Genomic DNA, 109,915 nt, shown 5'->3' with positions numbered 1-109,915 from the left:
TTCACCTGCGCTCGAACGGTGAAAGACTTGAGAAGTTCATCTACAGCCTCCGGGTCGGAGAATTGCGAAAATTCCGATGACCCAAGGGTTCTTTCCGCACCCGCTTGAAACGCCTCAACCTGCCTGTCCAGGTCGACTGTCGCAATCGCGGAAGGCAAGCCAAATGCTGTTTCAAACACCTGGCGTAGCGGTGGGTTCCCCAAAACCGTCAGCCAAGCCGTCGCATCGCTTCCGCCGGCTGCAACAATGTCCGGCACTTCACGTGAGGCCGCAAGGGCAAGCCGCATATCGCTGTCGACTTCACCAACTGCAACTTCAAAGGATTGACGATCAAACCGCGCCAAGACCCGGTCCGCGAACGTAGGGCTTTGCGTATTTGGCGGCAATGTGCCCCCAAACCCGAAAGCTTCTGAAAAAACACGGTATCGCTTGTCTGCCAGTCGGTTAGCCAGCGCTTCGGGTTCGTCGATGCCATCTGAAAGAACTTTTTCGATGAACGCGCGGTTGGGCAGGTCATCCTGCAGACCATAGGCGCCCAAAGCCACCCGGAGGAGACGGTAGTCTGAAACCAGATCTTCAGGTGATCGGACCTTTCCGATGTTCTCCGCAAAGTACGCGCGATCACGTTCCTGAACCGGAGCCTGTGCAAATTGCGACTGTTGGCGTTCAAGGTTCGACTCGAGGAACCGCCAACCGGCATACCCACCAAATGGAAGAACCGGCTGGAAAATCATGTCTTGCTGGCAGCAAGAAGGCGGTCTTCGCGCGCGAGCAATCCCCGTAACGATTTGAGCGTCTGGTAAACCTGTCCTTCAACAAGGTGTTGCGTTGCGCGCGACAGAAGGGCGCGGCTGTCAGTATCGGTGAAGACCTGGCTCAATTGCTCCATACCTCGGAGCAATTGTGCCTTCGCCTCATCCACATCCGCGTCTCCGGACAACACCAACTGGGCGATATAGCATACCCTACGAACAGGTGTGTTCGCCTCTTCGGGATGGATCGCATCGCGCAACCGCAAGATGTTTGCGCCGGGTGTGACGATCGATAGGCGCGTGCGCCGATCCCCGTTTTCGATTACGGCACCATTGACCAGGACCCGTTCCTTCGGGCCGAGTTTTAGGACAAGTCCACTCATGTGGTCACCTCCTGACCACTGAGACCGCGCATCACGGCTGTGTTGATCTCCACAAGCGCTTCGAGCGCGCCCGCATCTTGAAGGGCTTTGCGCGACTGAAGAAGAGAAAACTCAGCAAGATAAAAGAGCTGTGCGCGCAAACCTTGCGGCAGGGCATTCTCGTCATCGGCAAGATCCGAGGCCAAAATGGTCCACAGACGCCGATTGTCATGGAGGGCCGCCGCGCGCTCGGTCATCGGTGCATCCGTGCGCATGGCATTGTTCAGTTTCGTCGTTACGGTTTGAAAAGCCGCATATTCGGTGCCGCGTTCCGTACGCACTGGCGCGGCCGAGGCGGCGTAGGCGGATTGGGCGAGCGAGGTGGAAATCACAGGACAGGCTCCTTAAGGCGTGTCGGTGCGGCACGGGGTCTTCGGGTCTTGAGCCGCAGATGGAAGTCGTATGGAAAGGGTTACCGGGGCGCGTCGAAAGGCGCCCCGGTCAAAGTGTGATTACCGGAACAACGACAGGATGTTCTGCGGAGCCTGGTTGGCGATCGACAACGACTGGGTCGCCAACTGCTGCTGGACCTGCAGGGCTTGCAACCGCGCCGATGCTGCTTCCATGTCGGCGTCGACAAGGGTGCCGATCCCGGATTTCAGCGAGTCGACAAGGCTGCCAATGAAGTCCGACTGCGTTTCGATCCGGCCTTGCGCCGAACCAAATTGCGCTGCCGCGTCGATCGAGTTCTGGATCAACGTTTCGACATTGTCGAGCGCTGCGTCAGCCCCATCGTTGGTCGTCACATCGATTGCATCCAGACCAAAGAGACCACCAGATGCCTCACCGCCATCTGCGGCGGCTGTCGCGAACGCAAGGGTCGCAGCCGAGTCGTTATCGACTTTGAGGCTTACCTCGCCGGTCGTGTCATCGATGGCAACCTGGGTCGAGACGCCTTCAATGCCGGCAGAGTCGATCGCAGTCTTTAGGCCACGGGCTACGTCCTCCATGGTCTCACCGGAACCGGCTGTATAGAAATACGCCGTTCCACCGATGGAGGCCTGATAAGAATTTCCCTCACGCGGAGCGGCTCCGGTCGAGAAGAAGACCTCTTCCGCGCGTTGATCGATCGTACCGGTTTCGGTTGCCGTGCCCACAACGGCGCCACCGTTGATGGCGCTGATGAAGGAGTTGCCGCCACCGCCAGCCGTGCTGTCGGCCATGGAGATATCAAGGCTTTCAAACGCACGGGTCGACGTGACCACAATCTCGTCTGTCCCGTTGGAAGCAAAGCTCACATCGTCAAGGTCAAGAGCCTGCAACCGGCCCAGGAGATCGTCGCGCGCAATCGTGTTGGACGTATCGTCAGCAGTCGAAGTGAAGGTAACCGTCTGATTGCCAACCGTGATGGAGGTCGATTCGGTATCATCCCAACCCGTGGCACCCGCGAATGAGATCGTCGCGCTTGCGCCGGTATTGGTCAGGTTCGACCCAGCAAACGCCACACCGCCACCGCTGTCACCCACGATTTGAGAAGACAGGTCGTTACCAGTGCCGACACCGTTGGTACCGGAACCCGTCCCGAGATCCTGGCGGTTCACGGTGATGTTCGTTGCGCTGACATTGCCCGAACCGGACCGGTCAAGCGACGCAAGGATGTTCACATCCTCTGTGCCTTTGACAAGGTTTAGGCCATTGAACTGTGCGGCCCCGACAACGGCGCCAATCTGCTCGCGCAGCGCAGCGATGTCTGTCTGGATCTTATCGCGATCCACGTTCTCTTCTTGCGCGGCAACGATCTTGCCTTTGATGTCGGTCAACAGGTCGGTGACTGTTTCAGACGCGTTCCGCGCAACGGCAACCGTGGATTCCCCGAGGCTCAGGCTCTCCTGAATGCCCTTGAAGCCCTTCACATCGGATTCCATCACCTTCGAAATCGCCCAGACAGCGGAATTGTCTTTGGCGGAGGCAACCGATTTACCCGTCGAAATCTCGGACGTGGTCTGTTGCAGGTTCGAGTTGACTGATTTCAGGGTTTGCAGCGCGACCATAGCGCTTGTGTTCGTCAGAATGCTGGACATGGTGTCCCTTTCCTATTTGTTCCTCGGCGTGGTTTTCCACGTCGGATTACAGGCGACGCCTCAGTTCCGGGCGCCCAATGAGCCGTCATTCTGACGAGTGCGGGCCGGGGTGTTTCGGCCTACGCCACCGCTTGAGGTGCGGGAAAGATGTGCATCGGAATAGATGAACAGGGGCCTAACATGCACGCCTTCAATACCTTGGATTTGAAGCAAAACATGTGCTTATCGGCGCGCCAACAGCCGCGACGCCCCCGGCGTCGTCATGTGGCTTTGGCCTTGCGCGTCATAGGTACTCAAGCCACTCGGAGCCCGCGTAGCTATCTGTCCCCGCGCAGTCGCCATGCCGCTCTGGGCCGCTTGCAACAACGTCGCATTTCGCTGCGCAACAGCTTGAACCCGTGCCAAGTCAACAGGAGCGGTTCGATCCGTTTGCAACCGTTGCAACGCACGTTCCAGCGGAGCCACAATGCGCCCGAGCGCGGCAAGATCCCCACTCAAGAGTGCCGCTTTCTGAGCCTTCAGGAGCTCATCCACAACGTCGATCGCTCTCTTTCGCTGCCCGATCATTGCTCCGCCTCCGCCTGGCGCAAGAGCGATTGAAAGATGGATTCGGCCAATCCGATGCCACCTTGCGCGGCCAATGCGTTGGCATGTTCGCCGCGCAGCAAGGAGGTCATCTGCTCCTCCCCGATGCCGCCACCGAAACTCTCACGGCTCTCGCCAAAGCCCGCGTGTTTCAACATTTCCGCCAAGAAGGCAGCCTCCAGGTCTTGTGCGACCTCGCGCAAGGCCTCGTGATTAGCAGGGGTGCGCACCGAACCGATGGATCCGGTTGCGCCTGTAATGATGTCCGTCGGCATGGGTTTCTCTCGCATTCGAGGGATTTTTCCGGAACTTGGCAGACGGGCGTAAAGAAATCGTAAGAGTTCACACGCTAGCCATGGGCCAACCGAAATCAGACGGACGCCCAGAATGGATGATCTGTTTCAGGGCCTTCTTTCGATGGGCCGTGGCCATATGAAAACGCAGCGCACGCCGGAGGAGGGGCTGGATCCACTCCTGCCGCCATTCGGTCGTGTGTTCGAAGAAGGCGCACGCATCGCCGGCACGGACGCCGCGATCACTGTGCCGTCCTTCGATACCGCGCCCGCCGTTCCTGCCGGTCCAAATACGACATCGGACCTCGCGTCGCTTGGCGTTGACCATATTGGTCCAACCGCAACACCTTTGCGCAACGCTGAATCCCTGTTGGGTCAAATGACAGGCGAAGCTGTACAGGCCCTTTCAACCCCGAAAACTGGCCCAGTTCTGCAGCAGGGCCTCCCTGGCAATGCAAGTTCCGTCGCCGCCTTGCAGGCCGCAGCATTGTCCAGCCGCCTGTCAACGGGGCCGGATCCGGCCGCCGCGCGCGACATCTCAGGCCAAACGCTTTCCGATCTCGCGGCGACGAACAATGGGGTGGTCGAAAAATCCGCCACAATCGGCCACATTACCGGCCCGCTCGGTCAGAATTCTCCGTCAACAGCTGGATCCGCTTCGACCGTCGCCGACAACGCGCTGCAGAAAGTCCGCAACCCTGCACAACTGGCTGGCCGGATGGTTGCGTCCCCTCCGTTATCAGGGGTGGCGATGCCTGCGCCCGGAATGCAAAACGAAGCGCCTCGGACCGACCCCTCTGTGCCGAATTCCGCACCCATCGCACAGGCCGCGATGTCGACGGATCGCGCAAGTCTAACGGCTTCACCGCATGAAACCTTGGCCGGCCAAACGCACCCAAAGGCGAACCCGGCGCTGCAAAACCCATTATCTCATCCCATCACCGGGTCACTCCTTGCAACCGGGTCGGCACAGTCGGAAACGGAATCCTCTCCGGCCAACACCGCCAATGCCGCGCGTCCGACAGCTGAACCGTCGAACGCCCCCGCGCCGAACACAGCAATCGCGGCACCTGCTTCTGCGTCCAAAGCCCCGGACGCTTCTTACCACGTCCCGTCGGACGCGCCCGACACCAACGGCGCGCCGCTCACCGACAGGCCCATCGGACGACCTGACCGCGCCGAACGCTTCGTCGTCGAACAGCCGATACAATACGCGTCCCGTCCAACCGCAACGCCCGCCCTCGTTTTCGCCGCGCAAACCACGGCCGGAACAACGACTGCAACACCGTCCACCGGAACCGATTTTGATGCCGGGATCGAACCGCTCGTCACGCTGCAGACCGCGGCACACGCCCCGTCCGCAACACTCTCGGGTCCTGTGCCGACGGCCTTCCAGGCGCCGCCGAACGCGCCGGCGCTTGTGGCGCAGCAGATTGCTGCCGCGCTGCAGGACCGCGCCGATCCCGGGCAACCGCTTGAACTCGCCCTTGATCCACCTGAACTGGGGCGTGTGCGCCTGCACATGGCCGAGCTTGCCGGCGTCTTGACGCTAACGATCCACGCGGAACGACCCGAAACCGCCGAACTGATGCGCCGTCACCTTGACCTGCTTGCTCAGGAATTTTCCGACGCCGGGGTCGATGCGCCTTCTGTGCGCATCTCACAAGACGGTGCAGAGGGTCAATCCGGTGAACAAAACCAGTCCGAACGTTCGGAAACCGACCCGAACGCGCCGACGGACGCCCCGTCCCCCGCCCCCCACACACGTCCTGCCAATGGCTCCGGGACGCTCGATCTTCGACTATAGGAACACGCCATGGATATTCTCTCTGCTCTTCCCTCCAATGCCGCGGCGGCGGCCAATGCCACCTCCGACACGGAGGACACCGCCTCTGCGATCACGTCGGATTTCGACATGTTCTTGCAATTGCTCACCACGCAAATGCGCAATCAGGACCCTTTGAACCCGGCCGATTCCACCGAATACACCGCGCAACTCGCGACCTTTTCCGGCGTCGAGCAGCAGGTGCAGACAAACGACCTCCTCCGCGAATTGCAGGGGGCATTCACCGCCATGAACATGGGGCAATTGTCCGGCTGGATCGGTATGGAAGCGCGGGCCGAGATGCCGGTTAATTTTTCCGGACAACCCACGACCGTTCAGATCTCGCCCTCACCTCTGGCCGACCGGGCGGAGCTGATTGTGCGCGACCAGAACGGCAATGTGGTCGCCAACACGCCCGCTGTTCTGGGCGACGAACCGTTCGAATGGACCGGGCTCGATAATTCCGGCCAACCCTTGCCGCCCGGCACCTATACCCTGTCGGCCCAGAGCTGGCGTGATCAGGAGGTCCTCGAAGAAACCAACGCCTACATCTTCAATGAAATCATTGAGGCGCAGACACTCAATGGCGAGGTTTGGGTCACGATGCAGAACGGCGTCAGCATTCCGTCCGAAGCGGTGCAGGGCCTGCGCCGGTCCGGTTGATCACAGCGTCGCCCAAAGCAGCGCGACAACAAGCCCGAGCGCCAGGCCACCACCGCCCAGAAGCACGCGTTCGGGCCAACGGTTCTCTCGCTTGGGCCGTTCTGTATGCGATTGCGCGATCAGCGCGGCTTCGGCCAATTGCGGAAGCCGTGGCCCGAACCGGGACAACACAACCGCCGTGCGCCAAAGGTCGCGCGCCACCGCTTGCGGGCCAAGATTGCGGGTGATGTACTCCTCGACCACCGGACGCGCGGCGGCCCAGATGTTCAGATCCGGATCAAGCGACCGCCCCACACCCTCCACAACGACCATGGTGCGCTGCAACAGGATCAACTCGGTTCGCGTTTCCATGCCAAACCGTTCGGTCACTTCGAACAGAAATGCCAAAAGCCGGCCCATGGAAATCTTGCTGGCTTCCATGTCGAAAATCGGCTCGCCCACAGATCGCAACGCCTGCGCGAATTCGTCGATGTCGCGGTCGGGGGGCACGTAGCCGGCCTCGAAATGCACTTCTGCCACCCGCCGATAATCTTTGCGAATGAACCCCATCAGGATCTCCGCATAGACCCGGCGCGTGTATTCATCGAGCCGCCCCATGATCCCGAAATCCAGCGCAATCAGGTCCCCATTGGGCGCCACCTTCAGGTTGCCCTGATGCATGTCCGCGTGGAAATACCCGTCGCGCAGGGCGTGGCGCAGGAACATCTGCAAAGCATCCCGCGCGATCCGCACCTTGTCATGCCCCGCGGCATCAATCGCGCTCAAATCGCTCAACGGCAGGCCCTCGGCCCAACCCAGAACCATCATCCGGCGCGACGACCGCCCCCATTCGACCTGCGGCACCACAAAGCCGTCGTCATCCTTGGTGTTGGCGTAAAACTCACCGGCGGCGGAGGCTTCGATGCGCAGGTCCAACTCCTGCAACACGACGCCTTCGAAATGGTCGATCACGTCGCGGGGCCGCAACCGCCGCGACGACGGCGACAACGTCTCGATCAGCGTCGCCATAAGGTGAAACGCATCCACGTCCTTGCGGAACGCGCGCTCGATGCCCGGCCTCAGGATCTTGACCGCCACGTCGCGCCCCGTATCGAGGAGCGTCGCGCGATGCACCTGCGCGATGGAGGCGGCAGCGACCGGTTCCGAAAAGGCGCTGAACACCTCTTCAAGCGGGCACCCAAGTTCCTCGGCCACAACCCGGCGAGCCTCTTCCATGGCGAAGGGCGGCAACTTGTCCTGCAAGACCTGCAATTCCAGCGCCATATCCGGCCCGACCACATCCGGGCGCGTCGACAGGATCTGACCGAATTTGATGTAAGCGGGCCCCAGCGCCTGAAGCGCACGCGGCACCGGCGGCATTGTCGGATCGCCGCGCAGACCAAGCCATTTCAACGGCCAGCCGAGCACCCGCGCCGCGACGCGGATGGCACGCGGGGCCTCCATCGCCTCAAGCACAGCGCCCATCGCGCCGGTGCGCTCAAACGTGGCGCCCGTGCGCGCCAACCGCCAGATGTTGTGAGGTCCACGCACCTAGAGCTTCCACCCCGAATGCAGCGCCGCAATGCCCATCGACAGGTTGCGGTACTTCACCTGCTCAAACCCGGCCGCGCCTATCATGGCAGCAAAGCTTTTCTGATCCGGGAATTGCCGGATCGACTCGACCAGATATTGATAACTGTCCCGATCTCCCGCGATCACCTGCCCCATGCGCGGGATCACGTTGAACGAATACAAATCGTACAGCTTCTGCATGCCATCATTGGGAAGCTGCGAAAATTCCAACACCATCAACCGCCCGCCGGGCTTCAACACCCGGAACGCCTCTGACAGGGCTTCGTTGATGCGCACCACGTTTCGGATGCCAAAGCTGATTGTATATACGTCGAAACTGTTGTCCGCGAACGGCAACGCCATCGCATCGCCGCACACCCAATCCAGCTTGTCGGCCATTGCCTCGGCTTCGGCGCGCTTTTCGCCTTCGTCGAGCATGCTTTGCGTCATGTCGAAAACCGTCGCGTGGGCCCCCGGCGCGCGCTTGAGGAAGCGGAACGAAATATCGCCCGTACCCCCCGCCACATCCAAAAGCCGTTGCCCGTCGCGCGGCGCCAGCCAATCCATCATCGCATCCTTCCAGACGCGGTGGATGCCGACACTCATCACGTCGTTCATCACGTCGTATTTCGAGGCCACATTGGTAAACACCCCATGGACCATCCCGGCCTTCTGATCCTCGGCCACGTCCTGGAAGCCAAAATGGGTGGTTTTGCTGTCGTCCGTCATGGCGTCGCCTCGCTGCTGTCGCTTCGGGAGGTAATCCTTTGGTTGCTGTTAGACAAATTCTGATTTGACGCAGGGCGGGATGAAGGATGGGCAAAAGGGTGATCCCCGTCGTCGAAGTCGGGGCGACAAGGCGTCTCTGGCTTGCCCGCAGCGCGACCCCAAAGACCACCACGTCCATTCCAACCGCCTCGCTTCTGATGCCGGCGCTTATGCCAAAGGGCTCAAGACGGTTGAAGGCGCGGCTGAGTTGCGCCACATGCTGGCCAAACGGCAGGAGCAAAACCGCGATGCCCGAGTTACCGGAAGTTGAAACCGTCAGGCGCGGGTTGGTGCCCGCGCTTGAGGGTGCGCGCATCACCAAGGCGGCGGTGAATCGGCCCGACCTGCGCTGGCCTTTCCCCGACCGCATGGCCGAACGGCTGACCGGGGCGACGGTCACCACCTTGCGACGCCGGTCGAAATACATCCTCGCTGACCTCGATACTTCGGAAACCCTGCTGATCCATCTCGGCATGTCGGGCCGGATGACCATCTCGGGCGATCCACTTGGACAGTTTCACCACAAGCACCCCATGCCCGCGAAACACGACCACGTCGTCCTCGACACTGACAATGGCGCCCGCATCACCTTCAACGACGCCCGGCGGTTCGGCGCGATGGACCTTATGGACACGGCGCAACAGGATCAGCATCGGCTGATCCGTGACCTTGGCCCCGAACCGTTCGGCAATGACTTCAACGAAGCGCATCTGATTGCGGCCTTCGCGGGCAAACGCAGCCCGGTGAAATCCGTCCTTCTGGATCAACGCGTCGTGGCGGGGCTTGGTAATATTTACGTCTGCGAAGCTCTGTTTCGGGCAGGGATCTCTCCGCTGCGTCACGCGGGTCGGATTTCCGCGCCCCGAGTCGCTTCCCTCGTGCCTATCATACGCGACGTATTGGCCGAAGCCATCGACGCCGGCGGCTCCTCTTTGCGGGACCATCGGCAAGCAAACGGCGAACTGGGATATTTTCAACACACCTTTTTCGTCTACGGACGCGAAGGTGACTCCTGCCAAACCCCCGGATGCACTCGGAAAATCCTTCGAAAGGTCCAATCCGGACGCTCCAGCTTCTACTGTGCGGCCTGCCAAAGATAGGTTGAACCCGGCGAAAGCAGTGCTAAGCCTCATGGTTCGTTTCAACAGCGCCCGAGCACCGACCCATGGCCTATGAGACCCTGATCGTCGACGTCGAAGATCATATCTGCCTCATCAAATTGAACCGCCCCGATGCCCTGAACGCGCTGAACACGCAGCTTCTGGGCGAATTGGGCAAGGCGCTTGCCAGCGCGGATGCCAACGACAAGGTGCGCTGCATCGTCATCACCGGGTCCGAAAAGGCATTCGCCGCCGGGGCTGACGTCACCGAGATGGCCGAGAAGTCCTACACCGAGGTCGTGTACGAGAACCTGTTTGCCGAGGCCGCCGAAAGCATCGAGCGCATCCGCAAGCCGATCATCGCCGCTGTGGCCGGCTATGCGCTCGGCGGTGGCTGCGAACTGGCCATGGCCTGCGATTTCATCATCGCCGCCGAGAATGCCAAATTCGGCCAACCCGAAATCAACCTTGGCGTCATCGCGGGCATGGGCGGCACGCAGCGCCTGACGCGGCTGGTGGGCAAGTCCAAATCCATGGACATGCACCTGACCGGGCGCTTCATGGCCGCCGAGGAAGCCGAACGGTCCGGGCTGGTCAGCCGCGTGGTCGCGCCCAAGAAGCTGATGGAAGAAGCCATGGGCGCCGCCACGAAGATCACCGAGAAATCCATGATCGCCGCGATGTCCGCCAAGGAGGCCGTTAACCGGGCCGAAGAAGTTGGCCTGTCCGAAGGTCTGTTGTTCGAGCGGCGCCTGTTCCATTCGCTTTTCGCGACCGAGGACCAGTCCGAAGGCATGAGCGCCTTCGTCGACAAGCGCGAGCCGCAGTTCCGCGACAAGTAGATTCGGCGCATCTAGGGGTTGGCAGAGCGCGCGCTTTGCCTTAAACGCCGCGCCAGACATGCGTGAGAGGCCCGCTTCAGGCCAGAGTCGCCCGGTAGTGAACCCGGGGTCGGGACCCTCCCGCGCGTATACCGTTGCAACTGTTCCGATGAAGGATCACACATCATGGCAAATTCGCCCCAGGCAAAGAAACGCGCCCGTCAGAACGAGCGCCGCTTCGCCGTCAACAAAGCCCGCCGTTCGCGCATCCGTACCCACCTCCGCCGTGTCGAGGAAGCCATCGCCGGTGGCGATCAGGCCGTCGCCGCAGAGGCGCTGAAAACGGCGCAGCCCGAATTGATGCGCGGCGTCACCAAGGGTGTGTTGCACAAGAACACCGCCGCGCGCAAAATGTCGCGTCTGGCCTCTCGCGTGAAGGCGATGGGCGCTTAATCGCCAGCGAATGGCCCTTGTTTTGAAGGCGCTCCGCCACAGGGGCGCCTTTTTTCATTTGAAAAATCGCAGCGCAGACAACGGTCTAATCCGGCCCAAAGGATTCGGTGTTCGAAAGGTTCGGAGTCAAGCACGAAGAGATGTTGCGAGGCGCGCGCGACTCCCGATACGTTCTCCAAGCGAGTCAGATGCCTTGGGGGGCGGATGAGGGGCACCACGCCCCGGATCGAAACAAAAGCGGATAGGATGACGGACAGCATCTTCACCGCTCCGGCCGGACAGGGTTGGCGTTTCGAATTGGGCGTAAAGGGACGATGTCGAAAACCCGCAACGGGTTGTCTGATGTGGCCCCGGCTTGTGCCGCAATCATTCACCCTCGTGCAAGAAAGCGCGAACACCACAGCATTCGTTGGGTTTCCAACGGAACGGATGCTGTGTGCGTTTTTTAGCGGCGCACATGGCGGCGACATGTGGATAAACATCGGGTGCGGTCAGACACCCGGCATCAAAAGAAGGACGGATCGAGGGAATGACGAACGAAACATGGGGCATGGTACGTCAAGAGTTGCTGCAGGTGGTTGGCAAGAACAACTTTTCTGCTTGGATCGAGCCGATTACCTTTGATCGCATCGAAGAACGCACGGCGCATTTTCATGTACCGACCAGCTTCATCGGATCGTGGGTGTCCAACAACTTCGGAGCTTTGATTCTCCGCCACCTGGGAGCGCATGGCGTTGGCGCGGATCGCGTGGATTTCGCCGTCAATGCACAGGCCAAAGCCGCACCCGCACCGCAACCAGCCGCGCCCGCACCGCAACCCGAGCCCGCCATCGCAGAAGCCGCCCCGGCCGAGGTCTATGCACCCGCCCGGACCCATGCGCCAACCCCTGATTCCGTGGCCCCGACGCCGCAGCCCGCAGCCCTCGCACCTGCCCCTGCGCCTGTTGCTCATGTTGCGGCCAAAGCCAACGTCGATCTGCCCGGCACAAAGCTGAACCCGAACCTGACCTTCTCCAATTTCGTCGTCGGCAAGCCGAACGAGCTGGCCCATGCCGCCGCGCGCCGTGTAGCCGAGACGCTGGACGTGACCTTCAACCCGCTGTTCCTTTATGGCGGCGTCGGCCTTGGTAAAACGCATCTGATGCACGCGATCGCCTGGGATCTGCAGGCGCGTTTCCCGAATGCGCAGGTTCTCTACCTGTCGGCGGAGCAGTTCATGCACCTCTTTGTGCGCGCCCTGCGGGAGCACAACACGTTCGACTTCAAGGAAACCTTCCGCAACGTGGACATCTTGATGGTCGATGACGTGCAATTCATCGCCGGCAAACGCTCGACCCAGCAGGAATTCTTTCACACGTTCAATGCCCTCGTGGAAATGGGCAAGCAAATCGTCATCTCCGGCGACCGCGCTCCCGTGGATATGGAAGAGCTCGACGGCCGCATCGCCTCGCGCCTGCAAAGTGGCCTCGTCGTCGATATTCACCCGACAGATTACGAGCTGCGCCTGAGCGTGCTGCAGCACAAGGCCAGCATTCTGGCTCAGAAATACCCGCATGTCCGGTTCGCCGATGGCGTGCTTGAATTCCTTGCGCGCAAGATCGCGTCCAACATCCGCGAACTCGAAGGCGCGCTGAACCGGCTCTATGCCACCGGCGACCTCGTCGGTCGCGAAGTTTCCGAGGATTTCGCCCGCGACAACCTCGCCGATATTCTCCGCGCCTCCGACCGCAAGGTCACGATGGACGAGATCCTGAAAAAGACCTGCGATTACTACAAGATCCGCCAGGTCGACATCATCAGCCAGAACCGCCAACGCGCCATCGCGCGGCCCCGGCAGATGGCGATGTATCTGTGCAAGAAGCTGACCACGCGCTCTCTGCCCGAGATCGGCAAGAAATTCGGCGGACGCGATCACACCACGATCCTCTACGGCGTGCGCAAGATCGAAGAGCTGATGCAGATCGACAGCCAGATCGCCGAAGATGCGGAACTTCTGCGCCGCATGTTGGAAGCCTGAGGCGTTCCGGGGGTTGACCATACGGCGACCCCCGACCAAACCTTCGTAAAACAACTTGCTTAAGGATGGGGTCCGGGTCAGTCTCGCGGCCCCGCCATCTGTCGGAGCCAGGGACATGAAGCTTTCCATCGAACGCGCCACCCTTCTGCGCGCCGTCTCTCAGGCGCAATCGGTTGTGGAGCGGCGGAACACCATTCCGATCCTCGCCAACGTCCTGATCGAAGCCGAAGGCGATACCGTGTCTTTCCGGGCCACCGATCTCGACATCGAAGTCGTCGACAAGGCCCCCGCTCAGGTCGAGCGCGCCGGGGCCACGACTGTCTCGGCCGTGACTTTCCACGAAATTGTCCGCAAACTGCCCGATGGTGCGTTGGTCAACCTGACCGAAGACAGTGCTGCGGGCCGTTTGACCATCGAAGCGGGCCGGTCCTCGTTCCAGCTGGCGACTTTGCCGCGCGAGGATTTTCCGGTCATGGCTTCAACCGAATATGCGGCGAATTTTTCGTCGACCGCACCGGTGTTGCGCCGCCTCTTCGACAAGTCCAAATTCGCGATCTCGACCGAAGAGACGCGTTATTACCTCAACGGGGTCTATTTCCACATCGCCGATGGCGACAACGGCAAGGCCCTGCGCGCCGTGGCCACCGATGGCCACCGCCTGGCGCGGATTGACACCGACCTGCCCGATGGTGCAGCAGAGATGCCCGGCGTGATCGTACCCCGCAAAACGGTGGGCGAGCTGCGCAAATTGCTCGACGATGATGACACGCAGATCGCCGTGTCGGTATCGGAGACCAAGATCCGCTTTGCCACGCCCGACATCACCCTGACGTCCAAGGTCATCGACGGCACCTTCCCCGACTACACGCGCGTGATCCCGATGGGCAACACGCGCCGGATGGAGGTCGACGCGGGCGATTTCGCCAAGGCTGTGGATCGTGTGGCGACGGTGTCATCGGAACGCTCACGGGCCGTGAAAATGGCGCTCGACGAGGACCGGCTCGTCTTGTCGGTGAATGCCCCCGATGCGGGCAATGCCGAAGAAGAGCTGGCCGTGGCTTATGGCGACGAAAAGCTCGAAATTGGCTTCAACGCCAAATACTTGCTGGAAATCGCCAGCCAGGTGGATCGTGAAAACGCCGTCTTCATGTTCTCGTCTCCCGCCGAGCCCACCTTGATGCGCGAAGGCAATGATGAAAGCGCGATCTATGTCGTCATGCCGATGCGCGTGTGACAGCGGACGGATGCCTCCGGCGGAGGTTTTTCTGGCAAGATGAAAGGGGCGCGCGATGAGCAAGGTGTTCGTTTCGTCCCTGACCCTGTCGCATTTTCGCTCGCACAGACGCGCGCGCCTTGACCTTGATGGACGGCCCGTGGCGCTGTTTGGGGCCAATGGGGCCGGCAAGACCAACCTGATGGAAGCGGTGTCGTTGCTCAGCCCCGGGCGCGGGCTCCGGCGCGCGGCGGCAGACGACATCATCCGGCGGCCCGAGGCAATCGGCTGGAAGGTGACCGCCGGGATCGAAGGGCCGGGGGTCGGGCACGAGATCGCGCTCACCGCCGAACCCGATCAGGCCCGCGTCACGCAAATCGACGGCAAGACCGCGCCGCAGCTGGCGCTGGCCAGGCTTCTGCGGATTGTCTGGCTGGTTCCGTCGCAGGATCGGCTCTGGATGGAAGGGGCGGAGGGGCGCAGGCGGTTTCTCGACCGGATCACGCTCAGCTTCCTGCCCGATCATGCAGAGGCCGTGCTGACCTATGAAAAGGCGATGCGCGAGCGCAATCGCCTGCTGAAGGACGACGCGCGCGACCCCGCCTGGTACCGCGCGCTGGAGGCGCAGATGGCCGAGGCCGGGCTGCGGATTGTTGAAGGGCGCGAGACGGCGTTGCAGCGCATTGCAAGCGCTCAGGACGGCGCGGCCACCGCCTTTCCCGCCGCCGATCTCGCCTTGGAGGTCGACACCCCCTGCCACACCGCCGCCGATTTCGAAGCCGCCTTCGCCGAGAGCCGCCCGCGCGATATCGCCGCCGGACGCACGTTGGTGGGCCCGCACCGTGCCGACATGGCCGCGATCTACCGCGACAAGGGCGTCGCCGCAAAGCAATGCTCCACCGGGGAACAGAAGGCGCTGCTGATCTCGCTGATCCTTGCCAATGCGCGCGCGCTCAAGGCCGAAACCGGCACAGCGCCCCTGGTGCTTCTGGACGAGGTCGCGGCGCATCTCGATGCCGACCGCCGCGCCGCCCTGTTCGATGAAATCTCTGCATTGGAGGCTCAGGCCTGGATGACCGGTACGGGGCCGGAATTGTTCACTGATCTGGGCAACCGGGCGCAGCATTTCGAGGTCACGGATCAGCACGGCGAAAGCCATGTGGGCGGCGCGTGAGCGTCCCCCAAATCTTGTGGCAAGCACGTGACAATAGCCCCGGAAATGCGTATATATTGCGCAACAATACGGGACAAGAAACACATGGCAGAGCAAACCCCAAAGCCGGAAGACTATGGCGCCGATTCTATCAAGGTTCTCAAAGGGTTGGAGGCGGTTCGCAAGCGCCCTGGTATGTATATCGGCGACACGGATGACGGTTCGGGCCTGCACCACATGGTCTACGAGGTCGTCGACAACGGCATCGACGAGGCGCTTGCGGGTCACGCGGATGCCGTGACCGTGACAATTCACGCCGACAGCTCCGTCTCCGTGAGCGACAATGGCCGTGGCATTCCCGTGGGCATCCACGAGGAAGAAGGCGTGTCTGCCGCCGAGGTCATCATGACCCAGCTGCACGCGGGCGGCAAATTCGACAGCAATTCCTACAAGGTCTCCGGCGGTCTGCACGGCGTGGGCGTCTCCGTCGTCAACGCGCTCAGTGATTGGTTGGAGTTGCGCGTTTGGCGCGATGGCAAGGAACACATTGCGCGCTTCGAGGGCGGCTTCACCACCAAGTCACTGGAAATCGTGGGCGATGCGGGCGGCAAGACCGGCACCGAAGTGCGCTTCATGGCCTCGACCGAGACGTTCTCGAACCTCGAATATTCCTTCAAAACGCTGGAAAATCGCCTGCGGGAACTGGCGTTCCTGAACTCCGGCGTCCGCATCATCCTGCGGGATGAACGCCCGGCCGAAGCGCTGGAAACCGACCTCATCTATGAAGGCGGCGTGAAGGAATTCGTCAAATATCTCGATCGCTCCAAAACCCCGATGGTCGAAGAGCCGATCTATGTCGAAGGCGAAAAGGATGGCATCGGCGTTGAAGTCGCGATGTGGTGGAACGACAGCTACAATGAAATGGTGCTGCCCTTCACCAACAACATCCCGCAGCGCGATGGCGGCACGCATCTTGCCGGGTTCCGGGGCGCATTGACCCGCTCGATCAACCTTTATGCGAATTCCTCGGGCATCGCGAAGCGCGAGAAGGTCACCTTTACCGGCGACGATGCGCGCGAGGGGCTGACCTGCGTTCTGTCTGTGAAGGTTCCCGACCCGAAGTTCAGCTCGCAGACCAAGGACAAGCTCGTCTCCTCCGAAGTGCGCCCCGCCGTCGAAGGGTTGATGAACGAAAAGCTCTCCGAGTGGTTCGAAGAGCACCCCAACGAGGCCCGCATGATCGTCACCAAGATCATCGAAGCCGCCGTCGCCCGCGAAGCCGCCCGCAAGGCACGCGAACTCACCCGGCGCAAGACGGCGATGGATGTCGCCTCGCTGCCCGGCAAACTCGCCGATTGTCAGGAAAAAGACCCCGCCAAATCCGAATTGTTCCTCGTCGAGGGGGACAGCGCCGGAGGCTCTGCCAAGCAAGGGCGCTCACGCCACAATCAGGCGATCCTGCCCCTCAAGGGTAAGATCCTGAACGTCGAGCGCGCACGGTTTGACCGGATGCTCGGGTCTCAGGAGATCGGCACACTCATCACCGCGCTGGGCACCGGCATTGGCCGGGATGAATTCAACATCGAAAAACTGCGCTACCACAAGATCGTCATCATGACCGATGCCGACGTCGACGGCGCCCATATCCGCACGCTTCTGCTGACGTTCTTCTTCCGCCAGATGCCCGAACTGATCGAAGGCGGCTATCTCTATATTGCGCAACCACCGCTCTACAAAGTCAGCCGTGGCAAATCCGAGGTCTACCTCAAGGATCAGGCTGCGTTCGAAGATTACCTCGTCGCCCAAGGCATCGAAGGCGCCTCGCTCCGCCTGCACGGCGGGGAAGAGATCGCCGGGCAGGATTTGGCCCGCGTCGTTGAAGGTGCGCGCCACTTCAAGCGCATCCTCGATGCCTTCCCGACCCATTACCCCCGCCGCATCGTCGAACAGGCCGCCATCGCAGGCGCCTTCGACCCCGGCAAAGCAGACAGCGATCTGCAAGGTGTGGCCGATGATGTCGCCAAGCGCCTCGACCTCGTGGCCGTCGAATACGAACGCGGCTGGAGCGGGCGTATCACGCAAGACCACGGCATCCGCCTGTCGCGCGTTCTGCGCGGCGTCGAAGAAATTCGCACCCTCGACGGCGCGGTCCTGCGCTCGGGCGAGGCGCGCAAATTGTCCGAGGTCTCGAAGGACACCCGCACCGTCTACCGCGAGCCGTCCACACTCGCGCGCAAGGATCGCGAACAGCTTATCCATGGCCCGACCGAGCTTCTGCAAGCCATCCTCGACGAAGGGGCCAAGGGGCAGCAGATGCAGCGCTACAAGGGTCTGGGCGAAATGAACCCTGACCAGCTTTGGGAAACCACGCTGGACCCCGAAGCGCGCACGCTCTTGCAAGTGAAGGTGGGCGACCTCGCCGAGGCCGACGATATCTTCACCAAGCTTATGGGCGACGTCGTGGAACCGCGCCGCGACTTCATTCAGGCAAATGCGCTGAGCGTGGAAAACCTTGATTTTTGAACGAAACACAGGCCGCAATCCCCAAAACCCTTCAAAACCTGACCCTCGCTTTTGGACTGGTTATCGTTTTGGTGGCATTGCTTGGCCTGGGCCGCTCCCTCGCTCCTTCGGCTGATCAACGCGCCGAAGTCTTTGCAGCGCGCTTCGATCTGACGGCCCTTTTGCCGGGGGAACCCGTCACATTTGTGCGCGGTGAGACTGTCATCAGGCTCCTGCGTTTGACCCCGGAGCAGGAGGTCATGGCCCGTGACACCGACGTCATGGATCTGCGTGATACATTGGCCCGCAACGCTATGTTGCCCCACGACGCGGCGGCCAGCTTCGAGAACCGAACAATCGATGCGGAAGGTCCTATCGTCGTGATGAATGCACGTTGCGACCGTGGGCAGGGCTTCATTCCACACTACACGATCAACGCACTCGAAACGTGGTTTTGTACCCGCGGCACGGAACGATACGATGTCATCGGCCGGCGTCTCGACACCGGCGGGCTCGGGCAAGAGTCGTTCGAGATTCCGCCCCATATGGTGACCGCAGATGGCCTTTTGATTTTGCTCACAGATGCCGAAATGGCCCGGCTGCGCAGCCTCGAACCATCGCTCCATAGGTCAACCAACTGACTTCGCGCGAAATCCCGCTATCCTTTCCCCTGCATCAAGGGAGAACTCGCATGTCCGACGGCTTCGCCGAAATGATCCAACGCGCCAACGCGTTCTTCACCGACCTGCGCGCCGACAACACCAAGGACTTCTACGAGGCGCACAAAGCCACCTACACGTCCGAGATAAAGAAGCCCGCCGTACTGCTGGCCGAGCTTTTCGCCGAAGACCTCGCCAAACACACCGGCCGCGCCCACAAGCCCAAGGTCTTCCGCATCCACCGCGACGTGCGCTTCTCCAGGGACAAGACACCCTACAACACTCACCTGCACATGATGTGGTCGCAACCCGGCGACGCTCCAGCGCCTGCATGGTTCTTCGGCAGCGCGCCCGATTATTTGATCCTCGGCATTGGCGTCATGCATCTGCAAAAGGACAGCCTCACCGCCTACCGCAACATGATCGACCGCCATGGCGATGACCTGACCGATGCGATGGACACATCCGGTGCCACGCTGTCCGACTGGGGCCCCGATCCGCTCAAACGGGTGCCGAAACCCTTCGACGCGGACCACCCCCATGCCGATCTGCTCAAACGCAAGGCCTTCACGCTCAGCCGCGATGTGCCCGACGGCTGGCAAGACGCCGGGCTGCTCAGGTCGCTCAACGCGCTGATCCCGCCGCTCCTGCCTGCATGGTCGATCCTCAACGAAACCTTCCCAGGCTGATCCGAAACCTGCCATCGATTCGAATCATCCGCCACGGGTAAGGCTGCCCTTACCTTAAGCGTCGCTTTATCCGAATCTTTCCCCTTGCCTGCGCAACCGGCTTCTGCGGGGAAACCTTACCTGCGCCGCTGACACCCGATAACATCGCGATTTCACCGCCTGACAGGATGCTATCGCCAGGGTTTCGTCCCTTGCGTCACGCACAACCCGACTCATAAATATTTCATATATTTCAGATAGATAATCCAATGACATCCGATAACACACCGCGGTTATGTCCTTTCGGCTCGCTGAAATTGTCTGACACAGCGGTCCGGGGCCAATTTCTGGTCATCGGCTCAACGGGGCACACCCCCACCGGGCCAGACACCAACCTGAATTGAACCACACACCTAAACCAAAACTTCATTTAAGGACTTCGACCCATGAAATTCGCTCTCATCAAAACCGCTGCCGTCGCAACCGCCCTGATCGTTACCGCCGGTGCCGCCTCCGCCTGCAACTTCGCTGCCGCCAACCAGCTTGGCTGGGATCACTCCGCCGGCGTTCAGCAGTTCGGCAACTGCAACTTCACGCAGATCGACCAGGGCGGCTGGTCCAACACCGCAGCCGGCGTGTCCAACGGTGATTTCAATACCGTGATCATCGGCCAGGACGGCGCGTTGAACACCGGCGTCGTCGGCCAGAACGGCAATTTCAACGGCGGCGCAGTGCAGCAGTCCGGCGCCCTCAACTACGGTGAAGTCGTCCAGAACGGCAGCTTCCAGACCGGCGCCGTGATCCAGACCGGCGTGGGCAACACCGGTGTCCTGAACCAGACCGGCACGGGCAACACCGCGCTGATCATCCAGGGCAACTAAGCCCCGCACACCACCGGGGGCGGGCCCCCTCCTCCCCTTCCGCCCCGCCCCCGGACCTTTTCCAAGACCAACACATTTTCCCGAAAGGACAGGCCGATGACCACGTTTTTGAACTCCCGCACGGCACTCCGGACCTCCCTTGGCCTCGCCGCGATCACCTCGGTTGCCCTGGGCTGCACCGCGATCTCGGCAGAACCCGACGATCTGGGCCACGCCGCCCATGCACAGACCGCCGCACCGGTCGCCTGCGTGATCACCGCCGAGGCCTCGGGCAACATGCTCACCCTCGTGCCGATCGTTCAGGTCACCGAAGCCGTCTCGGGCACCTACACCCTGCGCGTGGAAGGCCCCGGCACGCGCCTCAACCAGGGCGGCCCGTTTTCGGCCCGTGCCGGTGAAACACTCACCCTGGGCCGCATGATGACCTCCGGCTCCGCGTCCAGCCTTGATGCGAACCTGACCCTTACCATCGACGGGCGCGATTACCGCTGCCCCGCCGACCTTTAACCGCAACCCATTTACCCAATCGTCTCTTTTCAGATCAGACATTTTTTCAAAGGAAACACTGCCATGTTTACGAAAACCATTATCGCCGCCGCCCTCGTCGCCGCCACTGCCGCCACGACCGTTCCCGCTAGCGCCCAAGGCCAGATCAGCTTCGGCTTCTCCGCCCAGAACCAGCAGGAACGCGATCTTCTGACCCTCGGCGTCGTGGCCTACCAGATCGCCAATGGCGGTGACGCAGCCGAGGTGCTCGGCAATGTTGCAAACGGCGGGTCGGTCGGCCTGATCCATCAGGACGGCAATGGCCACAGCGGCTCGCTGGCCCAGAACGGTGGCGGCAACGCCGGCGCCCTGATCCAGCTCGGCAACGGCGCCAACGGGCACCTGAACCAGACCGGCAACCAAGGCGACCTCGTCATCCAGATCGGTCTGGACTGATCCAAGCCCCCCCCATTCGGCCCCACGGGATATTCCCCGCGGGCCGGATCCCCGGACGCCCGATCACCCTACCCCGTTTCCCCTTGTGGATCGGGCGTCCGGATCGAAACCTTCGCGCCACTCCTTTCCACTCCCACGCGCAAACCCCTGTCCCTCAGACGTGTCCTACCTCCCCCGGCCTTCGCGGTCGGGGGCTTTTTCTTGCGCCGGTCCCGCGCACCCCCCATGCAGGGCGCATGACCCCCGCCGCCCGCAGCCTGACCCCGTTCCTTCTGCTGCTCTTCACCAGCACACTCGGCAATTCCGCAATCGTGCCCTTCATGCCGTTCTTCATGGTCGACGGCCTCGGTCAACCGCCCTGGATGCTCAGCGTTTACGCCAGCCTCGCCGTCGCCCTGACCGTCTTTCTCAACCGCCTCTTCGCCCGCCGCATCGACAACGGGGCCCGCGTCTTTCCGATCCTCGGCATCGCTTTGGCGGGCTTTGTACTGGCCAGCGGTTCCATGGCGCTGTCGCCGAGCTTGCCGGTCATGCTGAGCGTCGGTGTTCTGGGCTTTGGCCTCAGTGCGACGTCGATCTCCGCGATGTTCGCCACCGGTGGGCATATGGCAGAACGCGTGGGCATCGCGCGCCCGACCTTCAACGCCTGGATGCGTGCCACAACCTCGACCGCGTGGATGATCGGCCCCGCCGTCAGCTTTTCCCTGTCCGGCGCTTACGGCCCACAGATCGTCTTTCAATTCGCCTGCGCGTTGGCCGTGCTTTGGGGGCTCGTCTGGCGCATCGGTCTGCCGCGCGACATCACCGCGCCTGCGCCGCCCAAACCACCGGCCGACCTGACCTCGGCCCCCGGCGCGCTCTGGCTTGCCGCTGCTTTCATCTTCTGCCTGTCCATCGCCCATGGCCTGACCTTCTCGGCCCTGCCCTTGTTCTTCGTACAAGAGGTCGGCTTACCGGATTTCGCCCCCGGCGCGGCCTTCAGCGTCAAGACCTTCGTCGAGGTGTTCGCGATCTTCGGCTCGTCTTTCCTGATCGCGCGCTACGGCCTGCGGGCGCCGCTGATGGCCTGCACTGTGCTCGCCGTTGGTGCGATCCTCGTGCTGGCCTCCGTCGAAACCCTGTCGCAGATGGCATTCGGGTCGGCGCTTGAAGGGCTCTATTACGGCCTCTTCGCCAGCCTCGGCATCAGCTACATCCAAAGCTTCGCCCAAGATCGCCCCGCGCAGGCGACCGCGATCTACTGGAACACTCTGATGCTCAGCGGCCTACTCGCCGCGCCCGCCGTGGGCCTCATCGCGCAGCTCGCCGATTTCCGAACCGTGATCCTGCTGGCCTCCGGCGTCGCGGCGCTCGCCATCCCGATCCTTGTGCTCGGAATGCGACGCGCCTGACGGGAGGGTGGGAGGGGCGATGGCGCACGCCGAGCGTCTCCCAAGCCCTCACCCTAAATGCCGCTCGCCCCGCGCCTTCGCCAAATCAATCTGGCGCTGCCGTTCCCGAAATCGCGCCCGGTCCGCGTCGCTATGCTCGTGCAAACACAGATGGCACGAAACGCCCTCCTCAAACGCATCCCGCGTCCGATGCTCCGGCTTCAACGCCCGCCGACACGCCCGGCACAGGAAATGCGCGGTCTCCGCCAACCCGTGCCCCACGGCCACGCGCTCGTCGAATACGAAACAGCCCCCCTGCCACAGGCTCTCCGCTTCCGGCACCTCTTCGAGGTATTTCAGGATGCCGCCCTTGAGGTGGAACACATCCTCCACCCCCTGCGCCTTCAGAAACGCCGTGGATTTCTCGCACCGAATGCCGCCCGTGCAGAACATCGCAATCCGCTTGTTGCCAAACCTCGCGCTATTCTGCTCCCACCATTTGGGGAAATCGCGGAAACTCGTGGTCTCCGGGTCCACCGCCCCCTCGAACGTCCCGATCGCCACCTCGTAACCGTTGCGCGTGTCGATCACCGCAACATCCGGCGCAGTGATGAGCGCGTTCCAATCGGTGGGGTCCACATGCGTGCCGACCGTATCGGGGTCCAACCCCGGCGCGCCCATCGTCACGATCTCTTTCTTCAGCCGCACCTTCAGCTTGTTGAACGGCGGCGCCTCCGCGGTGCTCTCTTTCCACTCCAACCCGGCAAATCCCGGCAACACCCGGATATGGGCCAACACCGCATCAATGCCGGTACGCGACCCCGCAATCGTGCCGTTGATCCCCTCCGGCGCGATCAGAAGCGAACCCTTGACCCCCGCCTTGCACGCAACCTCTGCCAACGGCCCCTTCACGGCGGCGGGGTCTGGCACGCGGGCAAAGTGATATAACGCAGCGACGGTAAACATGCGCGTCAGATACGCCCTTGTCTCTGCCCTCTCAAGACATAGGGTTGTTAACACATTCGGAGCCTGCCCATGTCCAAAGCCCTCATCGTCATCGACGTCCAAAACGATTTCTGCCCCGGCGGTGCGCTGGCCGTGCCCGAAGGCGACGCAATCATCCCCGGCATCAACACGCTGATGGCCGATTTCGACGCGGTGATCCTGACGCAGGATTGGCACCCGGCGGGCCATTCCTCCTTCGCGTCGTCGCATCCCGGCAAGCAGGACATGGACCTGATCGACATGCCCTACGGCCCTCAGGTGCTCTGGCCCGATCACTGCATCCAGGGCACAAGCGGCGCGGAGTTCCACCCCGGCCTCGATGCGAACCGCGCCGACCTGATCATCCGCAAAGGGTACAACCCCGCCATCGACAGCTATTCCGCCTTCTTCGAAAACGACCAAACCACCCCCACCGGCCTTGAAGGCTACCTGCGCACGCGCGGCATCACCGACCTGACCATGCTCGGCCTCGCCACCGATTTCTGCGTCAACTATTCCGCCGTCGACGCCACGAAGCTGGGCTTCGCCGTCACCGTCCGCACCGATCTCAGCCGCGCCATCGACTTCGGCGGCTCGCTTGAGGCCGCGCGCGACGACATGCGCGCGGCGGGTGTCGCCCTGCTTTAGGGACACCTTGCGATTTCTTTTCCCCGTTCTGGCCTGCGTGCACCTGTATACACCGTCCCCATATCAAAACCTGTTTAGGGACAGTTATTATGCAAAAACCACTCGCGGAATTCATCGGGACGTTCACTCTTGTCCTGTTTGGCTGCGGTGCCGCCGTTCTGGCCGGCGCTGACATCGGCCTGACGGGCATTTCCTTCGCCTTCGGCCTTGCGCTGATCGGTATGGCCTATGGCATCGGCCCGGTTTCGGGCTGCCACATCAACCCCGCTGTTACCCTCGGTGCAGTGGCCGCGGGCCGGATGACCATCGGCGACGCGATCCCCTACATGGTCGCGCAGGTCGCGGGCGCCATCGCGGGCGCCGCCGTGCTCCTGATGATCGCCTCGGGCAAGGCCGATTACAGCCTCGCCACCAACGGTCTCGGCCAGAACGGCTGGGGCGAAGGCTACCTTGGCGAATACAACATGATGGCAGCCCTGCTGTTCGAGATCGTCGCGACCTTCCTCTTCATGGTCGTCATCCTCGGCGCAACCGGTGCCAATGCCCCTGCCGCTTGGGGCGGTCTGGCCATCGGTCTGGCGCTTGTGGTGATCCACCTCGTCGGCATCAACGTGACCGGCGTGTCGGTAAACCCCGCGCGCTCCATCGGGCCCGCGCTTTTTGCAGGCGGCACCGCTCTGGCGCAGCTTTGGCTCTTCATCGTGGCCCCGATCATCGGCGCGGTTGCGGCAGGCATCCTGTTCCGCACCGGCCTGCTCGACGGCGAGGCCTGAAGCCCCGCTGACACACCAACGGCAAGGGGCGTGATACCCCTTGCCGACCCCGAACACGCCCCCTAAACCTGCGCAATCTCGTGCAAAACGGAGGGGTCCGATGTCCACCAACACCATCGTCAACAGCTGGAATGAATGGGATCCTCTGCGCCACGTCATCGTGGGCCGCGCCGATGATTGCCACATCCCGCCCGAGGAACCCGCGCTCGACGCCAAGGTCCCCGAAGACAGCGACATGCGCGGCCAATGGGGCCGCCGCCCGCAGGAAACCATCGACCGCGCGAACGAGCTTCTCGACACGTTCGCAGGCCAACTGCAGGCGCGCGGCATTCGCGTCGACCGTCCCGATAGCATCGACCATTCCAAACCCGTCACCACGCCGGATTTCCACACGCAAAGCCAATTCGGCTGCATGCCGCCCCGCGATGTGCTTCTGACCGTCGGCTCCGAGATTCTCGAAGCCACGATGTCCTATCGCTGCCGTTGGTTCGAATATCTCAACTACCGTCCCCTGCTACAGCGCTACTGGGAAGAAGACCCCAATTTCCGGCACGAGGCCGCGCCGAAGCCGCGCCTGACCGATGCCGATTACCACCCCGATTACCTGTCGGACAAAATCGGCGTGGAAAAGCGCCTGCAATGGGCGGCTGAGAAGTTCTTCGTCACCACCGAGGAAGAGCCTCTGTTCGACGCCGCCGATGTCCTGCGCTTTGGGCGCGATCTCGTGGTGCAGCACGGCTTCACCACCAATCTCAAGGGCATCGAATGGCTCGCCCGCCACTTCCCCGATCACCGCGTGCATACCGTGAACTTCCCCGGCGATCCCTACCCGATCCACATCGACGCGACGTTTACGCCGCTGCGCCCGGGTCTGATCCTCAACAACCCGCAGCGCCGCCTGCCGGAAGATCAACGCGCCCTCTTTGCGAAGAACGATTGGGAAATCGTCGACGCCGCGCAACCGGCCCACAACGCGCCCCCGCCGTTGTGCTACTCCTCCACCTGGCTCAGCATGAACGTCCTGGTCCTCGATCCCAAAACCGTCTGCGTCGAAGCCTCCGAGGTCTACCAGATGGAACAGATGGACAAGCTCGGCATGAACGTCATCCCCGTCGAGCTGCGCGATGCCTATGCGTTCGGCGGTGGCCTGCATTGCTGTACCGCGGACGTCTACCGCGAAGGCACCTGCGAGGATTACTTCCCGGTGCAGTAACCCGCGCCCATCATTTCTTGCCTAAAGGCGACGGCCACCGCATACTTGCTCGATCTGCCACCTTCATGAAAGTTCCCGATGGCTCAGATCCTCCAAGTCCTCGCTATTGGCGCCGTCACCTTCGGGACGGGTGCGGCCACGATGACCGTGATGAACGAGGATATCCCGGACCTGCAGGTTCCCGAAGGCGCATGGATCGACAGCGGTGCGCTCGACGGGATGACCTTCGACATCCATGGCACCGACCTCGGCAGCGGGGCGGCGCTGGAGGATGAGCTGGTGTTTCGCGATGGCACGTTCATGTCGGTCGATTGCCAGAATTATTGCGACTTCGGCTGGTCCGAGTACCAGACCAAGGAAATCGACGGCGTCATTCACTTCACCGCCACGACCCTCTGCCCCGACGCGCCCCATACGGTCGTGTTCCATGGCAGGGTCGACGCCACCGATATTGTCCTCGACGCCACGTGGACCACGCGGCGCTGGTACTGGACCAACCAGATCGAGATAACGGCCACCGGCACCGCCGTGCCGTCCGACGCGCCAGCCGTCTCGGGCTGAACCGACGTTGACCACCCGCTCCCCGAGCGCTCTCGCACGGATTATCCTGCGCCTTGCCCTGCTGATCGGCGTGGTCGCGCTGGCGACCTGGGGCGCTCATGAAATCCGCGACGCCCTCGACCTGCAGATCCGCCCCGACAACGAGCAGCAAGTGCATCGCTTCGTGATGTTTGTGGCCGTTGGCTATATCCTGCTTTTGGCGATCCCCTTCGTGCCCGGCGCCGAGATCGGCATCGCAATGCTCACCGCGTTCGGCCCGATCATCGCGCCGCTGGTCTATATCTGCACCGTGGCCGCGATGATGCTGGCCTTCACCATCGGGCGCTACCTGCGGCCCGAAACGCTGGCCCGGGCGCTGGCGGTTGTGCGGATGCGGCGGGCCGCCGATCTGGTGGCGCGCGCGGCGGATTTGCCACCGCAAGACCGGCTCGCCCTGTTCGAGGGTGACGCACCCGGCGGCATTCGCAAACTCGGCCTGCGCTATCGCTACGTGGCGCTCGCGCTTGCGGTGAATACGCCCGGCAATTCGATCATCGGCGGGGGCGGCGGGATCATGATGATGGCTGGCCTCACCGGCATCTTCTCACCGCTCACAACGCTCCTCACTGTCGCACTCGCCGTCGCTCCCGTACCGCTCGCGGTGATCTTCCTCGGCTTGCAGCTCTGACGCGGGCCGATCGGGACCGGCCTTCCCCCATCACAACACACACCGGTACAACTGCACCTTGGTCCCCGAATGATCCACCGGCCCGCCGCCGTCCAGCGCCAGTCCGGTCGCCTTCGCCAAGCCGCCATCACTCGTCACAATCCCCACCGACCAGCCGCCGAACCGCGCCGACAACACCGCGCCCAGCGCACCATACAACCCAAACAACAGCTTCCGATCCCCAATCCGTCCCCCATAAGGCGGGTTCACCAAAACGATCCCCGGCGCAACGCCCTCCGGCGGCAGCAGATCACTCACCGCCGCACGCTCGAATGCCACAAGACCCGCCACCCCGGCTCGCTCCGCGTTTCCGCGCGCGCCACGAATGGCACCGTCATTGCGGTCAAAGCCGAAAAACCGCGCCGGCCCCTGCGCGCGCGCTGGCCCCTCTTTGCTTTCCAAATACCTCCGCCGGAGGCTCCCGCCCTCGGCCATTTTCTCAAAGGCGAACCCCCTGGAGCGCCCCGGGATCAACCCCGCCGCAATCTCCGCCGCCTCAAGCACAATCGTCCCCGATCCGCACATCGGATCCACCACGGCCTGCGTGCCGTCAAAGCCCATCTCCCGCAGAAAGGCCGCCGCCATCGTCTCGCGCAGCGGCGCCTTGCCGACAAATTCCTTGTGCCCGCGCCGATGCAGCGGCGCACCGGTCGTATCCACCGAAATCGTGCACAGGTCGTCGTCGATGCGCACCTTCACCGTGATCTCGGCCTCCTTGGCAATCGGAATGCCCGCCGCCGTCACGCCCCCCTCGACCCGCTGCACGGCCGCCTTGTTGACGTAAATCTTCGACCGGCGGCACGTCGCCTCGACCCGTACCGGAACCTCCGGGCACAGAATCGAACGCCAATCCACCTTCTTCGACCGCTTGTCCAATTGCGCCAGATGCATCGCCCGGAATTCCGCCACCCGCAGCAGCACCCGCACCGCACACCGCAGGTGAAGATTGGCCCGCGCCGCCTCGGGCAATCCGCCGTCGGCCTCGACGCCACCCGGCACCGCGCGCACGCCGGTGAACCCCGCCGCGCGGGCCTCCTCCGCCAACGGGCCTTCCAGCCCCGGCTGCGTCACAAGGAACAGGCCCGCCGGGCTCGCATCGGAACGTGTCGATGAATGCGTCATCCGGTCTTGCTAGACCATATCCTGACCGACATGCAGCAAGAATACCGCACCGCGCCGATTTGAACCCGCGCCTGACGCTGTCGCCCTGACCTCCAAAGCAAAAGGCCCCGATCCTGCGATCGGGGCCCTTGCAAATCTTGTCCAGACTGACCGCTTAGGCGGCGGCTGCAGCCTGCTTCTTGCGCAGGCGCATCGCGCCCAGGCCACCGACACCCGCCAGCAGCAGAAGCGCCGAGGCCGGAAGCGGCACGGGGGCCACGCTGTCGAGGGTCACGCGCGCACGCACGGTTGCAGTGTCACCCAGAAGGATCGCGCTGCCCTGCTCAAGCTCAACAGTGTATTCGGTGCCGTCGGCCAGCGAGACGGTGTTGAACTGGTCCGAACCCCAATCCAGCGAACCGCCGCTGATGAACCCGAAGAACGTCGAGAATTCACCGCTACCGGACGTGGACGAGAAACCACCGGGCTCTGCGAACGCAAGCGTCGCATGCACGGAATAGGACTCGTCAAGCGCAATGCCAGAGGCCGTCAGGCTGAAGAAGTCGAACCAGCCGCTGGTCTCGCCCTCGTCAAGGTCAAAGCTTGTCCCGATCGCGCCCGATGCATCGGCATCGATCGACGCATACTGGAACGAGCCGAACCACGGCGAATATGTCGTACAATTGTCGCACGACGCCGAGGCGGTTGTGCCGGCACCAACGGCGAAGTCAACCGAGGTGGCCTGTGCCACACCGACCGACAGGCCAAGGGCCAAAACAGCGCCCGGAATGAGTTGAATTGCTTTCATGGAATACTCCCAATCCTTACATCGGCCACAACGGCCAACTGCGTACTACTCGCAAAATATAGCCGAACTTTTCCAATTTTTCTACAAAGAATTGCTTTTTTGTGAACACGGTTAAGCCGCTATTGACACACGGTTTTTTCCACATTCTGGTCACATTTTGGAATTGTTTCCGAATGCGTGACAGTTTTACAACGGCCCGGGCGGCGGATTTTTGCCCATCCCGAAACCTCGGGTTCGGACCCGTCTTGCGGGGTCTCCGGCCCCGTAAAATCTGACTCTCATGGGCGCCAGCACCCTTGCATCCCGCGCCTGCGCGCCGCATCACTTCGCCATGGATGATGCGACATTTCCGGCCCTCGATGCCGCCCTATTGCCCGATATTGATATGTCCGAATTGTGGCGCGCCGATGCCGACGGGCCGCCCCGGTTCCTGCTGCTTTACGGGTCTCTGCGAGAGGTCTCCTATTCCAAGGCGCTGGCGCTTGAATGTGATCGGCTGCTGCGCCGCTTTGGGGCCGAGACGCGCGTTTACAACCCCGAGGGCCTGCCGCAGCCCGATGGTGCGCCCGATGCGCATCCCAAGGTGGCCGAACTGCGCGAGGTCGCCGAATGGTGCGATGGGTTCGTCTGGGTCAGCCCCGAACGCCACGGTGCCATGACCGGCATCATGAAAAGCCAGATCGACTGGATCCCCTTGTCGATGGGTGGCGTGCGCCCGACGCAGGGCAAAACCCTCGCCGTGCTCCAGGTCAGTGGCGGATCGCAAAGCTTCAACACCGTAAGCCAACTTCGCATCCTCGGGCGCTGGATGCGCCTTTTGACCATCCCCAACCAAAGCTCCGTTCCCAGGGCCTGGGATGAGTTCAAGGACGGGCGCATGAAGCCCGGCCCGCTCTACAACCGCGTCGTCGATGTGATGGAAGAGCTGGTGAAGTTCACCCATCTCACCCGCGCCAACCGCGCCTACCTTCTCGACCGCTATTCCGAGCGGGTCGAAAGCCGCGCGGCGCTGTCCAAACGTGTGAACGCCGCCAAGGCCGACGAGTGACCCGCGTCATGCGGCGCGCACCCTTTCGGGGTCAATAAGCGCAAGCATCGCCTCCACGCTGCGGTCGAGGTCTTCGGCCGTCGCCTGCGCCCGCGCCAGGATCCGCAGCCCGACATATTGTGTCACAAGCACCCGTGCCATCTCGGATCGCGCGTCGGGCGGTCGGGTCATCTCGGCAAGGGCCACCTCGAAGGCTGCCCGCATGTCCTCCAGCAATCCGTCCACCACATCCGCGATCTCGTGATCGTCGAACGCGGGGCCGGCGGCGGCCGAACACAACAAGCACCCGCGCCTGTCACCCTGCCGCACCACCTCCACCACGCTGCGAAAGAGCGCCGCAATCCGGTCGTGGCCCTCCGGCACATCCGGGTCGCGCAGCATCGCGATGGCCGGGGCGACCTGCGCCGTCTCGTAGCGCGCCATACTTGCCATGAAGAGCGATTTCTTGTCGGCAAACGCTTTGTAGAGGCTGCCCTTCGTCATCCCCATCCCATCCAGCAACAACGCGATGGAGGCCGCGTCGTAGCCGTGGTGCCAGAAGACATTCATCGCGGCTTCGGTGGCCTCGTCTTCATCAAATTCGCGGGGTCGCGCCATGGTGGGCCCTCCTGTGCGGCCAGCATAGTTTGGAAACGATCGGTTCACAATCACGCCTATGTGTTTTGTACCGTTTGGTTCCAAACTGTATCACCGCCTCAATACCCGGCGACTCACCGCCATGCCTCAACCCTGATACAGAAAGCTGATCCCATGAAACGCATCTCCACCCTGACCGCCACCGCCTGCCTCTTTGCCTCCGTGGCCACTGTCGCCTCTGCCGATACAGTGACCGCGTCGGGCACCTTCACCGGGCTCAGCGATCACATCACCACCGGCGGTGTCTCGGTCGTCGAAACCTCCGGCGGCGGCGCTGTCGTCATCCTCGACACGGACTTCAGCCTCGACGGCGCGCCCGATCCCAGCGTCGGCTTCGGCATCGACGGCGAATATGTCGCCGCCTCCGATCTGGGCGAGCTGACCTCGATCAATGGGCTGCAAGCCTTCATCGTCCCCGACGGCCTCGACCTCGCGGAGTTCAACGAAATCTACATCTGGTGTGACGAATTCTCCGTCCCCCTCGGCGTCGCCGCGCTCAGCAACTCCTGACGCCCCCATCGCCCGGATAAAGGACACCCCCCATGCCCCGCTGCCTCCCCAACACCTCCTACGACTGTCCCTTTGCACTCGGCCTGGTCGTCGTGTCCTTTATCCTCGCGCTCGGGGCCACCAACCCCGCCGCCCTCTACCTTTCCTTCACCACAGGCGCCGTCGGATTTGCCCTCAAACTGCTGACCCACCACCAATGCCGCGTCCCCCGGCATGCGGCCCGACAAACGGCGCACCGCCGGACCAACACCCCGCTTCCGCCTTGCCTCCCCCACCGACACTTGCTCTAACTCCCCCCGCAACCGGAGAGAGAGCCCATGGTCGACATCGCCACCCGTGTCTGGAACCACAAATGGAAGATCGACCCGATCGTCCGCTCGCTCATCGACACCGATTTCTACAAACTCCTGATGTGCCAATCGGTGTTCCGCAACAAACCCGACGCCACCGTCACCTTCTCCCTCATCAACCGCACCACGCGCATTCCGCTGGCCGACCTGATCGACGAAGGCGAATTGCGCGAACAACTCGACCACATCCGCACCCTGCGCCTGACGCGCGGCGAAAGCACATGGATGCGCGGCAACACCTTCTACGGCCAGCGGCAGATGTTCAGCCCCGAATTCATGGATTGGTTCGAAGACCTGCAACTGCCGCCCTACCATTTGGAGCGCGTCGGCGATCAATACGAACTCACCTTCGAAGGCGCCTGGCCCGAGGTCATGTTGTGGGAAATTCCCGCTCTGTCCGTCCTCATGGAGCTGCGTGGCCGCGCCGTCCTCGACACCATGGGCCGGTTCGAACTCCAAGTCCTCTACGCCCGCGCCATGACCAAGCTGTGGGAGAAAATCGAACGGCTGCAAGGCAACCCGGACCTGCGCATCGCCGATTTCGGCACCCGTCGCCGCCATTCGTTCCTGTGGCAGGATTGGGCCGTCCAGGCCATGCGCGAAGGCCTCGGCGATAGCTTCGCGGGCACGTCGAACTGCCTCATCGCCAAGAACCGCGATCTGGAGGCCATCGGCACCAACGCCCACGAACTTCCCATGGTCTACGCAGCTCTGGCCAAAGACGACGCGGCACTCGCCGCCGCCCCCTATGACGTGCTGTCGGATTGGCACGAGGAACACGACGGCAACCTCCGCATCATCCTGCCCGACACCTACGGCACCCAAGGCTTCCTCGACAACGCCCCCGACTGGCTGGCGGGCTGGACCGGCATCCGCATCGACAGCGGCGATCCCGCCACCGGCGCCGAAGTCGCCATCGATTGGTGGAAGTCCCGCGGCGAGGACCCGCGCCAGAAACTCGTGATCTTCTCCGACGGGCTGGACGTCGACAAGATCGAGCAACTCCACCAACAATTCGCAGGCCGCGTGCGGGTGTCCTTCGGCTGGGGCACCCTGCTCACCAACGATTTCCGCGGCCTCGTCGCAGGCGATTCCCTCGCGCCGTTCAGCCTCGTGTGCAAAGCTGTATCGGCCAACGGTAAAGCCACGGTTAAACTGAGCGACAATCCCGAGAAGGCGATGGGCCCGGAGCGGGAGATCGAGCGGTATAAGCGGGTGTTTGGGGTCGGCGAGCAGGAACGGGTTGAGGTGGTGGTTTGACAAGGAACGGCATCACCAGCGAATTGGCAGCAATGCTTGCGGACTCATCCGGCGCCCCATTTCTCTTTCTAGGCTCTGGTTTTTCGAGACGATACATTGGCTTAGAACAATGGGATGAGCTACTTGCGAAGTTCACTGAAGGCTTGAAGGAGTTCAGGTACTATTCAACGACAGCCAACGGCAACCTTCCGGATGCCGCAGAGCTGATCGCGAAGGATTTTCATGAGCTATGGTGGAGCGATGAAAGATATGCAGAAGCCAGGGAGGTAGATGGACCAACGCTTACTGACCAGACTTCTGCCCTTAAGCTTGAAATTTCAAAATACCTAAGGGAAACCGTCCTTGACCCAGAATCACAATCGACACTAAGTGACGAGATCGAATTACTTACTCAGCTGAACGTCGACGGAATAATCACGACAAACTGGGACCTTCTGATTGAAGAACTCTTTCCTGATTACAGGACATTTGTTGGACAAGAAGAGCTAATCTTTTCCAACCCTCAGTCAATCGCAGAAATTTACAAAATCCATGGTTGCTGCTCAAAACCAGAGACACTTGTTCTAACTGCTACCGATTATGATAGATTTTCAGAGAAATATCCTTACCTAGTTGCGAAACTTATAACAATCTTTATCGAGCATCCGGTTGTATTTATCGGCTATAGCCTTGCGGACGAGAACGTCCAAGCAATGCTTTCAAGCATATCATCATGTTTAAACTCCGAACAATTGGAACGTTTCTCTCGAAATATCTTTTTCGTTCAAAGAGCAAAAGACGGTGATCCTTCGTCAATTTCCCCATCAGTAATTCAAGTCGGAGAAAGCAGAATATCAATTTCCCTAATAAGAGTATTCGATTTTTCGGAGGTATACGCAGCGATTGAAACTGTGAAGCGTAAGGTTCCTGCAAGAGTTCTGCGCTTTTGCAAAGAGCAGATGTATGAACTCGTCAAGTCGAGCAAACCCGAAGAGAAACTAGCAGTAATTGATTTTGATGCCATCGAATCCCATGAAGATATAGAGTTCATCGTTGGTGTTGGAGTTGCAAAAGAACAGGAAGCTGAGGGACTAGCTAAGGACGGATACAAAGGCGTTGGGCTTGATGACCTATTTGTCGATGTAGTTTTAAATGATCGTGGCTACGATCCCGAAGCAATTCTTAGTGAAGTATTTCCAAATTTTCGAAGAACCAATAACAAATACTATCCAGGCTACAAGTATCTTTCAGAAGTCGGAATTAAATCGATAAGCGAGCTTTTGAAATCCAAACACTCCAAAATACTTCCCTATTTCAACAAATATAAGAGGAAGGATTTCAGAGTAGCTGCCTTTAGAACGCAGTTTGAAAAAGACGGCGCAGGAAAGTCAACTCTAGAAATCATTGAGAGCGTTGTGCCTGATAAAGCAGCTCTCATGATTCCCTTTCAAGCAGACTCCGATATTGACCTTCGCGTGCTACAGAGCTTCTTGGCAGCACATATAAGGAAGTTCTCAGACCCGAAAGACTCATACGCGACCTATTTTAGGAAACTCGCTGTCTTGTACGATAAGTTGTCAAATGGGTTCTGAGGATCCGTTGGAATGTCTAGCGAGCGCAGGAGGGTGAAGGACACGTTTTCTTTCAAATATCCCCTCTGATCCTCTTGGCAAACCTTAACAAAACCCCCTTTCCCCAACAAAACCAACCCCTTAACCCCCTTGTGCACGCGTGCACAAACCCTCATTCCTCCACCTTCCCCCGCCCAGCCTTCACTTCCCCCCGCACCTTCTTCGCCTTCAGCCGCCGCTCCACCGAGCCGCGCGTGGGCCGTGTCGCCCGCCTCTTTTTCGGCACCACCAGCGCCCGGCGCACAAGTTCCGCCAACCGCTCCCGCGCGATCTCCCGGTTCCGGGCCTGCGAGCGCGTTTCCTCCACGAACAGAACAACCGCCCCGTCCTTCGTCCACCGCCGCCCCGCGATCCGCCGCAGCCGCGCTTTCACCGCCCCCGACAGTGCCGGCGAGCGCTCCGCCTCGAACCGAAGCTCCACCGCAGACGAGACCTTGTTCACGTTCTGCCCGCCCGGCCCCGACGACCGCACGAACTGCTCCGTGAGTTCCCAGTCCTCGATGCTGATCTGGTCCGTAATGCGCAGCATGGCTTTCTCTTCGCGTCTATACCGGATCTATACCCAGTCTATACCGGTTCTATATGCTCGATTTCGCACGAAAAAGGGCTGCCCGATACGAGCAGCCCTTTCGAAAGTTCAGGAGGTGGGATCGGTTAGGATGTACCACCTTGGGATGGGCGCTGCGCCCAAGGGTTTGCCCTAGAGGCGCGCCTCCCAAGTTGTCCCGTCACACGTCTCCAATACCTTTCTAGACACTGGATCACCTCCTTTCACTTGGTTGCTGTTGCTTTCAGCCTGCCACAGATTTCGTGGTTGTCAAAAGAAATTACGCAACCTGTGCCACAAAACGCCGTGTTATGAGGCGGAATGGGACCAAAGCGATCAAGGCTATAGCAAGTTTGACACCCCAATCGGCAATCGCAAGGCTGACCCAAAGCGGCGCTTCCGGTCCCATTCCCAGGATCGGCAGCACCTCGTTCGCCCAAGCGACATCACCCGGCAGGACCGAGGTCAAAGCGCCGGAGAATGCGATGAAGAAGAACAGGGCCGTGTCCAATGAAGATCCAATTATGCTTGAAATTACAGGGGCTTGCCACCAATTTGCATTCCGCAATCGATCAAAGATCGCCACGTCCAAGAGCTGTGCCGTCAGGAACGCAATGCCGGATCCGATAGCAATGCGCAGCGTCACCAGCGGTCCGAATTCGCCGATGATTTGCGTGCCGATCAGCGAGCAGACGACGCCCACAAGAAAGCCCGCGAACACGACGCGCCGCGCGATCGCTGCGCCGTAAACACGGTTCATGATGTCGGTGACCAGGAAGGCCAGCGGATAGGTAAATGCGCCCCACGTCAGCCATTGGCCGAACAGGAATTGCACAAGGATATTCGATGCGACCACAACGGTCGCCATGGCGAGAACGCCGGGCAGAAGTTTCGTCATTGATTTCGTTCCGTTTTTACAAGGTGGTCGGAGACTTGGCCCCCAATGGCTCCTTTCGGAACAGGGGCAGGCGCGCCGAATACGCTTGTTTCATTGGGCTGTAAAGCCCTTCAGCCCATCACAACGGCCAACGCGCGCGCCACCCTTGGGATCGCTTCAGGCGATAGCCCCGCGACGTTCATCCGACCGTCCCCGACCACATAGACGGCGTGATCTTCGCGCAAGGTATCCACCTGCTGAGGCGTCGCCCCGATGAGGGAGAACATCCCCTGATGCGCGGCCAGGGCCCCGAAACGGTCCGATCCGGTTTCCGCCCGCATGGCGTCTGCCAGCGCGCGGCGGTTGCGCAGGATCGTCGCACGCATGGCCGTCAACTCGGCCTCCCATGCCTGTCGCAAGGTGGCGTCGTGCAGGATCACATCGACGATCCGCGCGCCATGATCCGGCGGAAACGAAAAGCTGTTGCGGTTCATCGCAACCAGATGGCCCTGCGCGGCGTCTCGCGGCGCGCCATCCTGCGTGATGGCAAACGCGGCCCCCGCCCTATCGCGGTAAAGGCCAAAGTTCTTGGAACAACTGGCCGCCAGCAGCACAGTCGGCAAACGCTGCGCCAAAAGGCGCGGTCCGGCCATGTCCTCGGCCAACCCGGCTCCGAACCCCTGATAGGCCACGTCGATCAAGGGGATCGCGCCCGTTTGAAGGCAAATCGCAGCGACCTCTTCCCAATCCGTCAGGCTCAGATCCGCGCCGCTGGGATTGTGACAACATCCGTGCAAGACGATCACGTCGCCCGCTTTTGCCATCCGCAGATCTTCAATCATGCCGTCCCGGTCGAGCCCGTTGGTGGCCCGATCAAGGTAACGATAGGATGTGCAATCGAAGCCCAAATGCCCGGCCATTCCCGCGTGGATCGGCCAGCTTGGATCCGAAATCCAGACCCGCGCATCAGGCGTCACAACGCGGACCATCTCCAACACTTGCCGCAATGCGCTTGTGCCGCCCACGGTCGCAATCCCGGCCACGCGCGCCGCAGGCACAACCTCGCCCAACAACAGATCCCGCATCCCGTCAACGAACCCCTGATCCCCCGCAAAGCCGAGGTAGGCCTTCGTATCCTGCGTTTCGAGAATCCGGCGCTCGGCGTCCTTCACAGCGGCCATCACCGGTGTGCGGCCCTCGGCATCGCGGTAAAGCCCCACCAGAAGATCAACCTTGTCGGGTCGCGGATCAGCGGCGAAGGCTCCGGTCAGGCGGAATATCTTGTCGGGCTCAGGTGGCGTGAGCGTTGCAAACATGGACCTCAGGCCTTTCGATCATATACCAGAACCCGGCGCCGCTCCTCGCGCTCGACCGGCTTGAAGCCCATCTTCTGATAGAGCGGCAGTGCCGATGGGTGATCGAGGGTGCAGGTGTTCACACTCATCTTTTCAACACCCGTGCGCTCCCAGCCCGTGGCGATGGCGGTCTCCAACAACGGCCGTCCAAGACCGGTGCCAACAGCCTGCGGAACAAGGCCGAAATAGGCCAGATCACAGACCCCCGGCTGCCGCCAATCGAGCATGAAGAACCCGGCAGGCCACCCGTTACGAATGGCGGTCCAGATCACCACATCGGGATCACGGACAAAGGCTTGCAGCGCGGCGGGGTCGCGCTCGGCCTGCTCGAACCGGTCCTGCCATTCGTACTCGCGTCCCACCGCATCGTAGAGCGACAGGAAATACCAAACTGGCGGGTCGATGGCCCGGTCGAGGCGGATATCACCGTCCAGTTGCGGCATCCCGAAATCCGGGCGCTGCGTCATCTCAAGATAGGTGATCGTGAACGGCACTTCGGTGCCTGCGGGCAGGATCTTCATCCCGTCTCAACCGCCAGCTGTTCGAACTGGCCCCATTCCGCCCAGGACCCGTCGTAGAGCGAGACATCAAGGTTACCAAGCCGCGTCAGCCCCAGCATAACGATCGCCGCCGTCACGCCCGAACCGCAGGTCGTGATGATGCGTTTGTCCACATCCACGCCCGCCGCCTCGAACGCCGCGCGCAGGGCGTCGCCCTCTTTCATCGTACCGTCCGCATTGAACAGGGTAGCGTAATGCACATTCTTCGAATTCGGGATATGCCCGGCGCGCAAACCGGCGCGCGCCTCGGGCTCCTCGCCCCGGAACCGGCCCGGGCTTCGGGCATCGACGATCTGCCAATCGCCCAACTTGCTGGCCGAGGCGACTTGCGTGACATCTTTTACCAGATGCGCTTGACGCTGAACGGTCATGTGTCGGTCGCGCACGACCGGGGGCATGTCTTCAATCGGGCGCCCTTCGGTCTGCCACTTCGGCAAGCCACCGTCCAACACGGCCACATCCATCTTTCCCATCAGGCGGAAATTCCACCAAACGCGCGCGGCGGAGAACAGGCCCATCCCGTCGTAGATCACAACCTGATGGCCATCGCCGACACCCATAGCACGCATCCGGGACATGAACTTTTCAACCGGGGCAACCATATGGGGCAGCGCGCTACGCGCATCCGAGATTTCATCGATGTCGAAAAAACGCGCGCCGGGGATATGGACGGCGTCGTATTCCGCCTTCGCATCGCGCCCCATTTCGGGCAGGTAATATGAGGCGTCGATGACCCGCAGGTCCGGGTCATTGAGGTGCGCGGCCAGCCAGTCGGTCGAAACCAGGGTCTTGGGATCGTCTCCGGTGATCACGCCAGCCATGCGCCGTACTCCTGTGCAAACTCGCCGCACGTCCTACGCCGCCGCCCTCACCCACGCAAGCCTCGGCGCGCGCGGCCCCTGGCTTCATCTTGCCCAAAAAACCTCCCCCGGAGGGCCGCTTTGCCCAAGGCGCGGGCCTCAGCCGTTTTGCTTGAGCAGGCGCTGTTTCTGGCGGTTCCAATCGCGTTTGGCCGAGGTTTCGCGCTTGTCCTGGTTCTTCTTGCCCTTCGCCACGCCGATCTTCATTTTCACGAAGCCCTTGTGGTTGAAGTACATCACCAGCGGAACCAGTGTCATGCCCTCGCGCTGGGTGGCGTTCCACAGCCGCGATAATTCCCGCTTGGACGCCAGCAATTTGCGCCGTCGCTTTTCTTCATGCTGGAAGGTCTTGGCCTGTTTGTAGGGCGCGATGTAGGAATTCACGAGCCACAGCTCGCCGTCCTTCACCTCCGCATAACTCTCCGCGATGTTTGAGCCGCCCGTGCGCAGGCTTTTGACCTCGGACCCTTCCAGGATGATCCCAACCTCAAGATCGCTCTCGATTGCATAATCGAAACGTGCGCGCCGGTTTTCGGCGATGACCTTGTAGTTCGGGTTTTCGGGTTGCTTTGCCATGGGCCGCATATAAGCGCTGTCGCTCAGGGTCGCCAGCCCGGTGGAACATCAACCGTCGCAATCCACGGCTTGATGTCGAGCACCGGCGTCCCGTCCCAGGCGTCCGTCGTATCAATTCCCACGGTCAGGCCGTCGATTGACGTGATGACTAGCGTTGCCAGCGCAATGGGGTTCGGGCGCACTGGGCTACGCAGGCTGAAGGTGCCGCGTGGCCCGGCAGCGTGTTTGGGCGATTGTGTCGCAAGGTTTCGTTCGCCGCGATCGACCCAGTAGAGCACCTGGATCGGTTGGCCGACCTCAAGACCGAGCAACGCCTCCGCGTATCCGTCAAGAAGCTCGATCCGCGCGGCTTTGCCTGTGTCGCGTGCCTGGCGCAGGTTCTTGGGCGCCGTGCCGGGCCGCCAATCGCTCCGAATATGGCCGATGAAGGTGACGCCTGCGTCGATCCGCGACGCCGGATCAAATGGCAAAAGGCGCTCACCCTCACGCGGGGCCATCTAGTTTATCAGACCGGCGTGCCGCATCCCGGCCTCGATCTGCGCCTTTGTTGCGTCACTCACATCCGTCAAAGGCAGGCGCACCTCGTCGCTGCAATGGCCCAGAACCGACAATCCGTATTTCGCCCCGGCCAGGCCCGGCTCTGCAAAGATCGCGGCATGCAGCGGCATGAGGCGGTCTTGATAGTCCAGCGCCGTGGCATAGTCGCCGGATAGCGTCGCGGCCTGCATCTCGGCGCAAAGCTTGGGCGCCACATTCGCCGTGACGCTGATGCAGCCATTGCCGCCTTGCGCGTTGAAGCCCACAGCGGTCGGGTCCTCGCCGCTCAACTGGATGAAATCGGTCCCGCAGGTCAGACGCGTCTGCGGCACGCGGCTGAGGTCGGCGGTGGCATCCTTCACGCCGACGATGTTGGGCAGCTTGGCCAATTCACCCATGGTTTCTGGGGTCATATCGACCACCGAGCGGGGCGGAATGTTGTAGATGTAAATGGGGAGGCCGACCTCGTTGAGAGCACTGAAATGCGCGATCAACCCGCGTTGCGTCGGCTTGTTATAGTAAGGCGTCACCACAAGGGCCGCGTCTGCGCCGACCTCCTTGGCGAATTCGACAAAGCGCAGCGCTTCGACGGTGTTGTTCGACCCGGCACCGGCCATTACCGGTATCCGTCCATCGGCGGTGTCCACGACGCAGCGGATCACGGCCTCATGCTCGTTATGGGTCAGGGTTGGGCTTTCCCCGGTCGTTCCCACCGGCACCAGCCCATTGGTGCCCTCGGCGACATGCCATTCCACCAGGCGTTTGAGCGCGTCGAAGTCCACATCTCCATGTGTCATCGGGGTGACCAGAGCGACCTGAGAGCCTTGGAACATCACGCGCGTCCTTTGTGATCAAGCGGGTTTCGTAACGACGTGTCGCCCCAATACGCCCCCCGCACCGAATTGCCAAGTTCGTGAGTTGCGTCTGCGCATATCTGCCCTATCCTAAGGCTTCTGGGGATTTGATGAACTTGGAGACGCCGCCACCATGCGACGCCTGATACCGCTTTGCCTTCTCGCCCTGCTTTCAACAGCCCCGGCGACCTTATCCGCCCAGACCGATAGCCAGGCGCTGGCTGCTGCGCTCGACGCCTACAATCGCGGTGATCTTGCGGGTGGCTCCGCCGCGGCGCGGACCCTTGATGATCCTGTGGCGCTTGATCTGCTGGCCTGGACCCGTCTGCGGCGCGGGGAGGGGGATTTCGGCGAGTATATCTCGTTTGTCGAACGCAATCCGGATTGGCCCGGCCTGCGATACCTCCGCCGACAGGGGGAGCCGTCTATCCCCGATGGCGGTGACCCGCGGAACGTTCTGGATTTCTTCGCCGAGGACCTTCCGCAAACCGGGGCCGGGGCCTTGGCCTATGCCCGCGCCTTGGAAGAAACCGGTGATCGTGCCGGCGCCGAGGCCGAGGTGATCCGCGCATGGACATCTCTGGTGATGACCGGATCGCACGCTCAGGCGCTGAACCGCGCTTATGGCTCGATCCTGACCGAGGCGCATCATATCGCGCGGCTCGATCATTTGTTGTGGGAAGGCGCCGAGGATCGCGCGCGCGCCATGTTCACGCTCGTGCCCGAAGGTTGGATGGCGATGGCCGAAGCGCGGCTTGCCTTGCGCGAACGGCGGGCCGGTGTGAACGGGTTGATCGACCAAGTGCCCGAGGCGCTGATCGATCATCCGGGGCTGTCCCATGAGCGTTTCCTGTGGCGCATGGCGGAAGGCTATTGGGATAGCGCGGCCGAGCTGATGATGGCGCATTCCGCCAGCGCCGCCGACCTCGGGCGCCCCGCGGATTGGGGCCGCAGGCGGGCCGATCTGGCCCGGGACGTCATGCGCGAAGGCGATCACGAGACCTGTTATCAATACGCGTCCAGTCACCGCATTGGCCCCGAGGAAGACTACATCCGTTTTGCCGATCTGGAATGGATCGCAGGCTACTGCGCCTTTCAACTGGGCAATTTCGACCGCGCCATCGCGCATTTCGGCGACTTCCGCGAAGTTGTCTTCTCGCCGATCTCCGTCGGTCGCGCCGGGTATTGGCTTGGCCGTGCCCACGAAGCAGCGGGCAACGCCGAGCAGGCCGCAGAGGCCTACGCTTTGGGCGCGCAATATCAATCCAGCTTCTACGGTCAGCTTGCACAGGAACGCGGTGGCTTTCCCGTGAACCCCGAATTCATCGGCGACCGCGACTACGGCGACTGGGCCACGGCGGAGTTCACCAACCTGACCGTCTTTCATGCCGCAATGCTTTTGTATGATGCCGATCAACGCACCTTGGCGGAACGGTTCTTCACCCACATCAGCGAACGGCTCGATGAACGCGAAGCCGGAATGATGGGGGATCTGATGCTGGCACTGGGGGAGCCGCATTTCGCGCTTGTCGTGGCGAAGCGCGCCGCGCAATCGGGCCATGAGATCTTCCGCGCTTACTACCCGCTGGCCGATCTTGAAGATGTCGCGTTGCCCATTCCCCGCGCGCTTGCCCTTTCCATTGCGCGGCGTGAAAGCGAGTTTGATCCAGTTGTGGAATCCGGCGCCGGTGCCATCGGCCTGATGCAGGTCATGCCCGCAACGGGTCAGGATTCCGCAGGCGATCTGGGGATCAACTTCTCACTTGCGCGCCTGCGCAGTGATCCGGCCTACAACGTGCTGCTCGGCTCGAACTATATTTCCGGTTTGCTGGAAGCCTATGACGAAAACCCGGTTCTCGTCTCGGTCGGCTATAACGCTGGTCCCGGTCGGGTGCGGCAATGGTTGGAACGGTTCGGTGACCCGCGTCAATCGGATGACGTGATCGACTGGATCGAGGATGTTCCGTTCACCGAAACGCGCAACTACATCATGCGTGTGATCGAAAGCCTGCCGATTTACGAGGCCCAATTGACCGGCACTTTGCCTACAATCGGCATGAGCGACCGCCTGGTGCAATAAAACCATTGTGGATCTCCGCCACTGGTGCGTTAGGTAGAGCCTATGGATTGGACCGTGTTTTTGTTGTTCCTTGGGGCATGCTGCGCAGCGGCGGCGACTGGGTCGATGTTCCCGCCGGGGCAATGGTACCGGGCGTTGTCGAAACCAAGCTGGACCCCCCCTGACTGGTTATTCCCTGTGGCCTGGACAACGCTTTACCTCGCCTCCGCCTATGCGGCGTCGAGGGTGGCTGTCTTGGATGGCAATGCCCATGCGATGGGGTTCTGGGCCATGCAGATCGCGTTGAACGCGCTTTGGACCCCCGTCTTCTTCGGGTTGGAGCGGATCCGCGCAGGCATGGTGGTGCTGGCTTGCCTGTGGCTATCGGTGCTTGGCTCCATGCTCAGCTTTTTTGCAATGGATGCCATCGCGGGCTGGCTGATGGCGCCATATCTTTTGTGGGTCACAGTCGCAGGCGCGCTCAACCTTGCCGTTTGGCGGATGAACCCCGATGCGGTGTCCGACTCGGCCTAACCGCCCCTCTCCGCCCAAACATTTCAAAATCACCGTCTGTTTTCACGCCGCTGAGACCCAGGCTCACGCCCCCGTGGGGTTGGTGCAGCGTGTCGGTGGTTCTGTGCGCAGGTGCACCTAAATCCCCCGTTTCTCGCGGTTCCGTGTATCGTATTTCAGCGCCCCACCCGCCATATTCAGTTCATCGGCAGGCCACAACGGCTCGCCAACGAAACCAAATCAGGGCCGCCTCCCATATCAGGCCCTCCACACAAACTGAGTAGGACCAGTCAAATGAAAAACATCGCAATCATCGCCGCCGTCGCCGCTTCCCTCGCCGCTCCGGCCGTCGCTCAATCCGCAGCCTCCGTCGCCGCGATCCAGCACTTCAACCAGTTCGAAGACAACGCCCTGGAGCGCACCAACGTCAACGGCGTCGGCCAGCGCGTCGCCCCCGCGGGCAACCTGGGCGAGACCTTCTCCGTGCTCAACAGCGTCCAGGACACCGCCTCCGATCGGCGCGGCCTGAACGGCGCAACCGTCGTCAACGGTACCCCAGCCTACGGCGCTGACATCTTCGACCGCCTCCGCGCCGCGTCGCTCGAAGACGAGTAATCTCCCCCCAGCCATCTCTCCCCGGACCGGGCGCCCCTCGCGGGCGCCCTTTTCGGTTTCCGGGCACAGAGTGACGCATCAAAAAAGGGCCGCACAACCCGCGCGGCCCTTTTTTGATGCAACAGTGGGGTGGCGGCTCAGGTGAGAGAGCGCTCGACCTCTTCGCGTTCAAAGATTTCGATGACGTCATCCGGGCGGATGTCATCATAATTCTCGAAAGCCATGCCGCATTCCTGGCCAGACTGCACTTCTTTCACTTCATCCTTGAAGCGCTTGAGCGTCTTCAGCGTACCCTCATGGATCACCACATCATCGCGCAGCAAACGCACACCAGCAGACCGGCGCGCGACGCCTTCGGTTACAAGACACCCCGCAACCGTACCGACGCCCGTGACGCGGAAGGTTTCCTTGATCGTTGCGTAGCCGATGAAGTTTTCGCGGATTTCGGCACCCAGAAGACCGGAAGCGGCCGCTTTCACGTCGTCCACAAGATCGTAGATCACGCTGTAGTAGCGAATCTCGACGCCCTTTTGGTTGGCCGACGCGCGCGCGGGCGCATTCGCCCGGACGTTGAAGCCAATCACGGGCGTGCCCGACGCTTCGGCCAAGCCGATATCCGATTCGGTGATGGCACCCACACCGTAATGCAGGACCCGCACACGGACTTCGTCATTGCCGATCTTTTCAAGCGCCTGAACAATCGCTTCGGCCGAGCCTTGGACGTCGGCCTTCACCACAATCTGCAGCTCCGAGACGCTTTCGTCAGCCTTGGCATTTGCCAGAAGCTGATCAAGCGTTGTCGCGGCTCCTGCGGCGGCACGTTTGTCCTTGGCGGCTTGCTCGCGATATTCCGCAATCTCACGCGCCTGGGCTTCGGTATCGACCACGTTGAGAACGTCGCCGGCCTCGGGTGTTCCGTTGAGGCCAAGAACCTCGACCGGGACCGAAGGGCCAGCTTCCTTAACGCGTTCACCCTGATCATTAACGAGCGCGCGGACCTTACCCCATTGCTCGCCCACGACGAAGATATCGCCTTGCTTGAGCGTCCCGTTCTCGACCAGCACGGTCGCGACAGGTCCGCGTCCCACGTCCAGCTGCGCTTCGATGACGGCACCGGAGGCCGCCCGCTTCGGGTTGGCCTTGAGTTCCAGAAGTTCCGCCTGAAGCGCGATAGCTTCCAGCAATTCCGGCAAGCCCTGACCGGTCATGGCCGAAACCTCGACGTCCTGAACCTCACCCGACATCGCCTCGACGATGACCTCGTGTTGCAAGAGATCCGTACGGACCTTCATCGGATCAGCCGCCGGACGGTCAATCTTGTTGATCGCGACGATCATCGGCACGTTCGCAGCCTTCGCATGGGCGATGGCCTCGATGGTCTGCGGCATGACCGCGTCGTCGGCGGCAACCACCAGAACCACGATATCCGTCACCTGCGCCCCACGAGCCCGCATCGATGTAAACGCCGCGTGGCCAGGTGTGTCGAGGAACGACAGAACCGCGCCGGATTCGGTTGTGACCTGGTAGGCGCCAATATGCTGTGTGATGCCGCCCGCTTCTCCGGAGACAACGTTGGCCTGCCGAATCTTGTCGAGCAGAGAGGTCTTGCCGTGATCGACGTGACCCATGATCGTGATGACAGGCGGACGCGATTCCAGATCTTCGGGTTTGTCCTCGACCGCATCGATCACATCTTCGACGTCCGCGTCGGAGACACGCTGCACCCGGTGACCGAATTCCTCGACGATCAATTCTGCCGTATCGGCATCGATCGGCTGGTTCTGCGTGATCATCATGCCGTTGTTCATCAGAGATTTCACAACGTCGGCGACACGCTCGGACATGCGGTTGGCCAGTTCGGACACGATGATCGTTTCCGGCACCTGCACGTCGCGGATGACCTTTTCACGGTCCACGGACCCGCCCATCGCCTTCTGACGTTGACGTTCCTGCTTGCGCTTCATCGCTGCCATGGAGCGTTGACGACCGCCTTCGCCACCGGCCATCGCCTGGTTGACGGTCAGCTTGCCAGCGCGGCGGCCACCGCCGTCATTTCCACGGCCACGTTCGTTGCGCTTGTTGTCGCGCTCGGGCTCACGGCGGGCGGGTGCGGCCTTGCCACCACCGCGCGGGCCAGCGGCCCCTGCGGCAGGTGTCGCAACCGCGGCCGGATCGGCAGCAGGCGGTGCATTGCGGCGCGCCTCTTCCTCTGCCTTGCGGCGGACATCTTCTTCTTCTTTTGCCTTGAGCGCTTCTTCGCGCTCGCGCTCTTCGCGTTCCTTGGCTTCGGCCTCGGCCCGGCGGCGCGCGCGCTCTTCCTCGCGCTCGCGCTCTTCGGCAACGCGGCGCTGTTCGTCTTCAACTTCGCGGGCCTTGGCGTTTTGCAACGCTTTCAGGCGACGTTCCATTTCGGCGTCGGGCACCGACTTTTCACGCTTGCCGCCTTCGGCGTTCTGCGCAGCCGCCGACTGTGCGCCGGGCTTGGGCACCATCACGCGCTTGCGCTTTGTCTCGACAACAACAGACTTCGTCCGTCCGCGTGAGAAGCTTTGGTTCACGCGGCCTGACCGAGCTCCACCAGAGAGCCCAAGGGGTTTTTTTCCGTCCTGATCGCTCATGCGTCTTTTTCGTCTTTCCCGGTGGTCTGGCCACCGTCTGCAATGCGCAGTCCCTGGAGTTTCGCGGCCCCCTCTACAACACGGGGGGCGAGTCCACCAGCGGCAAGCGCGCCATGTATCACACTTTGGCGTCCGAATGCCAAACCCAATTCCTTGGCGGTCAAGACGCTGAAATATCGGGCCCCTTCCGGGGTCCAGAGTTTCGATTTTCCACGTTCAGACCCATCGGAAGCCTGAAGCAGAACCGCGACCTTTTTTGTGGCCAGCCAATCCTTCACTTTTTCAAAGCCCGCAACCGCGCCCCCAGCCTTGCGGTTGAGCGCGATGAGTTCGGTCAAACGGCGCGCCAAGGCGGCCTCAACCCGGTCGACCAGATCCTCGGGCACCGCCACTTGTTGCCGGGCCGCGCGGGCGAAAAGGTTCTTCGTAACCGCCAGCTCAAGTGCCGCACGGTCTGCACTCACCCAGATGCCCCGCCCCGGCAACCGCTCCAGAATATCTGGCGCGATCTGGCCATCCGGGGCCACGACAAACCGGATCAGGCCCCGCTTTGGTGCCGTCTCGCCGGTGGCGATGCACTTGCGTTCAGGACCGTCGTCTCGGTCCTTATGTCGGCCACCGCGGCTCATTGGCGCGGGCGCGGGCCAGAGGGCGTTAGCCCTCTGCCGTCTCCGTGGTTTCAGCCGCTGCTTCGGCCTCTGCGGCGGCTTGCGCTTCAAGCTCTTCAATCGTCACCCAGCCAAGCTGCAGACGTGCGGTCATTACCATGTTCTGCGCTTCCTCAATGCTAAGTTCAAAAGGTTCCAGAAGTCCGTCATCCTTGACGCGCTCGCCGTCAACCGTGGTCCAGCCACCGGCCAGTTCCCAGTCGGCACAGGTTGCGAAATCATCCAGCGTCTTCACGCCATCTTCGCCAAGGGCCACCAACATCTGGGGCGTCAGGCCTTCAAATGCAATGAGGCTTTCCTCAACGCCTAGCTCTTTCGCATGCTCCAGCGCTTTCTTGTTCTGCTCTTCGAGGTAATCACGCGCGCGTGCCTGAAGCTCGGTCGCGGTGTCTTGATCAACCCCGTCGATCACCAGCAGCTCGTCCAATTCGACATAGGCAACTTCTTCCAGCGCCGTGAAGCCTTCCGACACCAGAAGCTGCGCGAAGAATTCGTCCAGATCGAGCGTGTCCATGAACAGCTTCGTGCGCTCTTCGAACTCGGCCTGACGGCGTTTGGATTCCTCCTCCTCGGTCAGGATGTCGATATCCAACCCGGTCAGCTGCGACGCGAGACGCACGTTCTGACCGCGGCGACCAATCGCAAGCGAAAGCTGCTCGTCGGGCACCACCACTTCGATCTTGCCCGCGTCTTCGTCAAGAACCACCTTCGTGACTTCGGCCGGTTGAAGCGCGTTCACCAGGAAGGTCGGCGCATCTTCGTTCCACGGGATGATGTCGATCTTTTCGCCCTGAAGCTCGTTTACGACGGCCTGTACACGGCTGCCGCGCATGCCGACGCACGCGCCGACCGGATCAATGCCGCTGTCGTAGGAAATCACGGCGATCTTGGCGCGCGAGCCGGGGTCGCGGGCGACGGCCTTGATCTCGATGATGCCGTCGTAAATCTCGGGCACTTCCATCTTGAACAACTCGGCCATGAATTCCGGCGCCGTGCGCGACAGGAAGATCTGGTGGCCCCGATTCTCGCGGCGCACATCCTTGATGTAGCAACGGATGCGGTCGCCGTTGCGATACGCTTCGCGGCCAATCTTTTCGTTGCGCCGCAGCTGCGCCTCGCCCGCGCCCACATCGACGATGACGTTGCCGTATTCCTCGCGCTTGACCACACCGTTGATGATCTGACCGGCGCGATCCTTGAATTCCTCGTACTGACGGTCACGCTCAGCTTCGCGCACCTTCTGCAGAATCACCTGCTTGGCGCTTTGCGCGGCGATGCGGCCCATTTCAACCGGCGGCACTTCGTCTGCGATCATGTCGCCCAGTTCCGGGGCCACGTTCTGATCGACACCCTCGGTCAGCATGCGGTCCACTTCGGTCGGAGCGCGCATCACGAAGCGCTTCACATCGCGCGTTTCGATCAGTTCACCTTCCTCGTCGTAGATCGGCGATTTGGCGTTGAAGACCACAACGTTCGGGCGTTCGCCCTTGACCAGTGCAACCGCCTCTTCCGGCGGCATTTCGGCCTTGTCGTTTTCCAGGATCTCGGGATCGGTCACGGTGCGCACGCGCGTGAATGTCGCGCGGCCCGTTTTGCGGTCGATGGAAACGCGGATATCAAGCTCCGAGCCGTAGCGCGACTTCGCGGCGCGGGCGAGGCTTTCTTCCATCGCCTCGACCACAAGGCCGGGTTCGATCATCTTCTCGCGCGCCACGGCTTCCGCGGTTTGCAACAGTTCCAGCTGGTTGGCTGATGTGATGGCCATGGGTCTTACTCCTCAGGCGTCGAGGGCTCTTCCTCGATTTCGTCAAATTGGGTCTCGTCGATGATGCCCGCTGCCTTGCGTTGCTTGAGCATCTCTTTGATCAGATCTTCGGTCAGGACAAGTTTCGCGTCGCTGAGCCAATCGAAGTTCAGCCCGACGGTTTGCGTTTCGCCGTTCACGTCGAGGTTCAGAAGAACATCGTCTCCCTCGACCCCCGCCAACATGCCTTTGAATCGGCGGCGGCCGTCGATCATATCGGTGGTCTCGATCTTCGCCTCGTAGCCCTCGAAGGTCTCGAAATCCTTGAGCCGCGTCAGGGGCCGGTCGATCCCGGGGCTCGACACTTCGAGCGCGTAGGCCTCTTCCAGCGGATCCTCGACATCAAGCAGCACGGAGATTGCATTTGAAATCTCGGCACATTCATCGACCTCGATCCCGCCTTCGGGGCGTTCGGCCATGACCTGCAGCGTGTTCGTCTTGCCGCCCATCACACGAATACGCACGACCTCGAACCCCAGGTTTTCGATCACCGGGGTCAGGATTTCGGCCATACGACGGTCGATGGAGGTTTTTGCAATCAGGTCAGACATGCGTTCGGATATGGGTCCTAAAAACAAAAAAGCGGGCCGTGCGGCCCGCTGCGAGTGTCGGTGGTGCCGGAGTGTCGGCGCCGCTGTTGAGGCGCATATAGGGGGAATCAGCAGCGCGCACAAGCGGCTCTTGGATCTCGGCCCTATCCGCAGCGAATGGTATCGATCACGCCCTCATCGACAAGGATGTTCAGACGCTCTGGCCGATAGTCCAGCGTCAGGGCGTCTTCGGGGCCGTGAACGCGCATGATCCGGTCTGGAAAAGAGAGCATCTCAACGATGGCGCCTGTCTGACCGACCAACCCCTGCAAACCAGCAGCACCGCAAGTATCCTCTGCCTCCTGGGCCTGCGCGCATCCGACGATCACACAGGCAAAGGCGAAAACCATCATACGTGTCATGCTATCCTCCGTTGCTTTGCAACCGAGATTGTCACAGTCTCACCGCAAAACAAGTCTGTGGGAGGACCAGGACAATGCGGACACGTGCAGCCGTCGCACTCGAAGCGGGCAAACCGCTCGAAATCATGGAGGTGAACCTTGATGGCCCGAAGGCCGGTGAGGTTCTGGTGGAAATCAAAGCCACTGGCATTTGCCACACCGATGAATTCACTCTGTCTGGCGCGGATCCCGAGGGGCTGTTCCCTGCGATCCTTGGCCACGAAGGGGCGGGCGTTGTGCTTGAGGTCGGGCCCGGTGTGACCTCGCTTGAGCCGGGTGATCACGTTATTCCACTTTACACCGCCGAATGTCGCGAATGCGAATACTGCCTGCATCCCAAGACCAACCTTTGCCAGAAGGTCCGGGCGACCCAAGGCCAGGGCCTGATGCCCGACGGCACCTCACGGTTCTCGATGCTCGATGGCACGCCGATCCTGCACTACATGGGTTGCTCGACTTTTTCGAACCACACGGTGCTTCCGGAAATATCGCTGGCCAAGGTCCGCAAGGACGCGCCGTTCGACAAGATCTGCTACATCGGCTGTGGGGTGACGACCGGCATCGGCGCGGTGATCTACACCGCAAAAGCCGAGATCGGCAGCCGCGCGATTGTCTTCGGCCTGGGCGGGATTGGCCTGAACGTGATCCAGGGCCTGCGCCTTGCGGGCGCGGATCAGATCGTTGGCGTCGACATCAACCCCGGCAAGGTCGAGATGGCCACGCATTTCGGCATGACCGATTACGTGAACCCGACCGAGGTGGAGGGCGATCTTGTCGGCCATCTGGTCGAACTGACCGGTGGCGGTGCGGATTATACCTTCGACGCAACCGGAAACGTGCAGGTGATGCGGGCCGCGCTGGAATCGGCGCACAAGGGTTGGGGTGAATCCATCATTATCGGTGTCGCGCCCGCGGGGGCGGAAATCTCCACCCGTCCATTCCAGCTTGTGACCGGGCGTTCGTGGCGCGGAACGGCCTTCGGCGGGGCGCGTGGTCGCACGGATGTGCCGCAGATCGTGGATTGGTACATGGACGGCAAGATCGAGATTGATCCGATGATCACCCACACGCTGGCTTTGGATGACATCAACGACGGTTTCGACCTGATGCATGCCGGCAAATCGATCCGTTCCGTTGTGGTCTACTGATCGCCGCCGCAGTGCTTTGAAAGGACCGTTCATGAAGAAAAAACTGATTGCGGCGACGCTGTCCCTTCCGCTGTCCGGCGCCGCCCTGGCCGAGGGCTGGACCGTGACTGATTTCACCCCCCTGGGCAATCTGACCACCTGCATGAACTACGCCGAAACCACCTTTAATACCTACCGCACACGCTTTGGCGGCGACGGGTTCACGGGCCGGTCGAACTGGACAATCGGCGGTTATGACCTGCGTGGAGAGGCCATTGATGGCCTGTTTATCTGCGCCGAGGAGGACGGCGTGGTTGATCCTTTTCTGGTCGTCTACAATGACGATGACGACAGTGACGCGCGCGAAACCATTGCGGACCGACTTGGTGATATCTGGGATGAAGTCGTCGCGGGCAATGGCGTTCCCGGTGCCGCCGCGCCCGTGCCGGCACCGGCCCCTGCCGTCACGAAATAAGCAGGCGCCAAGTGTTGGGGGTGGTGCCGCACAACGCGCCACCGCGGATTGATCGCAAAGTGTTTCAACCCTTCGCGCGTTGTGTCAGACAGGCGTAAAAAAGGGGTATCCCAATGGCCAACGACACGCCGCTTCTTGCTGTTCTGATCGACGCGGACAACACCAGCCACAAGCACGCGAAAGCCATCTTTGATGAAATTGCGGGGTTCGGCGAGGCCTCTGTACGGCGTATATACGGCGACTTCAGCTCGACGCATATGAAGGGCTGGTCGAACGTTCAGGCCGAATACGGCATCGTCCCGTTCCACCAACCCGCCAATACGGTTGGCAAAAACGCATCCGACATCGCGCTGGTAATCGATGCGATGGACCTTATGCATTCCAGCCGGTTCGATGGGTTTGTCCTGTGTTCCTCCGACAGCGATTTCACGCGACTGGCCAGCCGGATCCGCGAACAAGGACTCGACGTTTACGGGATTGGTCAACAGAAGACGCCCGAAGCGTTCCGCAAGGCTTGCAAACGCTTCATCTTCATCGAGAACATCTTACCCGAGGCGCCCAAAGGCGAAGACAAGTCCAATGGCAAGCCCAAGGCGCAACCCATCAACGAAGCGCGTGACCTGATCTTCCGGGCGATGGATTCCATCGAGCAGGCCGACGATTGGTATTCATTGGGTCAGCTGGGGCAATACATGACCGCCGCCAACCCCGATTTCGACACCCGCACCTATGGCAAGCGCAAGCTGAGCGATCTGGTCGAGAGCTTGAAGATGCTTGAAGTCAAACGCGGTGCTGGCAATCAGCTTCTGGTGCGGCGTCTCGATTAACCGACGGCTTCCGGCACCCGACGATACCGTGCAAGGAACGTCCGGACCGCCTCATCCACGATGCGATCAATATCGGCATCGGTCGGGTTCTTCTCGATCCCGAACAGGACCTTCAGGAGAAGATCCGTGCGGCAAAGCTGCGCCAATTGATCGGCCGCAAGGAACGGGTCCTCGATATCAAGCACCGCGCGGGCCTTGTCGCTGCTGAGGAATCCCGCGATCTTTACGCCCCAATGCTTCGGGCCGCTCTCGTAGAAGGTCACGCCCAGTTCCGGGAACCGTTTGCCCTCCGCCACGCAGACACGGAACATGTCCTGCCCAAAATCGCTCAGGAAGAATGTGATCAGCTTCTTGCAGATCACCCCCAGCTTTTCCTCGATGGACAATCCGGTCTGCTCAAACAGAACCTCAACCTCGGACTGCGCGTCGCATTCAAGCTTGAGAACTTCCAGAAACAGATGCTGCTTGTCAGGGAAATACGAATAAAGCGTCGCTTTCGACACCCCCGCATCGCGCGCAATCTCGTCCACGGACGCGCCTTCGAAGCCCTCACGCATGAAAACAGCACGCGCACCGGCGATGACCTGGTCGAATTTTCGACCCTTTTTGATCTGCGTCTCGACGTTCATCTGATATGGGCTTCCCTTCCTGCACCTATTGTAAACTAACCAGTTCAGTTTCGGCAAGATATACGTTTCGCAACCCGTGATCTCTGGACAGGGACCAACGGGTGACGTAGCGCTGGGATATGGTGGACATCTTCCTGAAAACCCTACCGTTCTTCGCGCTTATTGCATTGGGGTTTCAGGCCTGTCGCACGGGCTTCTTCACGTCCGAGGCCGCCGCATACCTGACCAAGTTCGTCTTTTATTTCGCCTTGTCCGCAATGCTGTTCCGGTTTGCCGCGAACCTGTCGCTGGCGGACATCTTCGATTGGCAATTCGTGGGCGCCTACCTTTCGGGCTGCATCGTGGTCTACCTTCTTGCCACGCTCGTCGCGATGATCCGCAAACGTCCCGTCACCGAGGCCGCGTTCGAGGCGCAATGCGCCATCATCGGCAATGTCGGATTCCTTGGCATCCCCATGCTGGTCGTGCTCTTGGGAGAGGCCGCCGCAGGACCCGTTATCTTGGTTCTGTCAGTCGATCTGATCGTCTTTTCCAGTTTGATCGTGATCATCGTCACCGGAAGTCGCGATGGGCGGATGTCGCTTGGCGTTTTGCGCACTGTCGGGATCGGCCTTCTGAAAAACCCGATGATCGTGTCGATTGTCCTTGGACTGTCGTGGTCGGCGACCGGGTGGGATGTGCCCGGTCCGGTCAATGAATTCCTTGCTATCCTGGGCGCAGCCGCGACGCCGGGCGCATTGTTCGCGATTGGCGCATCCCTTGCCGGCAAATCGGCCGAGCGGATGTCGGTCGCCGGTTGGCTGACATTCTGCAAGCTGGTCCTGCACCCCGCCGCGGTGGCGGTTGCAGCGCTTTTTCTGTTTGACGTGCCCGATTACGACGCGGGTGTGATGATTGCGGCTGCCGCGCTCCCGGTTGCGGGCAATGTCTACATTCTTGCGCAGCATTACGGTGTCGCACCACAACGGGTTTCAGCCACGATCCTGATCTCTACGGCGCTGTCGATCCTTACCGTGTCGGCCGTGATCGCATGGCTGTCCCCGTTGACCGGCACGTAGGCGTTGCACGCGGCCCTGCCCGCGCGTTAGGCAAGGGAAAAACAACCAGCGGGGGACCCGGGCGAATGGAAACGATTTCCGAAAACAAGGCATTCGGTGGTACGCAAGGCGTCTACCGGCATGCCTCCACCGCAACGTCATGCAACATGACCTTCGGGTTGTTTGTCCCCGAAGAAGCGCAGTTCGGCCCCGTACCGGTGCTATGGTATTTGTCCGGCCTGACCTGCACCCATGAAAACGCCATGAGCAAAGCCGGCGCGCAAGGGTGGGCGGCGGAGCAAGGCATCGCTCTGATCTATCCCGATACCTCGCCGCGTGGCGACGGCGTGGCGGATGACGACGCCTATGATCTGGGCCTGGGCGCGGGCTTCTACGTGAACGCGACGGAGGCCCCCTGGGCGTCGCATTACCGGATGTGGGATTACATAACCGAGGACCTGCCGAACCTCGTCTTCGAACATTTCGCCCTCGATCCCGCGCGACAGGCGATCACCGGCCATTCCATGGGCGGGCACGGCGCGCTGACCATTGCCATGCGGCATCCGGGCCGCTTTGCTTCCGTTTCGGCCTTCGCGCCGATCTGCAACCCGACCGAAAGCGATTGGGGCCGCAAGCAACTTGGGGCCTATCTTGGCTCGGATGAGACGACCTGGGCCGCGCATGATGCAACGCTTCTCATGCAAAGCAACGGCTTTGACGGGCCGATCCTGATCGACACGGGCACCGACGACCAATTCGGCGATCTGCTCAAGACCGAAGCCTTGGCCCATGCCGCCGCCGCCCGTCGGCAGCAGATGACGCTCCGGATGCAACCCGGCTACGATCATTCGTATTTCTTCGTGTCCAGCTTCATGGAAGAGCACATCAGCTTTCACGCCGACGCATTGTATTCCGTCTGATGCCCGTTGACGCCGTCGTATTCGACATCGGCAATGTGCTGATCGAATGGCAGCCCGAGCGCCACTATGACCGCGTGATCGGCGAAAACCGCCGTCGCGCCATGTTCGACGCCATCGATCTGCACGCGATGAATGACCGGGTCGACCGGGGCGAACACTTTGAAACGGTGGTGCGCGAGACCGCCACCGCCTACCCCGAGTGGCACGATGAAATCCTGCTGTGGCACGACGAGTGGCTGGAAATGGCGCGACCAGAGATCCCGCATTCCGTCGCACTTCTGCGCGCGCTGCGCCGTCGCGAGGTGCCGGTGTTTGCCCTGTCAAATTTCGGGATCGAGACGTTCGAAATCGCCAAACCGGTCTATCCGTTTCTATCGGAATTCGACCGGTCCTTCATTTCCGGGCATATGGGCGTGACCAAGCCGGATGCAAAGATCTACGCCATGGTTGAGGCGGATTGTGGCTTGGCCCCTGAAAGCCTGCTTTTCACCGACGACCGCGGGGATAATATCGACGCGGCGATGGCGCGGGGCTGGCAGACGCATCTTTTCGACGGCCCGCGCGGCTTGATGAACAGGCTGGTCTCGGAAGGCCTGTTGAATGCAGAGGAGGCAGGGGTATGACGCTGATCATCGGACCGGAGGCTGAGGACAAGCTCGACTGGATCGCGCTGAGCGACGCCATTGAGGCGGGTCACCGCATGCCCCGCGCCGAGATCGGGGATACGTTCCTGTATCGCGGTGACGACACACTCCTGAGCCGTGCGGCATGGATCGACGGGCTGGGACAGCTGGTGAAGACGGCGACGATCTTTCCCGGCAACACGGCGTCCGGCAAGCCTGCGATCCACGGCGGTGTTTGCCTGTTCTCGGACATCGACGGCACGCTTGAGGCGATCATCGACTTCCACCTTCTGACCAAATGGAAGACTGCGGGCGATAGCCTTCTCGCGGCCCGAAAACTCGCCAGACCCAACAGCAAAAAGATCCTGCTAATCGGCGCAGGCAGCGTCGCGCGTTCCCTGCGGCAGGCCTATGCCGCCGTGTTTCGGGACGCGGAATTCACCATCTGGAACCGCACTTTGGCAAACCTGGCCGAGCTTCATGCCGACTATCCCGACATGGAGATCGCCCACGATCTCGAAGAAGCGGTCGCCACGGCGGACATCATCGGCTCGGGCACGATGACGACAAGGCCGATCCTAAAGGGCAAATGGCTGCAACCGGGCCAACATATTGATCTGATTGGTGCTTATCGGCCCGACATGCGCGAAGCCGATGATGATTGCCTGCGCCGCGCCCGGGTGTTCGTGGACAGTCGCGAGACAACTTTCGGCCATATCGGTGAGTTGAAAATTCCCTTGGAGGAAGGGGTATTTTTCGAATCCGATGTGGTAGGAGACTTCTATGATATGGCGCTGTTCGAACGCACGTCGGATCATGAGATCACGCTTTGCAAGAACGGCGGCGGCGCGCATCTCGACCTGATGGTGGCGCGCTACATTCTGCAGTCGGTCAAAAGCGGTTAAGCCGCTTGCGGCGTGCGCTGACCCAAAGGGATTTCCTTGATCGGCAGATGCACGACTGCGCTCAGCGCGCCGACACCCACGCCAACCCACCATACGACCGTGTAATTGCCATATAAATCATACATGAATCCGCCAAGCCAAACGCCCACGAAGCTGCCCAATTGGTGACTGAAGAAGACAATCCCATAGAGCGTGCCCATGTGGCGCAGGCCATAGATTTGACCGACGAGCCCTGAGGTCAGCGGCACCGTCGCGAGCCAAAGCGATCCCATAATCACCGAGAACACGATGACCGAGGTCGGTGTGATCGGCAGAAGGATGAAGGCCGACGCCGCGATGGTGCGACCCGTATAGATCAGCGCCAACAGGTTCTTCTTTGACCGGGTCTTGCCGAGATAGGCCGCGTAGAGCGTGCCGCCGATGTTGGCCAAACCGATCAGCGCAATCGCAATTGCGCCAAGCGCAGAGGTCGTCGTGACGCCCATTGTGTGCAAGACACCGCCGGGCGCGATGGGGCCGCAATACTCGGTGATGAACGCTGGGAAATGCGCCGTGATGAAGGCCAGTTGGTAGCCGCAGGAAAAGAACCCGATGAAGATCAGCGTGAAAGACGGGTCGCGAAAAGCCTTTCCAAGGATCTGTCCCAGGCTCTCTTCCAGCTCGGGCGCGTCGGGCCGTTCGGGTGCCTTGAGCAACGGCAGGAACAGAAGCGACGCAAAGATCAGTCCCGCGAAGATCAGGAACACAGTCTGCCATGGGAACGCGCCCAAGAGCGCCTCGGCCAACGGAGGACCGAAGACCTGCCCGGCAGAGCCTGCGGCGGTCACGATGCCAAGGGTGAGAGAGCGATTTTCGTCGGAGGCTGCGCGGGCCACCATGGCGAGGATCACCCCAAAGCCCGTGCCCGCTATCCCGAAGCCCACGAGAACCTCAAGGAACTGATGCTGCCCGGGGGTGATGGCATAGGCCGAAAACACCAGACCGGTCACATAAAGCGCCACACCGAGCATGATCGCCTTGCGGTCGCCCACCTTGTCGGCAATCGCCCCGAAAAACGGCTGCCCGATGCCCCAAGCCAGGTTCTGGATTGCGATGGCCATGGAAAATTCGGCCCGGAGCCAGCCGAATTCATCCGCAATCGGGATCTGGAACAGCCCGAAACTCGACCGGATCGCGAAGCTGATCAGGATGATGGCACAACCGCCGATCAAGACGGGCGTCATTAGGCGATCTGTGCGATCCATGCGGGTGTCCCTTCCCAAAGTCCGGCCACCTTGGCGGCGCGCGGGGCTGGGGTCAAATCAGAGGTTCTGGTGTCATCGGTCAATTATCGTGATGATGTTGTTTTCCATGGGCAAACCGCCGCGCTTTGCCTAAAACACCCACGCCATGTCACAGCATCTGACCGCCCTCTATGACACCCGCGTTGCCGAAGGCCTGTTGCGGCCCGACCCGGCACAACGGCAGGTCATGGCCCTTCTGGAACAGGCCCGCGAGCGGTTGGAAGCGCCGGAGCGCAAAGGGTTCCTCGCCCGGTTTCGCAAGGCCGAACCGATGGGCCAGCAGGGCCTTTACCTGTGGGGCGGCGTGGGGCGCGGCAAGTCGATGCTGATGGACCTGTTCTTTCAGCACGTCGCGATCCCGGGCAAACGGCGCGTGCATTTTCACGCCTTCATGCAAGAGGTTCAGGCCGCTTTGCACGAGGTCCGCAAGACCGGGGTGGACGACGCGATCAAACCCGTGGCGGCCAAGATCGCCGACGGGCTGAAGCTTTTGTGTTTCGACGAAATGCAGATCACCGATATCGCCGACGCGATGATCGTGGGCCGCCTGTTCGAACATCTGTTTGAAGCGGGGGTGGTGATTGTCACGACCTCGAACCGGCACCCGAAAGACCTCTACAAGAACGGGCTCAACCGTCAGGTGTTTGTGCCCTTCATCGACCTTTTGCAGGACAGGCTTGCCGTCCATGAACTGGCCGCCGACACGGATTACCGGCAGGATCGACTGGCCGGGGAGCGGGTGTGGTTCACGCCCGCCGATGCCGCCGCCAAGACGGCCATCGACCTGATCTGGTCGGACCTGACGGGGGGGCGCGAAGAGCCCTTGGTATTGGAGGTGAAAGGGCGCGCGGTGACGATCCCGCGCTTCTGGGCGGGACAGGCGCGGGCCACCTTCGCGGCGCTGTGCGGCACGGCGTTGGGACCTGCGGATTACCTTGCCCTTGTGGGGGCGGCAAAGATCCTTGTGCTGGAGGATATCCCGGTGATGGGGCCCGCGAATGCCAACGAGGCGAAGCGGTTCGTGACCCTGATCGACGCGCTGTACGAGGGCCATGTGCAGCTCGTCGCAAGCGCCGCAGCCGAGCCGGAAGCGCTTTACACGAAGGGCACCGGCGCGTTTGAATTCGAACGCACCGCGAGCCGCCTGCGCGAGATGCAGGGGGCCGAGTGGGTCACCGCATCACATTAGAAAAATTAACTGACTCTCCGAATTGAGCCCCGCCCATATGCGCATATCCGCGCGCCCGGGCGCGCGGATATGCGTCCAGTTGAGCGGATTTTGCCAGGCCTAAATCCGCCCCTATCTCTGGTTTATGACAGGTGCCCTGCCCTCCGTTGCGCTTTCCGTGCGCCAGCCATCCGCTTGGGCAATCCTCCATGGCGGCAAGGATGTGGAAAACCGTTCGCTCGGGTCGATCCGCGCCGGGCGGATGAAACCGGGGCGTATCGCGATACACGCCGCCATTGGAATGAAGCAGGCGGAATACGACTACCTCGTCTGGCGGTGGGCGCGTGATGGCGTATCCGTGCCGCGCCCCGATGCGCTGCCACGGCGCGCTATCATCGGGACGGTCGAGGTGGTGGAGATCCTTACCGAAAGCGATAGCGCGTGGTTCGGGGGGGAGGCGGGGCTGCTTTTGCGGGATCCGAAACCGTGCGCACCGATCCCGGCGGCCGGCGCCTTGGGGTATTTCCACTGGGAGCCAAGCGGCGGTCTGGCCGAACCATTGCCATGGATGCGGGATTGGGGCGGCCCCGCAGGCGGCCTGTTCGGGGATCTGCCCGTTCAATTTGCGCAGACGCCGGAGAAGCCGTTTGGACGAAAGACGAAATAGCCCGCGGACGCCTAAAGCGTCCGATCTTTGATCTGAGCTATCGGCGAAAGGCCGGACGCTTTAGCGTTGCACCGAGCGCAGATACTCGGACAGGGCGATGAGGTCGGCGGGGACCGGTGTTCCGATGCCGTCCTCCAGCTCCACCACCACAAGCGGGCCAAGATCATCGGCGCCGAATTCGGGCATGATGGTGCCACGGCTTTGGTGATACGCGGGGCCGTAGATGGTGGCGAGTGTGTCGAGCTGCGGGAAGGTGCCGCCGTTGCGTTGCGACAGGAGGGTGAGGTCGGGGCCGATGTCGCCCCTGGCGTCGGACCCATGGCAGGCAGCACAATTCTCGGCGAAGAACGTGGCGCCCCGGGTCACGCTGACGCGGTCATCGAGGCTTGGCGTGCAGCCAGCGAGCAGGATCGCGGTGCCGAGGAGGAGAGGCTTGGCGTAGGTCATTCTGACGGCTCCCTATGTCCGGATGCAGGCAGTGTAGCGCACAGAGCCGCCAAAGGGGAGTGATCCAGATCAGGTCGCGCGGATCACCGGCAGTGTATCGAGCCCGGTTTGCACGGCGGCGAAATACGCACCGACATGGGCCCCGTCGGCCAGCGCGTGGTGGACTTCGGCGGTCATTGGCATGGAAAAGCGCCCGCCGGATTGCGAGATCTTGCCCCAGCCGATGCGGGGGATGCAGTCGTCGGGGCCTGGCATGGCATTGCTGAGCGCGGTGTAGTCGAGCCAGGGCATGCAGGAGAGGTAGGCGACGTCATCGCGCTCGCCGGAATTCGCGGATAGCTCAGTGCGGGTGGCGGCCGCGGTGATAAGGGTGTGTGCCGCGGCGTCGAAGGTGGCGAAGTCGGGGTCATACGGGACGTAGGCGTAGGTGAAGCTGCCAGCGGTCGTGGGCACGGTCATCGACAGATCGACGGAATCGTGGCGGATGACATCGTCCCCCCGGAACCGCATCAGCAATTCGGGCACGGCATGCAGGCCCGCGCCGATGGCATAGAGGCAGGCGCGATAGGGGGAGGTGCCGTTGGGCTTGGCCTGTGTCATCAGGTGGGTGACGTCGAGGCGGGAGGTGACGGCGAAATGCGGGCGCGTGTAGCCACGGAAGAAATGGAATTGCGCGGCCCGAGGCCAGGTGGCGAGGTCGACCGGGTGTTCCATCAGCTGGTGGGCACGGTGGTTTCGCAGATCAGCGTGACATCCATGGGCTGCGCGAAGAGGGGGGTGTTGGGGTCGATGGAGCTGTCCTCGACCCAGGTGTTGTCGATGCAAACGTCCTGGGCGTAGTTGCCGCCGTTGAAGCCGAAGCCGCCCGCCGCGCCGCAATTGTTGACCTGCCCGTTGGCATTCCATTCCTGGTAGGAGTTTTGCGCGCGGATGCCGCCGGTGGGAAATTGCAGGGAATTGGTGTCGAAGCGCAGGGTCCAGGAGGTCTGCGGCGTGCGTTGGTGGAGCGTCCAGGAGCCGATGGCGACGCCATCGAGAAAGCCGATGATCTGAAAATCGGTGACGTCGGCTTCGGTGATGATGCCGGTGTTCTGCAGCGCGTCGGGATATTCGATCAGGCCTTCCATCGTGTAGCCGTTCGCGCCGGTCCAGCAGAATTGCAGCTGCACGGCATGGACGGGGGTGGCGACGACGAAGGCGAGGATTGGGAGGGCGAGGCGCATGGGGGATACGTGGGCTTTGCGTTGGGTAGGGTCAACCGTTGGTCTTGAGGATCTCACCGGCCAGATAGAGCGAGCCGCAGATCAGGATGCGGGCTTCTGGTGTGTGCGACACGATCGCGGTCAGCGCCGCTTCGACGCTTTCGGCGGTGGTTGCGGAAAGGCCCGCCTCGGACGCAGCGCGGGCGGTATCGGAAGCGCTGAGTGTGGCGGTCTGGCCGGGGATGGAGACGGCGGTAAGGTTTGCAGCGTGGCGCGCGAGCGGGGCCATGTAGCCGGTAACATCCTTGGTGTTGAGCATGCCGCAGATCAGATAGGTGGGCCGACTTGGCAGGGTGTCGAGCGTGGCAGAGATGGCGCGGGCAGCGTGAGGGTTGTGGCCACCGTCGAGCCAGAGTTCGGCGCCAGGGGCGGTATCGACCAGCGGGCCCCGGCGCAGGCGCTGCATCCGGGCGGGCCAGGTGGCATCGCGCATGGCGGCCTCGGGATCCCCACGGCCCAAGGCCCGCAGGGCGGCGATGGCGGTGCCCGCATTCTGAATCTGATGCGGGCCGGCCAGCGCTGGGAGCGGCAGGTCGAGAAGGCCGGTTTCATCCTGAAAGATCAGGCGCTCGCGTTCGCTGCTGACGTGCCAATGCTGACCATGAGCGAGGATCGGGGCGGAAAGGCCGCGGGCGCGATCCTCAATCACTTCAAGCGCTTCGTCCTTTTGCGGGCCAATCACGACGGGCACGCGGGGCTTGAGAATACCGGCCTTTTCGCGCGCGATGGCGGCCAGCGTGTCGCCAAGGAACTGCTGATGATCGAGGTCGACGGGGGTGATCACGGTGAGCGCGGGCGTGTCCACGACATTGGTCGCATCGACGCGCCCGCCAAGCCCGACCTCCAGCAGGGTGTAATCGGCGGGGGTATCGGCGAAGGCCTTTAACGCGGCGGCGGTGGTAATCTCGAAATAGGTGATGGTTTCAGGGCCGTTCGCGGCAAGGCAGGTGTCGAGCAGGTCCGAAAGGTGGTCCTCGTCGATCAGGTCTCCTCGCAGCCTTATCCGCTCGTGGAAGCGGGCGAGATGAGGCGAGGTATAGGCATGCGTGGCAAGGTTCGCGCCTTCCAGGCCCGCGCGGATCATGGCGAGGGTGGAGCCTTTGCCATTGGTGCCCGCGATGTGGATGACGGGGGGCAGTTTGGTTTGCGGCGCGCCCAGGGCGGTGAGGATGCGGTGCATCCGGTCCAGCGTCAGATCGATGATCTTGGGATGAAGTGTCATCATCCGGTCGAGAAGGGCGTCGGAGCGGGGCTGTGTCATGGGTGGGGCCTTACGGATCGGGCCGAAGCGCGGGGCGCGAGTGCGGATGCCTCCGGCGGAGGTATTTGGAAAGCAAAGAGCGGCGGGTTCCGCGCAGGGCGTCAGGCGCGGTCGCTGTCGGTTCCGGTTTTGGTGGTCGGGGCTTCGACTCCCGTCTCATCCTGCGCGTCAGATGCCTGCGGGGCCGCAGCCTCTGGTGCGGGAGCGGGCGCCGGCAGGTCGCCTTTCACGGGCGGAGTCTGGCCCATCAGCATGCGGGTGATGGAGATCAGCTCATCGCGCATTTCGGCGCGCGGTGTGACGCGGTCAAGCATGCCGTGATCGAGCAGGTATTCAGAGCGCTGGAACCCGTCGGGCAGAGTTTCACGGATCGTCTGTTCGATGACGCGGGGGCCTGCAAAGCAGATCAGCGCGTTGGGCTCGGCGATCTGGATGTCCCCCAGCATGGCGTAGGAAGCGGTGACACCGCCGGTTGTGGGGTGGGTCAGAACGACGATGTAGGGCAGCCCGGCCTCTTTCAGAAGCTGCACGGCAACGGTGGTGCGCGGCATTTGCATCAGGCTCAGGATGCCTTCCTGCATCCGCGCGCCACCGGCGGCGGAGAACAGGATCAACGGGCGCTTGAGCGCGACGGCGCGTTCGGCGGCGGCAATTATGGCGTTGCCGACATACATGCCCATGGAGCCGCCCATGAAGCTGAAGTCCTGCGCGGCGGCGACGATGGGGGTGCGCCCGATCTCGCCTTCGGCGACCAGCATCGCCTCGGCCTCGGCGGTTTGGGCGCGGGCGGCCTTCATGCGGTCGGGGTAGCGTTTCTGATCGCGGAATTTCAACGGATCGGCGAGCGGTTCGGGGACGTCAATCTCGGTGAAGATGCCGTTGTCGAAGAGCGCTTCGAACCGGGCGCGCGGGGTCAGCGCCATGTGGTGCCCGCAATTGGTGCAGACGTTGAGGTTATCGCTGAGCTCGCGGTGGAACAGCATCGTGCCGCATTCGGAGCATTTGGACCACAGGTTCTCGGGCGTCTCGCGGCGCGAGAAGATCGAGTTGATCCGGGGACGGACGTAATTGGTGATCCAGTTCATTGACGCCTCGGCCGCATGTTGTGAGCTTCGGGATCAGATATTGTGCGCTGCGCGGAATTGCAAATGCCGCCGCGTTTGGTGTGTGGCATCTGAGGGTGCACGTCAGCGGTCGCGGCGGAGGCCGCGCGTCAGGGGATACGCGTGACCACGGTGCGGATGATCAGCCAGGTCACGAGCGTGGTGCCCATATCGAGCAGGATCAGGGGCCGGATTTCGGGCGAGGCGGCATCGAGCGTGGCGGTGTAGAGCGCCAGGCCGGAGAGTGGACCGTCAAGCGACACGATCAGGATCGCCACGACATTGTTGGCGAAGTGGAAGCCCCAGGCCGCGCCGATGGAGCCGGTCTTGGCGGTCAGGTCGGCGGCGAGCAGGCCGAAGAGCGTGGCGGCGGCGACCACGTAGATCGCGTTGTCGCCCATCATCGCGGGCTGCCAGTGCAGCGCCCCGAAGAGCACCGAAGGCAGGACCATCCAGACGATGGCCGAGCGGAAGCGGGCGGCGAGTTGTTGTTGGATATAGCCGCGGAACAGGATCTCCTCGGCGCCGGTTTGCAGCAGGACGCCGACGAGGGCCAGCGGCAGGAACGACAGCCAGATCGTAGGCGAAGTGCCGGCGGTCAGGTCGGTGCTGGACGACAGGAAGAACGACAGCGCATAGGCCAGCGCGCAGACGACCATGGCCACGAGGAAGTGGCGCAGCGTGCGCGGGATGGCGCCGAACAGGGTGCGCATCTGGCGTTTGTGGAGCAGTGTGACGGCCAGCATCGGGCCGAGGGCCATGCCGAGGAATGTCGCCAGAAGCAGGAGCGTTCCGGTGGGCCCGAGCGGGACACCGAGTTCGAGGTTGGTGAGGAATTCGGTGAGATATTGTGGCCCGGCGATCACTGCGACCAGCATCACAATGCCAATCAGGCCAAGGGCATAGCAGGCCACAACGGTGATCATGCCAAGGATCAGGCGCCAGATTTGCGGCCTGGCGCGTGCGGGGTCGACGAAGTGGTCGTAGGGGCTTCCGGGGGCGAGGTACTGCATCGGGCCTGCCATTATCGTTGGTGTTTGAGCGCCTCTATAGAGACGGGATTGTGCGCCGACAATCGCGGTTCGCGCGAGAATGCCGACGGTCTGTGCACGGGATGGAAACAATGCGGGGAGTGATGGGGTGTTTGGAGCACGCAAAGCAAGGGTGAGTTGTCTCTCTTGCCCCGGTGGGCGGGCCGCTTTATCCCCGTTCCAAACAGCGCAAAGCCATCGGGGAGAGACGCCATGCTGCAAAACCGGCCAGACAAATCCAAACTGCCGAGCCGCCATGTGACAGAGGGCCCGGAGCGAGCGCCGCATCGGTCGTATTTCTACGCAATGGATCTGACGGAAGAGCAAATCGCGCAGCCTTTCGTCGGCGTTGCGACCTGTTGGAACGAGGCGGCGCCGTGCAACATCGCGCTCAACTGGCAGGCGCAGTCGGCCAAGGCGGGGGTTCTGTCGGCCAATGGCACGCCGCGAGAGTTCACCACGATCACCGTGACCGACGGGATTGCGATGGGTCACGAGGGAATGCGGTCGTCGCTGGCGAGCCGCGATGCGATCACGGATACAGTCGAACTGACGATGCGCGGACATTGCTACGACGCGTTGGTCGGGCTTGCCGGCTGCGACAAATCCCTGCCGGGGATGATGATGGCGATGGTGCGGCTCAACGTGCCGTCGGTGTTCATGTACGGCGGTACGATCCTGCCGGGCAAGGCACCGGAGGGCGCCGATGTGCCCGCGGAATACGCCAATCGCGACCTGACGGTGCAGGATATGTTCGAGGCCGTTGGAAAGTATCAGTCGGGCGAATTGAGCGATGCCGCCCTTGCCGTTCTGGAACGCGTGGCCTGCCCGAGCGCGGGGGCCTGCGGCGGGCAGTTCACCGCGAACACGATGGCCTGCGTGTCAGAGGCGATTGGCCTGGCGCTGCTGAATTCCAGCGGCATGCCCGCACCGTATGAAGGGCGTCGGGAATATGGCGAGGCCTCGGGCCGCGCGGTGATGACCCTTCTGGAAAAGAACATCCGCGCGCGCGATGTGGTGACGCGCAAATCGCTGGAAAACGCGGCGCGTGTCGTGGCCTGTACGGGCGGGTCGACGAACGCGGGCCTGCACCTGCCCGCGATTGCCCATGAGGCGGGGATTGATTTCGACCTCTTCGACGTGTGCGACATCTTCAAGGACACCCCCTATTTCGTGGATATGAAACCGGGCGGCCAATACGTGGCGAAGGACCTTTACGAGGTCGGCGGCGTGCCGGTTGTGATGAAGGAGCTGCTGAAAGAGGGGCTGCTGCATGGCGATTGCCTGACGGCTTCGGGCGAGACGATGGAAGAAGCGCTCGACAAGATCGAGGGTGAGCCGGACGGGCGGGTGGTCCACACGGTGCAGAACCCGATCACCGCCACCGGCGGCGTGGTTGGCCTCAAAGGCAACCTCGCGCCAGAGGGCGCAATCGTAAAGGTCGCGGGCATGAGCGAGGAGCAGCAGGTCTTCTCCGGGCCCGCACGCGTTTTCGAATGCGAGGAAGACGCCTTTGCCGCCGTAAAGGCCCGGCAATACGAGGCGGGCGAGGTCCTCGTGATCCGCAACGAAGGGCCAAAGGGTGGCCCCGGCATGCGCGAAATGCTGGCGACGACCGCGGCGTTGTCCGGGCAGGGCATGGGCAAGAAGGTCGCCCTGATAACCGATGGCCGGTTCTCGGGCGCAACACGCGGGTTCTGCGTCGGTCACGCCGGGCCGGAAGCCGCCGTAGGCGGGCCGATCGGCCTTTTGGAAAATGGTGATGTGATCACCATCAACGCGATCACGGGCGAGCTTTCGGTGGCCCTGTCGGATGAAGCCTTGGCAGAGCGTCGGTCGAATTGGAAAGGCCCGCGCGAGACGATCTATGCCTCGGGCGCGTTGTGGAAATACGCGCAGCTGGTCGGCGAGGCGCGGTATGGCGCGGTGACACATCCCGGGGCGGCGAAGGAAAAGCACGTCTATGCGGATCTTTGAGACGCTGGGTTTTCGGGGGCTTTTTCGGGGGCTGGTCCTCGGGCTTACAGCCCTCCTCGCAGGATGTGTGAGCCTTGGGGGCGGCGGCGACGCGGCCCCCCGCGCGGCTCAGGTGACGGCGGATGCGGTCACGATCACCGGGCCGGAGGGCTTTTGCGTTGATCCGGACCTGACCCGCAACGACGGCGATACGGGCTTTGTCCTGCTGGGCAATTGCGCGGCGATTTCCGGACGCGCGCGCGCGCCGCAGCCCGATATCCAGGCGGTTCTGACGGCGACGGTGGCCGCACGGTCGGAGCCGGGCGGCGGATTGACCGGAGCGCTGGACGAACTGGACGGCTTTTTCCGGTCGGACGCGGGCCAGGCCCTGCTGAGCCGCAGTGGCGAGGCCGAAAGCATCACCATTCTGGAGACCCGCGTCGCGGCGGACATGTTTCTTTTGCACGCGCGCGACTCCAGCCCGGCTGCGGTTGTGGGCGTCGCGCAGGATTACTGGCGCGCCTACCTTGATCTTGGCCCACGGCTTGCGACGTTGTCGGTTCTGGCGCTGGCCGATCAGGATGTGAGCGATGAGCAGGCGCTACTGACGTTGGTGACTTTCGCCGATGCCGTGGCGCAGGCCAATACCGGGCTAACCGGCGGTGCCATCGCGGCAGACCTGCCACAGGCCGGGGCCCAAGGCGGCGGGACCCTCTTTCAAGGCGGGCTGTTTCAGCGGATATTCCGGTAACCGTCTGCCAAGAGAACTCTGCTACGATCAGGGCCAGGCTACGGTCGGGCTTTGAAGGATGGGCGGAATGGGACAGGATTTTCCCGGAATGTTTGGTGGATTTGGCCTTGGCCAGACGCTCAAGCGCTGGCAGCGGGCGCTGCGGGTGCCCAAGGACCTGCCGAGCGGGGAATTGCAGCGGATGGCCGGCGATCTCAAGGGGCTGCGCGACCGGCTGGATGTGATGTCGGCGCAGGCGCGGTCCGAATTGCGTGCGCGCAGACCCGACGCGACGGACGGGATAGACCGGCCCGACCAATGCGATTGGGCCGAACGGCCCGCGCCCTGGCGCTCGGAAATGCGGCCGCGCGGGGTGGTCGATCTTGGATCGCCGCAACCGCTGGCCGGTGGGATCACGGTGTTCCATGACGCCAATCATGCCGATTTCAGCCTTGTGCAGGACCGGACGCCGCCCTGGGTCACGGGCGCGGAATTCGGTCTGGTTCTGGACGTGTATCGGTCGGACGGGTCGTTCATTTCCTTCGTGCAGGATCTGCCGGAGGCTGCGTTGGTGGACCTGACGCGCAACCATTTCATTGCACTGAAACTGATTGCGGAGCGCGAGCAACCGGTGGAGATCTTCGCGCGTCTGAACGTGCAGCACGGGCCGAACGTCGAACAAATCGTGCGCCAGCTTGATTTTGACGGGACCGAGGGCAAGGCGGAGTTTGACCTGGCCTATTCCAAGATCAACGAAAAGCGGATCGAGAAGGCCTGGCTTGACCTGATCATCGAAGGGCCGAAGATGACGCGCATCGCGCTGTGGGACATGGTCCTTGTGCGCGCGCCGCGTGCCGATATCTGATCCGACCCGGAGGAGGGGTTCACCATGACCGAGACGTTGGTTTGCACCGCGCTGCATGCCGGGCGCTATGAAGGCATTCTGACCGGCGCCGAACAGACCGAGATCGAGGCGTTGCATCGCGGCAAGATCATCGCGATTGCTCGGCTAGCCCCCCATGCGGAGGAAGACGGCGCGCTGATGGTGTCGCTGGACCTGCCGATGGATGTGGTCAGCGACGGGGTGCAGGTGGTGGGCCTGCGCTCAACGGCGTCGGGGGAGGTTCTGGACCGGATCACGTTGATGGCGGGATCGGCGTTGCAGGAAGACATTCGCGGTGAGATGGCGTTGCTGCGCGACGAGTTGGAGATGCTCAAGCGCGCGTTCCGGCGCCATTGCGCCGAGACCGGGCAGGATTGAGGCGTTCGGGTTGTATGCGGCGTCTTCGGTGACGCCGGGTTTTGCGTGACCTCGGGGCGGGGATCGGCTTACCTGCGCGTCACGCAAGGGAGGCGCTGATCACATGGCACATTCACGTTATCCGAACCTGTTGGCTCCGCTTGATCTGGGCTTCACGACGCTGAAAAACCGCGTGCTGATGGGGTCGATGCACACCGGTCTCGAAGAGACGAAGGATTGGCCCAGAGTGGCACGGTTCTATGCCGATCGTGCGGCGGGCGGGGTCGCGTTGATCGTCACCGGCGGCATGGCGCCCAACAAGGAGGGCGGTGTTTTTCCAGGTGCTGCGGGCCTTTACACGGATCAAGACATCGCTAACCACCGCGTCGTGACCGATGCGGTGCATGCCGAGGGCGGCAAGATCGCGATGCAGATCCTGCATGCCGGGCGCTACGCCTACAGCCCCGATTGCGTCAGTGCGTCGGCGGTGAAATCCCCGATCTCGCCGTTTCCACCGAAAGCGCTGGATGAAGACGGGATCGAGAAACAGATCGCCGACATCGTGACGGCGGCCGTGCGGGCGCGCGAAGCGGGTTATGATGGCGTGGAGATCATGGGCTCGGAAGGGTACTTCCTGAACCAGTTCCTCGTGACCCATGTGAACAAGCGCCAGGATCGCTGGGGCGGGTCTTATGAGAACCGGATGCGCCTGCCGGTGGAAGTCGTGCGCCGCTGCCGGGAGGCGGTGGGCGATGATTTCATCCTGATCTACCGATTGTCGATGATCGACCTGGTGCCGGGCGGATCGACCCATGACGAGGTCGTGCAATTGGCGCAAGCGGTGGAGGCAGCAGGCGCCACGATATTGAACACCGGCATCGGCTGGCACGAGGCGCGCATTCCGACGATTGCCACGTCGGTGCCGCGCAAGGCGTTTGCGTGGGTCACGAAGAAGCTGATGGGCAAGGTGGGCATTCCTGTGATCACTTCGAACCGGATCAACATGCCAGACGTGGCGGAAGAGGTTTTGGCGGACGGCTGCGCCGACATGGTTTCGATGGCGAGGCCGTTTCTTGCGGATGCGGCGTTTGTCGCGAAGGCAGAGGCCGGGCGCGCCGATGAGATCGCGCCGTGCATCGCTTGCAACCAGGCCTGCCTCGACCACACGTTCAGCGGCAAGTTGACGTCGTGCCTTGTGAACCCGCGTGCCTGCCATGAGGTCGAGCTTGATTACGGGCCCGCCGACGCACCCAAGCGGATCGCCATCGTCGGCGCAGGCGCGGCGGGGATGGCAGCCGCAATGACGGCGGCGGAGCGCGGGCATAAGGTGGTGCTGTTCGACAAGGCCGCCGAGGTTGGCGGGCAGCTCAACATGGCCAAGCGGATACCCGGCAAGGAGGAGTTCATCGGGCTTGTCGATTGGTTCGCCACGATGATGGAACGGCACCAGATTGACCTGCGGCTCGAGACTGCGCCCTCTGCCGACAATCTGGATGGCTATGACGAGGTGATCGTCGCCACCGGCGTGCGCCCGCGTGAGCCGGAGATCAATGGGCAGGACGGGGCCAACGTGGTGAGCTACGTCGATGTGCTGGCGGGCAAGGCCCCGGTCGGCAAGCGCGTTGCGATCATCGGTGCGGGCGGCATCGGCTTCGACGTGGCGGAATACCTGACCCATGACGGCGAAAGCCCGACCGAGGTGCCCGAGTTGTGGCGGCGCGAATGGGGCGTGGCCGATCCGGCGATCCATCGCGGCGGACTTGCGCCCGAGGGCCCCCGCCCGGAACCTGCGGCGCGCGAGGTCACTTTGTTGCAGCGCAAGGCGGAGAAGCCGGGCAAACGCCTTGGAAAAACGACCGGTTGGATCCATCGCGCCAGCCTCAAGATGAAGAATGTGCAGATGGTCACTGGTGTGAACTACGAGCGGATCGACGCGGATGGCCTGCACGTGAGCTTTGGCGAGGCACGCGATACACCGACTCTGATCACCTGCGACACGGTCGTATTGTGCGCCGGACAGGTGGCGGAGCGGTCGCTGGCCGACGATTTGATCGCCCGCGGTGCGACGCCCCATGTGATCGGCGGTGCGGATGTGGCTGCGGAACTGGACGCAAAGCGCGCGATTGATCAAGGCGTGCGACTAGCGGCGGCGTTGTAGGGGGCCTTGCCCCCGTCGCCAATGGCGACTCCCCCAAGGTATTTGGAAAGCAAAGAGGGCCCTTAACCCGCGCTTAACGATGGGAAGTGCAGTCGCATTGCGCGGTACAGGCTGAGGAGCCGATGACCGCAAGCGAAGACGGCGCATCCTCTGCCCGCGAAGCCCAACCGGGATAGCGGCGGAGGATGACCCATTGCACGCGCGCCCGCCTTCTTTGCTTCGAAAATACCTCCGCCGGAGGCTGCACAGCGTTTCGGGCCGCGCGCTGCTGGTGATCTGCGACACTAGCGTCCAATGCGCCCACCTGAGACAGCGCCACAGGCGATGGCGAGGTTTGGAAAATGCGCCGCAGGCGCGCCATTCGGTAGACTGCGCTCAGGCCAGCAATTTGCTCAGGCCAAGTGCCACGGACATGTCGCCCGAGACCTTCAGCTTGCCCATCATCACGCCTGTCATCGGGTTCAGCTTGCCCGACAACAGCTTGCCGAGATTGTCCCGGCTTATCTGGATGGTGCAGTCCGTGTCCTGATCTACGGTCGTGGCCGAGTTGTCGGCCAGAACAATAACACCATCCGTTCCGCAATCAAACTTGAGCGACCCATTGAAGCTTTTGTCGGAAAGCGCCCCGCTGATACGGTCGGCCAGATCGGCTACGGTCATGAAGTTGGTCCTTTCGGTATGGCAGGACCGATAAGCGCCGGGCAAACGCAGGGCAAGTGTAACGCTGCGGCGGGTTGCCAAGGCCCGCGCAGCTCGTCACGCCGCGGGCAGGCTATCACCTGAACTTGCGGTTGCGCGCAGCCAGCAGTTTCAGGCGCAAAGCGTTGAGCTGGATGAAGCCCTGCGCATCGGTCTGATCGTAGGCGCCCATGTCTTCTTCGAAGGTTACATGCGCCTCGGAATAGAGCGAATGATCGGACCAGCGCGCGACTGTGCGGGCGGCCCCTTTGTAGAGCTTCACGCGCACGGTGCCGGTCACATGCTCCTGCGATTTGTCGATCAGGGCCTGCAACATCTCGCGCTCGGGCGAGAACCAGAAGCCGTTGTAGATCAGCTCCGCGTAGCGCGGCATGATTGAATCCTTCAGGTGCCCCGAGCCGCTGTCGAGCGTGATCTGTTCGATCCCGCGGTGTGCCTCCAGCAAGATTTCACCGCCCGGCGTCTCGTAGATGCCGCGCGATTTCATGCCAACAAACCGGTTTTCGACCAGATCAAGAATGCCGATCCCGTGCTTGCCGCCAAGCCGGTTCAACTCGGTGAGTATCGTGGCCGGGCTCATCGCCTTGCCGTTGATGGAGACCGCGTCGCCCTTTTCGAACCCGATCTCGACCATCTCGGGCGCATCGGGCGCATCTTCGGGCCGCGTGATGCGCTGCAGCACATAATCGGGCGCTTCTTCGGCGGGATCTTCAAGCACTTTGCCCTCGGACGATGTGTGCAGAAGGTTTGCATCGACGCTGAACGGGGCTTCGCCGCGTTTGTCCTTGGCGATCGGGATCTGGTGCTTTTCGGCAAACTCAATGAGTTTCGTCCGGCTGCCGAGGTCCCATTCCCGCCATGGTGCGATCACCTTGATCTCGGGGTTCAGGGAATAGGCGCAAAGCTCAAACCGGACCTGATCATTGCCCTTTCCGGTCGCGCCATGGCTGACCGCATCGGCGCCGGTCTCGGCTGCGATCTCGACCAGACGCTTGGAAATCAGCGGCCGCGCGATGGAGGTGCCCAGAAGGTAGAGCCCTTCGTACACAGCATTGGCGCGGAACATCGGGAAGACGAAATCGCGCACGAATTCCTCGCGCAGGTCTTCGATGAAGATCTCCGAGACGCCCATCATCTCGGCCTTCTTGCGGGCGGGCTCCAGCTCCTCGCCCTGCCCGAGATCAGCGGTGAAAGTCACCACTTCGCAGCCGTATTCCGTCTGCAACCACTTGAGAATAATCGAGGTATCGAGGCCGCCAGAATAGGCAAGCACCACCTTCTTGGGCGCAGACATGGGAAAACTCCATCACAAATGGTTGACCGCGCGGGCGATACCGGGTTTTCAAAGGCGGGGCAAGCGAGCGGAGACGACCAATGGACTACGGCTATCAACTTCTACGACACGTGTTTCAGCAGGTATTCGGCAATCTTGGCGCGGCGGCGCGGATCACGATCATCCCGATCATTCTGGCCTATGCGCTTTGCGCGGCGCTTTTGTTCTCAATTGTCGGCCCGATCTTCATGGAGCTGCTGCAACAACAACCCGGCGCGGCTTTCGGAGAACCCGCAGATTTGCCGTTCGGCAGCGAGGCGGAGGCCCTGACCTTTGGCGGTCGATTCTTTTTGGCCTTCATCCTGTGTATTCCGATCTTCCTGATCTTGTATTCCTGGGCTGCCGTGGGCTGGCACCGCTATGTGCTGCTGGAAGAAATGCCAAACGGCGTCGCCGCCAATTGGAGCTGGTCCATGATCAAGGGCTATGTCTGGGCGGTGGTTCGCATCGCGTTGATGATGATGCTTTTGGGCTTTGCGGCCTCGGTGGTGATCGGGATCGTGCTCAGCGCCGTGCCATCGACCGGATTGGCCTTGTTCCTGACCATTGGTCTCACGATCGGCTTCACCTGGGTGCTGACGCGCCTTGGGCTGATCCTGCCGTCGGCAGCGCTGGGGCAATATATGAAGATGGGCGAAAGCTGGTCCGCCACGGCACCGGTGGCAAGCGCGATCCTTCTGCCGATCATCATCCTGCCGCTGATTTTCTTCATCCTGAATTCGGCGCTCGGCTTTTTGGGGGTGATCGGGGTGATCCTGACGCTGCTGGTGTTCTGGGTTCAGATTCTGGCCAATCTGGCCCTCCTGACCACGCTTTACGGCAACTTGATCGAAGGCCGACAGCTGAACTGAGCGCTGGACAGGGGCGACGAAACGCGCCACCTCAAACGGCATGAGAGATTTTGCCACCACCGCCCGGTCCGCGACCGAGGCCCTGCGCGACCTGTTTCCGGCGACGCCGCTTTTGAAGAATGCCTATCTAAGCGAACGCTATGGGGCGCAGATCTGGCTCAAGCGCGAGGACTTGTCACCGGTGCGGTCCTACAAGCTGCGCGGGGCCTTCAATGCGATGCGCAAGGTGCGCGACGCGTATCCTGACCAGATGCAATTCGTCTGCGCCAGCGCAGGCAACCATGCGCAGGGCGTGGCCTTCGTCTGTTCGCACTTCGGGGTCAAAGGGCGTATATACATGCCCGTGACAACGCCCAATCAAAAGGTGCTCAAGACCCGCACCTTTGGCGGCGACGCGGTCGAGATCGTGTTGGAAGGCGACTTTTTCGACGAAACGCTGGCCGCCGCGAAAGCATGGTGCACGCAAGCGGGCGCACATTTCCTGTCGCCATTTGACGATCCCGACGTGATCCAGGGCCAGTCCTCGGTCGCGGTGGAAATGATGGAGCAATTGGGCGGCGCGCCAGATCATCTGATCTTGCCGGTCGGAGGGGGCGGTCTGTCGGCTGGGATGCTATCGTATCTGCGCGACATGGGCGCGTCGACTGAGCTGACGCTGGTGGAACCGGCGGGTGGGGCGAGCCTGACCGCAGCGCTCAAGATCGGTGCGCCTCAGACCATTGAAATCAAGGACACTTTCGTGGATGGCGCGGCCGTTGCGCGGATCGGCGACCGCACGTTCGAGGTTCTGAAAGACATTCCCAAGACCAACGTTCTGATCGCGCCGGAAAACCGCATCTGCGTTACGATTCAGGAGATGCTGAACCTGGAAGGCATCGTGCTGGAGCCCGCCGGTGCGCTTTCGGTGAACGTGCTCGACGACATTGCAGACAAGATCAAGGGCAAGCGCGTGGTCTGCGTCACATCGGGCGGGAATTTCGATTTCGAACGCCTGCCCGAGGTGAAGGAACGGGCGCAGAATTGGCAGGGGTTGAAGAAATACTTCATCCTCCGTCTGCCGCAGCGCCCGGGTGCGTTGCGCGATTTCCTCGACCTATTGGGGGCAGAGGACAACATCACGCGGTTTGAGTACCTCAAGAAGAACTCGCGCAATTTCGGCTCCGTCCTGATCGGGATCGAGACGGAACGGCCGGGGAGTTTTCCGGAACTTGCCGAACGGGTCGCGTCGCGCGGGTTCGGGTTTCGCGATATCACCGACGATCAGATCCTCGCCGACTTCTTGATCTGACCGCATACGTCAAGGCCCGGCCACGTAGCCGCGCGGCGCGACCAGGTGCCTAGGCGGCCAGCGCGAGGTCGGGCATTTCTTTCGACATTTCGGCCAGGGCGCTGCCGAAGGCGGTACGGACCGCATCGACATCGGGCGATTGTCCCGAGGCGCACGCAGCCTCCGCCGTGGAGCAGGCCGTGACCAAGGCCGTAAACCCCAGGTTCGATGCAGAGCCGCGCAGGAAATGGAAATCATCCGCCGCGGCATTTTCCGGCGTGAGCGCCGAAAGCGTATCCTGCAATTCCGTGACGAACAGCATCGCCACATCGGCGAAATCCTCATCCCCGATATCAGCCTTCAATTCATTCAGGCGGTCCCAATCCACAGACAACATCTTGCACCTCTAAGGAGGCCCCCGCGACGACCCTAGCAGCACAAAGCTTAACAAACTCGCATCACGCCGCAGCGAAGCAGTTCAAATTGTCGGCTTCACGGGACGTTAAGACCTGCGCTCCATGGTGGCGCGACTCTGTTGAGAGGAGTGTCGATGAACATCGCGCCCGTTGCCGTGGCAGGCCCGACAAATGCCACTCCGGTGGCCTCGACCGGTGCGTCGACGGTTTTGGTGCTCGATGACAGCCCCGCGCAGCGCAACCTTGTCTGCGCCTTGCTGCGTAAGTGGGGACATGATGCGATTTCCACCGGCGATCCGTTCGAAGCGCTCGATCATGCGCGCAATCCCGATGTCTCCCTGATCCTGTGCGACTGGATGATGCCGGAGATGACGGGGCCGGAATTCTGTCGCCGCCTGCGCGAGGAAGACACCGGCAGTTATGCGTATGTGCTGCTGCTGACATCGCGCAAGGAACGCAACGCGCTCGCCGAAGGGCTGGAGGCCGGCGCGGATGATTTCCTGCAAAAACCCGTCAGCCCTCCGGAATTGCGCGCTCGGATGAACGCAGGCGCGCGGATCGTTGCGATGCAGCGCGAATTGCGCAGCAAGAACGGCATTCTCTCCGACGCTCTGGACGAATTGCAGGGGCTTTACGGGGCCATTGACCGCGATCTGGACGAGGCGCGGCGCCTGCAATTGGCCCTTCTGCAAGACCGCCGCCGCCGTTTTGACGGCGCCGATGTGTCCCTCCTGCTTGAGGCCAGCGGCCATGTCGGCGGCGATATGGTCGGCTATTTTCCGGTCGATGAGACCATCATCGGGCTGTTCAGCCTGGATGTTTCGGGCCATGGTGTGGCCTCCGCCATGATCGCCGCGCGGATCGCCGGTGTGCTGTCCGAGGCCTCTCCCGATCAGAACATTTCACTGGTGCGGGGGCTCGATGGATCATTGGTAGATCTGCCTCCCGATGTCTCGGTCGGACGTCTGAATGACCTGATGTTGAAAGAGGTGCAGACGGATCGCTATTTCACCATCGCGATGGCGTTTGTGAACCTTGAGACCGGGCTGGTGCGGATGGTGCAGGCGGGCCACCCGCATCCAATGGTGCAACGCGCCGATGGCCAGGTCGAGATGGTCGGCGATGGCGACATGCCCGTGGGCCTTCTGCCCGACATTCTATTCCGCTCGTTCGAGGTGCAGCTGCATCCGGGCGACCGTCTGTTGCTTTATTCCGATGGCTTGACCGAATGCCCCCGCCCCGATGGCGACATGCTGGAGGAAGAGGGGCTGATCGAAATGATGGAGCGCAACAAGGCCGCCGGGGGTACCGGCTTCCTCGAAACCCTGCGGTCAGATCTGGTCGGCTTCGCGGGGTCCGACGAATTTCCCGACGACATCTCCGCCCTTCTGGTCGAATTCTCCGGGCGTTAACGCGTGGCCAGGTAACGCGCCACAAAATCCCGGTCGCCGGCGACGCCAAGCCGCTCCACCGCGACGGTCCACGGCAGGAACACCGCGCTGTGGCCCGCTTCGGTCGGCGCCGAGACGCGTGGCCCGATCCGGGCGGTATAGATGCTGCAAAGCTTCTGTGCATAGCGGTCGTAATCGGGCATGAACGTGTAGCGATGGAACATTCCGATGCGGCGCAGGCCGTGGATGCGATAGCCGGTTTCTTCCAGGACCTCGCGGTGCAGCGCACTCAGCGTCCCTTCGCCCGGATCAATGCCTCCGCCGGGCAATTGCAATTCAGGGACGGGCGCATCCTGGAACGACGCAAGAAGGCTGTCGCCTGCGTCAATGATCACATAGGCGCCGGGGCGCGGCGGATAGCGGATGCCGTCGCGGGGCGGCGCTCCGAAGCGTCGGTTCATGGGGCGTCCCTCCTGTCGCCCACCTTTTTGCACGGCCCGCGCCCGGCCAAAAGCCAATCCTCTCGCCAAGGGCGTGGCGACGGGCTAAACGGCTGCCATGGTTACGGATCCAAAGCCCTCCCTGCGCGACACCGGCGCGCGCGTCCTGCGCACCGAAGGCGACGCTGTGCGCGCATTGTCCGAAGCGTTGCCCGATGATTTCGAAACTGCCGCCGAGGCGGTTCTGGCCACCAAAGGTCGCGTAATCCTGTCGGGCATCGGCAAATCCGGCCATATCGCACGCAAGATCTCGGCGACCTTTGCCTCCACCGGAACGCCGTCGGCCTTCGTGCATCCGGCCGAGGCAAGCCATGGCGATCTTGGCATGATCATGCCCGGGGACCTTGTGATCCTGATCTCGAATTCCGGCGAAACGGCGGAATTACGCGATATCGTGGCCCATGTTGCGCGTTTCTCGATCCCTCTGGTGGCGATCTCGAAAGGGGCCGACAGCACCCTGATGCGCGCGGCGGACCATCGCCTGCTGCTGCCGAATGTGGAAGAGGCCTGTTCGCTGCGCATGGCGCCGACCACATCGACCACCTTGACCCTGGCGCTTGGCGACGCGCTGGCGGTTGCGGTGATGGAGCGGCGCGGCTTTCAACCCGAACAATTCCGCACGTTCCATCCGGGTGGCAAACTGGGCGCGCAGCTTTCGACCGTGGCGCAGTTGATGCATGGCGCGGAGGCCCTGCCATTGGTCAGCGCCGAGACCTCGATGCCGGAGACGCTGGTTGTGATGTCAGAAAAGAGCTTTGGGATCGCCGGTGTGATCGAAGGCGGCGTGTTGACTGGCGTGATCTCGGACGGCGATTTGCGGCGCAACATCGCACATCTTTCGGATCGCGCGGCCGGTCAGGTGGCCACGCACAGCCCGCGGGTGATCGCGCCGGAGCTTTTGGCCGCCGAAGCGATGGCCATGATGTCCGAAAACAAGATCACCGCGCTGTTTGTGGTGGATGACGCGATGCGCCCGATCGGGCTGCTTCATCTGCACGATCTGCTGCGCGCGGGCCTCGCCTGAGTGAAAAACGGCCCCTGATGCGGGGCCGCTATTCGGGTTTGCATCTGGTCAAACACCAATGCCGTTATTCGTCGATTTCGACACCCTCATCATCTTCTTCCTCAAGCCGTTCGAACTCCTCCTCGCCGGCGTCCGGCTCGCCGGACACGGCGCTGGGGCATTCGATTTCATCCGTCGCGGTATCGGCATCATCGTTCGCTTCCTCGGCAGTCGGATTGTCGCAATCCGGCGCGCCCTCGACAGGCGTTGCATCGGTCTCTTCCAAAACCGTATCGGCGCTGTCGTTGAGGATTTCTTCAGCGGTTTCCGTCGTCGTCTGCGCGAATGCGGGACTCAGGAGCAGCGCGGTGGCAGCGGTCGCAATCGTAAAGCGAAACATGGGTCTTCCTTTCAATGTGTTTACCGCACCTCAACTGCGCCACCGTCCAAAAGGTTCCGGCGGTGCGATGCCAAATTTCAGAATTCATTAAAAAGGGTTGGAACGTTCGCGTTCTGGATATGGCGTCCGCAGATGGCCTAAGCCAAACGAAAATGCCTCCGCCAGTGCGCGGAGGCATAATCGATTTCGAAAGACGTTGATCAGTTGTCGTCGTCGGCTGCCATCAGGCGGCGGAAGATCTCCGCCGCATGCTCGGGATCGGAGGCGATGATCGTGACCGTTTCGCCGGTACCGCGCAAGTCGCTCATGTTTTCAGCGGTCAGGTTCAGCTGAGTGAACACATCGCCAAGGGTGGAGCCCATACCGAGATCGGCCATCATTATCTCACCGTTCGGGTTGCGCATCTCAAGCGCGTTGTCTTCGAACATGTTGAAGTGCATGACGGCGAACTGCGACGTATGCCCATCGGCGAAGGCCGGAGCGGCGACGGAAGCGGCGAGTGCGGTGGCAAGTGCGAAACGTTTCATTTGGATATCCCTTCGTGTTTCGTTTGTTTTGGCGGGGCACGTGCACGCCGCCTGCCAAAACGCTAGGCCTTGGATCAGGTGCAAAAACAGAGGATTTCAAGTACATGCCGCGCAAGTGATGCCAGCGTGAGCGCATAATTCAACGGTCTGTGATGCCACCCCGTTTTCGCGTGATCGAGCCGTGATAATCGCGCGGAATTTGTAACAATCGGCGGGTGTCACGCGGGATCCAAGGGCGGACCCGTGCGACGCAGGACGAGCCGCAGGCTGACCTCGGCGTCGGATTCGACGCGCGGTCGCCTTAACGTCCGACACCCTCATAAGCTTCGAATCCGGCGCGTTTTGCATCCCGCGGGCTGTAGACATTGCGCAGATCTGCCATCCGGGCATGCGCCATTTTGCGGGCCATGCGGTCCAGATCCAGCGCCCGGAACTCATTCCATTCCGTCAGGATCACGACCAGATCGGCATTATGCGCCGCCTTGTACGGATCGTCGGACCAGACCACCCCGGGCAGCAAGGCTTCTCCCTCGCGGAAGCCTTGCGGATCGACCACACGCACCTTCGCGCCCCCGCCCACCATTGCGGGCACAATGGTCAGCGACGGCGCATCGCGCATGTCGTCGGTGTTGGGTTTGAACGTCACGCCAAGCACCGCGATGGTCTTGCCGTTGAACGACCCGTCGCATAGGTCACGCAGCTTTTCGATCATCCGGTGCTTGATGTCGTCGTTCACCCGGATCACCGTTTCAACGATGCTCTGCGGCATCGCATGCTCCTGCCCGATGCGGGCCAGCGCGCTGGTGTCCTTCGGGAAACACGAGCCGCCATAACCGGGCCCGGCATGCAGGAACTTGTTGCCGATGCGCCCGTCCATGCCGACGCCCTTGGAGACTTCCTTCACATCCGCGCCGACCTTTTCGCAAAGCGCGGCAATCTCGTTGATGAAGGTGATCTTCGTCGCCAGAAACGCGTTGGCGGCGTATTTGATCATCTCCGCGCTTTCCAGATCGGTGGTCACAATCGGAAAATCGCGCAGGAACAGGGGGCGGTAGATCTCGGCCATGACCTCTCCAGCGCGCTCGGTCTGCACGCCGACGACAACGCGGTCGGGGCGCATGAAATCGTCGATCGCGGCACCCTCGCGCAGGAACTCTGGGTTCGAGGCGACGTCGAACTCCGCCGCCGGGTTGGCCTTGGCGACCACCTGTTTCACCTTGCGGTTGGTGCCCACGGGGACCGTCGATTTCGTCACGATCACCGCATAGCCGGTCAGGGCCTGCGCCACCTCTTCGGCGGCCGCCATCACGTAGGTCAGGTCCGCGTGCCCATCGCCGCGCCGCGTCGGCGTCCCCACCGCGATGAACACCGCATCCGCGCCCGCAACGGCCGTCTTGAGGTCGGTGGTAAACGACAACCGCCCGCTTTCCACATTCTTGGCCATCAACGCATCAAGGCCCGGCTCGTAAATCGGCACCTCGCCCGCCTGCAACATCTCGATCTTGCGCGGATCCTTGTCCACGCAGATCACGTCATGGCCGAAGTCCGAAAAACAAACGCCCGAGACAAGGCCGACGTAACCGGTGCCGATCATCGTGATGCGCATGGGTCTTTTTTCCTAGTTGGAGAGCGGTCGTTGTGTCTTGCATGGGGCCGGAACAATCAAGAGCGGCGGCGTGGCCTCAGCCCAGATAATCGGCCTCTGTCACCTGCTCGGCCCAGTCGGCGGTGCGGCCATCCTCGATCTGCTGAATGGCGATGTGTTCCATGGCCGACGTCTCACTTGCGCCATGCCAATGACGCTCGCCCGGCTCGAACCAGATCACGTCGCCGGGGCGGATCACCTGTTTCGGCTGCCCGTCGGTCTGCGCCCAACCCTCGCCTTGCGTCACGATCAGACGCTGGCCATGGGGATGCGTGTGCCACGCCGTCCGCGCGCCGGGGGCGAAATGCACACGAAGGGTTGCGACCCGGTCGGCGCCGCCGGATTGGTGCAACGTCGCGCTCATCACCTCGCCGGTGAAGTAATCGGCGGGGGCGGGCCCCGTGCTTATCTCATCCGCACGCGTGATCTTCATCGCAAATCTCCCTGTCGTCAGACGTCATAATAGGCGCGATACCAGGCGACGAAGGCCGCCACGCCGTCGCGCACATCGGTGCGGGGCGTGTATTGCGTCAGATGCTGCAAAAGGCTGGCATCGGCCCAGGTCGCGGGCACGTCACCGGGTTGCATGTCCATGAAATTCTTCTCTGCCTTGCGCCCGGTGGCCGCTTCGATGGCTTCGATGAAGTCCAGAAGCCGTACGGAATTGGAATTGCCGATATTGACGACCCGAAACGGGGCAACAGGCGAAAGACTGTCGCCTTCGACCGGGTCGTCCCCCGGCACCGCCGCAATCAGGCGCACGATGCCGTCGACCAGATCGGTCACATAGGTGAAATCGCGGCTCATCTCGCCGTGGTTGTAGACGTCGATAGGCCGGTCTTCGAGGATCGCCTTGGTGAATTTGAACAGCGCCATATCGGGCCGCCCCCACGGGCCATAGACGGTGAAAAACCGGAACATCGTCGTCGGCAGGTCGTAGAGGTGGGCGTAGCTGTGCGCCATCGCCTCGTTGGCCTTCTTGGTGGCCGCGTAGAACGACATCTGATGATCGGCGCGCATGGTTTCGGCATAGGGCATTTCGGTGTTGGCGCCGTAAGCAGAAGAGGTCGAAGCCAGCAGCGAATGCGCGGGCGGGAAGGCCCGCATCGCCTCCAATAGGCGGAAGGTCCCGATGAGGTTGGCTTCGACATAACTCTCCGGGTTGTCGATCGAATACCGCACGCCCGCTTGCGCCGCCAGATGCACAACCGCTTCGGGCCGGTGCGTCTCCATCAGGTCATGCAGGATACTGGGTGTCTCGATCCGCGCGGTGACGGCGGTGAAGCCCGCATTCTGCAGCAGCATCGCATGACGCCTTTCCTTCAGGCTCACCTCGTAGTAATCGATCATCGCATCAAGGCCGATGACATGCCAGCCATCGTCCAACAACCGCTGACAAAGATGGTAGCCGATGAACCCGGCCGAGCCGGTGACAAGCGCCGTTCGGGTCATGCGTCGCCCTCCGATCCGGGGTCTTCCTTGCTGTGCGGTCCGGCGATCCATTTCCACGACGACGCGCACATCTCATCAAGGCTACGCACGGTTCGAAACCCAAGGATCTCCTCGGCCTTTTCCGCCTGCGCCACGTAGACGGGCACATCGCCTGCACGCCGCGCCGTCACGCTATAGGGCACATCGCGGTTGCTGGCGCGCTTGTAGGCGGCCACCATCTGAAGCACCGAATGCCCCTCGCCCGTCCCAAGGTTCACCAAATGCGTCTGCCGCTTGCCCAACAGCGAGGACAACGACAGGACATGGCCCCGCGCCAGGTCTTCGACATGGATGTAATCGCGCACGCCGGTGCCATCGGGCGTGTCGTAATCATCGCCGAACACTTGCAATTCCGGGTGCTCCCCGGCGGCGACCTTGGCGATGAAGGGCATCAGGTTGTTGGGCGTATCCCGCGGGTCTTCCCCGATCAGCGCGCTGTCATGGGCGCCCGCCGGATTGAAGTAGCGCAGGATGCCAACGGCCCACCGCGCGTCGGCGGCGACCAACTGGTTCAGGATCTGCTCACCCGACACCTTGGTCTGCCCATAGGGGTTCATCGCGCGGAATTCCGCGGTCTCGGGCGTCGGCGTTTCGTCCGGGACGCCGTAAACCGTGGCCGAGGATGAAAAGACGATGGTCCGGCACCCCGCCGCCTCCATCACCCGCAAAAGGGTGATCAACCCGCCGATGTTCACGTCGAAATAATCCAACGGCCGCTCGACGCTTTCCGCCACCGCCTTGAGGGCGGCAAAATGCACAACCGCGTCGAATTGATGGTCCGCGAACAAGCTGGCCAGTGTCGTCGCATCGCGGACATCCGCCTCGGCCAGCGGGACCGGCTTGCCGGTCAATTGCTCCAGCCGCGCGATGACCGAGCGGTTGGCGTTCTGAAAATTGTCGAGGATCGTGACCTCGTAGCCCGCCTCAACAAGCGCCACATAGGTATGCGAGCCGATGTACCCCGCCCCGCCGGTCAAAAGGATCTTCTCTGCCATCCTGTGGCTGCCCATCTGTTGCCCGCCCCTGCCGTTCTGCAGTGCCACGGAACCCCCTGCGGCGTCAAAGGTGAAAAGACTGGCCGGCGCCCGCGGATCTAGGGCAAGGCGATGCGTTTGGCGTCGGGGACGAGCTCGTTGATCCGGTCCAGATGATCGGGAAGGCACACCTCGGTGAAATCGTACTGCGTCACGGCATGGCGTCTGGCATTGGGGCCAAGATGCGCATAGGTGCCCGGCCGTTCCAGCACATCGACCACCTTGCGTGCGATGTCTTCCGGATCGAAAAAGTCGGCCAGCAGGCCGGTCTCGCCATGGGTGATCACCTCGCGCACCGGGGCCACGTCGGAGGCGACGATATTGGTCCCCATCGACATCGCTTCCAGCAGGCTCCACGACGGCACAAACGGCACCGTCAGGTAGATATGGCAGCGGCTGACCTGAATGATCTTCTGGTAATCCGCATAGGGCACCCGCCCAAGGAAATGCACCCGCCTCCAATCGACACGGTCGCCAACCTCGCGCTCCATCTCGGCACGATAGCCACCGCTGGTGCCGGATTTCTTGCCGTAGGAGGCATCATTGCCACCAATGATCAGCGCCCGCGCATTGGGTCGCGCATCAAGGATATGGGGAAGCGCGCGCATGAACGCGTGAAAGCCGCGCGTTGGCTCCATATTGCGGGCCATATAGGTGAATATCTCGTCCTCCCGCGTGACCGCACGCCCCAGACGACCCAGCGCGACCTGCGCCTTCGGATCGGGCAGAAGCCGGTCGGTGCGGATGCCATCGTGACGGACATAGATCTTGTCGCGGAATGCCTGGGGAAAGGTGTCGCGCTGCCACTGGGTCGGCGAATGACCCAGATCGACGGTCTGGATATTGGCGAAATTGACCGCGTTGCGGGCATGCATCGTATAGGGCGCATGGGGGCTGGCCGGGAATTCGGGGTCGAACCCGACCGAGCCGCCCTTGGCGAGGAAGAAATACTCGAAATACCCGATGATCGGCACATCCGGCCAGACCTGCTTGAGGAACGTCAACTCTCCCCAACCGACATGGCCGAGGATGATATCCGGCGTGAACCCTTCGGCTTTCAGACGCTCCGCCGCCTGCGCGCAGCCAAATCCGTTGCCCGCGCATTCCTCCCAATATTGGGTCAGCGCATAGGCATCCTTGGCCGGTTTGTGATGCGTGTCATAGGACACGATGCGCGCGTCCGACAGGCGCGGCACATCCTTGCGCTGGGTCAAGAACACCAGCTTATGCCCACCCTGTGCCCGCAACCATGCGAACAGTTCGCGGTACTGACCCGGGAAATTCTGATGCACAAAGAGAAGTTTCATCGGTGGTCGGGCTACTTGAATTCGGTGGTTCTCGTGTTCCAGCCCCATGCGGCAGGCGCAAGGCGGAACTGCGGCGCCGGATGGGCCAGCGGGGTTTGGTGTTGCCGATTGCCCGCCTATATGGGACCAGACTTTCCAAAGAATGAGTAAAGGGGGACGATCATGACCCTGACCACGAAGCTCGCGTGGGACGACACCGTTTTGCCGTTTCAACTCGACCGCTCCGATGTGCGCGGCCGGGTGGCGCGGCTTGACACCACGCTTGACCGGATCCTCGGACAGCACGATTACCCCGCCCCGGTAGAGGCGATGGTGGCCGAAATGGCCCTGCTGACCGCTCTGATCGGGCAGACGATCAAGCTGCGCTGGAAACTGTCGCTACAGGTCCGCTCGGACGGGCCAATCCGCTTGATTGCGACTGATTTCCTCGCCCCCGAGGCGGAAGGTGAACCTGCGCGCATCCGGGCCTATGCCTCTTATGATGCCGAAAAACTCGACCCGGCGGGAGAGCCGTTTCCGCAAATCGGGTCGGGCTATTTCGCGATCCTCATCGACCAGGGCGCGGATATGACCCCGTATCAGGGCATCACACCGTTGGCCGGCGGGTCGCTTGCGTCCTGTGCCGAGGCCTATTTCGCCCAGTCCGAGCAATTGCCAACCAAGTTCCAGCTCTCCTACGGGAAGGCGCAGGAACCCGGACAGGCCGCGTCGTGGCGCGCCGGTGGCGTGATGGTGCAGCTGATGCCCGAGGCCTCGCTTGAGGCACAGGGCGGTGGCAGCGGCGAAGCGGGGCTTCTGACGGCCGACGATCTGGTGGATGACGACACCGCCGAAGATTGGAACCGCGCGAAGATCCTGCTGGAAACGGCGGATGCCATGGAGTTGATCGGGCCCCATGTCGCGCCCACCGACCTTCTGGTGCGGCTGTTTCACGAAGAGCAGCCCCGCGTCTTCGATGCGCAGCCGGTGAGCTTCGGCTGCACCTGTTCAGATGAGCGCGTACGGCAATCGCTGTCGATTTATTCGGCCAAGGACATCGCGCATATGACCACCGACGACGGTCGCGTGACCGCCGATTGCCAGTTCTGCGGCGCGCATTACGACTTCGATCCCCTGACCCTGGGGTTCGAGGCCGAGAAAGACCCCGATGGGACACCGCGTTGATCTCGAAACCCTTGTGGATGCGCTGGACAAGGCTCCGGCGCATCCCTCCTCGGATTATGACCTGAGCCCGGGCGTGATCCTGCCCGAGGGGCGCAAACTGCGCCCCGCCGCCGTGCTGATGGGCGTGTTGGACGATCAGGTGATCCTGACGAAACGCGCCTCGACACTGAAACATCACCCCGGCCAGATCGCCTTTCCCGGCGGCAAGCTGGACGGTGCCGAGACCGCTTCGCAGGCCGCCCTGCGCGAGGCCCGCGAAGAGGTTGGATTGCCTCCCGATATCGTCACCATCCTTGCCGAATTGCCGCCCCACGAAACCGTCACAAGCTACGCCGTGACCCCCATCCTCGCACGGGTCGAGCGCGACTTTGAGCCCACTGTCGAACCTGGCGAGGTCGCGGAATGCTTCCGCGTGCCGCTGGCATTCCTGATGGATCCTGCCAATTACGCCGTCGAAGGCCGCCGCTGGAGGGGCATGCGGCGCGAGTTCTTCACCATTCCCTACGGGCCCTATTACATCTGGGGCGCCACGGCGCGGATTCTGAAATCACTCGCCGACAGTGTCGCGTGATGCGGCTTACGGCGCCATGGCTGATCCATCCAGGCACCCTTGCGGTGTTCGACGCGCTCGCCGGTCACAACGCGTGGTTCGTTGGTGGCTGCGTGCGGGATGGTCTTCTGGATCAGCCCGTCGATGACATCGACATCGCCACGGATGCGCGCCCCGAGACGGTCATGGAATGCGCAAAAGCCGCCGGCCTGCGCGTTGTTCCCACCGGGATCGACCACGGCACCGTCACCGTTGTGGCGCTGGACAAACCGCACGAAATTACGACCCTACGCCTCGATATAGAGACGTTTGGACGCCATGCCACGGTCGCCTTTTCCACCGACATCGCCGAGGATGCCGCACGGCGCGATTTCACAATCAACGCGCTTTATGCGACCCGCGAAGGCGCGGTGATCGACCCCAATGGCCATGGCCTCGCCGACCTGCAGGCGCGCCTCGTGCGCTTCATCGGCGCGCCCGCCCAGCGCATCGAAGAGGATTATCTTCGCATCCTGCGCTTTTTCCGGTTCCACGCGTGGTATGCCGATCCCGAAGGCGGCCTCGACGCCGATGGTCTGGCCGCCTGCGCCGCCCATGTCGATGGCCTTGCGGGCATCGCGACCGAGCGCGTCACGACCGAGGTGATGAAGCTTCTGGCCGCGCCGGACTCCGCGCCCAGCGTTGCCGCGATGGCGCAATCGGGCGTGTTGCAGGCGATCCTGCCCGGCGCGTCGGCGCGTCTTCTGACGATCCTGAGCGGGCTGGAGCCGGACGCCAACCCGATCCGAAGGCTGGCCGCCTTGTCCGAGGCACCCGACCTGCGCCTGTCTCGGGCGGAGGCCACGCAGCATGCGCTTTATCGCGCGGAAATGGAGGCGGGCACCGCCGCCGGTGAGCTGGGGTACCGCCACGGGTCGGACAAGGCGCGCGATATCCTTTTGCTGCGCGCGGCCCTCTTCGAGCAGCCGGTGGATCCCGACGCCATCACCGCGGCGGAAACCGGCGCGGCGGCGGTCTTTCCGGTCAAAGCCGCCGATCTGATGCCCGCGTTGGACGGCCCCGCACTTGGCCAACGGCTGCGTGCGTTGGAGCAGGCCTGGATTGACAGCGGGTTTACCCTGAGCCGGGCGGCCCTCCTCGAACTGTGACCGGTGCGCTCCCGTGTTGGCGCGCAGCCGATGGCTGCCCCCTGCACGTTGGGCGTGGCGCGCGATGCGCGCGGGCATCGTTCCGGCGGCAGCTTGGGATGGCCGGTGTGGGATTTGCATTTTCAGGGAACAAAGATGGGCGTTGACAGCGCGAGGACGCGGACGGAAGAGCATGTGTCCGCGTCAGGAGCCGCAGTTTGGACCCGCTTTTCGCTTTCGTCTTCGTCGGCCTGTTCAGTCCCGGCCCAAATGTCATCCTGCTGACGGCCTCCGGCGCGCGGTTCGGCTTTGTGCGCACCTTGCCGCATGTTGCGGGCGTCGCACTTGGCGTCGGCATCATCGCCGCGCTCACCGGGATCGGGATCGGCGCGCTTCTGGGGCGGTATCCGGCGCTTGAACTGACGCTGAAGGTCGTGGCCTCGGCATGGATCGTCTGGATGGGCGTCACGCTTTGGCGATCCTCGGCATCGGGGCAGCGGCAGGCCGGGGATCAACCCTGGGGCATCGTGAAAGCGATCCTGTTCCAATGGGTGAACCCGAAGATCTGGGCCGTGGCGCTGGCCGCCGCATCGGGCTTTCCCGGCGGGCTGAGCCCTTGGGGCGAGGCCTTGCGCCTCGGGGCCACGTTCTCCGGCCTCAACCTTTTCGTTTGCTTGTTCTGGAGCTTTGCGGGATCGCTTCTTGCACTCCTTCTGACCACGCCGCACGCCTGGAAAATCTTCGCCCGCGTCATGGCCACCGGCCTTCTCGCCTCGGCCCTCATGGTGTTTCTCGGATAACGGCGCTATACCTCCCGCCTGGCATGGGGCAAATGTCATGTTCCGCTTTTTCGAAAACCTGGTCGATCCGTATTCGGACCATCCCGAAAACGATCGCCCGCCACGGCGCCTTTGGCCCTTTTTCCGGGACTATTCGCAGCCGTTCAAAGGGCTCTTCGCCGTCACCGCGGCGATGTCCGTTGTCGTGGCCGCCGTTGAGATCGGGCTGATCTGGTACATGGGTCGGGTCGTGGACCTCATGACCGGAGGGGAGCCCGCGCAGGTTCTGGCCGATCACGGCGCCGAGCTTGTGTTGGCCGCGGCCTTCATCCTTGTGCTGCGCCCGCTTCTGCAGGCCTTCGATGTGGCGCTACTGAACAACGCCATCCTGCCGCAATTCGGCGCGCTGGTCCGGTGGCGGGCGCACAAGCAGGTGCTGCGCCAATCGGTCGGCTTCTTCGAGAACGACTTTGCGGGCCGCATCGCCAATCGCATCATGCAAACGCCGGGAAGCGCGGGCGACGCGATCTTCCAGGTCTTCGATGCCATCACCTTCGCGCTCGCCTACCTCGTTGGCGCGGCGATCCTTTTGGCCGGGTCCGACCCGCGCCTTGCCATCCCGCTTGTCGCCTGGTTTGCGCTTTATGCCGCGCTCCTGCGCTGGACGATGCGGCGTGTCGGGCCTGCCTCCAAGGCCTCCGCCGATGCCCGCTCCATGACCACGGGGCGCGTTGTCGACAGCTACACCAATATCCATTCCGTCAAACTCTTCGCCCATCACGACACCGAACTGGCCTATGCCAAGGAGGCCATCGAAGAGACCCGGCGCACCTTCGGGCGCGAGATGCGGATTTTCACGCTGATGGACATCATGCTGGTAACGCTGAACGGCTTTCTGATCGTGGCCGTGGTCGGCTGGGGTATCTGGCTCTGGGCGCAGGGCGCGGCCTCGGTCGGTGTGGTCGCCGCCGCCACGGCGCTCACGTTGCGGCTCAATGCGATGACCGGCTGGATCATGTGGGCGCTTTCCGATTTCTTCCGCGCTTTGGGCGTCGTGTCCGAAGGGATGGAAACGATCACCGAACCGATCCAACTCACCGATGCGCCGAACGCGCAGCCCCTGCGGCTTACCGATGGCGCGATCACCTTCGATGGCGTCAGCCACCATTACGGGCGCGGGCGCGGCGGGATCGACGCGCTCAACCTGACCATCAAACCGGGCGAAAAGGTCGGCCTCGTGGGCCGGTCCGGGGCGGGCAAATCGACCCTCGTGAAGCTCTTGATGCGGTTCTACGATGCGGAACAGGGTCGCATTCTGATCGACGGGCAAGACATTGCACAGGTCACGCAAGACAGCCTTCGTGTCGAGATCGGCATGGTGCAACAGGACAGCTCCCTCCTGCACCGCTCCGTGCGCGACAACATCCTCTACGGGCGCCCCGATGCGACCGAGACCGACATGCTCGCCGCCGCCAAACGGGCCGAAGCGCATGAGTTCATCCTCGACCTCGAAGATCCGCAGGGGCGCAGGGGCTATGACGCGCATGTCGGTGAACGCGGCGTGAAACTGTCCGGCGGACAACGCCAACGCGTCACCCTCGCCCGCGTGATCCTCAAGAACGCGCCGATCCTCGTGCTGGACGAAGCCACCTCCGCACTGGACAGCGAGGTCGAGGCGCAGATCCAGGCCACGCTCTACGGCGTGATGGAGGGCAAGAGTGTTATCGCCATCGCTCATCGCCTGTCCACCATCGCGCGGATGGACCGGATCGTTGTCCTTGACCAAGGGCGCATTTTCGAAGACGGCACCCATGACGCGCTTCTCGCCGCGAATGGCCTATATGCCAGCTTCTGGGCGCGCCAATCGGGCGGGTTCATCGGCATCAAAGACAACACCGGAGAGGCGGCAGAATGACGGCGTTCAAACGCATCGGCGAATGGCTTGGCACCCTGATTTCGCCCTTCGCCCCCGCCGAAGGGCCTCCGCCGCAGACGCTTGGCGCGTTCATCCGCTGGTGCCTCTCGGGCGCATGGCCGGTGATCTTCCTCGCTGCCGCAGCCTCCGGCATGGCCGGTCTGATGGAGGTCGTATCCGCCTGGTTCCTCGGCGTCATGATCGACAGCACCACGGGCGCAAGCGCCGATTACCTCGCTGAAAACGCGCTGCTGATCGCCGCCTACATCGCCTTCTACCTGCTGATCCGGCCGCTCTTCTTCGGGCTCTCCGCCGCCTTCACCGGCATCGTCCTGCCGCCCAACCTCGCGCCGCTGATCCAGTCGCGCCTGCACCGCTGGACGCTTGGCCATGACGTCACCTTCTTCGACAATGATTTCGCCGGCCGCATCGCACAGAAGCAGGCGCAATCGGCCTCCGCCCTCGTCAACGTCGTGCAGGAGGTCATTTCCGCCGCCGTCTATGCCGTCATCACCATCCTCGGCACGCTTGGCCTTCTGGTCGCCATCGACTGGCGGATCGCGGTGATCTTGCTTCTGTGGATGGGGGTATATGCCGCGCTGATCCGCTGGTATCTGCCGCGCATTCGGATCCGCGCCAAGGCCCGCGCCGCCGCCCGCGCCAATGTCACCGGGCAGGTCGTTGACACCATCACCAACATCAAGACCGTCAAGCTTTTCGGCCATACCGACCACGAAGATACCGCCGCAATCGGCGCGATGTCGGGCTACCGCGATGCGGCTTTGCAATTCGGATATCTGTCGACCGCCTTCCGCTTCGTGCTGATGACCGTGGCGGGGCTTCTGCCTGTCCTGCTTGTCATCGGCGCTGTGCTGCTCTGGCGGGTCGGCGCAGTGACGCCGGGCGAGATTGCCGCCATCGGCGCGATTTCCATGCGGATCTCTCAGATGACCGGTTGGGTCTCCTTCACGCTGATGGGTATCTATTCCAATGTCGGCGAGTTGGAGGATGGCATGCGCACCCTGACCCCCGCCCACGGCCTGACCGATGCGCCCGGCGCGACCGCGTTGCCGCGCCTTGCAGGCCGCGTGGAATTCGACGGCGTCAGCTTCGCCTATGGCCAGCGCACCGGCGGTGTGGACCGGATCGACCTGGTGGTTGAGCCGGGCCAGAAACTCGGCGTCGTGGGCGCGTCCGGCGCGGGCAAGTCGACCCTCGTGAACCTTCTGATGCGGCTCTACGATGCGGAACAGGGTCGTATTCTGATCGACGGGCAGGATATCGCGCAGGTCACCCAGAACAGCCTCCGTCAGCAGATCGCCATGGTCACGCAGGAGACCGCGATGTTCAATCGCACCGCGCGTGACAACATACTCTATGGCCGCCCGGACGCTACCGAGGCCGAGGTGATCGCCGCCGCCAAACGCGCCGAAGCGCATGACTTCATCCTTCAGCTCGAAGATTTCAAAGGCCGCACCGGCTACGATGCCTTCCTCGGCGAGCGCGGCGTGAAGCTCTCCGGCGGCCAGCGTCAACGCATCGCGCTGGCCCGCGCCTTCCTCAAGGACGCACCGGTGCTTGTCCTCGATGAGGCCACCTCCGCGCTGGACAGCGAAGTGGAGGCCGCGATCCAGGACACGCTGACCCGCGTGATGGAGGGCAAGACCACCATCGCCATCGCCCACCGCCTCTCCACGCTCTCGGCCATGGACCGGATCATCGTGCTCGATCAGGGCCGCATTGTTGAGGACGGCACCCATGATGCGCTGCTGGCCCAAAACGGCCTCTACGCGCGCTACTGGAACCGTCAATCCGGCGGCTTCATCGGCACCGACGACATCGCCGCCGCCGAATGAACGATGCGCCGGGTGATGATCATTGGCCAGCCCGGCTCCGGCAAATCCACCCTCGCGCGCCTTCTTGGTGAAAGGATCGGCCTGCCGGTCTATCACATGGATCAGATCCACTGGATTTCCGGCTGGGTCGAACGCCCCAAGCCCGACAAGATCGTATTGGCGATGGAGGTTCAGAACCGTGACACGTGGATCTTGGAAGGCGGCCTCGGCGCGACGAAAGACCACCGCCTGCAAAGATGCGACACGCTCATCAACCTCGATTTCCCGCTCTGGCTTCGCGCCTGGCGCGTCGGCAAGCGCACCGTCCTGCACTACGGCAAAACGCGTCCCGACCTGCCCGACGGCTGCCCGGAACAAGTCAGCCTGGAGTTCTGGAAGTGGATCTGGGACACGCGCGAAAAGAACCGCCTCACGAACCTCCGATGGATGGAAAAGGCCGGGCCACAGGTTGTGATCCATCATTTGAAATCACCGTCAGATGTCCGCGGCTTCCTTGCGGGCCTTTAGCTGCCCCTTGCCGATCCGCCCCAAACCCGCCAATCCTCAGCCCATGGATCTTGAAACTGTCTCTGCCGAGGGCTTTGGCCGCTCCCTCACCGGCGTCGGCCTCAACCTCCTGACCCGTGATACCCGCGCCCTCGCGGCGTTCCTGACCGAAACCTTCGGCCTCACCGCGCATCGCCTGTCCGATGATTTCGCCATCCTCCGCCACGACGACGCGTTGATCCAACTCCACGCCGATGGCACCTATGCCGGCCATCCGTTGCCCCAACTCATCCCCGAAAACCCGCCCCGCGGCGGCGGCGCGCAAATCTACCCGTTCGGCATCGACCCCGATCAGGCCGTCAACCGCGCCGAAGTGGGCGGCTATCACATCCTGGAACCGCCCACCGACAAGCCCCACGGCCTGCGTGAGGCGACGATTCTCTCGCCCGACGGATACGCCTTTTCCCCCGCGGTGCCCCATGGCTGAACATACGATCCTTCGCCTCGGCCACCACGGCGACGGCATCGCGGCCAACGAAAAAGGCACCCCGGTCTACGCCCCGCTTACCCTTCCGGGCGAGGTCATTACCGGGGCGATTGACGGCGGCCGCATCGCCGCACCATCTGTGATCACACCGTCCCACGACCGCATCAAGCCGCCGTGTCCGCATTTCAAATCCTGCGGTGGCTGCAACCTGATGCACGCCTCGGACCCGTTCGTGGCATCCTTCAAATCCGATGTAATCACAAACGCATTCGCCACCCATGGCCTCACCGCAAATCTACGCCCGATCCTCACCTCTCCCGCCCGCACGCGCCGCCGCGCCACCTTGTCGGGCACCCGCACCAAAAAGGGTGCGCTGATCGGCTTCCATGCCCGAAAATCAGACACGATCGTGCCGATCAGAGACTGTTTTCTTCTCCATCCGCGCCTGCTCGACACGTTACCGACACTGGAACAGATCACCCGGATCGGTGCGTCGCGCTCGGCCACGCTGGCCTTTGCCCTGACGCTGACCGACACCGGTATCGACTTGGCGGTCAGCGGCGGCAAACCCCTCGATGGCCCGCTCCGGGCCGCGCTGCCGCAAGCAGCACGGGGCATTCTCCGCCTGACCTGGGACACCGAGCCGGTCTTCATCGAAACACCGCCCACCCTTCCCATCGGCTCCGCCCGCGTCACGCCGCCGCCCGGCGCTTTCCTGCAAGCCACACCCGAAGGCGAAGCCGCCCTGCAAGCCGCCTTGACGGAGGCGACCCATGGCGCCGCTCATATCGCCGATCTCTTCTGCGGCCTCGGCACCTTCGCCCTGCCGCTGGCCGCCAATGTCCCCGTCCACGCCGTCGAAAACGCCCCCGACCTCCTCGACGCGCTCACGCAGGCCGCCAATCACACCACCGGCCTCAAGCCCATCACAACCGAGGCGCGCGACCTGTTCCGCCGCCCGCTTCTCCCCGACGAGCTCGCCAAATTCGACGCCATCGTCATCGACCCGCCCCGCGCCGGGGCCGAAGCGCAGACCCGCGAGATTGCCAAGGCGCAGGTCCCCCGCATCGCCGCTGTGTCCTGCAACCCCGTCACCTTCGCCCGTGACGCGAAAATCCTCACCGACGCGGGCTACCGCCTCGATTGGGTGCAGCCGATCGACCAATTCCGCTGGTCCCCCCATGTCGAGCTTGCCGCACAGCTCAGCCTGCCCCATATCCATCCCTGACGCCCTCAGGAGCCGATTGATGACCGCCACCGCCCTTCGCCCCCGCTTGGCCGCGTTCATGGAACGCGCATCGGTGCGCAACTTCATCATCGCCGTCATCATCTTCAACGCGATCATCCTGGGCCTCGAAACCTCGGAACCGATAATGGCGCAATTCGGGCCTTTGATCCTTTTGCTCGACCGCATCTGCCTCGGCATCTTCGTCGTCGAACTGGTTCTCAAACTCGTGGCCCTCGGCCCGCGCTTCTTCCGCTCCGGCTGGAACATCTTCGACTTCATCATCGTGGGCATCGCGCTTGTCCCCGCCGCGCAAGGGCTCAGCGTCTTGCGGGCGCTCCGCATCCTGCGCGTACTGCGCGTGATCTCCGTCGTGCCTTCGCTGCGCCGCGTGGTCGAAGGCCTGCTGACCGCGTTGCCCGGCATGGGCTCGGTCTTCCTTTTGATGTCGATCATCTTCTACATCGGTGCGGTCATGGCCACGAAGCTCTTCGGCGGCGCTTGCCCCGGCTGCACCCCGGAACAGATCGCCAATTTCGACGAATGGTTCGGCACGCTCGGCCGCTCGCTCTATTCCCTGTTCCAGATCATGACGCTTGAATCCTGGTCCATGGGCATCGTGCGACCCGTGCAGGAGGTCTTTCCCTTCGCCTGGATGTTCTTCGTCCCCTTCATCCTCGTGACCACCTTCGCCGTGGTGAACCTGGTCGTCGGTCTGGTGGTGAACTCCATGCAGGACGCCCATTCCGAAGAGGCCAACGCCGCCACCGACGCCTATCGCGACGAGGTGCTCGAACGGCTCAAGGCCATCGAAGAGCATTTGGGAAAGCGGTGACCGACCCCGCCCGATACACCGCCCATGGCCATACGATTTCGGCCCCCGATGGCGCGTGTCTGTTCCAGCCCGGCGATGAAAGCCGCGCCTTCCTGATCGTCACGAAAGGGCATGTTCGGGTCGAACAGACCAACCCGGAGGGTCGCACCATGGTCCTTTACCGGGTGCATGAAGGCGAAAGCTGCGTGATGACAACCTCCTGCCTGATGGGGTCGCGACCCTATAGCGGCTATGGCTATGCCGAAGGCCCGGTGGAGGCGCTGGCCATCGGCGATGATGCGTTCCGCCGTCTGCTCGCCGAAGACGCCGGGTTCCGCGAAATGGTCTTCGAAGGCTTCACGCGGCGCCTGGGCGAATTGACCGACGTCATCGACGCGCTGCTTCTGCATCGCACTGACCTGCGCCTTGCGGCATGGCTCGCCGCGCGCGGGAATGGCCGGTGCGAGATGACCCAGCAAGAGATCGCGCAGGAGCTTGGCACCGCGCGCGAGGTCGTGTCACGGACGCTCAAATCCTTCGAGCGGGAGGGCTGGCTGGCGCTTGGGCGTGGCCGGTTCGATATCACCGATGCGGATGCGCTGGCCGTCCACGCAAAATCCTCGGTTACGTGACTCTGTCACCGACACGCGGGCGTTTACACGTCATTCCTCGCGTATCGTTTTGACAAGGAGTGACCCCATGACCATCACCCGCAACCTCGCCACCTGGGACCGCGCCGCGCGGTTCGTCCTCGGCGCGCTGCTCATCGTTCTCGCCCTTACCGGCACCATCGGCGCCTGGGGCTATCTCGGCGTGATCCTCGTCGGCACGGCGTTTCTCAACTTTTGCCCGCTCTACCGCATTGTCGGGTTCAAGACCTGCACCGATTGCTGAAGCGCCAATGTCCGGGTGGCGGCGTCTTCAGGCCCGCTGCTCCATGACCTCAACGCCGAGGGTCCGCAGGACTTTCGCCTCGATATCCTCGGCGTTCATGCCCGCGATCGCATACATATCCGCCGGGCTCGCCTGATCGATGAAGACATCCGGCAGCACCATCGAGCGGTACTTCAGGCCTGTATCAAACACGCCCCTTTCGGCCAAAAGCTGCGCCACATGGCTGCCAAAGCCGCCCACAGCCCCCTCTTCAACCGTGATCAGCGCCTCGTGGTGACGCGCCAGTTGCAGGATCATCTCTTCGTCCAGCGGTTTCGCAAAGCGCGCGTCGGCCACGGTTGGCGTGATCCCCTTCTGCGCAAGGCTCTCTGCGGCCTCCTGAACCTCCTTCAGACGCGCCCCGAAGTTCAGGATCGCAACCCGCGAACCCTCTGAAATCATACGACCTTTTCCGATCTCAAGCGCTCTTCCACGCTCGGGCAATTCGACCCCGACGCCCTCGCCCCTTGGGAACCGGAAGGCGCTTGGCCGGTCGTCGATCTCCAACGCCGTGCGCACCATGTGCCGCAACTCCGCCTCGTCGGAGGCCGCCATAACGACAAAGCCCGGCAAATTGCTCAGGTAGCCCACATCATAGCTGCCCGCATGGGTGCAGCCATCCGCCCCCACAAGCCCCGCGCGGTCAATCGCGAACCGCACCGGAAGGCGCTGAATGGCGACGTCATGGACCACCTGATCGTAGCCGCGTTGCAGGAAGGTCGAGTAAATCGCGGCGAACGGCTTTAGCCCACCGGCGGCCATGCCCGCACAAAACGTCACCGCATGTTGTTCGGCAATTCCTACGTCAAAACAACGCGTTGGGAAGCGTTCGGCAAACAGGTCAAGGCCCGTTCCATCGGGCATCGCGGCGGTGACGGCGACCACTTTGGGATCATCCGTGGCCTCGGCGATCAGGCTTTGCGCGAATACCTTGGTATAACTCGGCGCGTTGGACGGCGCCTTTTTCTGCTTGCCGGTGGCAATGTCGAACTGCGCCGTCGCATGGCCGCGATCGGCACGATGCTCGGCGTACCCTTTGCCCTTCTTGGTGATCGCATGGATCAGGATCGGCCCATCGGCGCGCGATTTCACCGTGCGCAATACGGCCAGAAGGCTCTCCATATCGTGGCCATCAATCGGCCCGACATAGGAGAATCCAAGCTCTTCAAACATCGTCCCGCCAACCGTGGCGGACTTGAGCAATTCCTTTGCCCGCCGCGCGCCCTCCTGAAGCGGTTGCGGCAGAAGCGACACGGCCCCCTTCGCGGCGGCCTTGAATTCCTGAAACGGGGCGCCGGCGTAAAGCCTTGAAAGGTAGGACGACATCGCCCCCGTGGGCGGGGCAATCGACATCTCGTTGTCGTTCAGGATCACGATCAACCGCTTGCCCAGATGGCCCGCGTTGTTCATCGCCTCGAAGGCCATGCCGCCGGACAACGCGCCATCCCCGATCACCGCAATCGCATCGCCGTGGCCGGTGTCGCAATCGCCACCCAGATCGCGCGCAACCGCAAACCCAAGTGCTGCGGAAATACTTGTAGAAGAATGCGCCGCGCCGAAGGGATCAAACGGGCTTTCGCTGCGCTTGGTGAAGCCGCTCAACCCATCCTTCTTGCGGATTGACAGCATCTGATCCCGCCGCCCGGTCAGGATCTTGTGCGGATAGCACTGGTGGCTGACGTCCCAAACCAACTTGTCACGCGGCGTATCGAACACCGCATGAAGCGCGACCGTCATCTCGATCACCCCCAAACCAGCTCCGAAATGCCCGCCGGTCTGGCTCACGGTCCAGATCATCTCGGAACGCAGCTCATCGGCCAGCTTGCGCACATCGGAGTCCGACAGAAGCTTGAGATCGGCAGGCTGGTGGACCTTGTCCAAAAGCGGAGTGGTCGGACGCTCGGTCATGGGAATATCGTCTTCCTACTTGTCACGCGACACTATGTAGTGCGCGAGATCGCGCAGCACCTGCGCCTTTTCGCCATAGGGCGCCAGCGCCGCATCGGCTTCCCGCACCAATTCGCCCGCCCGCGCCTTCGCCGCGTCCAACCCAAGCAATGACACGAACGTGGCCTTGCCCGCATCCGCATCCTTGCGCAGCGCCTTTCCGGCAGTCGCGGCATCGCCTTCCACGTCCAGCACATCATCGGCAATCTGGAACGCCAGCCCGATGGCCCTTGCGTAAGTCCGTAGTGGCGCGGGATCAGCCCCGCCAAGGAGCGCACCCGCATAGGCCGGCCATTCGATCAAACGCCCGGTCTTGTTGGCCTGCAACGCGGTGATTTCGTCAAGCGTCAGGGCTTGCCCGGCGGTCTCTGCCGCGATGTCCTGCGCCTGACCCAAAACCATACCCTCGGCACCGCTCGCGCGGGCCAGGGTCGCCATCAGCGTCACACGCTCCTCGGCTGTGCCAGCCTCCTCGCAGCTCAGCAATTCGAAGGCGAATGTCTGTAATGCATCCCCGACCAGAACCGCCGTCGCCTCGTCCCATTTGACGTGGACGGTGGGCTGGCCCCGGCGCAGCGCGTCGTCGTCCATGCAAGGCAGATCGTCATGCACAAGGCTATAGGCGTGCAGGCATTCCACCGCCCCTGCCGCGTAGAGCGCCCGCTCTTTCGGCACACCGAACAGCGCCGCACTTTCCAGCACCAGAAATCCGCGCAGGCGTTTACCAGCGCCAGTCGCGTAGCGCATGCCTTGGGCGATCGTGTCGTCGCCAAGGCGCGCCATTTGGTCTGTCAGGAAGTTACCAATGCGGCTTTGCGCATCCGTCAGGGCCGTCTCGAACACGCGTTACAGGCCCTCGACCGGCTTCGCGCCCGTCGCCTCACCGGTCGCATCCAGGGTGATCTGGGCAACTTTTTCCTCAGCCTCTTTCAACTTCGCCTCGCAACGCGCTTTCAGCGCCGCGCCCCGTTCATAAAGCTTGATCGAGTCTTCCAGCGCGACTTCGCCCCGGTCGAGCTGTGTGACCACCTTCTCCAGTTCGCGGATCGCGTCTTCGAAGCTCATCTCCTCAATGGGGGTCTCAGCCATCGTTGTCCTCCAGTTCGCTCACGTGGGCCAACACGCCGCCGCCCAGACCTTGAAGATCATAGCCGCCTTCCAGTGTCGAGACCACGCGCCCGTCGCAAACGGCGTCGGCGACCTTCACCAATTCGCGCGTGACCCATGCGAAATCCTCATCCTCCCACAGAAGGTTGGCCAGAGGGTCGCGGGCATGGGCGTCGAACCCGGCGGAAATCAGGATCAGGTCGGGATCGAAGTCGCGCAGGCGCGGGAAGACGTGGCTTTCGTACCGTGACCGCATGGCCAGTCCGTCCGACCCCGGCGGCAGCGGCAGGTTCATTACATTGTCCGACGCCCCGCGCTCGTGCACCGCGCCCGATCCGGGGTAGAGCGGCATCTGGTGCGAGGAAATGAACAAGGCGCGCGGCTCGTTCCACAAAAGGTCCTGCGTGCCGTTGCCGTGGTGCACGTCGAAATCCACCACCGCCACACGATCCAACCCGTGCCGGTCGAGCGCGTGCTGCGCGGCGATGGCAATATTCCCGAACAGGCAGAAGCCCATCGCGCGGGACTTTTCCGCATGGTGTCCGGGCGGGCGCGTGGCCACGAAGGCGCGCTTGTGCTTGCCACCCAGCACGGCATCCACAGCGGCCAGGCACCCACCGACACCCTTCAACGCGGCCTCCCACGTCCCCGGAGAGGCCGAGGTATCGGCGTCGATCTGCACCATGCCTTGCGTGGGCTGCGCGTCGCGCATGGCGTCGATGTAGCTTTGCGGATGACACAGGGCGATATCCGCCTCGCGCGCCGCCGGGGCCTCCATCCGCTCTGCGTCGACATCGGCAAGCACGGCGAAAACGGTCTCAAGCCGCGCGATGCGTTCGGGGTGGCCCTCGGGCATCTCATGGGCAAGGCCCGAGGGGTTATTGACGATCAGCATGGGGAGGAGTCCGTGGTTGGAGCGGGGCTGGAAGGGGCATTTTTCATGGTAACCGAAATCCTAACAAGATCCGCTTTCTTGTTTGTTTCCTGAGGTTTGATGTGTTTGTGCACGCGTGCACAAACACATCAATCCGGGGCCAGCATATAGCCTGCCCCGCGCACCGTCTGAAGGTAGCGGGGTTGTTTCGGGTTCACCTCGATCTTGCGTCTGAGCCGCGTGATCTGCACGTCGACCGCGCGTTCCTGCACCGGCTCGCCACCCACCTTGTCGCGGTTCAGCAGGCTCACCAGATCCGCCCGTGTCAGGGCCTCGCCGGGCTGGTGCGAAAAGATCCGCATCAACGCCGCTTCGGTCGCAGTCAGGCGCACCGGCTCCTGCCCGTCGAACATCTCCCCGCGTTCGATATCGTAACGGATCGGCCCCAGATGCAAGACCTGCGGCGAGGTGTTTTCCTCGGTCGGCGCAGGCACCCGCCGAAGGATCGCATTGATCCGCAGCAGCAGTTCCTTCGGCTCGAACGGCTTGGCGATATAATCATCCGCCCCGGCCTCCAGCCCCTCGATCCGGTCCTCCGCCTCGCCCTTCGCGGTCAGCAGCAGGATCGGCGTCGCGGCCTCGGCACGGATATCGCGGCACAGGCTCAGCCCGTCTTCGCCCGGCATCATCACGTCGAGAACGATCAGATCGAAACTCAACCCGTCCAGAAGCTTGCGCGCATGGGCCGCGTCGCGGGCACCCGACGCCATGAAGCCGTTGCGCATCAGGAATTTCTGCAGAAGTTGCCGAATGCGTTCGTCGTCGTCGACGATAAGAAGATGTGCGCCGATATCCATGCTTTATCCCTGATCCACGCCATCAAGGTACTGTCGGCGCATCTCGGGGTCCATCATCTCTTCCAAGACGGCGCGAAACCCCTGCACCGCTTCCGGCCCGGCATTGCGAAAGGCCACGCGCATGCGGTTGCGCTGCGCTTCCGACAAGGCCTGTTCCAGTGCCTTGCCCGCTTCCGTCAGATGCAGATGCCGCTCGCGTTTGTCACGCGTGCCGACGCGGGCCTCCACCAGCCCGTCGTCTACCAATGTCCGCAACACCCGGTTAAGCGACTGCTTGGTTACGCCAAGGATGGCGAGCAGGTTGTTGACCGTCGTGCCCGGCGTTCGGTTGATGAAATGAACCGCCCGATGATGCGCGCGACCATAGCCCTTTTCGGTCAGGATCCGGTCGGGATCGGCGGTGAAGCCGCGATACGCGAAGAACATTGCCTCGATCCCGCGCCGCAATTGATCATCGGTGAGAAACAGCAGGGTCTCCCCCCGCGCCATTGCTCCGCCTGCGCCGCGCTCGGCCATGATCTGTCCCTTCGCTCACCGGTCCAGCCGGTTTTGGTCAGTTTATGTCAGCCTTGTTGACTTTCCAAGAATCAATTGGTAGCCAAACTGGCCTTTTGCGTAATTTTATGTCCGATACGGACCCAACTTACGCAATTTTTGGAAAGCGCACCCGAGTGGAAGCGGGTTAACCGAGGAGAGGAAGGGACCATGGCTGGAGCCTATGATGACCGCGACGGTCACATCTGGATGGACGGCAAGCTGATCGATTGGCGCGATGCCAACGTACACCTTCTGACCCATGCAATGCATTACGCCTCAAGCGTGTTCGAGGGGGAGCGCGCCTATAATGGCAAGATCTTCGAATCCCGCCGCCATTCCGAGCGGCTGCACTACTCCGCGTCCTGCATCGATTTCGAAATCCCATGGACGGTTGATGAAATCGAGGCCGCGAAATACGAGGTCATGAAGGCCAACAAGCTGACCGATGCCTATGTGCGCGCCGTCGCCTGGCGTGGCGCGGGCGAAGATATGGGGGTCAGCTCGTCCAAGAACCCGGTGCGCCTGGCCATCGCCGCCTGGGAATGGGGGAGCTATTACGGCGACGCCAAGATGAAGGGCGCAAAGCTTGATATTTCGCGTTGGAAACGCCCCTCGCCCGAGACGATCCCGGTCCATGCCAAGGCCGCCGGCCTTTACATGATCTGCACCACCTCCAAGCACGCGGCAGAGGCCAAAGGCTGCTCGGATGCGCTGTTCATGGATTACCGCAACTATGTGGCGGAGGCGACGGGCGCGAACATCTTCTTCGTCAAGGACGGAGAGGTGCACACCCCCACCGCCGATTGCTTCCTCAACGGCATCACCCGCCAGACCGTGATCGGCATGCTGGAAGACAAGCAGGTGAAGGTCCACGAGCGCCACATCATGCCCGAAGAGCTGGAAGGCTTCGAGCAATGCTGGCTGACCGGCACCGCCGCCGAAGTCACGCCGGTGGGCCAGATTGGCGACTACAACTTCGAAGTCGGCGCCATGACCCGCGATATCGCGCAGAGCTACGAGAATCTGGTGCGGGCATAAACCTGCCCACCCATAAAGACCGAAAGGCTCCGCGACGCTGCGGGGCCTTTTTTCGTTCCCACGCTTGACCCCCACCAACTTCGCGCCCACCATCGCCACATGGTGATGCACTTTCAGCCGACAGGCCCCTCCTCCTCCCAAAATCAGGTCGCGTTTCATCGCACGGAGCTTGGTCCCATCATGGGCCTGTACGGGCGCATGGTCGCGGCGGGTGAATGGCGGGATTACGGGATCAGCCATCTGACCGATGTGGCGGTGTTCTCAATCTTCCGGCGAACGGCTGAACACCCGCTCTATCGGATCGAAAAACGTCCGAAACTGCGTGACAAGCAGGGGCAATATGCCGTGATCGGCATGGACGGGCGCATCCTGAAACGCGGGCATGACCTCAAGACCGTGCTGCGGGTTCTGGAACGCAAACTGATCCGCGCCGTCGACGCCTAGGGCAGCGGCAGCCGCTTCCGCGCGGTAATCGGGCCGAATTCGCTCGCTTCGATCCGGGCAGCGGCGTCTTTCAACGGCTCATAGGCGACCGCCATGTGATGCGCGTTGGCGTGCAGCAGCATCCGGTCACTGGCCATCAGGCCGACATGCCCCTTCCAGAAGATCAAATCGCCCCGCTTCAACGGCTCGTCCGGGGCGATGACTTCTCCTAGCGCCGCTTCCTGCTGATCACTGTCCCGCGGGCAGGCGATGCCGCACGCCAGCAAGCAGGCCTGCACCAGCCCCGAGCAATCAATACCCCACCGGCTGGTCCCGCCCCAAAGATACGGCGTTCCCAGAAACAGATCACCGATGCCCACCGGGTCCGCAAACCGCGCCTTGATCGGCATCAGGTGTTGCGCGGGCATGAAATGGCCCGTGTGGATCCGCTTGAAATCGCCCTTTTCGCCGGACACCTTCACCTGACTGCCGAAATAGAGGCACACATCCGGCGGGGCCTTGAGGTTCGGCTTGGGATAAAGATGTGTCGCGGGCGAAATGACCCAATGGGTTGCGGGCTCAAGCCCCGTCAGCGCCCCTGCCAGCATGTAACCGACATAGCCATCCTTCTCGGATTGGCCGAACGCGAACCCGTCCGCCGTGTCCAACACCAGAAACCGCTCGCCAAAGACCAGCTGACTGGTGCGCATGCCGCGGGGTTGATCGGTGATGTTGGCGATGGGCTGCTGCACCATCATCACGCGGCCCTCGGTGTAACGCTCGGCCTCCACCACGCCTTTCAGGGACGCATGGGCCACAATCCCGTTGGACGGGGTCATGCGGGGGTCATTCATGGCGTCAGCACCTCCGGCAACGCGTGGAACAAGGCGCGGATACCTTGCCCAACGCCCCCCTTCGGACGGGCAGGCGCATTGGCCCTTTGCCAGCCATAGACATCAAAATGGGCAAAGCGCGGCACATCGGCGAACCGGCGCAGGAACAGCGCCGCTGTGATCGAGCCCGCCATGCCGCCCGATGGCGCATTGTCGAGATCGGCAATTCCGGGCTCAATCATCGGCTCGTACGCGTCGTGAAACGGAAGGCGCCAAACCGGGTCGGCGACGCGGATCGACGCATGTGCCAACGCCCCGGCCAACGCGTCGTCGTCGGTATAGAACGGCGCGATATCGGGACCAACGGCGACCCGCGCCGCGCCGGTCAGAGTGGCCATACAGATCATCAGATCGGGCGCGGCCTCGGCCCCGTAGGCCAGCGCATCGGCCAGAACCAGGCGCCCCTCGGCATCGGTATTGTTGATCTCGACCGTCAGGCCGTTGCGAGCGGTATAGATGTCACCGGGGCGAAACGCATTGCCCGCGACGTTGTTCTCAACTGCCGGGATCAGCACCCGCAGACGATAGCTCAGGCCGCCCGCCATGATCATCCGCGCCAGACCAAGCACGTTGGCAGCGCCGCCCATATCCTTCTTCATCAACCCCATCGACGCGCCGGGCTTCAGGTTCAGCCCGCCGGTGTCGAAACACACACCTTTGCCCACCAGGGTCAGGGCCGGGCCATCATCGCCCCACGTCATCTCGATCAGACGCGGCGCCTTGGCGGCCGCACGCCCGACCGTATGGATCAGCGGGAAATTCTGCCCCTTCAGGTCATCGCCTTCGACCGTTGCAACCTGCGCGCCAAACTCCGCTGCCAGTCCGCGTACCGCGTCTTCCAGCGCGTCGGGCCCCATATCTTCGGCAGGCGTGTTGATCAGATCCCGGGTCAGCGCCTCGGCGGCGGCAACGCGGTGCAGGTGATCGGCATCGCACCTTGCGGGCGCGACCAGCTGCGCCTTGGAGGTGGATTGGCGGCGATAGCGGTCGAACCGATAAAGCGATAGAAGGTAGCCTAGGGCAATCTCATCCACATCGGCCTGTGCGTCGGGGGCATTTTCAATTGCGAATGTTGCTTCAGGCAAAGACGCAATCGCGGCACCTTCGGCAAACCGTTTGCGCGCCCGGGCCCCTGCTGTGCCGCGCCCGATCAAAGCGCCGGCAAGCGCACCTGATGCCCCGTCCTCGGGCAGGGTCAGGGATTGGCCCAACGCGCCAGTGAAGCCATGGGTTTCCGCCCAGGCCCGCTGCGCATCGGACAGAACGGAGAGGTCGCGATCCAGTGTTTCGGATCCGACCAGAACAATACGAAGCGCGCCGGTTCCGTCTTCGGCGAATTTGAATGACATGCTCGCACCTCTTTCAGATGCGCGCAGGGTAACGTTTGCCAGCCGCTCCGCAAGGTGGGTTCAGCCGGAAAGATCCTCCAGATCCCAGACCGCGTGGATCGAGCGTTCCCCGACCCGTTCAAGCCGCGCAAGCGTCGCAGACAGCGCCACGGGATCGGCGCGCGAAAAGTTGTCGAGGACCGAATGCGCCACACGCGACAGGGTCGACATTCCGATCAACTTCGCATCGCGGGCGACCTGATCCACTTCGCTCAGGAAGGTTTGTTCATCCTGATCCAGCAAGCCAAGCAGCTTTGGCAGGCCTTCCGATATGCGGTGCAAGGCCAACGCCACTTCGGCTTCGGCGCGCACTTCGCCAATCCGGCGGCACAGGTCTTCCAGACATTCGGGATCAAACCGCGCGGGTTCCTCCATCGATAACGATGTAATTTCAAGGGCCACCCCGACCCCATTGCTCCGTACCATTCCACTCGCTCCATAGTTTCGCCCCCACCACAGGACGCCCCCGAAAGGGATACGGGGCCACCATCACGAAGTGTGCTGAAGAAACCCTTTAACGCGCTGCAGAAAGCGGCTGCAATTTGATTGGAATTTCCGCTAAACCGGAGGTTGAATGACCCCGGAGACGCGCGATGCACCGTGTGAAATCCCTGCCCGACTACCTGCTCGAGCGGTATAACGACTGGAAAGAAACCAGCTTCCCGGAAAATCGGGACTGGTTCCGGAAACTGGCCGAGGAAGGCCAGCACCCCAAGGCCATGGTGATTGCCTGTTGCGACAGCCGTGTGGCCATCAATTCTGTCTTCGGGCAACGCACAGGTGAGCTGTTCGTGCACCGCAACATCGCCAATCTTGTGCCGCCCTACACGCCCGACGGGAACCATCACGGCACGGGCGCGGCGGTGGAATTTGCGGTCAGACACCTGAAGGTGGAACATATCCTCGTCATGGGCCATTCGCGCTGCGGTGGCGTGGCGGGGTGTATCGCGATGTGCGAGGGCGAAGCGGAAGAATTCGAGGACGACGCCAGCCTGATTGGCCGTTGGCTCGACGTGCTGCGGCCCGGTTTCAAGGCGGTGTCCGATATCAAGGATCCCGCCGACCGCCAGACCGCGCTTGAAAAGGAGGGCATCCATGTCAGCCTCGAGAACCTCCTGGGGTATCCCTTCGTGAAAGCGGCGGTCGACGCCGGTACGCTTAGCCTGCATGGGCTTTGGGCGGATATCGCCGACATGGATCTTGAAACCTTCGACGGAAAGATCCGCCATTTCGCGCGGGCCTGACTTGCACCACCGCCTCCACGCCCGTAAAGCCCGCCTCAGACAACCGACGGTATAGGAGACACCTCCATGGAGGGCATGCTGGCGCTGGCCGCCGACAATCTGCTGTCGCCGATCATCCTTTTTTTCGCGCTTGGCGTCCTGGCCGCCTTTGCCCGGTCGGACCTGTCGATCCCCGAAGCGGTCGCCAAGGGCATGTCGATCTACCTGCTCTTCGCCATCGGCTTCAAAGGCGGGGCGGCCGTGGCCGACAACGGCATCGACACGACACTTGTTCTTTCGCTTGTGGCGGGGTTGGTCCTGTCTTTCGCGATCCCGATGGTGGCCTTCGCGCTTCTGCGTGTCATGACCGGCCTTTCGGTGACGGATGCCGCCGCCGTCGCAGGACATTACGGCTCAATCTCCATCGTGACGTTCGTGGCCGCAACCTCCGTCGTGCAAAGCGCGGGCCTTTCATCGGAGGGCTACATGGTGGCCGTCGCCGCTGTGATGGAGGCACCCGCGATCCTGTCGGCGCTGTGGCTGATTGCGCGCTTCGACAAAGGCGCCGCCGAGATGGACGCTGGGCTGATGCGAGAGATCCTGCTGAACGGGTCCATCGTGTTGCTGGTCGGCTCTTTCGTGATCGGCGTGATCACCGGGGCGGACGGCCTTGATCTGATCGCGCCCTTCATCGTCACCCCATTCCAGGGCGTCTTGTGCCTGTTCCTGCTGGACATGGGGCTTGTCGCGGGTCGTGGCCTGCGCGAGGCGCGCGGAGTGCTGAAGCCAGGCCTGTTCCTCTTTGGTGTCGTCATGCCGGTGGTCGGCTCGACCTTCGGGCTTCTGGCCGGAGTGCTTTTGGGCCTCAGCCCCGGCGGCGTCGTCCTGTTCATGACGCTGTCGGCCTCGGCATCGTATATCGCAGTGCCCGCCGCCATGCGCGTGGCCCTGCCCGAAGCCAATCCGTCGATCTACCTGACCCTGTCGCTCGGCGTGACCTTCCCCTTCAACCTGACACTCGGCATCCCGCTTTATCTTGCGATTGCCACCTTTGTGACCGGAGGCTGATATGGATACCCACAAGGCAAAACGCGTGGCCGTGATCATCGAAGCAGTGATGCAATCCCGCCTGACCGACGCGATGGACCGCGCGGGTGTCAGCGGCTATTCCGTGCTGCCCGTGCTGGCCGGTGGCGGACGCTCCGGCAATTGGACCCGTGAGGGCCAGATCGGGCGCGGCACAGGCATGGTGCAGGTCGTGTGCATCATCGCCCCCGACAAGATCGACGACCTGCTCAACAAGGCCTTCGCTGTTGTCGAAAAGCACATCGGGGTGATCACGGTCAGCGATTGCGAAGTGCTGCGCGCCGAACGGTTCTGAGCCCTCGGGTCGCGCGTTTCGCAAAATCCTGCAACCTATGGTATCCTTCCCCCCGGACCGATCGGCTTGGGAGGGCATCATGCGTCTGCTTCGGAACATCCTCTTCGGGCTTGTGGCAATTGTCGCCCTTGCCCTGATTGCGGGCTTCTTCCTGCCGCGCCACGTCATCGTCGAGCGCGAATTGATCGTCGACGCCCCGCCCGAAGCGGTGTTTCCCCACGTCAGCTCGCTTCAGGCCTTCGCCGCTTGGTCGCCCTGGGGGGATCTCGACCCGGATATGCAGGTGGCGTATTCCGGCCCCGACACGGGTGTGGGCAACGTGATGGAATGGACATCGGATCATCCCAACGTCGGCAACGGTCGCCAGGAAATCGTGGAGATAGTGGAGAACGAGCGCGTCACGACGGATCTGGATTTCGGCGACATGGGCACGGCCCGGGCCTGGTGGCAACTCGACCCCGACGGCTCTGGCACGCGGGTGACCTGGGGGCTCGACGCGGATATGGGCAGCGGTCCCATCGGGCGGTGGTTCGGGCTGTTGATGGATGGCATGGTAGGTGCGGATTACGAGCGCGGGCTATCCCGGCTGCAAGCCGCCGTCGAAGGCTGAGTTCACGTCACTTTAACCAGAATCGCGCGCAATGGCGGCATGGATATGTCCGCCCCCCTTTTGATCAGCCTGCCACCCGAGGCCACCGCAACCCTGCGCCGCCGTGCGCAGGCCCATGGCATGTCGCCCGCCACCTTCGCGCATCTGCTGCTGGTTCAGGCGCTGCGCGATCCCGGCGCGGCTGCACCGGCACCCGACCGGGCGGAGGCGCGCCCGGCTCAGCCCCTCCTCGGGCCGCTCCGCGCCCTCCTCGCAGTTGATCTGGCCAGCGCCGGAAGCTGGGACGATCTGCAAGAGCGTCTTGCCCATCATGGCTACACGTTTCGCGAACGCGGCGGCGATCTGGCGCTCTATTGCCTCACCACCGCCGCGCGCTTGTGCCAGGCGTCGGATCTGGGCTGGTCCCACGGCGAACTGATGCGCCGGTTCGGGGTGGTGTTTCCGGGGCCTGCGCAGGACGGGCTGGCCCATCGCGCGCTGCAAAACACGACCCCCGGCGCGCACCCCAGCCTGTTTCCAGAGCTGGAGGACGCCTCCGACATTATCCTGATCGAGGATGATTAACCCCGCACAGGCTCAGGGGCGCCAATCCAGCACCTGACCCTCGGGGAACTCGAACTCGACGCCCATCTCGATCAGGATCTCTTCGCCCGGCGCGACGTTCCTCTCCCAGGCATGCACGCCGCGTTGATCGTCCACATCCTCTTGGCTCGGGCGCGGGCTCAGGGTCACATCAAGCTCCAGATCCTCCTGCTCGGCAAACGGGGTCGCATACAGGATGCGCACCTCTTCGGGCTCCGCACCGGAATTGGTCACGCCGAACGCCAGTTCGCGGCGTTGCGTGGTCGAGGTTGTGAAAACGCCCCGATCCCCCTCCGCCAGCGAACGGTCGATCCAGCGCAGTTGCAGGTGATCCAGCGGGCCGAAGCCCATCTCCACATCCGCCCCGGACGCGATGAGCGGCAGGAACCCTTCGCCCATCAACGCACCATCGCGGAAGAATACCGCCGCGCCAGGCAGGATCGGCTCGCCCAACGTGTTCTCGACTTGTGCCACGAGGAATGCGGTCGCGTCATGGCGCGGCACGGCGCGGTTCTCCATCTCGGTTTCAAGCACCTGCGTGTCGAACGGCAGGATCACCTCGCCCGACGGGCCAACCGACACCGGCGCGCCATAGGAATAGGTCACGGAAAGGCCCGCGAATTCGGCCCCAGAAACGGCGCGATCCTCGACCAGCACAACGGGCTCCATCGTCGGCGAAGCCGCCCCCGCAATCAGGGATTGTGG

General features: G+C 62.5%; 118 protein-coding genes (2 of these 118 cut by a window edge). 65 read left to right on the top strand and 53 right to left on the bottom strand.

What is annotated here, in order from left to right; all coding sequences use genetic code 11:
- The 5 genes from V8J83_RS11460 to V8J83_RS11440 all read right to left on the bottom strand — a co-directional run.
- Positions 1–734 carry the 5' portion of a DUF1217 domain-containing protein gene (locus tag V8J83_RS11460; RefSeq protein WP_339986449.1) on the bottom strand. It extends 64 nt beyond the left edge of the window, so the window shows 734 of its 798 coding nt (coding positions 1–734); it begins with the start codon at positions 732–734; its stop codon lies off the left edge, out of view.
- Complete coding sequence (gene flbT / locus V8J83_RS11455; protein WP_339986448.1) at positions 731–1,135, bottom strand: flagellar biosynthesis repressor FlbT; 405 nt, start codon at positions 1,133–1,135, stop codon at positions 731–733. The genes V8J83_RS11460 and flbT overlap by 4 nt, the downstream gene beginning before the upstream one ends.
- Entirely contained in the window at positions 1,132–1,506 is a 375-nt protein-coding gene (flaF, locus tag V8J83_RS11450) for a flagellar biosynthesis regulator FlaF (protein WP_339986447.1), read from the bottom strand. The genes flbT and flaF overlap by 4 nt, the downstream gene beginning before the upstream one ends.
- A gap of 120 nt (positions 1,507–1,626) precedes the next feature.
- Positions 1,627–3,195, bottom strand: coding sequence for a flagellin N-terminal helical domain-containing protein (locus tag V8J83_RS11445; RefSeq protein ID WP_339986446.1), 1,569 nt, complete (start codon positions 3,193–3,195; stop codon positions 1,627–1,629).
- Positions 3,196–3,758: 563 nt separating this feature from the next.
- Positions 3,759–4,055 carry a rod-binding protein gene (locus V8J83_RS11440; RefSeq protein WP_339986445.1) on the bottom strand — a complete coding sequence of 99 codons (297 nt, stop codon included), beginning with the start codon at positions 4,053–4,055 and terminating at the stop codon, positions 3,759–3,761.
- Between the two features lie 112 nt (positions 4,056–4,167).
- Here V8J83_RS11440 and V8J83_RS11435 point away from each other — a divergent pair, with 112 nt between their 5' ends.
- Positions 4,168–5,880: a flagellar hook-length control protein FliK gene (locus tag V8J83_RS11435; RefSeq protein WP_339986444.1), complete on the top strand. Its 1,713-nt coding sequence runs from the start codon at positions 4,168–4,170 to the stop codon at positions 5,878–5,880.
- A gap of 9 nt (positions 5,881–5,889) precedes the next feature.
- The gene (locus tag V8J83_RS11430) at positions 5,890–6,561 is read left to right on the top strand and encodes a flagellar hook capping FlgD N-terminal domain-containing protein (protein WP_339986443.1); all 672 of its coding nucleotides are present in this window, start codon (positions 5,890–5,892) and stop codon (positions 6,559–6,561) included.
- Here the strand turns inward: V8J83_RS11430 and ubiB are convergent, their stop codons facing one another.
- Both ubiB and ubiE read right to left on the bottom strand, forming a co-directional pair.
- Positions 6,562–8,091 (bottom strand): 2-polyprenylphenol 6-hydroxylase, encoded by a 1,530-nt coding sequence (ubiB, locus tag V8J83_RS11425; RefSeq protein WP_339986442.1) that lies wholly within the window; start codon positions 8,089–8,091, stop codon positions 6,562–6,564. It lies immediately after the preceding gene.
- Complete coding sequence (gene ubiE / locus V8J83_RS11420) at positions 8,092–8,841, bottom strand: bifunctional demethylmenaquinone methyltransferase/2-methoxy-6-polyprenyl-1,4-benzoquinol methylase UbiE (protein WP_339986441.1); 750 nt, start codon at positions 8,839–8,841, stop codon at positions 8,092–8,094.
- Between the two features lie 79 nt (positions 8,842–8,920).
- Between ubiE and V8J83_RS11415 the strand changes: the two genes are divergently transcribed.
- From V8J83_RS11415 to V8J83_RS11350, 14 genes are all read left to right on the top strand, one after another.
- Positions 8,921–9,151 carry a hypothetical protein gene (locus V8J83_RS11415; RefSeq protein ID WP_339986440.1) on the top strand — a complete coding sequence of 77 codons (231 nt, stop codon included), beginning with the start codon at positions 8,921–8,923 and terminating at the stop codon, positions 9,149–9,151.
- The gene (gene mutM / locus V8J83_RS11410) at positions 9,129–9,980 is read left to right on the top strand and encodes a bifunctional DNA-formamidopyrimidine glycosylase/DNA-(apurinic or apyrimidinic site) lyase (protein ID WP_339986438.1); all 852 of its coding nucleotides are present in this window, start codon (positions 9,129–9,131) and stop codon (positions 9,978–9,980) included. The genes V8J83_RS11415 and mutM overlap by 23 nt, the downstream gene beginning before the upstream one ends.
- 65 nt (positions 9,981–10,045) lie before the next feature.
- A complete protein-coding gene (locus tag V8J83_RS11405; protein WP_339986437.1) occupies positions 10,046–10,822 on the top strand; it encodes an enoyl-CoA hydratase in 777 nt (258 codons plus the stop codon).
- 165 nt (positions 10,823–10,987) lie between these two features.
- A complete protein-coding gene (rpsT, locus tag V8J83_RS11400) occupies positions 10,988–11,254 on the top strand; it encodes a 30S ribosomal protein S20 (RefSeq protein ID WP_339986436.1) in 267 nt (88 codons plus the stop codon).
- 529 nt (positions 11,255–11,783) lie between these two features.
- Positions 11,784–13,271 (top strand): chromosomal replication initiator protein DnaA, encoded by a 1,488-nt coding sequence (dnaA, locus tag V8J83_RS11395; protein ID WP_339986435.1) that lies wholly within the window; start codon positions 11,784–11,786, stop codon positions 13,269–13,271.
- 115 nt (positions 13,272–13,386) lie between these two features.
- Positions 13,387–14,505 (top strand): DNA polymerase III subunit beta, encoded by a 1,119-nt coding sequence (gene dnaN / locus V8J83_RS11390; RefSeq protein ID WP_339986434.1) that lies wholly within the window; start codon positions 13,387–13,389, stop codon positions 14,503–14,505.
- A 55-nt stretch (positions 14,506–14,560) separates the two neighbouring features.
- Complete coding sequence (gene recF / locus V8J83_RS11385) at positions 14,561–15,658, top strand: DNA replication/repair protein RecF (RefSeq protein WP_339986432.1); 1,098 nt, start codon at positions 14,561–14,563, stop codon at positions 15,656–15,658.
- A gap of 84 nt (positions 15,659–15,742) precedes the next feature.
- On the top strand, positions 15,743–18,160 hold the full coding sequence (gene gyrB, locus V8J83_RS11380) for a DNA topoisomerase (ATP-hydrolyzing) subunit B (RefSeq protein WP_339986431.1): 2,418 nt from the start codon (positions 15,743–15,745) through the stop codon (positions 18,158–18,160).
- Between the two features lie 239 nt (positions 18,161–18,399).
- Complete coding sequence (locus V8J83_RS11375) at positions 18,400–18,780, top strand: hypothetical protein (RefSeq protein WP_339986430.1); 381 nt, start codon at positions 18,400–18,402, stop codon at positions 18,778–18,780.
- Positions 18,781–18,830: 50 nt separating this feature from the next.
- The gene (locus tag V8J83_RS11370) at positions 18,831–19,487 is read left to right on the top strand and encodes a DUF2461 domain-containing protein (protein ID WP_339986428.1); all 657 of its coding nucleotides are present in this window, start codon (positions 18,831–18,833) and stop codon (positions 19,485–19,487) included.
- Positions 19,488–19,912: 425 nt separating this feature from the next.
- The gene (locus V8J83_RS11365) at positions 19,913–20,347 is read left to right on the top strand and encodes a hypothetical protein (RefSeq protein ID WP_339986427.1); all 435 of its coding nucleotides are present in this window, start codon (positions 19,913–19,915) and stop codon (positions 20,345–20,347) included.
- Between the two features lie 96 nt (positions 20,348–20,443).
- Positions 20,444–20,854: a curli-like amyloid fiber formation chaperone CsgH gene (gene csgH, locus V8J83_RS11360; RefSeq protein WP_339986425.1), complete on the top strand. Its 411-nt coding sequence runs from the start codon at positions 20,444–20,446 to the stop codon at positions 20,852–20,854.
- A gap of 63 nt (positions 20,855–20,917) precedes the next feature.
- The gene (locus V8J83_RS11355) at positions 20,918–21,289 is read left to right on the top strand and encodes a hypothetical protein (protein WP_339986423.1); all 372 of its coding nucleotides are present in this window, start codon (positions 20,918–20,920) and stop codon (positions 21,287–21,289) included.
- A 236-nt stretch (positions 21,290–21,525) separates the two neighbouring features.
- Positions 21,526–22,680 carry an MFS transporter gene (locus V8J83_RS11350; RefSeq protein WP_339986422.1) on the top strand — a complete coding sequence of 385 codons (1,155 nt, stop codon included), beginning with the start codon at positions 21,526–21,528 and terminating at the stop codon, positions 22,678–22,680.
- Positions 22,681–22,728: 48 nt separating this feature from the next.
- Here V8J83_RS11350 and trhO read toward each other — a convergent pair whose 3' ends face one another.
- Entirely contained in the window at positions 22,729–23,625 is an 897-nt protein-coding gene (gene trhO / locus V8J83_RS11345) for an oxygen-dependent tRNA uridine(34) hydroxylase TrhO (protein ID WP_339986421.1), read from the bottom strand.
- Positions 23,626–23,694: 69 nt separating this feature from the next.
- Between trhO and pncA the strand changes: the two genes are divergently transcribed.
- From pncA to V8J83_RS11320, 5 genes are all read left to right on the top strand, one after another.
- Positions 23,695–24,291 carry a bifunctional nicotinamidase/pyrazinamidase gene (pncA, locus tag V8J83_RS11340; protein WP_339986420.1) on the top strand — a complete coding sequence of 199 codons (597 nt, stop codon included), beginning with the start codon at positions 23,695–23,697 and terminating at the stop codon, positions 24,289–24,291.
- 89 nt (positions 24,292–24,380) lie between these two features.
- Positions 24,381–25,064, top strand: a complete 684-nt coding sequence (gene aqpZ, locus V8J83_RS11335) for an aquaporin Z (protein WP_339986419.1) — start codon at positions 24,381–24,383, stop codon at positions 25,062–25,064.
- A 100-nt stretch (positions 25,065–25,164) separates the two neighbouring features.
- Positions 25,165–26,277, top strand: a complete 1,113-nt coding sequence (locus V8J83_RS11330; RefSeq protein ID WP_339986418.1) for a serine/threonine protein kinase — start codon at positions 25,165–25,167, stop codon at positions 26,275–26,277.
- A gap of 78 nt (positions 26,278–26,355) precedes the next feature.
- Complete coding sequence (locus tag V8J83_RS11325; RefSeq protein ID WP_339986417.1) at positions 26,356–26,838, top strand: hypothetical protein; 483 nt, start codon at positions 26,356–26,358, stop codon at positions 26,836–26,838.
- 7 nt (positions 26,839–26,845) lie between these two features.
- Positions 26,846–27,505, top strand: a complete 660-nt coding sequence (locus V8J83_RS11320) for a hypothetical protein (protein ID WP_339986416.1) — start codon at positions 26,846–26,848, stop codon at positions 27,503–27,505.
- 30 nt (positions 27,506–27,535) lie between these two features.
- Here the strand turns inward: V8J83_RS11320 and V8J83_RS11315 are convergent, their stop codons facing one another.
- On the bottom strand, positions 27,536–28,666 hold the full coding sequence (locus V8J83_RS11315) for a THUMP domain-containing class I SAM-dependent RNA methyltransferase (protein WP_339986415.1): 1,131 nt from the start codon (positions 28,664–28,666) through the stop codon (positions 27,536–27,538).
- A gap of 154 nt (positions 28,667–28,820) precedes the next feature.
- Positions 28,821–29,453, bottom strand: coding sequence for a VPLPA-CTERM sorting domain-containing protein (locus tag V8J83_RS11310; protein WP_339986413.1), 633 nt, complete (start codon positions 29,451–29,453; stop codon positions 28,821–28,823).
- A 331-nt stretch (positions 29,454–29,784) separates the two neighbouring features.
- On the opposite strand from V8J83_RS11310, the gene arsH reads away from it, so the two are divergent.
- Positions 29,785–30,501 (top strand): arsenical resistance protein ArsH, encoded by a 717-nt coding sequence (gene arsH, locus V8J83_RS11305; protein WP_339986412.1) that lies wholly within the window; start codon positions 29,785–29,787, stop codon positions 30,499–30,501.
- Positions 30,502–30,507: 6 nt separating this feature from the next.
- Here the strand turns inward: arsH and V8J83_RS11300 are convergent, their stop codons facing one another.
- On the bottom strand, positions 30,508–31,098 hold the full coding sequence (locus tag V8J83_RS11300; protein WP_339986411.1) for a TetR/AcrR family transcriptional regulator: 591 nt from the start codon (positions 31,096–31,098) through the stop codon (positions 30,508–30,510).
- Between the two features lie 153 nt (positions 31,099–31,251).
- Here V8J83_RS11300 and V8J83_RS11295 point away from each other — a divergent pair, with 153 nt between their 5' ends.
- From V8J83_RS11295 to V8J83_RS11285, 3 genes are all read left to right on the top strand, one after another.
- Complete coding sequence (locus V8J83_RS11295; RefSeq protein WP_339986410.1) at positions 31,252–31,647, top strand: DM13 domain-containing protein; 396 nt, start codon at positions 31,252–31,254, stop codon at positions 31,645–31,647.
- A 317-nt stretch (positions 31,648–31,964) separates the two neighbouring features.
- Positions 31,965–33,257 (top strand): nicotinate phosphoribosyltransferase, encoded by a 1,293-nt coding sequence (gene pncB, locus V8J83_RS11290; protein WP_339986408.1) that lies wholly within the window; start codon positions 31,965–31,967, stop codon positions 33,255–33,257.
- Positions 33,258–33,289: 32 nt separating this feature from the next.
- Positions 33,290–34,828: an SIR2 family protein gene (locus tag V8J83_RS11285; protein ID WP_339986407.1), complete on the top strand. Its 1,539-nt coding sequence runs from the start codon at positions 33,290–33,292 to the stop codon at positions 34,826–34,828.
- A gap of 151 nt (positions 34,829–34,979) precedes the next feature.
- Here V8J83_RS11285 and arfB read toward each other — a convergent pair whose 3' ends face one another.
- From arfB to dapA, 8 genes are all read right to left on the bottom strand, one after another.
- Positions 34,980–35,396: an alternative ribosome rescue aminoacyl-tRNA hydrolase ArfB gene (arfB, locus tag V8J83_RS11280; RefSeq protein WP_339986406.1), complete on the bottom strand. Its 417-nt coding sequence runs from the start codon at positions 35,394–35,396 to the stop codon at positions 34,980–34,982.
- 298 nt (positions 35,397–35,694) lie between these two features.
- Positions 35,695–36,312: a queuosine precursor transporter gene (locus V8J83_RS11275; RefSeq protein WP_339986405.1), complete on the bottom strand. Its 618-nt coding sequence runs from the start codon at positions 36,310–36,312 to the stop codon at positions 35,695–35,697.
- 110 nt (positions 36,313–36,422) lie between these two features.
- Positions 36,423–37,607: an amino acid aminotransferase gene (locus V8J83_RS11270; protein WP_339986404.1), complete on the bottom strand. Its 1,185-nt coding sequence runs from the start codon at positions 37,605–37,607 to the stop codon at positions 36,423–36,425.
- Positions 37,608–37,612: 5 nt separating this feature from the next.
- Positions 37,613–38,167: a GNAT family N-acetyltransferase gene (locus V8J83_RS11265; RefSeq protein WP_339986403.1), complete on the bottom strand. Its 555-nt coding sequence runs from the start codon at positions 38,165–38,167 to the stop codon at positions 37,613–37,615.
- A complete protein-coding gene (gene sseA, locus V8J83_RS11260) occupies positions 38,164–39,027 on the bottom strand; it encodes a 3-mercaptopyruvate sulfurtransferase (protein WP_339986402.1) in 864 nt (287 codons plus the stop codon). The genes V8J83_RS11265 and sseA overlap by 4 nt, the downstream gene beginning before the upstream one ends.
- 138 nt (positions 39,028–39,165) lie before the next feature.
- The gene (smpB, locus tag V8J83_RS11255; protein ID WP_339986401.1) at positions 39,166–39,642 is read right to left on the bottom strand and encodes an SsrA-binding protein SmpB; all 477 of its coding nucleotides are present in this window, start codon (positions 39,640–39,642) and stop codon (positions 39,166–39,168) included.
- A 23-nt stretch (positions 39,643–39,665) separates the two neighbouring features.
- Positions 39,666–40,139 (bottom strand): TrmO family methyltransferase domain-containing protein, encoded by a 474-nt coding sequence (locus tag V8J83_RS11250; RefSeq protein WP_339986400.1) that lies wholly within the window; start codon positions 40,137–40,139, stop codon positions 39,666–39,668.
- Positions 40,140–41,012, bottom strand: a complete 873-nt coding sequence (gene dapA / locus V8J83_RS11245; RefSeq protein ID WP_339986399.1) for a 4-hydroxy-tetrahydrodipicolinate synthase — start codon at positions 41,010–41,012, stop codon at positions 40,140–40,142.
- Positions 41,013–41,166: 154 nt separating this feature from the next.
- On the opposite strand from dapA, the gene V8J83_RS11240 reads away from it, so the two are divergent.
- The 3 genes from V8J83_RS11240 (at position 41,167) to V8J83_RS11230 (ending at position 44,220) form a co-directional block, all read left to right on the top strand.
- Positions 41,167–43,113 (top strand): lytic transglycosylase domain-containing protein, encoded by a 1,947-nt coding sequence (locus tag V8J83_RS11240; RefSeq protein WP_339986398.1) that lies wholly within the window; start codon positions 41,167–41,169, stop codon positions 43,111–43,113.
- 42 nt (positions 43,114–43,155) lie between these two features.
- Positions 43,156–43,626 carry a tryptophan-rich sensory protein TspO gene (tspO, locus tag V8J83_RS11235; protein WP_339986397.1) on the top strand — a complete coding sequence of 157 codons (471 nt, stop codon included), beginning with the start codon at positions 43,156–43,158 and terminating at the stop codon, positions 43,624–43,626.
- 273 nt (positions 43,627–43,899) lie between these two features.
- A complete protein-coding gene (locus V8J83_RS11230; RefSeq protein WP_339986396.1) occupies positions 43,900–44,220 on the top strand; it encodes a hypothetical protein in 321 nt (106 codons plus the stop codon).
- Between the two features lie 137 nt (positions 44,221–44,357).
- Here the strand turns inward: V8J83_RS11230 and infB are convergent, their stop codons facing one another.
- The 5 genes from infB to V8J83_RS11205 all read right to left on the bottom strand — a co-directional run bounded on the left by infB (position 44,358) and on the right by V8J83_RS11205 (position 50,262).
- Positions 44,358–46,838, bottom strand: a complete 2,481-nt coding sequence (infB, locus tag V8J83_RS11225; protein ID WP_339986395.1) for a translation initiation factor IF-2 — start codon at positions 46,836–46,838, stop codon at positions 44,358–44,360.
- Entirely contained in the window at positions 46,835–47,467 is a 633-nt protein-coding gene (locus V8J83_RS11220; protein WP_339986393.1) for an RNA-binding protein, read from the bottom strand. The genes infB and V8J83_RS11220 overlap by 4 nt, the downstream gene beginning before the upstream one ends.
- Positions 47,468–47,492: 25 nt before the next feature.
- Positions 47,493–49,271 (bottom strand): transcription termination factor NusA, encoded by a 1,779-nt coding sequence (gene nusA, locus V8J83_RS11215; RefSeq protein WP_339986392.1) that lies wholly within the window; start codon positions 49,269–49,271, stop codon positions 47,493–47,495.
- 5 nt (positions 49,272–49,276) lie between these two features.
- The gene (gene rimP / locus V8J83_RS11210) at positions 49,277–49,861 is read right to left on the bottom strand and encodes a ribosome maturation factor RimP (protein ID WP_339986391.1); all 585 of its coding nucleotides are present in this window, start codon (positions 49,859–49,861) and stop codon (positions 49,277–49,279) included.
- A gap of 143 nt (positions 49,862–50,004) precedes the next feature.
- Positions 50,005–50,262, bottom strand: a complete 258-nt coding sequence (locus tag V8J83_RS11205) for an I78 family peptidase inhibitor (RefSeq protein ID WP_339986390.1) — start codon at positions 50,260–50,262, stop codon at positions 50,005–50,007.
- 74 nt (positions 50,263–50,336) lie between these two features.
- On the opposite strand from V8J83_RS11205, the gene V8J83_RS11200 reads away from it, so the two are divergent.
- The 3 genes from V8J83_RS11200 to V8J83_RS11190 all read left to right on the top strand — a co-directional run bounded on the left by V8J83_RS11200 (position 50,337) and on the right by V8J83_RS11190 (position 52,730).
- Positions 50,337–51,449, top strand: a complete 1,113-nt coding sequence (locus V8J83_RS11200) for an S-(hydroxymethyl)glutathione dehydrogenase/class III alcohol dehydrogenase (RefSeq protein ID WP_339986389.1) — start codon at positions 50,337–50,339, stop codon at positions 51,447–51,449.
- A 31-nt stretch (positions 51,450–51,480) separates the two neighbouring features.
- Positions 51,481–51,903 (top strand): hypothetical protein, encoded by a 423-nt coding sequence (locus V8J83_RS11195; protein ID WP_339986388.1) that lies wholly within the window; start codon positions 51,481–51,483, stop codon positions 51,901–51,903.
- 113 nt (positions 51,904–52,016) lie between these two features.
- On the top strand, positions 52,017–52,730 hold the full coding sequence (locus V8J83_RS11190; protein ID WP_339986387.1) for an NYN domain-containing protein: 714 nt from the start codon (positions 52,017–52,019) through the stop codon (positions 52,728–52,730).
- Here V8J83_RS11190 and V8J83_RS11185 read toward each other — a convergent pair.
- The gene (locus tag V8J83_RS11185) at positions 52,727–53,359 is read right to left on the bottom strand and encodes a TetR/AcrR family transcriptional regulator (RefSeq protein ID WP_339986386.1); all 633 of its coding nucleotides are present in this window, start codon (positions 53,357–53,359) and stop codon (positions 52,727–52,729) included. The genes V8J83_RS11190 and V8J83_RS11185 overlap by 4 nt on opposite strands.
- Before the next feature lie 119 nt (positions 53,360–53,478).
- Between V8J83_RS11185 and V8J83_RS11180 the strand changes: the two genes are divergently transcribed.
- The 4 genes from V8J83_RS11180 to V8J83_RS11165 all read left to right on the top strand — a co-directional run bounded on the left by V8J83_RS11180 (position 53,479) and on the right by V8J83_RS11165 (position 56,844).
- On the top strand, positions 53,479–54,417 hold the full coding sequence (locus V8J83_RS11180; protein ID WP_339986385.1) for an AEC family transporter: 939 nt from the start codon (positions 53,479–53,481) through the stop codon (positions 54,415–54,417).
- A gap of 65 nt (positions 54,418–54,482) precedes the next feature.
- The gene (fghA, locus tag V8J83_RS11175; RefSeq protein ID WP_339986384.1) at positions 54,483–55,316 is read left to right on the top strand and encodes an S-formylglutathione hydrolase; all 834 of its coding nucleotides are present in this window, start codon (positions 54,483–54,485) and stop codon (positions 55,314–55,316) included.
- Entirely contained in the window at positions 55,316–55,939 is a 624-nt protein-coding gene (locus V8J83_RS11170; RefSeq protein ID WP_339986383.1) for an HAD family hydrolase, read from the top strand. Before fghA ends, V8J83_RS11170 begins: the two co-directional genes overlap by 1 nt.
- Positions 55,936–56,844 carry an ornithine cyclodeaminase family protein gene (locus tag V8J83_RS11165; protein WP_339986382.1) on the top strand — a complete coding sequence of 303 codons (909 nt, stop codon included), beginning with the start codon at positions 55,936–55,938 and terminating at the stop codon, positions 56,842–56,844. Before V8J83_RS11170 ends, V8J83_RS11165 begins: the two co-directional genes overlap by 4 nt.
- Here the strand turns inward: V8J83_RS11165 and V8J83_RS11160 are convergent.
- Complete coding sequence (locus tag V8J83_RS11160) at positions 56,841–58,088, bottom strand: MFS transporter (RefSeq protein ID WP_339986381.1); 1,248 nt, start codon at positions 58,086–58,088, stop codon at positions 56,841–56,843. The genes V8J83_RS11165 and V8J83_RS11160 overlap by 4 nt on opposite strands.
- Positions 58,089–58,233: 145 nt before the next feature.
- Here V8J83_RS11160 and zapE point away from each other — a divergent pair, with 145 nt between their 5' ends.
- Complete coding sequence (gene zapE / locus V8J83_RS11155) at positions 58,234–59,316, top strand: cell division protein ZapE (RefSeq protein WP_339986380.1); 1,083 nt, start codon at positions 58,234–58,236, stop codon at positions 59,314–59,316.
- Positions 59,317–59,440: 124 nt separating this feature from the next.
- Positions 59,441–59,962, top strand: coding sequence for an ASCH domain-containing protein (locus V8J83_RS11150; protein WP_339986379.1), 522 nt, complete (start codon positions 59,441–59,443; stop codon positions 59,960–59,962).
- A 60-nt stretch (positions 59,963–60,022) separates the two neighbouring features.
- Here the strand turns inward: V8J83_RS11150 and V8J83_RS11145 are convergent, their stop codons facing one another.
- From V8J83_RS11145 to V8J83_RS11120, 6 genes are all read right to left on the bottom strand, one after another.
- Positions 60,023–60,409 (bottom strand): c-type cytochrome, encoded by a 387-nt coding sequence (locus V8J83_RS11145; protein ID WP_339986378.1) that lies wholly within the window; start codon positions 60,407–60,409, stop codon positions 60,023–60,025.
- A 69-nt stretch (positions 60,410–60,478) separates the two neighbouring features.
- Positions 60,479–61,123 carry a CatA-like O-acetyltransferase gene (locus tag V8J83_RS11140; RefSeq protein WP_339986377.1) on the bottom strand — a complete coding sequence of 215 codons (645 nt, stop codon included), beginning with the start codon at positions 61,121–61,123 and terminating at the stop codon, positions 60,479–60,481.
- Complete coding sequence (locus V8J83_RS11135; protein WP_339986376.1) at positions 61,123–61,632, bottom strand: hypothetical protein; 510 nt, start codon at positions 61,630–61,632, stop codon at positions 61,123–61,125. The genes V8J83_RS11140 and V8J83_RS11135 overlap by 1 nt, the downstream gene beginning before the upstream one ends.
- A 31-nt stretch (positions 61,633–61,663) precedes the next feature.
- A complete protein-coding gene (locus V8J83_RS11130) occupies positions 61,664–62,932 on the bottom strand; it encodes a bifunctional folylpolyglutamate synthase/dihydrofolate synthase (protein ID WP_339986375.1) in 1,269 nt (422 codons plus the stop codon).
- 101 nt (positions 62,933–63,033) lie between these two features.
- Positions 63,034–64,017: an acetyl-CoA carboxylase, carboxyltransferase subunit beta gene (gene accD, locus V8J83_RS11125; protein WP_339986374.1), complete on the bottom strand. Its 984-nt coding sequence runs from the start codon at positions 64,015–64,017 to the stop codon at positions 63,034–63,036.
- Positions 64,018–64,145: 128 nt separating this feature from the next.
- The gene (locus V8J83_RS11120) at positions 64,146–65,048 is read right to left on the bottom strand and encodes a CPBP family intramembrane glutamic endopeptidase (protein WP_339986372.1); all 903 of its coding nucleotides are present in this window, start codon (positions 65,046–65,048) and stop codon (positions 64,146–64,148) included.
- 231 nt (positions 65,049–65,279) lie between these two features.
- Here V8J83_RS11120 and ilvD point away from each other — a divergent pair, with 231 nt between their 5' ends.
- From ilvD to V8J83_RS11095, 5 genes are all read left to right on the top strand, one after another.
- Complete coding sequence (gene ilvD, locus V8J83_RS11115) at positions 65,280–67,043, top strand: dihydroxy-acid dehydratase (RefSeq protein WP_339986371.1); 1,764 nt, start codon at positions 65,280–65,282, stop codon at positions 67,041–67,043.
- Complete coding sequence (locus V8J83_RS11110) at positions 67,030–67,773, top strand: hypothetical protein (protein WP_339986370.1); 744 nt, start codon at positions 67,030–67,032, stop codon at positions 67,771–67,773. Before ilvD ends, V8J83_RS11110 begins: the two co-directional genes overlap by 14 nt.
- A 67-nt stretch (positions 67,774–67,840) precedes the next feature.
- The gene (locus V8J83_RS11105; protein ID WP_339986369.1) at positions 67,841–68,617 is read left to right on the top strand and encodes a DUF6478 family protein; all 777 of its coding nucleotides are present in this window, start codon (positions 67,841–67,843) and stop codon (positions 68,615–68,617) included.
- Between the two features lie 24 nt (positions 68,618–68,641).
- The gene (locus tag V8J83_RS11100; RefSeq protein WP_339986368.1) at positions 68,642–69,013 is read left to right on the top strand and encodes a hypothetical protein; all 372 of its coding nucleotides are present in this window, start codon (positions 68,642–68,644) and stop codon (positions 69,011–69,013) included.
- Between the two features lie 103 nt (positions 69,014–69,116).
- Positions 69,117–71,150 carry an oxidoreductase gene (locus tag V8J83_RS11095; RefSeq protein WP_339986366.1) on the top strand — a complete coding sequence of 678 codons (2,034 nt, stop codon included), beginning with the start codon at positions 69,117–69,119 and terminating at the stop codon, positions 71,148–71,150.
- A 375-nt stretch (positions 71,151–71,525) separates the two neighbouring features.
- Here the strand turns inward: V8J83_RS11095 and V8J83_RS11090 are convergent, their stop codons facing one another.
- Positions 71,526–71,810 (bottom strand): SCP2 sterol-binding domain-containing protein, encoded by a 285-nt coding sequence (locus V8J83_RS11090; protein WP_339986365.1) that lies wholly within the window; start codon positions 71,808–71,810, stop codon positions 71,526–71,528.
- 115 nt (positions 71,811–71,925) lie between these two features.
- Positions 71,926–73,143 (bottom strand): argininosuccinate synthase, encoded by a 1,218-nt coding sequence (locus V8J83_RS11085; RefSeq protein WP_339986364.1) that lies wholly within the window; start codon positions 73,141–73,143, stop codon positions 71,926–71,928.
- A gap of 80 nt (positions 73,144–73,223) precedes the next feature.
- Here V8J83_RS11085 and V8J83_RS11080 point away from each other — a divergent pair, with 80 nt between their 5' ends.
- Both V8J83_RS11080 and ilvA read left to right on the top strand, forming a co-directional pair.
- Positions 73,224–74,033, top strand: coding sequence for a hypothetical protein (locus V8J83_RS11080; protein ID WP_339986363.1), 810 nt, complete (start codon positions 73,224–73,226; stop codon positions 74,031–74,033).
- Positions 74,034–74,073: 40 nt separating this feature from the next.
- Positions 74,074–75,321 carry a threonine ammonia-lyase IlvA gene (gene ilvA / locus V8J83_RS11075; protein WP_339986362.1) on the top strand — a complete coding sequence of 416 codons (1,248 nt, stop codon included), beginning with the start codon at positions 74,074–74,076 and terminating at the stop codon, positions 75,319–75,321.
- Positions 75,322–75,370: 49 nt separating this feature from the next.
- On the opposite strand, the gene V8J83_RS11070 is transcribed toward ilvA, so the two are convergent.
- Entirely contained in the window at positions 75,371–75,697 is a 327-nt protein-coding gene (locus tag V8J83_RS11070; protein WP_339986360.1) for an Hpt domain-containing protein, read from the bottom strand.
- 153 nt (positions 75,698–75,850) lie between these two features.
- Between V8J83_RS11070 and V8J83_RS11065 the strand changes: the two genes are divergently transcribed.
- Positions 75,851–77,128, top strand: coding sequence for a PP2C family protein-serine/threonine phosphatase (locus V8J83_RS11065; protein ID WP_339986359.1), 1,278 nt, complete (start codon positions 75,851–75,853; stop codon positions 77,126–77,128).
- On the opposite strand, the gene V8J83_RS11060 is transcribed toward V8J83_RS11065, so the two are convergent.
- Entirely contained in the window at positions 77,125–77,568 is a 444-nt protein-coding gene (locus tag V8J83_RS11060) for an NUDIX domain-containing protein (protein ID WP_339986358.1), read from the bottom strand. The genes V8J83_RS11065 and V8J83_RS11060 overlap by 4 nt on opposite strands.
- Positions 77,569–77,665: 97 nt before the next feature.
- Here V8J83_RS11060 and V8J83_RS11055 point away from each other — a divergent pair, with 97 nt between their 5' ends.
- A complete protein-coding gene (locus V8J83_RS11055; protein WP_339986357.1) occupies positions 77,666–78,631 on the top strand; it encodes a KpsF/GutQ family sugar-phosphate isomerase in 966 nt (321 codons plus the stop codon).
- Between the two features lie 64 nt (positions 78,632–78,695).
- Here V8J83_RS11055 and V8J83_RS11050 read toward each other — a convergent pair whose 3' ends face one another.
- From V8J83_RS11050 to V8J83_RS11020, 7 genes are all read right to left on the bottom strand, one after another.
- A complete protein-coding gene (locus tag V8J83_RS11050; RefSeq protein ID WP_339986356.1) occupies positions 78,696–79,010 on the bottom strand; it encodes a hypothetical protein in 315 nt (104 codons plus the stop codon).
- 200 nt (positions 79,011–79,210) lie between these two features.
- A complete protein-coding gene (locus tag V8J83_RS11045; protein WP_339986355.1) occupies positions 79,211–79,537 on the bottom strand; it encodes a hypothetical protein in 327 nt (108 codons plus the stop codon).
- Positions 79,538–79,838: 301 nt separating this feature from the next.
- Positions 79,839–81,143 (bottom strand): UDP-glucose dehydrogenase family protein, encoded by a 1,305-nt coding sequence (locus V8J83_RS11040; RefSeq protein ID WP_339986354.1) that lies wholly within the window; start codon positions 81,141–81,143, stop codon positions 79,839–79,841.
- Between the two features lie 76 nt (positions 81,144–81,219).
- Entirely contained in the window at positions 81,220–81,615 is a 396-nt protein-coding gene (locus V8J83_RS11035) for a (R)-mandelonitrile lyase (RefSeq protein ID WP_339986353.1), read from the bottom strand.
- 17 nt (positions 81,616–81,632) lie between these two features.
- Positions 81,633–82,634: an NAD-dependent epimerase/dehydratase family protein gene (locus V8J83_RS11030; RefSeq protein WP_339986352.1), complete on the bottom strand. Its 1,002-nt coding sequence runs from the start codon at positions 82,632–82,634 to the stop codon at positions 81,633–81,635.
- Positions 82,631–83,668 carry a UDP-glucose 4-epimerase GalE gene (gene galE / locus V8J83_RS11025; RefSeq protein WP_339986351.1) on the bottom strand — a complete coding sequence of 346 codons (1,038 nt, stop codon included), beginning with the start codon at positions 83,666–83,668 and terminating at the stop codon, positions 82,631–82,633. Before galE ends, V8J83_RS11030 begins: the two co-directional genes overlap by 4 nt.
- A gap of 98 nt (positions 83,669–83,766) precedes the next feature.
- A complete protein-coding gene (locus V8J83_RS11020) occupies positions 83,767–85,014 on the bottom strand; it encodes a glycosyltransferase family 4 protein (protein ID WP_339986350.1) in 1,248 nt (415 codons plus the stop codon).
- Between the two features lie 162 nt (positions 85,015–85,176).
- Here V8J83_RS11020 and hslO point away from each other — a divergent pair, with 162 nt between their 5' ends.
- From hslO to V8J83_RS10960, 12 genes are all read left to right on the top strand, one after another.
- Positions 85,177–86,178, top strand: coding sequence for an Hsp33 family molecular chaperone HslO (gene hslO, locus V8J83_RS11015; protein WP_339986349.1), 1,002 nt, complete (start codon positions 85,177–85,179; stop codon positions 86,176–86,178).
- On the top strand, positions 86,162–86,749 hold the full coding sequence (locus tag V8J83_RS11010) for an NUDIX hydrolase (RefSeq protein WP_339986348.1): 588 nt from the start codon (positions 86,162–86,164) through the stop codon (positions 86,747–86,749). The genes hslO and V8J83_RS11010 overlap by 17 nt, the downstream gene beginning before the upstream one ends.
- The gene (locus V8J83_RS11005) at positions 86,749–87,876 is read left to right on the top strand and encodes a CCA tRNA nucleotidyltransferase (RefSeq protein WP_339986347.1); all 1,128 of its coding nucleotides are present in this window, start codon (positions 86,749–86,751) and stop codon (positions 87,874–87,876) included. Before V8J83_RS11010 ends, V8J83_RS11005 begins: the two co-directional genes overlap by 1 nt.
- A 197-nt stretch (positions 87,877–88,073) precedes the next feature.
- The gene (locus V8J83_RS11000; RefSeq protein ID WP_339986346.1) at positions 88,074–88,655 is read left to right on the top strand and encodes a LysE family translocator; all 582 of its coding nucleotides are present in this window, start codon (positions 88,074–88,076) and stop codon (positions 88,653–88,655) included.
- A gap of 37 nt (positions 88,656–88,692) precedes the next feature.
- A complete protein-coding gene (locus tag V8J83_RS10995) occupies positions 88,693–90,549 on the top strand; it encodes an ABC transporter ATP-binding protein (protein WP_339986345.1) in 1,857 nt (618 codons plus the stop codon).
- Complete coding sequence (locus V8J83_RS10990; RefSeq protein ID WP_339986344.1) at positions 90,546–92,405, top strand: ABC transporter ATP-binding protein; 1,860 nt, start codon at positions 90,546–90,548, stop codon at positions 92,403–92,405. The genes V8J83_RS10995 and V8J83_RS10990 overlap by 4 nt, the downstream gene beginning before the upstream one ends.
- A gap of 15 nt (positions 92,406–92,420) precedes the next feature.
- A complete protein-coding gene (locus V8J83_RS10985) occupies positions 92,421–92,912 on the top strand; it encodes a P-loop NTPase family protein (protein WP_339986343.1) in 492 nt (163 codons plus the stop codon).
- Between the two features lie 43 nt (positions 92,913–92,955).
- The gene (locus V8J83_RS10980; protein ID WP_339986342.1) at positions 92,956–93,378 is read left to right on the top strand and encodes a VOC family protein; all 423 of its coding nucleotides are present in this window, start codon (positions 92,956–92,958) and stop codon (positions 93,376–93,378) included.
- Complete coding sequence (locus V8J83_RS10975) at positions 93,371–94,606, top strand: class I SAM-dependent RNA methyltransferase (protein WP_339986341.1); 1,236 nt, start codon at positions 93,371–93,373, stop codon at positions 94,604–94,606. Before V8J83_RS10980 ends, V8J83_RS10975 begins: the two co-directional genes overlap by 8 nt.
- Before the next feature lie 19 nt (positions 94,607–94,625).
- A complete protein-coding gene (locus V8J83_RS10970; protein WP_339986340.1) occupies positions 94,626–95,438 on the top strand; it encodes an ion transporter in 813 nt (270 codons plus the stop codon).
- Entirely contained in the window at positions 95,435–96,049 is a 615-nt protein-coding gene (locus V8J83_RS10965; protein ID WP_339986339.1) for a Crp/Fnr family transcriptional regulator, read from the top strand. Before V8J83_RS10970 ends, V8J83_RS10965 begins: the two co-directional genes overlap by 4 nt.
- Positions 96,050–96,116: 67 nt before the next feature.
- Entirely contained in the window at positions 96,117–96,311 is a 195-nt protein-coding gene (locus V8J83_RS10960) for a YgaP family membrane protein (protein ID WP_339986338.1), read from the top strand.
- Positions 96,312–96,338: 27 nt separating this feature from the next.
- Here the strand turns inward: V8J83_RS10960 and dxs are convergent, their stop codons facing one another.
- From dxs to V8J83_RS10930, 6 genes are all read right to left on the bottom strand, one after another.
- Positions 96,339–98,258: a 1-deoxy-D-xylulose-5-phosphate synthase gene (gene dxs / locus V8J83_RS10955; RefSeq protein WP_339986337.1), complete on the bottom strand. Its 1,920-nt coding sequence runs from the start codon at positions 98,256–98,258 to the stop codon at positions 96,339–96,341.
- 15 nt (positions 98,259–98,273) lie between these two features.
- Entirely contained in the window at positions 98,274–99,140 is an 867-nt protein-coding gene (locus tag V8J83_RS10950; protein WP_439649783.1) for a polyprenyl synthetase family protein, read from the bottom strand.
- Between the two features lie 3 nt (positions 99,141–99,143).
- Positions 99,144–99,386, bottom strand: coding sequence for an exodeoxyribonuclease VII small subunit (locus V8J83_RS10945; RefSeq protein ID WP_339986336.1), 243 nt, complete (start codon positions 99,384–99,386; stop codon positions 99,144–99,146).
- Positions 99,379–100,299, bottom strand: a complete 921-nt coding sequence (locus V8J83_RS10940) for a histone deacetylase family protein (protein ID WP_339986335.1) — start codon at positions 100,297–100,299, stop codon at positions 99,379–99,381. The genes V8J83_RS10945 and V8J83_RS10940 overlap by 8 nt, the downstream gene beginning before the upstream one ends.
- A 128-nt stretch (positions 100,300–100,427) precedes the next feature.
- Positions 100,428–101,135 carry a response regulator gene (locus tag V8J83_RS10935; RefSeq protein WP_339986334.1) on the bottom strand — a complete coding sequence of 236 codons (708 nt, stop codon included), beginning with the start codon at positions 101,133–101,135 and terminating at the stop codon, positions 100,428–100,430.
- Positions 101,136–101,138: 3 nt separating this feature from the next.
- Positions 101,139–101,651 carry a MarR family winged helix-turn-helix transcriptional regulator gene (locus V8J83_RS10930; protein WP_339986333.1) on the bottom strand — a complete coding sequence of 171 codons (513 nt, stop codon included), beginning with the start codon at positions 101,649–101,651 and terminating at the stop codon, positions 101,139–101,141.
- Positions 101,652–101,840: 189 nt separating this feature from the next.
- On the opposite strand from V8J83_RS10930, the gene V8J83_RS10925 reads away from it, so the two are divergent.
- Positions 101,841–102,710 carry a branched-chain amino acid aminotransferase gene (locus tag V8J83_RS10925; protein WP_339986332.1) on the top strand — a complete coding sequence of 290 codons (870 nt, stop codon included), beginning with the start codon at positions 101,841–101,843 and terminating at the stop codon, positions 102,708–102,710.
- A 105-nt stretch (positions 102,711–102,815) separates the two neighbouring features.
- Positions 102,816–103,154: a DUF2794 domain-containing protein gene (locus V8J83_RS10920; RefSeq protein ID WP_439649790.1), complete on the top strand. Its 339-nt coding sequence runs from the start codon at positions 102,816–102,818 to the stop codon at positions 103,152–103,154.
- Here V8J83_RS10920 and V8J83_RS10915 read toward each other — a convergent pair.
- The 3 genes from V8J83_RS10915 to V8J83_RS10905 are packed head-to-tail and all read right to left on the bottom strand — an operon-like array spanning position 103,151 to position 105,789.
- Complete coding sequence (locus tag V8J83_RS10915; protein ID WP_339986330.1) at positions 103,151–103,987, bottom strand: C40 family peptidase; 837 nt, start codon at positions 103,985–103,987, stop codon at positions 103,151–103,153. The two genes, V8J83_RS10920 and V8J83_RS10915, sit on opposite strands and share 4 nt — an antisense overlap.
- The gene (locus tag V8J83_RS10910) at positions 103,984–105,375 is read right to left on the bottom strand and encodes a leucyl aminopeptidase family protein (RefSeq protein WP_339986329.1); all 1,392 of its coding nucleotides are present in this window, start codon (positions 105,373–105,375) and stop codon (positions 103,984–103,986) included. Before V8J83_RS10910 ends, V8J83_RS10915 begins: the two co-directional genes overlap by 4 nt.
- 60 nt (positions 105,376–105,435) lie before the next feature.
- Positions 105,436–105,789, bottom strand: a complete 354-nt coding sequence (locus V8J83_RS10905; protein WP_339986328.1) for a hypothetical protein — start codon at positions 105,787–105,789, stop codon at positions 105,436–105,438.
- 218 nt (positions 105,790–106,007) lie between these two features.
- Here V8J83_RS10905 and V8J83_RS10900 point away from each other — a divergent pair, with 218 nt between their 5' ends.
- From V8J83_RS10900 to V8J83_RS10880, 5 genes are all read left to right on the top strand, one after another.
- Positions 106,008–106,658, top strand: coding sequence for a carbonic anhydrase (locus V8J83_RS10900; RefSeq protein WP_339986327.1), 651 nt, complete (start codon positions 106,008–106,010; stop codon positions 106,656–106,658).
- Positions 106,659–106,724: 66 nt separating this feature from the next.
- Positions 106,725–107,705 (top strand): sodium-dependent bicarbonate transport family permease, encoded by a 981-nt coding sequence (locus V8J83_RS10895; protein ID WP_339986326.1) that lies wholly within the window; start codon positions 106,725–106,727, stop codon positions 107,703–107,705.
- A 1-nt stretch (position 107,706) separates the two neighbouring features.
- Positions 107,707–108,018: a P-II family nitrogen regulator gene (locus V8J83_RS10890; RefSeq protein WP_339986325.1), complete on the top strand. Its 312-nt coding sequence runs from the start codon at positions 107,707–107,709 to the stop codon at positions 108,016–108,018.
- Positions 108,019–108,097: 79 nt separating this feature from the next.
- A complete protein-coding gene (locus tag V8J83_RS10885; RefSeq protein WP_339986323.1) occupies positions 108,098–108,628 on the top strand; it encodes an SRPBCC family protein in 531 nt (176 codons plus the stop codon).
- Between the two features lie 45 nt (positions 108,629–108,673).
- Positions 108,674–109,192, top strand: coding sequence for a hypothetical protein (locus V8J83_RS10880; protein ID WP_339986322.1), 519 nt, complete (start codon positions 108,674–108,676; stop codon positions 109,190–109,192).
- 12 nt (positions 109,193–109,204) lie between these two features.
- Here V8J83_RS10880 and V8J83_RS10875 read toward each other — a convergent pair whose 3' ends face one another.
- A protein-coding gene (locus V8J83_RS10875) for a mucoidy inhibitor MuiA family protein (protein WP_339986321.1) crosses the window boundary here: on the bottom strand, positions 109,205–109,915 show its 3' portion. Its footprint extends 987 nt past the window's final position; only the last 711 of its 1,698 coding nucleotides appear in the window; its start codon lies beyond the right edge, outside the window — the gene reads right to left on this strand; its stop codon occupies positions 109,205–109,207.

The sequence above is a fragment of the Gymnodinialimonas ulvae genome (assembly GCF_037543845.1).
Classification (GTDB): domain Bacteria; phylum Pseudomonadota; class Alphaproteobacteria; order Rhodobacterales; family Rhodobacteraceae; genus Gymnodinialimonas; species Gymnodinialimonas ulvae.
The sequence above is the reverse complement of the archived record's forward strand: the minus strand, read 5'-3'. Positions and strand labels throughout refer to the sequence as shown.

Bases quoted from the DNA above. Each gene is read 5' to 3' on its own strand.
- flbT (WP_339986448.1), bottom strand. From the start codon at position 1,135: ATGAGTGGACTTGTCCTAAAACTCGGCCCGAAGGAACGGGTCCTGGTC.
- V8J83_RS11445 (WP_339986446.1), bottom strand. From the start codon at position 3,195: ATGTCCAGCATTCTGACGAACACAAGCGCTATGGTCGCGCTGCAAACC.
- V8J83_RS11440 (WP_339986445.1), bottom strand. From the start codon at position 4,055: ATGCCGACGGACATCATTACAGGCGCAACCGGATCCATCGGTTCGGTG.
- V8J83_RS11435 (WP_339986444.1), top strand. From the start codon at position 4,168: ATGGATGATCTGTTTCAGGGCCTTCTTTCGATGGGCCGTGGCCATATG.
- V8J83_RS11430 (WP_339986443.1), top strand. From the start codon at position 5,890: ATGGATATTCTCTCTGCTCTTCCCTCCAATGCCGCGGCGGCGGCCAAT.
- ubiE (WP_339986441.1), bottom strand. From the start codon at position 8,841: ATGACGGACGACAGCAAAACCACCCATTTTGGCTTCCAGGACGTGGCC.
- V8J83_RS11415 (WP_339986440.1), top strand. From the start codon at position 8,921: ATGAAGGATGGGCAAAAGGGTGATCCCCGTCGTCGAAGTCGGGGCGAC.
- mutM (WP_339986438.1), top strand. From the start codon at position 9,129: ATGCCCGAGTTACCGGAAGTTGAAACCGTCAGGCGCGGGTTGGTGCCC.
- V8J83_RS11405 (WP_339986437.1), top strand. From the start codon at position 10,046: ATGGCCTATGAGACCCTGATCGTCGACGTCGAAGATCATATCTGCCTC.
- rpsT (WP_339986436.1), top strand. From the start codon at position 10,988: ATGGCAAATTCGCCCCAGGCAAAGAAACGCGCCCGTCAGAACGAGCGC.
- dnaA (WP_339986435.1), top strand. From the start codon at position 11,784: ATGACGAACGAAACATGGGGCATGGTACGTCAAGAGTTGCTGCAGGTG.
- dnaN (WP_339986434.1), top strand. From the start codon at position 13,387: ATGAAGCTTTCCATCGAACGCGCCACCCTTCTGCGCGCCGTCTCTCAG.
- recF (WP_339986432.1), top strand. From the start codon at position 14,561: ATGAGCAAGGTGTTCGTTTCGTCCCTGACCCTGTCGCATTTTCGCTCG.
- gyrB (WP_339986431.1), top strand. From the start codon at position 15,743: ATGGCAGAGCAAACCCCAAAGCCGGAAGACTATGGCGCCGATTCTATC.
- V8J83_RS11375 (WP_339986430.1), top strand. From the start codon at position 18,400: ATGGCCCGTGACACCGACGTCATGGATCTGCGTGATACATTGGCCCGC.
- V8J83_RS11370 (WP_339986428.1), top strand. From the start codon at position 18,831: ATGTCCGACGGCTTCGCCGAAATGATCCAACGCGCCAACGCGTTCTTC.
- V8J83_RS11365 (WP_339986427.1), top strand. From the start codon at position 19,913: ATGAAATTCGCTCTCATCAAAACCGCTGCCGTCGCAACCGCCCTGATC.
- csgH (WP_339986425.1), top strand. From the start codon at position 20,444: ATGACCACGTTTTTGAACTCCCGCACGGCACTCCGGACCTCCCTTGGC.
- V8J83_RS11355 (WP_339986423.1), top strand. From the start codon at position 20,918: ATGTTTACGAAAACCATTATCGCCGCCGCCCTCGTCGCCGCCACTGCC.
- V8J83_RS11350 (WP_339986422.1), top strand. From the start codon at position 21,526: ATGACCCCCGCCGCCCGCAGCCTGACCCCGTTCCTTCTGCTGCTCTTC.
- trhO (WP_339986421.1), bottom strand. From the start codon at position 23,625: ATGTTTACCGTCGCTGCGTTATATCACTTTGCCCGCGTGCCAGACCCC.
- pncA (WP_339986420.1), top strand. From the start codon at position 23,695: ATGTCCAAAGCCCTCATCGTCATCGACGTCCAAAACGATTTCTGCCCC.
- aqpZ (WP_339986419.1), top strand. From the start codon at position 24,381: ATGCAAAAACCACTCGCGGAATTCATCGGGACGTTCACTCTTGTCCTG.
- V8J83_RS11330 (WP_339986418.1), top strand. From the start codon at position 25,165: ATGTCCACCAACACCATCGTCAACAGCTGGAATGAATGGGATCCTCTG.
- V8J83_RS11325 (WP_339986417.1), top strand. From the start codon at position 26,356: ATGGCTCAGATCCTCCAAGTCCTCGCTATTGGCGCCGTCACCTTCGGG.
- V8J83_RS11315 (WP_339986415.1), bottom strand. From the start codon at position 28,666: ATGACGCATTCATCGACACGTTCCGATGCGAGCCCGGCGGGCCTGTTC.
- V8J83_RS11310 (WP_339986413.1), bottom strand. From the start codon at position 29,453: ATGAAAGCAATTCAACTCATTCCGGGCGCTGTTTTGGCCCTTGGCCTG.
- arsH (WP_339986412.1), top strand. From the start codon at position 29,785: ATGGATGATGCGACATTTCCGGCCCTCGATGCCGCCCTATTGCCCGAT.
- V8J83_RS11300 (WP_339986411.1), bottom strand. From the start codon at position 31,098: ATGGCGCGACCCCGCGAATTTGATGAAGACGAGGCCACCGAAGCCGCG.
- V8J83_RS11295 (WP_339986410.1), top strand. From the start codon at position 31,252: ATGAAACGCATCTCCACCCTGACCGCCACCGCCTGCCTCTTTGCCTCC.
- pncB (WP_339986408.1), top strand. From the start codon at position 31,965: ATGGTCGACATCGCCACCCGTGTCTGGAACCACAAATGGAAGATCGAC.
- V8J83_RS11285 (WP_339986407.1), top strand. From the start codon at position 33,290: ATGCTTGCGGACTCATCCGGCGCCCCATTTCTCTTTCTAGGCTCTGGT.
- arfB (WP_339986406.1), bottom strand. From the start codon at position 35,396: ATGCTGCGCATTACGGACCAGATCAGCATCGAGGACTGGGAACTCACG.
- V8J83_RS11275 (WP_339986405.1), bottom strand. From the start codon at position 36,312: ATGACGAAACTTCTGCCCGGCGTTCTCGCCATGGCGACCGTTGTGGTC.
- V8J83_RS11270 (WP_339986404.1), bottom strand. From the start codon at position 37,607: ATGTTTGCAACGCTCACGCCACCTGAGCCCGACAAGATATTCCGCCTG.
- V8J83_RS11265 (WP_339986403.1), bottom strand. From the start codon at position 38,167: ATGAAGATCCTGCCCGCAGGCACCGAAGTGCCGTTCACGATCACCTAT.
- sseA (WP_339986402.1), bottom strand. From the start codon at position 39,027: ATGGCTGGCGTGATCACCGGAGACGATCCCAAGACCCTGGTTTCGACC.
- smpB (WP_339986401.1), bottom strand. From the start codon at position 39,642: ATGGCAAAGCAACCCGAAAACCCGAACTACAAGGTCATCGCCGAAAAC.
- V8J83_RS11250 (WP_339986400.1), bottom strand. From the start codon at position 40,139: ATGGCCCCGCGTGAGGGTGAGCGCCTTTTGCCATTTGATCCGGCGTCG.
- dapA (WP_339986399.1), bottom strand. From the start codon at position 41,012: ATGTTCCAAGGCTCTCAGGTCGCTCTGGTCACCCCGATGACACATGGA.
- V8J83_RS11240 (WP_339986398.1), top strand. From the start codon at position 41,167: ATGCGACGCCTGATACCGCTTTGCCTTCTCGCCCTGCTTTCAACAGCC.
- tspO (WP_339986397.1), top strand. From the start codon at position 43,156: ATGGATTGGACCGTGTTTTTGTTGTTCCTTGGGGCATGCTGCGCAGCG.
- V8J83_RS11230 (WP_339986396.1), top strand. From the start codon at position 43,900: ATGAAAAACATCGCAATCATCGCCGCCGTCGCCGCTTCCCTCGCCGCT.
- infB (WP_339986395.1), bottom strand. From the start codon at position 46,838: ATGAGCGATCAGGACGGAAAAAAACCCCTTGGGCTCTCTGGTGGAGCT.
- V8J83_RS11220 (WP_339986393.1), bottom strand. From the start codon at position 47,467: ATGAGCCGCGGTGGCCGACATAAGGACCGAGACGACGGTCCTGAACGC.
- nusA (WP_339986392.1), bottom strand. From the start codon at position 49,271: ATGGCCATCACATCAGCCAACCAGCTGGAACTGTTGCAAACCGCGGAA.
- rimP (WP_339986391.1), bottom strand. From the start codon at position 49,861: ATGTCTGACCTGATTGCAAAAACCTCCATCGACCGTCGTATGGCCGAA.
- V8J83_RS11205 (WP_339986390.1), bottom strand. From the start codon at position 50,262: ATGACACGTATGATGGTTTTCGCCTTTGCCTGTGTGATCGTCGGATGC.
- V8J83_RS11200 (WP_339986389.1), top strand. From the start codon at position 50,337: ATGCGGACACGTGCAGCCGTCGCACTCGAAGCGGGCAAACCGCTCGAA.
- V8J83_RS11195 (WP_339986388.1), top strand. From the start codon at position 51,481: ATGAAGAAAAAACTGATTGCGGCGACGCTGTCCCTTCCGCTGTCCGGC.
- V8J83_RS11190 (WP_339986387.1), top strand. From the start codon at position 52,017: ATGGCCAACGACACGCCGCTTCTTGCTGTTCTGATCGACGCGGACAAC.
- V8J83_RS11185 (WP_339986386.1), bottom strand. From the start codon at position 53,359: ATGAACGTCGAGACGCAGATCAAAAAGGGTCGAAAATTCGACCAGGTC.
- V8J83_RS11180 (WP_339986385.1), top strand. From the start codon at position 53,479: ATGGTGGACATCTTCCTGAAAACCCTACCGTTCTTCGCGCTTATTGCA.
- fghA (WP_339986384.1), top strand. From the start codon at position 54,483: ATGGAAACGATTTCCGAAAACAAGGCATTCGGTGGTACGCAAGGCGTC.
- V8J83_RS11170 (WP_339986383.1), top strand. From the start codon at position 55,316: ATGCCCGTTGACGCCGTCGTATTCGACATCGGCAATGTGCTGATCGAA.
- V8J83_RS11165 (WP_339986382.1), top strand. From the start codon at position 55,936: ATGACGCTGATCATCGGACCGGAGGCTGAGGACAAGCTCGACTGGATC.
- V8J83_RS11160 (WP_339986381.1), bottom strand. From the start codon at position 58,088: ATGGATCGCACAGATCGCCTAATGACGCCCGTCTTGATCGGCGGTTGT.
- zapE (WP_339986380.1), top strand. From the start codon at position 58,234: ATGTCACAGCATCTGACCGCCCTCTATGACACCCGCGTTGCCGAAGGC.
- V8J83_RS11150 (WP_339986379.1), top strand. From the start codon at position 59,441: ATGACAGGTGCCCTGCCCTCCGTTGCGCTTTCCGTGCGCCAGCCATCC.
- V8J83_RS11145 (WP_339986378.1), bottom strand. From the start codon at position 60,409: ATGACCTACGCCAAGCCTCTCCTCCTCGGCACCGCGATCCTGCTCGCT.
- V8J83_RS11140 (WP_339986377.1), bottom strand. From the start codon at position 61,123: ATGGAACACCCGGTCGACCTCGCCACCTGGCCTCGGGCCGCGCAATTC.
- V8J83_RS11135 (WP_339986376.1), bottom strand. From the start codon at position 61,632: ATGCGCCTCGCCCTCCCAATCCTCGCCTTCGTCGTCGCCACCCCCGTC.
- V8J83_RS11130 (WP_339986375.1), bottom strand. From the start codon at position 62,932: ATGACACAGCCCCGCTCCGACGCCCTTCTCGACCGGATGATGACACTT.
- accD (WP_339986374.1), bottom strand. From the start codon at position 64,017: ATGAACTGGATCACCAATTACGTCCGTCCCCGGATCAACTCGATCTTC.
- V8J83_RS11120 (WP_339986372.1), bottom strand. From the start codon at position 65,048: ATGCAGTACCTCGCCCCCGGAAGCCCCTACGACCACTTCGTCGACCCC.
- ilvD (WP_339986371.1), top strand. From the start codon at position 65,280: ATGCTGCAAAACCGGCCAGACAAATCCAAACTGCCGAGCCGCCATGTG.
- V8J83_RS11110 (WP_339986370.1), top strand. From the start codon at position 67,030: ATGCGGATCTTTGAGACGCTGGGTTTTCGGGGGCTTTTTCGGGGGCTG.
- V8J83_RS11105 (WP_339986369.1), top strand. From the start codon at position 67,841: ATGGGACAGGATTTTCCCGGAATGTTTGGTGGATTTGGCCTTGGCCAG.
- V8J83_RS11100 (WP_339986368.1), top strand. From the start codon at position 68,642: ATGACCGAGACGTTGGTTTGCACCGCGCTGCATGCCGGGCGCTATGAA.
- V8J83_RS11095 (WP_339986366.1), top strand. From the start codon at position 69,117: ATGGCACATTCACGTTATCCGAACCTGTTGGCTCCGCTTGATCTGGGC.
- V8J83_RS11090 (WP_339986365.1), bottom strand. From the start codon at position 71,810: ATGACCGTAGCCGATCTGGCCGACCGTATCAGCGGGGCGCTTTCCGAC.
- V8J83_RS11085 (WP_339986364.1), bottom strand. From the start codon at position 73,143: ATGTCTGCGCCCAAGAAGGTGGTGCTTGCCTATTCTGGCGGCCTCGAT.
- V8J83_RS11080 (WP_339986363.1), top strand. From the start codon at position 73,224: ATGGACTACGGCTATCAACTTCTACGACACGTGTTTCAGCAGGTATTC.
- ilvA (WP_339986362.1), top strand. From the start codon at position 74,074: ATGAGAGATTTTGCCACCACCGCCCGGTCCGCGACCGAGGCCCTGCGC.
- V8J83_RS11070 (WP_339986360.1), bottom strand. From the start codon at position 75,697: ATGTTGTCTGTGGATTGGGACCGCCTGAATGAATTGAAGGCTGATATC.
- V8J83_RS11065 (WP_339986359.1), top strand. From the start codon at position 75,851: ATGAACATCGCGCCCGTTGCCGTGGCAGGCCCGACAAATGCCACTCCG.
- V8J83_RS11060 (WP_339986358.1), bottom strand. From the start codon at position 77,568: ATGAACCGACGCTTCGGAGCGCCGCCCCGCGACGGCATCCGCTATCCG.
- V8J83_RS11055 (WP_339986357.1), top strand. From the start codon at position 77,666: ATGGTTACGGATCCAAAGCCCTCCCTGCGCGACACCGGCGCGCGCGTC.
- V8J83_RS11050 (WP_339986356.1), bottom strand. From the start codon at position 79,010: ATGTTTCGCTTTACGATTGCGACCGCTGCCACCGCGCTGCTCCTGAGT.
- V8J83_RS11045 (WP_339986355.1), bottom strand. From the start codon at position 79,537: ATGAAACGTTTCGCACTTGCCACCGCACTCGCCGCTTCCGTCGCCGCT.
- V8J83_RS11040 (WP_339986354.1), bottom strand. From the start codon at position 81,143: ATGCGCATCACGATGATCGGCACCGGTTACGTCGGCCTTGTCTCGGGC.
- V8J83_RS11035 (WP_339986353.1), bottom strand. From the start codon at position 81,615: ATGAAGATCACGCGTGCGGATGAGATAAGCACGGGGCCCGCCCCCGCC.
- V8J83_RS11030 (WP_339986352.1), bottom strand. From the start codon at position 82,634: ATGACCCGAACGGCGCTTGTCACCGGCTCGGCCGGGTTCATCGGCTAC.
- galE (WP_339986351.1), bottom strand. From the start codon at position 83,668: ATGGCAGAGAAGATCCTTTTGACCGGCGGGGCGGGGTACATCGGCTCG.
- V8J83_RS11020 (WP_339986350.1), bottom strand. From the start codon at position 85,014: ATGAAACTTCTCTTTGTGCATCAGAATTTCCCGGGTCAGTACCGCGAA.
- hslO (WP_339986349.1), top strand. From the start codon at position 85,177: ATGACCCTGACCACGAAGCTCGCGTGGGACGACACCGTTTTGCCGTTT.
- V8J83_RS11010 (WP_339986348.1), top strand. From the start codon at position 86,162: ATGGGACACCGCGTTGATCTCGAAACCCTTGTGGATGCGCTGGACAAG.
- V8J83_RS11005 (WP_339986347.1), top strand. From the start codon at position 86,749: ATGCGGCTTACGGCGCCATGGCTGATCCATCCAGGCACCCTTGCGGTG.
- V8J83_RS10995 (WP_339986345.1), top strand. From the start codon at position 88,693: ATGTTCCGCTTTTTCGAAAACCTGGTCGATCCGTATTCGGACCATCCC.
- V8J83_RS10990 (WP_339986344.1), top strand. From the start codon at position 90,546: ATGACGGCGTTCAAACGCATCGGCGAATGGCTTGGCACCCTGATTTCG.
- V8J83_RS10985 (WP_339986343.1), top strand. From the start codon at position 92,421: ATGATCATTGGCCAGCCCGGCTCCGGCAAATCCACCCTCGCGCGCCTT.
- V8J83_RS10980 (WP_339986342.1), top strand. From the start codon at position 92,956: ATGGATCTTGAAACTGTCTCTGCCGAGGGCTTTGGCCGCTCCCTCACC.
- V8J83_RS10975 (WP_339986341.1), top strand. From the start codon at position 93,371: ATGGCTGAACATACGATCCTTCGCCTCGGCCACCACGGCGACGGCATC.
- V8J83_RS10970 (WP_339986340.1), top strand. From the start codon at position 94,626: ATGACCGCCACCGCCCTTCGCCCCCGCTTGGCCGCGTTCATGGAACGC.
- V8J83_RS10960 (WP_339986338.1), top strand. From the start codon at position 96,117: ATGACCATCACCCGCAACCTCGCCACCTGGGACCGCGCCGCGCGGTTC.
- dxs (WP_339986337.1), bottom strand. From the start codon at position 98,258: ATGACCGAGCGTCCGACCACTCCGCTTTTGGACAAGGTCCACCAGCCT.
- V8J83_RS10945 (WP_339986336.1), bottom strand. From the start codon at position 99,386: ATGGCTGAGACCCCCATTGAGGAGATGAGCTTCGAAGACGCGATCCGC.
- V8J83_RS10940 (WP_339986335.1), bottom strand. From the start codon at position 100,299: ATGCTGATCGTCAATAACCCCTCGGGCCTTGCCCATGAGATGCCCGAG.
- V8J83_RS10935 (WP_339986334.1), bottom strand. From the start codon at position 101,135: ATGGATATCGGCGCACATCTTCTTATCGTCGACGACGACGAACGCATT.
- V8J83_RS10930 (WP_339986333.1), bottom strand. From the start codon at position 101,651: ATGGCCGAGCGCGGCGCAGGCGGAGCAATGGCGCGGGGGGAGACCCTG.
- V8J83_RS10925 (WP_339986332.1), top strand. From the start codon at position 101,841: ATGGCTGGAGCCTATGATGACCGCGACGGTCACATCTGGATGGACGGC.
- V8J83_RS10920 (WP_439649790.1), top strand. From the start codon at position 102,816: ATGCACTTTCAGCCGACAGGCCCCTCCTCCTCCCAAAATCAGGTCGCG.
- V8J83_RS10915 (WP_339986330.1), bottom strand. From the start codon at position 103,987: ATGAATGACCCCCGCATGACCCCGTCCAACGGGATTGTGGCCCATGCG.
- V8J83_RS10910 (WP_339986329.1), bottom strand. From the start codon at position 105,375: ATGTCATTCAAATTCGCCGAAGACGGAACCGGCGCGCTTCGTATTGTT.
- V8J83_RS10905 (WP_339986328.1), bottom strand. From the start codon at position 105,789: ATGGAGGAACCCGCGCGGTTTGATCCCGAATGTCTGGAAGACCTGTGC.
- V8J83_RS10900 (WP_339986327.1), top strand. From the start codon at position 106,008: ATGCACCGTGTGAAATCCCTGCCCGACTACCTGCTCGAGCGGTATAAC.
- V8J83_RS10895 (WP_339986326.1), top strand. From the start codon at position 106,725: ATGGAGGGCATGCTGGCGCTGGCCGCCGACAATCTGCTGTCGCCGATC.
- V8J83_RS10890 (WP_339986325.1), top strand. From the start codon at position 107,707: ATGGATACCCACAAGGCAAAACGCGTGGCCGTGATCATCGAAGCAGTG.
- V8J83_RS10885 (WP_339986323.1), top strand. From the start codon at position 108,098: ATGCGTCTGCTTCGGAACATCCTCTTCGGGCTTGTGGCAATTGTCGCC.
- V8J83_RS10880 (WP_339986322.1), top strand. From the start codon at position 108,674: ATGTCCGCCCCCCTTTTGATCAGCCTGCCACCCGAGGCCACCGCAACC.